The organism is Corynebacterium sp. S7, from assembly GCF_054401105.1.
Genome location: NZ_CM136760.1, coordinates 681,297 through 796,639 on the forward strand (window position 1 = coordinate 681,297; position 115,343 = coordinate 796,639).

101 protein-coding genes and 1 pseudogene (2 of these 102 cut by a window edge) are annotated in these 115,343 nt (G+C 58.2%); 54 read left to right on the forward strand and 48 right to left on the reverse strand.

Translation table 11 applies throughout. The features are described from left to right. On the forward strand, positions 1-704 hold the 3' portion of the coding sequence (locus ACXZ66_RS03375; RefSeq protein WP_458750494.1) for an NAD(P)H-quinone dehydrogenase. 703 nt of this gene lie to the left of the window's left edge; the window shows 704 of its 1,407 coding nt (coding positions 704-1,407); its start codon lies beyond the left edge, outside the window; the stop codon is at positions 702-704. Positions 705-722: 18 nt separating this feature from the next. On the opposite strand, the gene ACXZ66_RS03380 is transcribed toward ACXZ66_RS03375, so the two are convergent. Then, the gene (locus tag ACXZ66_RS03380) at positions 723-2,051 is read right to left on the reverse strand and encodes a short-chain fatty acyl-CoA regulator family protein (protein ID WP_458750496.1); all 1,329 of its coding nucleotides are present in this window, start codon (positions 2,049-2,051) and stop codon (positions 723-725) included. Positions 2,052-2,286: 235 nt separating this feature from the next. On the opposite strand from ACXZ66_RS03380, the gene prpD reads away from it, so the two are divergent. From prpD to ACXZ66_RS03405, 5 genes are all read left to right on the forward strand, one after another. Then, positions 2,287-3,798: a 2-methylcitrate dehydratase PrpD gene (prpD, locus tag ACXZ66_RS03385; RefSeq protein WP_458750497.1), complete on the forward strand. Its 1,512-nt coding sequence runs from the start codon at positions 2,287-2,289 to the stop codon at positions 3,796-3,798. After that, positions 3,799-4,719, forward strand: coding sequence for a methylisocitrate lyase (prpB, locus tag ACXZ66_RS03390; RefSeq protein WP_458750498.1), 921 nt, complete (start codon positions 3,799-3,801; stop codon positions 4,717-4,719). Positions 4,720-4,752: 33 nt separating this feature from the next. Then, entirely contained in the window at positions 4,753-5,892 is a 1,140-nt protein-coding gene (locus ACXZ66_RS03395) for a bifunctional 2-methylcitrate synthase/citrate synthase (protein WP_458750500.1), read from the forward strand. Positions 5,893-6,139: 247 nt separating this feature from the next. Continuing rightward, positions 6,140-9,553, forward strand: a complete 3,414-nt coding sequence (locus tag ACXZ66_RS03400; RefSeq protein ID WP_458750502.1) for a pyruvate carboxylase — start codon at positions 6,140-6,142, stop codon at positions 9,551-9,553. Positions 9,554-9,937: 384 nt separating this feature from the next. Then, positions 9,938-10,327 carry a hypothetical protein gene (locus ACXZ66_RS03405; RefSeq protein WP_458750503.1) on the forward strand — a complete coding sequence of 130 codons (390 nt, stop codon included), beginning with the start codon at positions 9,938-9,940 and terminating at the stop codon, positions 10,325-10,327. A 10-nt stretch (positions 10,328-10,337) separates the two neighbouring features. On the opposite strand, the gene ACXZ66_RS03410 is transcribed toward ACXZ66_RS03405, so the two are convergent. The 3 genes from ACXZ66_RS03410 to ACXZ66_RS03420 all read right to left on the reverse strand — a co-directional run bounded on the left by ACXZ66_RS03410 (position 10,338) and on the right by ACXZ66_RS03420 (position 13,673). Further along, on the reverse strand, positions 10,338-10,823 hold the full coding sequence (locus ACXZ66_RS03410) for an N-acetyltransferase family protein (protein WP_458750504.1): 486 nt from the start codon (positions 10,821-10,823) through the stop codon (positions 10,338-10,340). Between the two features lie 19 nt (positions 10,824-10,842). Next, a complete protein-coding gene (locus ACXZ66_RS03415; protein WP_458750506.1) occupies positions 10,843-12,615 on the reverse strand; it encodes an acetyl/propionyl/methylcrotonyl-CoA carboxylase subunit alpha in 1,773 nt (590 codons plus the stop codon). A 173-nt stretch (positions 12,616-12,788) separates the two neighbouring features. Continuing rightward, positions 12,789-13,673: a sulfurtransferase gene (locus ACXZ66_RS03420; RefSeq protein WP_458750508.1), complete on the reverse strand. Its 885-nt coding sequence runs from the start codon at positions 13,671-13,673 to the stop codon at positions 12,789-12,791. Between the two features lie 287 nt (positions 13,674-13,960). On the opposite strand from ACXZ66_RS03420, the gene ACXZ66_RS03425 reads away from it, so the two are divergent. Both ACXZ66_RS03425 and ACXZ66_RS03430 read left to right on the forward strand, forming a co-directional pair. Next, positions 13,961-15,031 (forward strand): Cj0069 family protein, encoded by a 1,071-nt coding sequence (locus ACXZ66_RS03425; protein ID WP_458750509.1) that lies wholly within the window; start codon positions 13,961-13,963, stop codon positions 15,029-15,031. A gap of 98 nt (positions 15,032-15,129) precedes the next feature. Next, a complete protein-coding gene (locus ACXZ66_RS03430; RefSeq protein ID WP_458750510.1) occupies positions 15,130-15,567 on the forward strand; it encodes a DUF4282 domain-containing protein in 438 nt (145 codons plus the stop codon). Between the two features lie 154 nt (positions 15,568-15,721). Here the strand turns inward: ACXZ66_RS03430 and ACXZ66_RS03435 are convergent, their stop codons facing one another. From ACXZ66_RS03435 to ACXZ66_RS03470, 8 genes are all read right to left on the reverse strand, one after another. Continuing rightward, complete coding sequence (locus tag ACXZ66_RS03435; RefSeq protein WP_458750511.1) at positions 15,722-16,120, reverse strand: DUF3151 domain-containing protein; 399 nt, start codon at positions 16,118-16,120, stop codon at positions 15,722-15,724. Between the two features lie 26 nt (positions 16,121-16,146). Beyond that, positions 16,147-16,737, reverse strand: coding sequence for a Maf family protein (locus ACXZ66_RS03440; RefSeq protein ID WP_458750512.1), 591 nt, complete (start codon positions 16,735-16,737; stop codon positions 16,147-16,149). Beyond that, on the reverse strand, positions 16,737-16,952 hold the full coding sequence (locus ACXZ66_RS03445; RefSeq protein WP_458750513.1) for an acyl-CoA carboxylase subunit epsilon: 216 nt from the start codon (positions 16,950-16,952) through the stop codon (positions 16,737-16,739). Before ACXZ66_RS03445 ends, ACXZ66_RS03440 begins: the two co-directional genes overlap by 1 nt. Before the next feature lie 21 nt (positions 16,953-16,973). After that, positions 16,974-18,500 (reverse strand): acyl-CoA carboxylase subunit beta, encoded by a 1,527-nt coding sequence (locus ACXZ66_RS03450; protein WP_458750514.1) that lies wholly within the window; start codon positions 18,498-18,500, stop codon positions 16,974-16,976. Positions 18,501-18,647: 147 nt separating this feature from the next. Next, positions 18,648-19,235 (reverse strand): hypothetical protein, encoded by a 588-nt coding sequence (locus ACXZ66_RS03455; protein ID WP_458750515.1) that lies wholly within the window; start codon positions 19,233-19,235, stop codon positions 18,648-18,650. Positions 19,236-19,279: 44 nt separating this feature from the next. Beyond that, positions 19,280-21,178, reverse strand: a complete 1,899-nt coding sequence (locus ACXZ66_RS03460; protein ID WP_458750516.1) for a DUF2075 domain-containing protein — start codon at positions 21,176-21,178, stop codon at positions 19,280-19,282. Between the two features lie 23 nt (positions 21,179-21,201). Then, positions 21,202-21,522 (reverse strand): nucleotide pyrophosphohydrolase, encoded by a 321-nt coding sequence (locus tag ACXZ66_RS03465; RefSeq protein WP_458750518.1) that lies wholly within the window; start codon positions 21,520-21,522, stop codon positions 21,202-21,204. A gap of 150 nt (positions 21,523-21,672) precedes the next feature. Next, complete coding sequence (locus ACXZ66_RS03470) at positions 21,673-22,773, reverse strand: NAD(P)-dependent alcohol dehydrogenase (RefSeq protein ID WP_458750519.1); 1,101 nt, start codon at positions 22,771-22,773, stop codon at positions 21,673-21,675. A gap of 133 nt (positions 22,774-22,906) precedes the next feature. On the opposite strand from ACXZ66_RS03470, the gene ACXZ66_RS03475 reads away from it, so the two are divergent. Then, complete coding sequence (locus tag ACXZ66_RS03475) at positions 22,907-23,500, forward strand: HEAT repeat domain-containing protein (RefSeq protein WP_458750520.1); 594 nt, start codon at positions 22,907-22,909, stop codon at positions 23,498-23,500. Between the two features lie 4 nt (positions 23,501-23,504). Beyond that, the gene (locus tag ACXZ66_RS03480) at positions 23,505-24,440 is read left to right on the forward strand and encodes a MerR family transcriptional regulator (RefSeq protein ID WP_458750521.1); all 936 of its coding nucleotides are present in this window, start codon (positions 23,505-23,507) and stop codon (positions 24,438-24,440) included. Here ACXZ66_RS03480 and ACXZ66_RS03485 read toward each other — a convergent pair. From ACXZ66_RS03485 to ACXZ66_RS03505, 5 genes are all read right to left on the reverse strand, one after another. Further along, positions 24,427-27,600, reverse strand: a complete 3,174-nt coding sequence (locus tag ACXZ66_RS03485) for an ATP-dependent DNA helicase (protein WP_458750523.1) — start codon at positions 27,598-27,600, stop codon at positions 24,427-24,429. The genes ACXZ66_RS03480 and ACXZ66_RS03485 overlap by 14 nt on opposite strands. Positions 27,601-27,690: 90 nt before the next feature. Then, positions 27,691-28,647: a restriction endonuclease gene (locus ACXZ66_RS03490; RefSeq protein WP_458750525.1), complete on the reverse strand. Its 957-nt coding sequence runs from the start codon at positions 28,645-28,647 to the stop codon at positions 27,691-27,693. 45 nt (positions 28,648-28,692) lie between these two features. Further along, positions 28,693-33,504: a DEAD/DEAH box helicase gene (locus tag ACXZ66_RS03495; protein WP_458750527.1), complete on the reverse strand. Its 4,812-nt coding sequence runs from the start codon at positions 33,502-33,504 to the stop codon at positions 28,693-28,695. A 3-nt stretch (positions 33,505-33,507) separates the two neighbouring features. After that, positions 33,508-36,861 carry a hypothetical protein gene (locus tag ACXZ66_RS03500; protein WP_458750529.1) on the reverse strand — a complete coding sequence of 1,118 codons (3,354 nt, stop codon included), beginning with the start codon at positions 36,859-36,861 and terminating at the stop codon, positions 33,508-33,510. 896 nt (positions 36,862-37,757) lie between these two features. Then, positions 37,758-38,672, reverse strand: coding sequence for a LysR family transcriptional regulator (locus tag ACXZ66_RS03505; protein ID WP_458750531.1), 915 nt, complete (start codon positions 38,670-38,672; stop codon positions 37,758-37,760). Between the two features lie 101 nt (positions 38,673-38,773). Between ACXZ66_RS03505 and ACXZ66_RS03510 the strand changes: the two genes are divergently transcribed. The 4 genes from ACXZ66_RS03510 to ACXZ66_RS03525 all read left to right on the forward strand — a co-directional run bounded on the left by ACXZ66_RS03510 (position 38,774) and on the right by ACXZ66_RS03525 (position 43,648). Continuing rightward, positions 38,774-39,820, forward strand: coding sequence for a maleylacetate reductase (locus ACXZ66_RS03510; protein WP_458750533.1), 1,047 nt, complete (start codon positions 38,774-38,776; stop codon positions 39,818-39,820). 11 nt (positions 39,821-39,831) lie between these two features. Then, positions 39,832-40,701 carry an intradiol ring-cleavage dioxygenase gene (locus ACXZ66_RS03515; RefSeq protein ID WP_458750535.1) on the forward strand — a complete coding sequence of 290 codons (870 nt, stop codon included), beginning with the start codon at positions 39,832-39,834 and terminating at the stop codon, positions 40,699-40,701. 14 nt (positions 40,702-40,715) lie between these two features. Further along, the gene (locus ACXZ66_RS03520; protein WP_458750537.1) at positions 40,716-42,551 is read left to right on the forward strand and encodes an FAD-dependent oxidoreductase; all 1,836 of its coding nucleotides are present in this window, start codon (positions 40,716-40,718) and stop codon (positions 42,549-42,551) included. Positions 42,552-42,709: 158 nt separating this feature from the next. Next, on the forward strand, positions 42,710-43,648 hold the full coding sequence (locus ACXZ66_RS03525) for an alpha/beta fold hydrolase (RefSeq protein ID WP_458750539.1): 939 nt from the start codon (positions 42,710-42,712) through the stop codon (positions 43,646-43,648). Positions 43,649-43,717: 69 nt separating this feature from the next. Here ACXZ66_RS03525 and ACXZ66_RS03530 read toward each other — a convergent pair whose 3' ends face one another. The 3 genes from ACXZ66_RS03530 to ACXZ66_RS03540 are packed head-to-tail and all read right to left on the reverse strand — an operon-like array spanning position 43,718 to position 46,469. Further along, positions 43,718-44,659 carry an alpha/beta hydrolase gene (locus ACXZ66_RS03530; RefSeq protein WP_458750541.1) on the reverse strand — a complete coding sequence of 314 codons (942 nt, stop codon included), beginning with the start codon at positions 44,657-44,659 and terminating at the stop codon, positions 43,718-43,720. A 23-nt stretch (positions 44,660-44,682) separates the two neighbouring features. Further along, complete coding sequence (locus ACXZ66_RS03535) at positions 44,683-45,228, reverse strand: flavin reductase family protein (protein WP_458750543.1); 546 nt, start codon at positions 45,226-45,228, stop codon at positions 44,683-44,685. Between the two features lie 26 nt (positions 45,229-45,254). Further along, a complete protein-coding gene (locus tag ACXZ66_RS03540; protein ID WP_458750545.1) occupies positions 45,255-46,469 on the reverse strand; it encodes an acyl-CoA dehydrogenase family protein in 1,215 nt (404 codons plus the stop codon). 147 nt (positions 46,470-46,616) lie between these two features. Between ACXZ66_RS03540 and ACXZ66_RS03545 the strand changes: the two genes are divergently transcribed. Continuing rightward, complete coding sequence (locus ACXZ66_RS03545) at positions 46,617-47,546, forward strand: AraC-like ligand-binding domain-containing protein (RefSeq protein ID WP_458750547.1); 930 nt, start codon at positions 46,617-46,619, stop codon at positions 47,544-47,546. 113 nt (positions 47,547-47,659) lie between these two features. On the opposite strand, the gene ACXZ66_RS03550 is transcribed toward ACXZ66_RS03545, so the two are convergent. After that, positions 47,660-50,458 (reverse strand): FAD-binding and (Fe-S)-binding domain-containing protein, encoded by a 2,799-nt coding sequence (locus ACXZ66_RS03550; RefSeq protein ID WP_458750549.1) that lies wholly within the window; start codon positions 50,456-50,458, stop codon positions 47,660-47,662. Between the two features lie 189 nt (positions 50,459-50,647). On the opposite strand from ACXZ66_RS03550, the gene ACXZ66_RS03555 reads away from it, so the two are divergent. The 3 genes from ACXZ66_RS03555 (at position 50,648) to ACXZ66_RS03565 (ending at position 53,063) form a co-directional block, all read left to right on the forward strand. Next, positions 50,648-51,097, forward strand: a complete 450-nt coding sequence (locus ACXZ66_RS03555; RefSeq protein ID WP_458750551.1) for a hypothetical protein — start codon at positions 50,648-50,650, stop codon at positions 51,095-51,097. 39 nt (positions 51,098-51,136) lie between these two features. Then, positions 51,137-52,338 (forward strand): IS3 family transposase gene (locus ACXZ66_RS03560; RefSeq protein ID WP_458748508.1). Its coding sequence is split into 2 segments (ribosomal slippage): positions 51,137-51,431 and positions 51,431-52,338, totalling 1,203 coding nucleotides; the frame shifts between segments, so codons are not numbered across the junction. Positions 52,339-52,493: 155 nt separating this feature from the next. Beyond that, positions 52,494-53,063, forward strand: a complete 570-nt coding sequence (locus ACXZ66_RS03565; RefSeq protein ID WP_458750553.1) for a hypothetical protein — start codon at positions 52,494-52,496, stop codon at positions 53,061-53,063. Here ACXZ66_RS03565 and ACXZ66_RS03570 read toward each other — a convergent pair. Next, complete coding sequence (locus ACXZ66_RS03570) at positions 53,060-53,524, reverse strand: MarR family winged helix-turn-helix transcriptional regulator (protein ID WP_458750554.1); 465 nt, start codon at positions 53,522-53,524, stop codon at positions 53,060-53,062. The genes ACXZ66_RS03565 and ACXZ66_RS03570 overlap by 4 nt on opposite strands. Positions 53,525-53,712: 188 nt before the next feature. Between ACXZ66_RS03570 and ACXZ66_RS03575 the strand changes: the two genes are divergently transcribed. After that, positions 53,713-54,861, forward strand: a complete 1,149-nt coding sequence (locus ACXZ66_RS03575; RefSeq protein ID WP_458751251.1) for an MFS transporter — start codon at positions 53,713-53,715, stop codon at positions 54,859-54,861. A gap of 90 nt (positions 54,862-54,951) precedes the next feature. On the opposite strand, the gene ACXZ66_RS03580 is transcribed toward ACXZ66_RS03575, so the two are convergent. Further along, positions 54,952-55,296, reverse strand: coding sequence for a hypothetical protein (locus ACXZ66_RS03580; RefSeq protein WP_458750555.1), 345 nt, complete (start codon positions 55,294-55,296; stop codon positions 54,952-54,954). A 478-nt stretch (positions 55,297-55,774) separates the two neighbouring features. On the opposite strand from ACXZ66_RS03580, the gene ACXZ66_RS03585 reads away from it, so the two are divergent. Both ACXZ66_RS03585 and ACXZ66_RS03590 read left to right on the forward strand, forming a co-directional pair. After that, positions 55,775-55,981, forward strand: coding sequence for a hypothetical protein (locus ACXZ66_RS03585; RefSeq protein WP_458750556.1), 207 nt, complete (start codon positions 55,775-55,777; stop codon positions 55,979-55,981). Continuing rightward, positions 55,978-56,355 carry a type II toxin-antitoxin system death-on-curing family toxin gene (locus ACXZ66_RS03590; protein WP_458750557.1) on the forward strand — a complete coding sequence of 126 codons (378 nt, stop codon included), beginning with the start codon at positions 55,978-55,980 and terminating at the stop codon, positions 56,353-56,355. Before ACXZ66_RS03585 ends, ACXZ66_RS03590 begins: the two co-directional genes overlap by 4 nt. A gap of 6 nt (positions 56,356-56,361) precedes the next feature. On the opposite strand, the pseudogene ACXZ66_RS03595 reads toward ACXZ66_RS03590, so the two are convergent. From ACXZ66_RS03595 to pdxS, 4 genes and pseudogenes are all read right to left on the reverse strand, one after another. Next, positions 56,362-56,558 (reverse strand): annotated as a pseudogene (locus ACXZ66_RS03595) (pyridoxal 5'-phosphate synthase lyase subunit PdxS); the annotation flags it as partial. A gap of 33 nt (positions 56,559-56,591) precedes the next feature. After that, positions 56,592-58,727, reverse strand: a complete 2,136-nt coding sequence (locus ACXZ66_RS03600) for a sigma factor-like helix-turn-helix DNA-binding protein (RefSeq protein WP_458750558.1) — start codon at positions 58,725-58,727, stop codon at positions 56,592-56,594. A 79-nt stretch (positions 58,728-58,806) separates the two neighbouring features. Next, positions 58,807-59,250, reverse strand: a complete 444-nt coding sequence (locus ACXZ66_RS03605) for an SRPBCC family protein (RefSeq protein WP_458750559.1) — start codon at positions 59,248-59,250, stop codon at positions 58,807-58,809. Positions 59,251-59,554: 304 nt separating this feature from the next. After that, positions 59,555-60,442: a pyridoxal 5'-phosphate synthase lyase subunit PdxS gene (gene pdxS, locus ACXZ66_RS03610; protein ID WP_458750560.1), complete on the reverse strand. Its 888-nt coding sequence runs from the start codon at positions 60,440-60,442 to the stop codon at positions 59,555-59,557. A 71-nt stretch (positions 60,443-60,513) separates the two neighbouring features. Here pdxS and pdxR point away from each other — a divergent pair, with 71 nt between their 5' ends. Then, positions 60,514-61,782 carry a MocR-like pyridoxine biosynthesis transcription factor PdxR gene (gene pdxR, locus ACXZ66_RS03615; protein ID WP_458750561.1) on the forward strand — a complete coding sequence of 423 codons (1,269 nt, stop codon included), beginning with the start codon at positions 60,514-60,516 and terminating at the stop codon, positions 61,780-61,782. Here pdxR and ACXZ66_RS03620 read toward each other — a convergent pair. From ACXZ66_RS03620 to ACXZ66_RS03635, 4 genes are read right to left on the reverse strand one after another with little or no spacing between them, the layout of a single operon-like run. Continuing rightward, a complete protein-coding gene (locus ACXZ66_RS03620) occupies positions 61,774-62,886 on the reverse strand; it encodes a cysteine desulfurase family protein (protein WP_458750562.1) in 1,113 nt (370 codons plus the stop codon). The genes pdxR and ACXZ66_RS03620 overlap by 9 nt on opposite strands. Then, positions 62,887-63,717 (reverse strand): carboxylating nicotinate-nucleotide diphosphorylase, encoded by an 831-nt coding sequence (gene nadC / locus ACXZ66_RS03625; RefSeq protein ID WP_458750563.1) that lies wholly within the window; start codon positions 63,715-63,717, stop codon positions 62,887-62,889. It lies immediately after the preceding gene. 7 nt (positions 63,718-63,724) lie between these two features. Continuing rightward, a complete protein-coding gene (gene nadA, locus ACXZ66_RS03630; RefSeq protein WP_458750564.1) occupies positions 63,725-65,014 on the reverse strand; it encodes a quinolinate synthase NadA in 1,290 nt (429 codons plus the stop codon). Between the two features lie 3 nt (positions 65,015-65,017). Further along, positions 65,018-65,659, reverse strand: a complete 642-nt coding sequence (locus ACXZ66_RS03635) for an NUDIX hydrolase (RefSeq protein ID WP_458750565.1) — start codon at positions 65,657-65,659, stop codon at positions 65,018-65,020. A gap of 100 nt (positions 65,660-65,759) precedes the next feature. Between ACXZ66_RS03635 and ACXZ66_RS03640 the strand changes: the two genes are divergently transcribed. The 4 genes from ACXZ66_RS03640 (at position 65,760) to ACXZ66_RS03655 (ending at position 68,683) form a co-directional block, all read left to right on the forward strand. Then, positions 65,760-65,981, forward strand: coding sequence for a DMT family transporter (locus ACXZ66_RS03640; RefSeq protein ID WP_458750566.1), 222 nt, complete (start codon positions 65,760-65,762; stop codon positions 65,979-65,981). 14 nt (positions 65,982-65,995) lie between these two features. After that, positions 65,996-67,224, forward strand: a protein-coding gene (locus ACXZ66_RS03645; protein ID WP_458750567.1) for an IS3 family transposase whose coding sequence is annotated in 2 segments (ribosomal slippage) — positions 65,996-66,272 and positions 66,272-67,224 — 1,230 coding nt in all. Because the reading frame shifts where the segments join, the coding sequence is not laid out codon by codon here. Between the two features lie 27 nt (positions 67,225-67,251). Further along, positions 67,252-67,992: a DMT family transporter gene (locus ACXZ66_RS03650; protein WP_458751253.1), complete on the forward strand. Its 741-nt coding sequence runs from the start codon at positions 67,252-67,254 to the stop codon at positions 67,990-67,992. A 211-nt stretch (positions 67,993-68,203) separates the two neighbouring features. Next, positions 68,204-68,683: a hypothetical protein gene (locus tag ACXZ66_RS03655; protein ID WP_458750568.1), complete on the forward strand. Its 480-nt coding sequence runs from the start codon at positions 68,204-68,206 to the stop codon at positions 68,681-68,683. A gap of 52 nt (positions 68,684-68,735) precedes the next feature. On the opposite strand, the gene ACXZ66_RS03660 is transcribed toward ACXZ66_RS03655, so the two are convergent. From ACXZ66_RS03660 to ACXZ66_RS03670, 3 genes are all read right to left on the reverse strand, one after another. After that, entirely contained in the window at positions 68,736-69,974 is a 1,239-nt protein-coding gene (locus ACXZ66_RS03660; RefSeq protein ID WP_458750569.1) for a metallophosphoesterase family protein, read from the reverse strand. A 34-nt stretch (positions 69,975-70,008) separates the two neighbouring features. After that, the gene (locus tag ACXZ66_RS03665; RefSeq protein WP_458750570.1) at positions 70,009-71,574 is read right to left on the reverse strand and encodes an alkaline phosphatase D family protein; all 1,566 of its coding nucleotides are present in this window, start codon (positions 71,572-71,574) and stop codon (positions 70,009-70,011) included. Positions 71,575-71,671: 97 nt separating this feature from the next. Continuing rightward, positions 71,672-72,106 (reverse strand): MarR family winged helix-turn-helix transcriptional regulator, encoded by a 435-nt coding sequence (locus ACXZ66_RS03670; protein WP_458750571.1) that lies wholly within the window; start codon positions 72,104-72,106, stop codon positions 71,672-71,674. A gap of 146 nt (positions 72,107-72,252) precedes the next feature. Here ACXZ66_RS03670 and ACXZ66_RS03675 point away from each other — a divergent pair, with 146 nt between their 5' ends. Both ACXZ66_RS03675 and ACXZ66_RS03680 read left to right on the forward strand, forming a co-directional pair. Beyond that, positions 72,253-72,738 carry a COX15/CtaA family protein gene (locus ACXZ66_RS03675; protein WP_458750572.1) on the forward strand — a complete coding sequence of 162 codons (486 nt, stop codon included), beginning with the start codon at positions 72,253-72,255 and terminating at the stop codon, positions 72,736-72,738. A gap of 1 nt (position 72,739) precedes the next feature. Beyond that, a complete protein-coding gene (locus tag ACXZ66_RS03680; protein WP_458750573.1) occupies positions 72,740-74,161 on the forward strand; it encodes a multicopper oxidase family protein in 1,422 nt (473 codons plus the stop codon). Between the two features lies 1 nt (position 74,162). Here ACXZ66_RS03680 and ACXZ66_RS03685 read toward each other — a convergent pair whose 3' ends face one another. From ACXZ66_RS03685 to ACXZ66_RS03700, 4 genes are all read right to left on the reverse strand, one after another. Beyond that, complete coding sequence (locus tag ACXZ66_RS03685) at positions 74,163-75,272, reverse strand: thermonuclease family protein (RefSeq protein ID WP_458750574.1); 1,110 nt, start codon at positions 75,270-75,272, stop codon at positions 74,163-74,165. Between the two features lie 103 nt (positions 75,273-75,375). Then, positions 75,376-76,452, reverse strand: a complete 1,077-nt coding sequence (locus tag ACXZ66_RS03690) for an HNH endonuclease signature motif containing protein (RefSeq protein ID WP_458750575.1) — start codon at positions 76,450-76,452, stop codon at positions 75,376-75,378. Between the two features lie 126 nt (positions 76,453-76,578). After that, positions 76,579-78,285 carry a hypothetical protein gene (locus ACXZ66_RS03695; RefSeq protein ID WP_458750576.1) on the reverse strand — a complete coding sequence of 569 codons (1,707 nt, stop codon included), beginning with the start codon at positions 78,283-78,285 and terminating at the stop codon, positions 76,579-76,581. A gap of 149 nt (positions 78,286-78,434) precedes the next feature. Continuing rightward, a complete protein-coding gene (locus ACXZ66_RS03700) occupies positions 78,435-80,066 on the reverse strand; it encodes an acyl-CoA carboxylase subunit beta (RefSeq protein WP_458750577.1) in 1,632 nt (543 codons plus the stop codon). Positions 80,067-80,225: 159 nt separating this feature from the next. On the opposite strand from ACXZ66_RS03700, the gene ACXZ66_RS03705 reads away from it, so the two are divergent. Further along, a complete protein-coding gene (locus ACXZ66_RS03705; protein ID WP_458750578.1) occupies positions 80,226-80,954 on the forward strand; it encodes a biotin--[acetyl-CoA-carboxylase] ligase in 729 nt (242 codons plus the stop codon). Between the two features lie 11 nt (positions 80,955-80,965). Further along, positions 80,966-81,427, forward strand: a complete 462-nt coding sequence (locus ACXZ66_RS03710; RefSeq protein WP_458750579.1) for a hypothetical protein — start codon at positions 80,966-80,968, stop codon at positions 81,425-81,427. Here the strand turns inward: ACXZ66_RS03710 and budA are convergent. Then, complete coding sequence (budA, locus tag ACXZ66_RS03715) at positions 81,424-82,149, reverse strand: acetolactate decarboxylase (protein WP_458750580.1); 726 nt, start codon at positions 82,147-82,149, stop codon at positions 81,424-81,426. The two genes, ACXZ66_RS03710 and budA, sit on opposite strands and share 4 nt — an antisense overlap. A 33-nt stretch (positions 82,150-82,182) precedes the next feature. Here budA and ACXZ66_RS03720 point away from each other — a divergent pair, with 33 nt between their 5' ends. From ACXZ66_RS03720 to ACXZ66_RS03730, 3 genes are read left to right on the forward strand one after another with little or no spacing between them, the layout of a single operon-like run. Further along, positions 82,183-83,367, forward strand: coding sequence for a 5-(carboxyamino)imidazole ribonucleotide synthase (locus tag ACXZ66_RS03720; protein WP_458750581.1), 1,185 nt, complete (start codon positions 82,183-82,185; stop codon positions 83,365-83,367). A gap of 37 nt (positions 83,368-83,404) precedes the next feature. Further along, positions 83,405-83,905, forward strand: a complete 501-nt coding sequence (gene purE / locus ACXZ66_RS03725) for a 5-(carboxyamino)imidazole ribonucleotide mutase (RefSeq protein ID WP_458750582.1) — start codon at positions 83,405-83,407, stop codon at positions 83,903-83,905. Between the two features lie 3 nt (positions 83,906-83,908). Then, positions 83,909-84,397: a YdcF family protein gene (locus tag ACXZ66_RS03730; RefSeq protein ID WP_458750583.1), complete on the forward strand. Its 489-nt coding sequence runs from the start codon at positions 83,909-83,911 to the stop codon at positions 84,395-84,397. On the opposite strand, the gene ACXZ66_RS03735 is transcribed toward ACXZ66_RS03730, so the two are convergent. Further along, positions 84,351-84,686 carry a hypothetical protein gene (locus ACXZ66_RS03735; RefSeq protein WP_458750584.1) on the reverse strand — a complete coding sequence of 112 codons (336 nt, stop codon included), beginning with the start codon at positions 84,684-84,686 and terminating at the stop codon, positions 84,351-84,353. The two genes, ACXZ66_RS03730 and ACXZ66_RS03735, sit on opposite strands and share 47 nt — an antisense overlap. 76 nt (positions 84,687-84,762) lie before the next feature. Further along, the gene (locus ACXZ66_RS03740; protein ID WP_458750585.1) at positions 84,763-85,419 is read right to left on the reverse strand and encodes a TIGR03089 family protein; all 657 of its coding nucleotides are present in this window, start codon (positions 85,417-85,419) and stop codon (positions 84,763-84,765) included. 161 nt (positions 85,420-85,580) lie between these two features. Between ACXZ66_RS03740 and ACXZ66_RS03745 the strand changes: the two genes are divergently transcribed. Both ACXZ66_RS03745 and ACXZ66_RS03750 read left to right on the forward strand, forming a co-directional pair. Continuing rightward, complete coding sequence (locus ACXZ66_RS03745) at positions 85,581-87,161, forward strand: AbgT family transporter (RefSeq protein ID WP_458750586.1); 1,581 nt, start codon at positions 85,581-85,583, stop codon at positions 87,159-87,161. Between the two features lie 63 nt (positions 87,162-87,224). Then, the gene (locus ACXZ66_RS03750; protein WP_458751255.1) at positions 87,225-88,511 is read left to right on the forward strand and encodes a M20 family metallopeptidase; all 1,287 of its coding nucleotides are present in this window, start codon (positions 87,225-87,227) and stop codon (positions 88,509-88,511) included. Here ACXZ66_RS03750 and ACXZ66_RS03755 read toward each other — a convergent pair. Then, positions 88,504-89,904: a GntP family permease gene (locus ACXZ66_RS03755; protein WP_458750587.1), complete on the reverse strand. Its 1,401-nt coding sequence runs from the start codon at positions 89,902-89,904 to the stop codon at positions 88,504-88,506. The genes ACXZ66_RS03750 and ACXZ66_RS03755 overlap by 8 nt on opposite strands. A 253-nt stretch (positions 89,905-90,157) precedes the next feature. On the opposite strand from ACXZ66_RS03755, the gene ACXZ66_RS03760 reads away from it, so the two are divergent. Beyond that, the gene (locus ACXZ66_RS03760) at positions 90,158-90,739 is read left to right on the forward strand and encodes a hypothetical protein (RefSeq protein ID WP_458750588.1); all 582 of its coding nucleotides are present in this window, start codon (positions 90,158-90,160) and stop codon (positions 90,737-90,739) included. 29 nt (positions 90,740-90,768) lie between these two features. On the opposite strand, the gene ACXZ66_RS03765 is transcribed toward ACXZ66_RS03760, so the two are convergent. Next, positions 90,769-92,352 (reverse strand): LCP family protein, encoded by a 1,584-nt coding sequence (locus tag ACXZ66_RS03765; protein WP_458750589.1) that lies wholly within the window; start codon positions 92,350-92,352, stop codon positions 90,769-90,771. Between the two features lie 185 nt (positions 92,353-92,537). On the opposite strand from ACXZ66_RS03765, the gene ACXZ66_RS03770 reads away from it, so the two are divergent. The 3 genes from ACXZ66_RS03770 (at position 92,538) to ACXZ66_RS03780 (ending at position 95,196) form a co-directional block, all read left to right on the forward strand. After that, entirely contained in the window at positions 92,538-93,449 is a 912-nt protein-coding gene (locus ACXZ66_RS03770) for a glycosyltransferase family 2 protein (protein WP_458750590.1), read from the forward strand. A 50-nt stretch (positions 93,450-93,499) separates the two neighbouring features. Further along, a complete protein-coding gene (gene manB, locus ACXZ66_RS03775) occupies positions 93,500-94,579 on the forward strand; it encodes a mannose-1-phosphate guanylyltransferase (protein ID WP_458750591.1) in 1,080 nt (359 codons plus the stop codon). Positions 94,580-94,905: 326 nt separating this feature from the next. Then, positions 94,906-95,196 (forward strand): WhiB family transcriptional regulator, encoded by a 291-nt coding sequence (locus tag ACXZ66_RS03780; protein ID WP_425386893.1) that lies wholly within the window; start codon positions 94,906-94,908, stop codon positions 95,194-95,196. Positions 95,197-95,199: 3 nt separating this feature from the next. On the opposite strand, the gene ACXZ66_RS03785 is transcribed toward ACXZ66_RS03780, so the two are convergent. Continuing rightward, positions 95,200-95,670 carry a metallopeptidase family protein gene (locus tag ACXZ66_RS03785; protein WP_458750592.1) on the reverse strand — a complete coding sequence of 157 codons (471 nt, stop codon included), beginning with the start codon at positions 95,668-95,670 and terminating at the stop codon, positions 95,200-95,202. Between the two features lie 94 nt (positions 95,671-95,764). Here ACXZ66_RS03785 and ACXZ66_RS03790 point away from each other — a divergent pair, with 94 nt between their 5' ends. From ACXZ66_RS03790 to manA, 4 genes are all read left to right on the forward strand, one after another. Continuing rightward, positions 95,765-96,205, forward strand: a complete 441-nt coding sequence (locus tag ACXZ66_RS03790; RefSeq protein ID WP_458750593.1) for a DUF3499 domain-containing protein — start codon at positions 95,765-95,767, stop codon at positions 96,203-96,205. Between the two features lie 93 nt (positions 96,206-96,298). After that, positions 96,299-97,669 (forward strand): phosphomannomutase/phosphoglucomutase, encoded by a 1,371-nt coding sequence (locus ACXZ66_RS03795; RefSeq protein WP_458750594.1) that lies wholly within the window; start codon positions 96,299-96,301, stop codon positions 97,667-97,669. A gap of 10 nt (positions 97,670-97,679) precedes the next feature. Continuing rightward, the gene (locus tag ACXZ66_RS03800) at positions 97,680-98,675 is read left to right on the forward strand and encodes a hypothetical protein (protein ID WP_458750595.1); all 996 of its coding nucleotides are present in this window, start codon (positions 97,680-97,682) and stop codon (positions 98,673-98,675) included. A 29-nt stretch (positions 98,676-98,704) separates the two neighbouring features. Beyond that, a complete protein-coding gene (manA, locus tag ACXZ66_RS03805) occupies positions 98,705-99,874 on the forward strand; it encodes a mannose-6-phosphate isomerase, class I (RefSeq protein WP_458750596.1) in 1,170 nt (389 codons plus the stop codon). A gap of 31 nt (positions 99,875-99,905) precedes the next feature. Here manA and ACXZ66_RS03810 read toward each other — a convergent pair whose 3' ends face one another. Beyond that, the gene (locus ACXZ66_RS03810; RefSeq protein ID WP_458750597.1) at positions 99,906-100,796 is read right to left on the reverse strand and encodes a hypothetical protein; all 891 of its coding nucleotides are present in this window, start codon (positions 100,794-100,796) and stop codon (positions 99,906-99,908) included. 439 nt (positions 100,797-101,235) lie between these two features. Here ACXZ66_RS03810 and ACXZ66_RS03815 point away from each other — a divergent pair, with 439 nt between their 5' ends. The 9 genes from ACXZ66_RS03815 to secA all read left to right on the forward strand — a co-directional run bounded on the left by ACXZ66_RS03815 (position 101,236) and on the right by secA (position 111,890). Next, a complete protein-coding gene (locus ACXZ66_RS03815; protein WP_458750598.1) occupies positions 101,236-101,589 on the forward strand; it encodes a DUF4259 domain-containing protein in 354 nt (117 codons plus the stop codon). 130 nt (positions 101,590-101,719) lie between these two features. Beyond that, positions 101,720-103,177, forward strand: coding sequence for an adenosylhomocysteinase (gene ahcY, locus ACXZ66_RS03820; protein WP_458750599.1), 1,458 nt, complete (start codon positions 101,720-101,722; stop codon positions 103,175-103,177). Positions 103,178-103,179: 2 nt separating this feature from the next. Beyond that, on the forward strand, positions 103,180-103,782 hold the full coding sequence (locus ACXZ66_RS03825; RefSeq protein ID WP_458750600.1) for a dTMP kinase: 603 nt from the start codon (positions 103,180-103,182) through the stop codon (positions 103,780-103,782). Between the two features lie 11 nt (positions 103,783-103,793). Further along, positions 103,794-104,477 carry an MtrAB system response regulator MtrA gene (mtrA, locus tag ACXZ66_RS03830; RefSeq protein ID WP_458750601.1) on the forward strand — a complete coding sequence of 228 codons (684 nt, stop codon included), beginning with the start codon at positions 103,794-103,796 and terminating at the stop codon, positions 104,475-104,477. 27 nt (positions 104,478-104,504) lie between these two features. Next, positions 104,505-106,058, forward strand: coding sequence for an MtrAB system histidine kinase MtrB (gene mtrB, locus ACXZ66_RS03835; protein WP_458751257.1), 1,554 nt, complete (start codon positions 104,505-104,507; stop codon positions 106,056-106,058). Between the two features lie 2 nt (positions 106,059-106,060). Further along, a complete protein-coding gene (lpqB, locus tag ACXZ66_RS03840) occupies positions 106,061-107,797 on the forward strand; it encodes an MtrAB system accessory lipoprotein LpqB (RefSeq protein WP_458750602.1) in 1,737 nt (578 codons plus the stop codon). Further along, positions 107,794-108,399 carry a ComF family protein gene (locus ACXZ66_RS03845; protein WP_458750603.1) on the forward strand — a complete coding sequence of 202 codons (606 nt, stop codon included), beginning with the start codon at positions 107,794-107,796 and terminating at the stop codon, positions 108,397-108,399. The genes lpqB and ACXZ66_RS03845 overlap by 4 nt, the downstream gene beginning before the upstream one ends. A gap of 101 nt (positions 108,400-108,500) precedes the next feature. After that, positions 108,501-109,175 (forward strand): ribosome hibernation-promoting factor, HPF/YfiA family, encoded by a 675-nt coding sequence (hpf, locus tag ACXZ66_RS03850; RefSeq protein WP_458750604.1) that lies wholly within the window; start codon positions 108,501-108,503, stop codon positions 109,173-109,175. 165 nt (positions 109,176-109,340) lie between these two features. Then, on the forward strand, positions 109,341-111,890 hold the full coding sequence (gene secA, locus ACXZ66_RS03855) for a preprotein translocase subunit SecA (protein WP_458750605.1): 2,550 nt from the start codon (positions 109,341-109,343) through the stop codon (positions 111,888-111,890). 6 nt (positions 111,891-111,896) lie between these two features. Here the strand turns inward: secA and ACXZ66_RS03860 are convergent, their stop codons facing one another. Further along, positions 111,897-112,286 (reverse strand): hypothetical protein, encoded by a 390-nt coding sequence (locus ACXZ66_RS03860; RefSeq protein ID WP_458750606.1) that lies wholly within the window; start codon positions 112,284-112,286, stop codon positions 111,897-111,899. A 143-nt stretch (positions 112,287-112,429) separates the two neighbouring features. On the opposite strand from ACXZ66_RS03860, the gene ACXZ66_RS03865 reads away from it, so the two are divergent. Continuing rightward, a complete protein-coding gene (locus ACXZ66_RS03865; RefSeq protein WP_458750607.1) occupies positions 112,430-112,840 on the forward strand; it encodes an HAD family hydrolase in 411 nt (136 codons plus the stop codon). Positions 112,841-112,842: 2 nt separating this feature from the next. Then, positions 112,843-113,337 (forward strand): DUF6912 family protein, encoded by a 495-nt coding sequence (locus ACXZ66_RS03870; RefSeq protein ID WP_458750608.1) that lies wholly within the window; start codon positions 112,843-112,845, stop codon positions 113,335-113,337. On the opposite strand, the gene rsgA is transcribed toward ACXZ66_RS03870, so the two are convergent. Next, positions 113,311-114,333, reverse strand: coding sequence for a ribosome small subunit-dependent GTPase A (gene rsgA / locus ACXZ66_RS03875; protein WP_458750609.1), 1,023 nt, complete (start codon positions 114,331-114,333; stop codon positions 113,311-113,313). The two genes, ACXZ66_RS03870 and rsgA, sit on opposite strands and share 27 nt — an antisense overlap. Next, positions 114,326-115,343, reverse strand: the 3' portion of a protein-coding gene (gene aroA / locus ACXZ66_RS03880; protein ID WP_458750610.1) for a 3-phosphoshikimate 1-carboxyvinyltransferase. 275 nt of this gene lie beyond the right edge of the window; 1,018 of the gene's 1,293 nt are visible here — the last part of the coding sequence; its start codon lies beyond the right edge, outside the window; it ends in the stop codon at positions 114,326-114,328. Before aroA ends, rsgA begins: the two co-directional genes overlap by 8 nt.

A 115,343-nucleotide genomic window follows, 5' to 3' on the forward strand; every position in this document is an offset into this window, starting at 1 on the left:
TTTCCCTGGAGAAGCACGCTCGCGTGGAAACCGTTACGAACACCGGCGAGGGCGTTATCGTGCGCACCACCGACGGACGCGAAATTCACGGCTCGCACGCAATCATGTCCATTGGTTCCATCCCGAACACTCAGGACCTGAACCTGAGTTCGGTGAAAGTCAACGTGTCGAAGTCCGGTCACATTCAGGTTGACCGTGTCTCGCGCACCAATATCCCAGGTATCTACGCTGCCGGTGACTGCTCTGATTTGTACCCGCTGGCATCCGTTGCTGCGATGCAGGGACGCATTGCCGTCTATCACGCTCTCGGCGAAGGCGTTACCCCGATCCGTTTGAAGACTGTGGGCAACGCAGTGTTCACCCGCCCGGAGATTGCTGCTGTTGGCGTGACCGAGAAGGAGATCCTCGACGGCGAAGTTCAGGCCGACATTGTCAAGCTTGATTTGAGCACCAACCCACGCGCGAAGATGCGTTCTCTCAAGCACGGCTTTGTGAAGCTGTTTGCTCGCAAGGGTTCCGGCCAGCTCCTCGGTGGTGTGATTGTTGCACCAACGGCATCCGAGCTAATCCTCTCGCTGACCGTTGCTGTAACCAACAACCTCACCGTAAGCGATCTGGCGGAGTCTATGGCGGTCTACCCATCGCTGTCCGGTTCCATCACCGAGGCTGCACGTCGCTTGGTTTCCAAGAGCGACCTGGATTAACCTGCGGCTAATCCAGAATTAGTCAGCGCGCACTGTCCGGTAGGCCAACTCGGTGGTGAGGTTGAGGTCGAGTGTGACCTTGCGTCCTTCCACGGGGAACGCGCGCTGAGCGCATTCTTCGCGCTGACAGGTCCCGCACCCAGGCCCGATGGGCATCGCGGACTGAGGGTTCAGATTCAGCTGGTCGGAATAGACCAAGCGGTGCGCTTGCTCTAAGTCGCAGCCCAGCCCCACCGCGAATTCTTTGGCAGGGGTACCAAACCCGCGCGATGCACCCTGGACCATGCGTGCGATCCACAAGTAGGTTCGCCCATCCGGCATGGCAGCAACCTGGCGAGTGATGCGGTTGGGGGTTTCAAACGCGCGGTGCACCACCCACAAAGGGCACGCACCACCTGTGCGTGAAAAGTGAAACGACGTTGCCGATTGACGCTTGGAAATATTGCCCGCGCGATCCGTTCGGACGAAAAAGAAGGGGACCGAACGCGAACCCGGGCGCTGCAGCGTGGATAAGCGCTGGCAGGTGGACTCGAAGCTGGTACCAAAACGCTGAGCAATCAGGTCAATGTCATAGCGCGTGCGCTCGGCCTGGGCCAAGAACGTGCCGTAGGGCATGACCACCGCGGCGGCGTAATACTGCGCTAGGCCAAGCCGGGCGATTTGTTTTGATTCCTCACCGGGCAGGTCGGCCACGTAGTCGTCGATACGCGATGCTTCCTTCATTAAACCGTGCTGGAACGCTAACTCGAAGCACTGCTGTGCCTCTGTCATGCCGGGGCCGAGGCGCAGCTCGCGCGCGATTGGATCGTAAATGCGGCGCGGGCCGCCGGTGTGTTGGTTGAAGCGCACGGAGACATCGAAGTTGGTATCAAGCGCGGTGGCGATGCGGGTCAGGCGGATTTGGGGGGAGCCGGCCCAGGTGGCGAAGTTCTCGGCGGCGATATCAAGGTCGTGGAAGTAGTTGTTTGCGTCGTAGAAGAAGTCGCGCACTACCTCGTAGGGTTGGATCGTGTGCTCCCTTGCCTGATGCGGAAGTTGAACAATTTGCTGTGCCAGGGTGGGGAAGCGGGCGGCGAAATCGCTGAGTTCCTCGGTGGGGGTGTCGGGCAGAATCTCGGCGAGTTCGTTGACCGTGCGAATGTCGTGCTCGCTGGAGAAATACGAAGCTTCGATGCCGAAGGAATCAGTCAGCTGCATAAGCACCGTGGCAGTGAGCGGGCGCTGATCGTTTTCTAGCTGGTTCAGGTAGCTGGTGGAAATGCCGAGCTGGCGGGCCATGTCCACTTGGGTGAGCTCATGATGTTTACGAAGCGTGTGAATTCGTGCCCCCGCGAAGAGCTTGCTCATGTGCGTGCCACCGTCCTTTTCTTGCCTGACCTGTATCTTTCACAGGTTTTACAAAGTTTACTAACTCATGCCACAACTTTACACATGCTTTACCGTGATGCGCGACACAACATTCTGACTACTATGACTTTCAACGCAGAAACCGCACGTAAAACAGTATTTGCAGGCTTCTTGCTCGGTTTTTGCCTAATTGAAAAACCGTTTTCACACTGATTCCCCCACAGAGAGGTCATCAATGATCAACCACGAAATTCGCACGCACAAGTCTGCAGAGGACTTCCCGTACGAAGAGCACTTTGCCTACAAGGTGGCAAAGGTCGCAGCTGACCCGGTCGAGGTGCCTGCTGACACCGTCGACATGATCATTAACCGCATCATCGACAACGCATCTGTGGCAGTGGCTTCCGTGCCACGTCGCCCAGTTACCTCCGCCCGCGTCATCGCGCAGGCACACCCAGTTACCGAAAACGGTGCGAAGATCTTCGGCGTTGAGGGCAAGTACTCCGCTGAGTGGGTTGCCTTCGCAAACGGCACCGCAGTGCGCGAGCTCGACTTCCACGACACCTTCCTGGCTGCTGAGTACTCCCACCCAGGCGATAACATTCCTCCAATGATTGCTGTTGCTCAGCACAAGGGCCTTGACGGCAAGACCCTGATCCGCGGCATCGCAACCGGCTACGAAATCCAGGTCAACCTGGTTAAGGGCATCTGCCTGCACGAGTGGAAGATCGACCACGTTGCTCACCTCGGCCCATCGGTTGCCGCTGGTATCGGAACCATGCTGGATCTCGATGTAGACACCATCTACCAGGCTGTCGGCCAGGCGCTGCACACCACCACCGCAACCCGTCAGTCCCGCAAGGGCCTGATCTCCTCGTGGAAGGCTTCGGCTCCTGCATTCGCAGGCAAGATGGCCATCGAGGCAGTCGACCGCGCAATGCGCGGCGAGGGCGCACCAGCTCCAATCTGGGAAGGCGAAGACGGCTTCATCGCTTGGATGCTGCACTCACCTGAGCACACCTACGTTGTGCCACTGCCAGCAGAGGGCGAAGAAAAGCGCGCCATCCTGGAGACCTACACCAAGGAGCACTCCGCGGAGTACCAGGCACAGGCACCAATCGACCTGGCTCGCCGCATGAAGTCCACCCTGGAAGAAAAGGGCCTGTCCACCGAGGACATCGAGTCCATCGTGCTGCACACCTCGCACCACACCCACTACGTCATTGGTACCGGCGCAAACGACCCACAGAAGATGGATCCAACCGCATCCCGCGAGACCCTGGACCACTCCATCATGTACATGTTCACCGTCGCACTCCAGGACGGCACCTGGCACCACGTTGACTCCTACGCACCTGAGCGCGCAGCCCGCCCAGACACCGTGGAGCTGTGGCACAAGGTGTCCACCGTGGAGGACCCAGAGTGGACCCGCCGCTACCACACCCACGACCCAGCGGAGAAGGCATTCGGCGCCAAGGCCGTCATCACTTTCAAGGACGGCACCGTTGTTGAAGACGAGATGGCTGTTGCAGACGCACACCCACTCGGTGCACGCCCATTCGCTCGCGAGCAGTACATCAACAAGTTCCGCACCCTGGCTAAGGGCCTTGTCTCTGAAGAAGAGCAGGACCGCTTCCTGGCCGCTGCACAGAACCTGGAAAACCTCACCGACCTGAACGAGCTGAACATCGTTGTTACCGACGAAGCTCTTGCTCAGGCTCCAGAAACCCCTGAAGGGATCTTCTAAATGTTCTCGTCTGTAAAGACACCAACCGAACGCCGCCAAGCACTGCGCGACTCCCTTAATTCCTCCACCATCACTAAGCTGCCGGGCGCATTTAGCCCACTGGTTGCAAAGCTGATCGAAGACATCGGCGGATTCGAAGGCGTCTACGTCTCTGGCGCCGTGCTGGCCAACGACCTTGGCCTGCCAGACATCGGCCTGACCACGCTTACCGAGGTTGCTGGCCGCTCCCGCCAGATCGCTCGCGCCACCAACCTGCCAATCCTGGTTGACGCCGACACCGGCTTCGGCGAGCCAATGAGCGCGGCACGCACCATCTCCGAGTTCGAGGACGCAGGCATCGCCGGCTTCCACCTCGAGGACCAGGTCAACCCGAAGCGTTGCGGCCACCTCGACGGCAAGGAAGTTGTTCCGCAGGACCTGATGGTTCGCCGCATTGCGGCAGCGGTCAATGAGCGTCGCGACGACACCTTTGTCATCTGTGCCCGTACGGACGCAGCCGGCATCGAAGGCATCGACAACGCTATCGAGCGTGCGAAGGCATACGCCGACGCAGGCGCCGACATGATCTTCACCGAGGCTCTGTATTCACCCGCAGACTTCGAGAAGTTCCGCAAGGCAGTTGACATCCCACTGCTTGCAAACATGACTGAGTTCGGAAAAACCGAGCTTCTGTCCGCCCAGCAGCTAGAAGACCTTGGCTACAATGCCGTGATCTGGCCGGTGACCACCCTACGCATCGCCATGGGCGCTACTGAGGAAATGCTGCGTGACATCTCTGCTACTGGTACCCAGGTGCCATGGCTGGACAAGATGCAGCACCGTTCTCGCTTGTACGAATTGGTTGATTACGAAAAGTACAACCAGTTTGACCAGAAGGTATTTACCTACTCGTTGGATTCTTACAAGTCCACATTCGAGTAAAGCACTTGAGCAAATTCATTTAGGAGCATCAACATGACTGAGCCAGATATCAAGAAGGGCCTAGCCGGCGTTTACGCTGACTACACCGCTATTTCCAAGGTCAACCCTGAGACCAACTCGCTGCTCTACCGCGGCTACCCAGTCCAGGAATTGGCAGAGAACTGCAGCTTCGAAGAGGTTGCTTACCTGCTGTGGAACAGTGAGCTGCCAACCGAGGAGCAGCTGAAGGAATTCCAGCAGGGCTGCTGGGACAACCGTGAGCTCGACGAGGACACCATCCGCGTGATCGAGTCCATGCCACAGGATTGCCACCCAATGGACGTGCTGCGCAGCGCGATTTCTTACCTGGGCACCAAGGATCCTGAGCACTTCACCCCGAACTCGGATCACATCCGCAACATCGCTCGCTCCCTGCTGGCGAAGATCCCAACCATCGTGGCACTGGACATCCGTCGTCGTCGCGGCGAGGGCTACGTCAAGCCGGACCCAACCCGTGGTTTCTCCGAGAACTTCCTCTGGATGGTCTTCGGCGACGGCCCGGATTCCCCAGTGAACAAGCCAGGCGACGTTGAGTGCTTCGAGAAGTCGATGATCCTCTACGCTGAGCACTCCTTCAACGCTTCCACCTTCACCGCTCGCGTGATCACCTCCACCCGGTCGGACACCTGGTCCGCACTGACCGGTGCAATCGGCGCTCTCAAGGGCCCACTGCACGGTGGCGCCAACGAGGCCGTCATGTACAACATGATCGAGATCGACGATCCAGCCAACGCTGAGCAGTGGTGCAAGGACAAGCTGGCCAACAAGGAGCTCGTCATGGGCTTCGGTCACCGCGTGTACAAGAAGGGCGACTCCCGCGTCCCAACCATGGAAGCCGCTTTCAAGAAGCTTGCTTCCGAGCACGAGGGCTCCGAGAAGTGGGTCGAGATGTACGACATCATGGCAAAGACCATGTACGAGAACACCTCGATTAAGATTCGCCCGAACCTGGACTTCCCAGCAGGTCCTGCGTACTACATCATGGGCTTCGATATCCCATTCTTCACCCCACTGTTCGTGATGAGCCGTATCACCGGCTGGACCGCGCACATCCTGGAGCAGTACGAGAACAACTCCCTGATCCGCCCACTGGCTGCCTACAACGGCCCAGAAGAGCGCCACATCGAGAAGTAATCTCACCCGCTCGAAATCGCCCCTGACGACGATCCTTCCACGCGAGGTGATCTCGGCAGGGGCGTTCTTTTTGCCTTACTTTTGCCCACTTTTACATCACTTTGGCGGTTCCACTGAGCAACACATCACTTGTGATCGCCCGCGTAACGTTAGACTCTTATTACACATATTGCTGAAAACTTTCCGCTACTTCGCAGCCAACCCTAAGACTTCGAAGCAGCGGGATCCTTGAAAGGAATAACCTTCCATGGCATCATCCTTGCCTTCGTTCAACAAGGTCCTTGTGGCCAACCGCGGTGAAATCGCGGTGCGTGCATTCCGTGCAGCCTTTGAAACCGGCGCGAAAACAGTAGCCGTGTACCCGAAGGAAGACCGCAACTCCTTCCACCGTCCGTTCGCAGATGAGGCGATCCGCATTGGTGTTGAGGGCCAGCCGGTCAAGGCTTACCTGGACATCGACGAGATCATCCGGGCTGCGAAGAAGTCCGGCGCCGACGCCGTCTACCCGGGCTACGGCTTCCTGTCTGAGCGCGCTGACCTGGCACGTAAGTGTAAAGAGAATGGCATCAAGTTCATCGGCCCAACCGCTGAGACCTTGGACCTGACCGGCGACAAGTCCGCCGCTGTTCACGCAGCTCAGGAGGCTGGCCTGCCGGTTCTGCACGACTCTGAGCCTTCCACTGATCCAAAGCAGTTGGCCGAGTGGGCAAAGGATTTCCAATTCCCAGTCTTCGTCAAAGCGGTAGCTGGCGGCGGTGGGCGAGGAATGCGCTTCGTCGAAAAGCTAGAAGACGTGGAGCGCCTGGCCACCGAAGCCTCCCGCGAAGCTGAAGCCGCATTCGGCGATGCTGCCGTCTACGTTGAGCAGGCTGTGATTAACCCGCAGCACATCGAGGTGCAGATCCTGGCTGACTCCCAGGGCAACGTCATTCACCTCTATGAGCGCGATTGCTCGTTGCAGCGTCGCCACCAAAAGGTTGTGGAGATCGCTCCGGCACAGCACATCGACGAAGCGCTTCGCGACGAGATCTGCGCCGACGCAGTGAAGTTCTGCCAGCACATTAACTACGAGGGTGCGGGCACCGTGGAGTTCTTGGTGGACGAGAACGGCAACCACGTGTTCATTGAAATGAACCCTCGTGTTCAGGTCGAGCACACCGTGACCGAAGAGGTTACCGGCGTGGACATTGTGAAGTCCCAGCTCTACATTGCTGCTGGTGCTTCCCTGGAAGATCTTGGCCTGCGCCAGGACGAAATCAAGGTCACCGGTGCCGCGCTGCAGTGCCGCATTACCACTGAGGATCCGAACAACGGCTTCCGCCCAGATTCCGGCACTATCACCGGCTACCGTTCCCCAGGTGGCGCGGGCGTGCGCCTAGATGGTTCGGTGTCTGTGGGTACCGAGATCACCCCGAACTTCGACTCGCTGCTGGTGAAGATGACCTGCCGCGGCTCGGATTTTGCAACTGCTGTTGCTCGCGCGCAGCGCGCGCTCAACGAGTTCACCGTTTCTGGTGTGTCCACCAACATCGGCTTCCTGCGCGCCCTGCTCAACGAGGCGGACTTCAAGGAAAAGCGCATCTCCACCGGCTTCATCGCCGAGCATATCCACCTGCTCGAGGCACCTCCTGCCACCGACGAGGCCGGTCGCATCCTGGATTACCTGGCCGAGACCACCGTGAACCAGCCCAACGGCGCGCACCCAGCAACCGTGCGTCCTTCCGACAAGCTGCCAAAGTGGGAGTACGACGAGATTCCACGCGGCTCCCGCGATGAGCTGCTCGAGCTCGGCCCGAAGAAGTTCGCCGAGAAGCTGCGCAACCAGACCGCGCTTGCTGTCACCGAGACCACCTTCCGCGACGCACACCAGTCGCTGCTGGCCACGCGCGTGCGCACCAAGACCCTGTTTGCCGCTGCGAAGCACACCGGTTACCTCACTCCAGAGCTGCTTTCTGTTGAGGCATGGGGTGGCGCAACCTACGACGTGGCTATGCGCTTCCTGCATGAGTCTCCTTGGGAGCGCCTGGACATCCTGCGTGAGGCGATGCCAAACGTGAACATCCAGATGCTGCTTCGCGGACGCAACACCGTGGGCTACACCCCGTACCCAGAGTCGGTGACTAAGTCCTTCGTGAAGGAAGCCGCATCCTCGGGCATTGACATCTTCCGCATCTTCGACGCGCTCAACGACGTTTCCCAGATGCGCCCAGCCATCGATGCCGTCCTGGAAACCGGCACCACCGTTGCCGAGGTGGCCATGGCTTACTCTGGCAACCTGCTTAACCCAGACGAGGACCTCTACACGCTGGACTACTACCTGAAGCTGGCGGAGCAGATCGTCGAGTCCGGTGCGCACATCATTGCCATCAAGGACATGGCTGGCCTGCTGCGCCCAGAGGCCGCACGCATCCTGGTTTCTGCGCTGCGCAAGGAATTCGATCTGCCAGTGCACGTGCACACGCACGACACCGCTGGTGGCCAGTTGGCGACCTACCTCGCGGCGGCTGCAGCAGGCGCCGACGCCGTCGACGTGGCTTCCGCACCGCTGGCCGGCACAACCTCCCAGCCTTCGATGTCTGCCCTGGTTGCGGCGTTTGCCAACACCGAGCGCGACACCGGCATCTCCGAGCAAGCAGTTGCCGACATGGAGCCATACTGGGAGGCCGTACGCCAGGTGTACGCACCATTCGAGTCCGGCATCCCAGGACCTACTGGCCGCGTTTACCAGCATGAGATCCCAGGTGGTCAGCTGTCTAACCTGCGCACGCAGGCAAAGGCACTGGGCTTGGAGGACCGCTTCGAGCTCATTGAGGATCGCTACGCAGCCGTGAACAAGATGCTCGGCCGTCCAACCAAGGTGACCCCATCGTCGAAGGTTGTCGGCGACCTGGCCCTGCACCTGGTTGGCGCAAACGTGGATCCGGCTGACTTCGAAGCCGATCCGCAGAAGTACGACATCCCAGATTCCGTGATCGGCTTCCTCTCTGGTGAGCTTGGTACCCCTCCGGGAGGCTGGCCACCGCTGCGCGAGAAGGCGCTCGCAGGCCGCGGCGAGATCAAGCACCACTTGGTTGAGGTTCCGGCTGAGCTCGCCGAGGATTTGCTTTCCGACGACCACGAGGTCCGCCGTGCTGCCCTGGACAAGTTGCTCTTCCCGAAGCAGTACGAGGAGTTCCTGGAGCACCGTCGCAAGTACGGCTACACCGACACCCTGTCCGACTCGACCTTCTTCTACGGCCTGCGCGAGGGCGAAGAGACCATCGTGGTTTACGGCGAGCCAAACACCGGCTCCACCCCGCTGGTTGTGCGCCTTGACGCTGTTGGCGAGGCTGACGAGAAGGGCATGCGCCAGGTAGTCCTTACCGTCAACGGCCAGATCCGTCCGATTAAAGTTCGCGACGAGAACGTGGATTCCACCGTTGCCGAGGTTGAAAAGGCTGACTCCTCCAAGCCGGGTCACGTGGCCGCACCGTTCGCGGGCACCGTCACCCCGAATGTGAAGGTGGGCCAGGAAGTCAAGGCCGGCGACCCAATCGCCACCATTGAGGCCATGAAGATGGAAGCGACCATCTCCGCAACTGTGGACGGCACGGTTGAGCGCGTTGCGCTGACCCAGCCAACCAAGGTTGAGGGCGGCGACCTGGTGGCAGTGATTTCGTAGCGCTGCTTGCTTGGGGCCTGTTAGGGCCTGGCCTGTTCGAGTTGATTCTGACTCGGGCAGGCCCTTTTTGCTGTGTTGGTGGGGTTGGGCGGCTCGATTTGTGGGTTGGGCTAATTGTGTACCGCTAATTAGCTCCGTTTTGGGCCAAAAACCGAGCTAATTAGCAATACACAATTAGCCAAACAGGGAAAAAGGGAAGGAAACCGGCCGAACAGGGCAGGAAACCAGGCCGAAAAACCGGCCGAAAACGGCCAGGCTCATGACCAGTTGGAATGCGCTTTCGATTCCACATCTAGTGGTGTCGAGTGGTCTTGAAACACTAGTGGTTGTAAACAGTTGGGCACTAAATCCAACTATCGCAACCGCCTATGAAAGAGGGCCACCATGCTGTCGCACGATCTGGTTTCACGAATGACCGAGGTTCGCGCGTTAATCGAACCGAATGTCACAGAGGACTCTATTCGTGAGGAATTGGAGTACAACGTTGCGCAGTACATCCCTTACATGGAGCAAAAAGGACATGGCAACCCAAAGGAAGCCGCCGTTGCCCTTGTTGCTGAACAGACGGAGCGAGACATCTACTTCCTCGAGCAACGCTACGACGAGCTCGGAGATGCTTACGAAGAGGATCTCAATATTGGTACAGCTAGGGCTCTAGAAGAGGAGGGCCTAGTACCCGGGTCGCAGGAGTGGCGGGAAAGATGGGATGAGACCCGTGAGGGGATCAAGGCCACGGTGCCTTTCGACGACTACGAGGGCCCGCTCATGCACTAAGGCCCAATCACTAGAGCTCGTAGCGCATCGCGCCGGGCTGAGAATGCTCCGGTACGTCCTTGAAGCCGTACTTCTCGTAGACGTGGCGGGCACGCGGATTGTCGGAGGCCACGGACAAAGCAACGGCGGGGGCGCCTTGGCTGCGGGCGAGGTTGAGGGCCTCGTCGAGAAGCGTGCGTGAAAGCCCGCGACCGGCGAAGCGGGACTCCACTGCGATGGCGAGCTCCGGGATGTCGGGGCCGAGGTTGGCCCAGCCGAGGGCATCGGGGCCTGACCAGTAACGCAGCCAGACGCCACCGGCGGGGATGCGGTTGGCGTCGAAAACGACGAAACCACCGTCGCGATCTGGATCCCAGTCATCGATATAACCGGTGATGTCGCGAAGGTGGTACTCGCTGACCTCGCGGGTCTCGTCGCCGAAGACGTCCGTGAGGTAGAAGAGGCGAGAGAGGTACGTGCGGTCAGATTCGGTGGCGCGGCGCATATGGAAATCCATAGCGCCCAACCCTACCTAACTACTTGATCTCCATGAGAACGGCAGCCTTGGTTACCTGGCCGCCAGCTTCAACGGCAAGACCGGTAACCTTGCCAGCCTTGTGGGCCTTGACTGGGTTCTCCATCTTCATGGCCTCGAGGACCACAACCACGTCGCCCTCGGCAACCTCGTCGCCCTCGGACACGTTGACCTTGATCACGGTGCCCTGCATTGGAGCGGCGATGGCATCGCCGGAAGCAGCAGCTGCGGCACCGCCGGAACCGCGACGCTTGCGCTTCTTCTTAGGGGCAGCGCCGCCACCGAAGGTCAGTGCTGCAGGAAGCGCGACCTCGATGCGACGGCCAGCAACCTCGACGACGAACTTCTTGTGAGGCTCGTTGGCATCTGGTTCAGGCTGATCTGCAGGATCGACGTAGGCCTCGATGGTGTTGTCCCACTCTTCTTCGATCCACTTGGTGTAGACGTCGAAGTGGTCGTCGTCGCCGACGAATGCAGGGTCTTCGACAACTGCCTGGTGGAAAGGAATCACGGTAGGCATGCCCTCGACCTTGAACTCGGCAAGAGCACGGCGGGAGCGCTCGAGAGCCTCAGTGCGAGTCTCACCGTAGACGATGAGCTTGGCCAACATGGAGTCGAACTGGCCACCGATGACAGAACCTGCGCGCACGCCGGAATCCACGCGGACACCAGGGCCTGCTGGCTCTTCGTAGACGGCAACGGTGCCAGGGGCTGGCATAAAGTTCGCGCCGGCATCCTCGCCGTTGATGCGGAACTCGAAGGCATGGCCACGAGGAGCTGGATCCTCCTTGATGCGCAGCTCCTGGCCCTCAGCGATGCGGAACTGTTCGCGGACCAGGTCAACGCCTGCGGTGACCTCGGTGACTGGGTGCTCCACCTGCAGACGGGTGTTGACCTCAAGGAAGGAGATCAGGCCGTCAGCGCCAACCAGGTACTCCACGGTGCCGGCACCGTGGTAGCCAGCTTCGCGGCAGATGGCCTTTGCGGAGGAGTGGATGCGCTCGCGCTGCTCATCGGAGAGGTAAGGAGCCGGAGCTTCCTCAACCAGCTTCTGGAAACGACGCTGCAGGGAGCAATCGCGGGTACCCATGACAACCACGTTGCCGTGCTCGTCGGCAAGCACCTGCGCCTCAACGTGGCGGGCCTTGTCCAGGTAGCGCTCAACGAAGCACTCGCCGCGGCCGAAGGCAGCGGTGGCCTCACGCGTTGCGGACTCGAAGAGCTCCGGGATTTCCTCGCGGGTATAAGCAACCTTCATGCCACGACCGCCGCCGCCGAAGGCAGCCTTGATCGCGATAGGCAGGCCGTGCTCGTCGGCGAAGGCGACAACCTCGTCTGCGTTAGCTACTGGATCCTTGGTGCCAGGAGCCATTGGCGCATTCGCCTTCTCGGCGATGTGGCGAGCGGTCACCTTGTCGCCGAGGGCGTCGATCGATTCAGGCGATGGGCCGATCCAGATCACGCCTGCCTCGATGACGCGGCGCGCGAATTCGGCGTTTTCCGCCAGGAAGCCGTAGCCAGGGTGCACAGCATCTGCGCCGGACTTAGCAACCGCATCGATGATCTTGTCAATGTCCAGGTAGGACTCTGCGCTGGTGGTGCCGCCGAGGGCAAACGCCTCGTCGGCGAGCTCCACGAAAGGTGCGTCAGCGTCTGGTTCCGCGTAGACAGCAACGGATGCGATGCCCGCGTCCTTCGCTGCTCGGAAAATGCGCACGGCGATCTCGCCGCGGTTTGCTACCAAGACCTTGGTGATCTTCTTATCTGTTGCCACTTGAGTAAGTCCTCCTGATGTGAACGCTAATAAACACCCATTGTTACACACCAAACGTGAGTAAACCGTCATGTTGTTTCGAGTCTAGGGTACTTTTAATTTTTTCCTAGGGGAAATCATCAACATTATCGCCTGCAAAACAACAGGTGTTACTTGTGATACCTTAAGGCAGCTTAGGCTTGGTCGCCCTGCGCGATAGGCATGCGCACCATGTTGCCCCATTCGACCCAGCTGCCGTCGTAGTTGAGCACATCTTCGAATCCCAGCAGGTACTTCAACACGAACCAGGAGTGCGAGGACCGGTCGCCGATATGGCAATAAGTCACGGTGGTCTTCTTCGGATCGAGCTGCGCGTAGTGCGACTCAATATCCGCACGCGGCTTGAAGCGCGCGTTCGGCAGCACCGCATCACCCCACGGCAGGTTCAGCGCGCCCGGGATGTGCCCTGCGCGCGCCACGCCCAAAGACTTGCCTGGGTGCACGCTTTCCTCCGCGGCCGTGGTGCCGGAATATTCGTCGGCGCCGCGGACGTCGATAAGCGTGACGTCCTCGCGGACGGATTGCAGCTTATCGACGAAAATACGCAGCTGTGAATCATCGCGCTCGACAACCGGGTAGTTGCTGGCAGGGTATTCCGGCACGGCAAAGGAGGTGTCGCGCTCTTCGCCCATCCATGCGTCACGGCCGCCGTCGAGCAGGCGCACGTCGGGGTGGCCGAAAAGTTCGAAGACCCACAGGGTGTAGGCGGCCCACCAGTTGGACTTGTCGCCGTAGATGACCACGGTGTCTTCGCGGGAGATTCCGCGGTCGCGCATCAGCTCGGCGAAGGCTTCGCCGTCAATGAAATCGCGGGTGACCTGGTTGTTTAGGTCCTTGTGCCAGTCAATGCGGACGGCGCCGGGGATATGGCCAATGTCGTAAAGAAAGGCATCTTCATCGGATTCCACCACTCGCAGCCCATCGACGCCGAGGCGCGCGGATAACCACGATGCCGAGACGACCTTTTCTGGGTGTGCGTACTTTTGGAATTCCGGGTTCGGATCAATTGGAACTGCCATGGCGGCGGAGACCTTCCTGCACGTTGATTGAAATGATGATTTTCTAATAAATACTCGTGTGCAACCTTACCTTTTTCAGCGTGGTTTCGTACGTGTCGGAGCCCTTATGTGTGCTTGGTTACTTCTTTTGCTAGAAGGCCTATGCAACTCGGCAGAAATTGGGGTTGGGCATTAATGTGTGATCTGCAATGGCCTAACGACTTGGAATGTAATAAGTGGTAGGGCTGTTTTTTAATGTAGAACAGGTCCTGCCCAGTGTATTGGACCTGCCCGAGAAAGGGATCCACATGCATAAAGCAATCGTTGTCTTTGAAGTAGAAGGTGGCTCGGACAAGTACTTCGACGGTCACCGCCGCGACACTATGCCAATCGTCAATGCCATTAAGGACAAGGGGTGGCACGCTGAAGTTGTCTACTACCGTCCTGAGTGGTCCGAAGCTCTCCTTGAGTACGTCTCCAACAATTTCGATGCCTATATCTCTCGCGTAAACCCGGGCAATATCCCGGGCGGCGAAGCCGGTTACTTCGACCTTCTTACCCAGCTCTCCGAGGCGGGCCTCGTGGGCATGTCCACACCAGCGGAAATGATGGCATATGGCGCGAAGGATGCGCTGGTCAAGCTCAACGACACCGACCTTGTCCCAAGCGACACCGCTGCATACTACGACCTGGAAACCTTCCACAACACCTTCCCAACCTCGCTGTCTTTCGGTGAGCGCGTGCTGAAGCAGAACCGTGGCTCCACAGGTTCCGGCATCTGGCGTGTGCGCTTGCTGGATAAGGAGTTTGCAGCTTCCGTCGAGCCAGGCACCGAACTTCCCCTGGACACCAAGATCAAGGCCACCGAGGCAGTGGACAACCACTCCGAGGTCCGCGAGCTTGGCGAGTTCATGGATTTCTGTGACCAGTACATCATCGGCGAAAACGGCATGCTTGTAGATATGCGCTTCATGCCTCGCATCGTTGAGGGCGAAATCCGCATCCTGCTGGTTGGCCCACACCCAGTCTTCGTTGTGCACAAGAAGCCAGCCGAGGGCGAAGACAACTTCTCCGCTACCTTGTTCTCCGGCGCAAAGTACACCTACGACGAGCCTTCCAAGTGGCAGGAGCTCATCGACTTGTTCGCAGAGGCTCGCCCTGTGATCGCAGAGAAGCTCGGCGGCGACAACATCCCACTGATCTGGACCGCAGACTTCATGCTCGACGATGGCCCAGATGGCCGCGACGCGTATGTTCTCGGCGAGATTAACTGCTCCTGCGTGGGCTTCACCTCGGAGCTAGACATGGGCATCCAGGAAATGGTTGCCGACGAGGCTATCAAGCGCGTCATGGCAAAGGCTGAGGCTGCGCTGGTTTAACCAGTTTTTGTGCAGAGGTTTTGATGCGGGTGGTCGCGTATCGGGATACGCTCGAAGTGCATCCCGTATCGTGATCACCTGACTTCAAGGAGCTAATTATGACCTCCCCGCAGGACCCTTACAACAACGAACGCCCTGATCAGAACCAATCAAACTACGGCTACAACCCGCAGCAGGGTTACCCGCAGTACCCCGCCGGTGGCTCCCAGCAGCAGAATGCGCAGCAGTCGGGTGGTGTGAGCTTCTTCGGTGCGCTCTTCGACTTCTCCTTCACCAACTTCATTACCATCCGCTTTGCCAAGGTCATCTACATTGTGGCCATTGTGTTCTTGGCCTTGTACTGGGCCTTCATGCTGGTGTTTTCCCTGTCCGCTTTCTCCGAAGGGATTGGCATTGGTTTGCTGGCGCTCTTCGCTGTGCTGATTATTGGCGGCCTGCTTTTCCTGTTCGGGATAATCATGGCGCGCGTGACCCTAGAGTTTTACGTTTCTATGGTGCGCACGGCTGAGAACACGAGCAAGATGGCACAGAAGTAACACGCTTTACGACGAAAAATCCCGCAACCTGGCTGGTTTCAGCTGGTTGCGGGAATTTTTGTGTCTTGGTCGATTCCAGAATCGACCATGCTGATTTAAAAGCGTTTTAGGTGCGGGAATAAGCACATAAATTGCGCGTGGTCGATAACATCGGTTAGTCGAGCAGCTCAGCCACCGCAGCCGGATCAGCATCCGAAAGCATGCCACGGCAGCGGTCGTACTCGGCCTCGTCGCCAATTGCCTTGGACGTCAGCGCCAACATAGCGATGGACTTCAGCACACCCTGGTTAGGAACGTGGCTGTAGGGGACAGGACCCCAACCCTTCCAACCGTTAGCGCGCAGGCGATCTAGGGAGCGGTGGTAGCCGGTGCGGGCGTAGGCGTAGGCGACGAGTGGGTCGCCGCCCTCGAGCTCGTCCTCGGCGCGCGCAGCCCAGACGGATGGGGAATCGGGGTGGGCGTAGGCGGTGGAGTTATCTAGCAGATCCTTGCCCTGGGCCGGATCCTCGGGAAGGCGAAGGGGCTGAGGGGCGAGCATGTCGTTAATTTCCATGAGGCCTAGGTTACCCGGTGGGGAAGTTACGTCCAGAAGTCGCTGGCGTTGAGCCCAAACGAGTAGAGGCAACGCCTCAACAAGGGCAGCGAGAGGCCGATCACGGACGATGGGTCACCGTCGATAGAGTCGATGAACCAGCCTCCCAGGGCCTCAAGAGTGAAAGCGCCGGCGCACTCGAGGGGCTCGCCGGAGCGGGCGTAGGCCTCGATGTCGGCATCCGAGACGTCACCGAATGAGATGGCTGTGGACACCGTTTCGGTGACCCATTGGCCCTGGTAGGTCACGGCGTGGCCGGTGAGCAAATGAGCAGTCTGGCCGCGCTGCGCCTTCCACCGGGCGATGGTGTTCTCCACGGTGAGCGGCTTGCCTTGGAGCTGGCCGTTGAGGAGCAGCATTGAGTCGCAACCAATAACCACATCTTGTGGGTAGTCGGGAGCGACGGTTTCGGCCTTGGCTTTAGCGAGGGCGGCCACGCGAGAGGCAGGTGCTTCGTCGTGAAGCGATGCCAAAAGAGCGTCCTCGTCGATGTGTGCGGGGCGCAGCAACGGCGAAACGCCGCCTGATTCGAGGATCATGCGGCGTGACGGCGACTGCGAGGCTAGAACTAGCTGCATTAGTAGAACGTGACCGTGGAGAACGCACCTGGGTTGTACAGGGTTTGCGCGCTCATGCGGGCCTTAGGGGTGCCCCAGAGGTTGGACTCGGCGTCCTTGGTGTTGCGCGTTGCGTCGGACTGCAGGCCGCTGATCACGGCGGTGAGGGCTGCAAGCTCAACATCGGAAGGGCTGCCCTTGAGGACCTTGAAAATAGGGGAGGTCGAAGTAGACATGGTTGAAATCTCCTTGATTGCTTACAGCGGAATATTACCGTGCTTTTTCGGACGGGGGTGCAACACCTTGCGCTCGAGGAGTCGAAGACCCTCGACGACCTGCCTGCGCGTCGCGGCTGGCTCGATGACAGCGTCGACGAGACCGGACTCGGCGGCCACGTAAGGATTGATGTTGGCTTCGGCGTACTCGTCGGCATCCACGCCCAGCTTCTCGGCGGCGGTTGGGGCGTCTGCCAGCGCAATTTGGGCGGTTGGCCAGGCGTAGACGAAGTCCGCGCCGAGGTTCTTGGAACCCATCAGCACATACGACGGGCCGATTGCCTTGCGGGTAATCACAGTCACCGTGCCCACCTGCGCCTCCGCGTAGGCGTAGGCGAGGGCGGCCGCGCGGGCAGCAATGTTGCCGTGCTCTTCCTCGGTGGAAGGCACGAAACCGGGGGAGTCCACGAACTCGACGATAGGCAGGTTGAACGCGTCGCACATACGGATGAAACGCGCAGCCTTGTCCGCGGCGTCGCCGTTGAGGCAGCCTGCCAGCGAGGTCGGCTGGTTGGCCAGCACGCCGATCGCGCGGCCCGAAATGTGGGCGAAACCGGTGACAATATTGTCGGCGTAGTTTGCCTTGAGCTCGAAGAAATCGCCGTCGGTGACCTTATTGATGATCTCCAGAACATCGTAAGGCACGTTGTCGTCATCCGGCATGAACTCGTCGAGCGTCGCTGCCTCGGTATCAATCGGGTTCTCTGCGGCGGTGCCGAGCGGGGAGACCGCCTGGTTATTCACCGGTAGGTAGCTGACCACATCTCGAGCAGCGCGGACCGCATCCTCGTCGTTCGCCGCGGTCAGCGAGGCAAGACCGGTGATCTGCGCGTGCACGTTTGCGCCACCGATGGAGGCCGCAGTGGCTTCGGTGCCGGACACCTTGGACACGACCTCCGGGGTGGTCAGGTGCAAAGATGCATCATCGGTCATGATCACGATGTCCGAGATCGGCACCGTCAGCGACGCCAGGGTAGAGGTATTGCCAGCGACGACAGCGATCTGCGGCACCAGCCCCGAAGCCTCAGTGGAAGCGCGCAGGATCTTCGCATAGGCCGCGGCGGTAACCACGCCCTCCTGGAAGCGCGGACCTGCGGAATCATAAATACCGATCAGCGGCACACCAGTCTTGGTCGCCAGATCGTAGATCTTCAGAATCTTGTCGGCGTAGACTTCGCCGAGCTCACCGTCGAAGATGGTGGGGTCCTGTGAGAACACGCAGACGCGACGCCCGCCAATCTGGCCAAAGCCGGTGACCACGCCGTCGGTGGAAAACTTCTGACGATCCATACCGAACTCCTCCACGCGATGGCGTGCCAGGGCGTCGGTTTCGGTGAACGTGCCTTCGTCGAGAAGCAGCTCCACGCGCTCGCGGGCGGTGGACTTGCCGGCCTCGTGGACGGACTCGATGGTCTCGCTGCCACGGGGAGCCTGCGCCTCCGCCTGGCGTGCTCGAAGATCGTTGAGCTTGCCTGCGGTAGTAGTCAGGTCAGGTTTGGAAGCAGTCATAGTCTCACAGTCTAAAACGAAACTCTTTGGGAGTGATACTCACAGGCCTCTTTTGAGGCACTTCTGTTTATCGGGAGGTGGGGCGGGAGTGTTACGGGTGGTGGGTTTTTGGGGGTTCGCTTTGCGACGAGGGGGAGGTTGGTTTGGTTATGGGGCTTCCATAGTGGGGTTGCCGAATTCGTCATAATAACGAGGTGAAGTCTCGCCGGTCTGTTTATCGAACCAGATTGGGTTTCCGCTTTCGTCGTAATAACCGCATGTTGCTGCGGGGCTAACGCATCCATCTGCTCGAGGTGCCTGTGGCGGATATCCGTCCATGTACGAAGCCTCTTGAGGAACTTCCGGTGCACAATTAATGGCGTCGCCCACAATTGTGCCATCTGACATTACGGCTGCGTTTGCTTCCCAGCATCGGACAAACTGTGGTGGACCGTATGGGTCATACTCTTCGGGCTGCATAAAAGGAGGAGCTTCTGGAGCGACGACGGGCTCTTGAGCGACCGAGCTTGGCTCTGCATTCGTCTCCTCTACGACAGTTTGCGGTGTTGACTCACTGCTCATAGGAGATTCTGCACTAGTGCTCGAGGTGGTGGTCGAAGTCGACGATGTGGTTGGAGAAGTAGTTACTGCAGAGGTGGTGCTTGTGGTCTCCGGTGCCGTTGATTCACCTGCTCCGCATCCGACGAGTCCCAACAGGAGAACTGAACTTGCAAGGATCGTGCCGAGTTTATTCATGGTTCCCACTTCTTTTGAGCCACTAAGTAAGGATTCAGATTACCCTACGAGCTTGCTTCAGAATTCTTTTGTGCCTTGAGAAGTGCTTTTCTTAGTTCGTCGTCGACGGCGTAAATGCCCATTCCTCGGACACCACGGGTCATTAAGACGTTGAGTTGGTTTTTGAGAAGGCCTTGGCTGACGTCTTTTTTCACTGTTTCTCCGTCAACTACTAGCGTTCGTTGATTTTTTACATTCGGGTTTTCACTTGCATCGGCGTCGAAAATGATTTGCCCGTTTCGGTATTTGACTGAAGGTCCGATAATCACCCCTGCATAATTCAGGTCAAATCCCTGCACAGTGAAGATGGATCCGACTTCATCGACAGTCTGTTCGCGTTCTGCCCACGACAAATTCTTGCCACCACGACCGTAATCGCCCTGGTTATTCCACGGCAGCCTGAACGAATCGATGGTTACGTCCCAAGTGTCGCTGTCCTCTGGGCGGGTTTTTCCAGAGGAAAAGCGCCAGTCGTACGTTGCGATCAGACGAGACAAGCCCTTTTCAACTTCGGACTCTTCGCTCGGGTCCGATTTCTTTTGAATCTTCGCGTGAAGTTCTTGAGGCGAATTGAAAACCTCAATCTTGTACTTGTCGTTGGTCGGGATCGGGTTTATCGTGCCGTTTTGAACGAACTCGGTGATCCAGTCTTCGGCAGGACCGTCGGAGTCGATGCGCATTTGCTCGCTAAGCTCGATGATGTTTCCATCTCCAGCGCGAATCTCAAGAGCTTCAAGATCTTCATCTTGCCAATATTGGTTGCCTGCAAGGACTTGCATCGGATCAAAAACTGCAATGACGACGCGGGCAAGTCCGAGGATATCGACCAGTTGATTTTCGCCACGATATGACTGCTTACCTTGAGTCCACAGTAGATGGGCTTCGTCGATAAGTACGACATCTGCGATTTTCCCGGAATCTTGGCGATCATTAATGAATTTGGTTGGTTTCATGACGCGAGGATTCTTCTTATTGCCGAGGCCTAGCTTCTCCGCGATTTGCGTATAGACGGTGACTTGTTCATCGTGATTGACTAACAAGTACGCCTCGAAATCGTCTGTTTCGCCCAAAGAATCGTCACTTTCGCGCGCTTGGAAAAGGTCATAAAAGACGCTGCTGAGCAAGACTGTCTTCCCAGTTCCAGCACCACCTTTAACTAAAATAAGTTGTGATTCTTCTTGGTCGCGATCGAACTCGTCAACGGTTAAAGCATTATCAACTGCGTCTAAGATTTGAACTTTGGCACCGACTTGTTGCTCATTGAGTTGGTGAAACGGGGATGCTTTGAAAAGAGCTGATTCTCGGATCATCCGCTCGAGTGGGAAGAGCTCAGGATCGTGATCGCGCAGCTTCCGCCAGATTTCCTGAAACGCCTGGTTCACAAATTCCTGCGTGAAGTATTCAGTCTGAACGTTGCGTCGTGAGTTATTTATTTTGACAGAGTTCGCACCTGCAGATTCCACATCGTCGACGCTGGAAAGGAACAGCATCAATCGATCTTCGATGTCCAGTGTCATTGACTTATTGAACAAAGTATGGCCAATGACGAGGATCGTGGAATCGTTGTCTCTAAAAGCTTTCCACTTCGCGGACTGAACTAGCTTGGCATCGAAGTTCTCTGGTAGCAGAAGAACTTTATCGATGTCTTCTTGTCTGAGATCGACGAGACGAGGATCCGAAGTAAGGTGGGTTTTTGTTCGCTGAGCGATATCGTTGGTTTCCCCGACATACACGCGATAACTATCCTTCGAGCGATGATAGACAACGTATACCGTTGGGTAATTCAGCAAAAGCTTCTGAGTTTCCTCGTCTTCGTTTTCGATCGCTTGAAGGAAATCTCGGAGACTTTCAGCGGAGTAGGAGAAGGGCCTAACCTCGGCGCGTGTTTTTCCAGAAAGTTTCATACTCTTACGTGGTTCCTTTCTGGTTAGAGCTCGTCGTATTTGGCTGAAGTTCCGAAACTCTTCTCAATCGGATACTTTGAGCGAGTGATTTCGAGTTTCTCCATGATGAGAGATTCTGGAGATTCGCCTAGCGAATCGGCAAGATAATAGGCATAGGTCAAAACATCGGCGAGCTCAAGACGAGCCTTGTCGAGTTTCCCACTGTCATCCCATTGGAAACATTCGAGCAGTTCAGCTGCCTCGATCGAAATGCTTTTCGCAAGATTGGCTGGAGTATGAAACTGCCCCCAATTTCTCTCTTTGGAAAACTCTCGTAAGGCAGTGATTGCCGAATTTTTCTGCATGTAAAAACACCCTAGTTAAAGATCTCTGAATGATGCGTAGGGTGGCACTGCAAAATCGCAAAATAAGAACTCCTCGATGGTTTGCCGAGACATTGGCAACAAATCGAGGAGAACTATTTGTGGTCAGGTAAATGCACGAAAAACAAGGGATTACTCAAACGTCACGATTGGTTTGATTACTTCGCCGCTTGCGGAGTCCGCGAATGCGTCGTTGATCTTGTCGAGTGGGTAGGTGCGTACCAGCTTTTCGATGGGGAACTTGCCCTGTTGCCACAGTTGGACCAGACGTGGGATGAAGTCCTGTGGGATGGCGTCGCCCTCGACTATGGTGCGGAATTTCCAGCCGCGGGTCAGGGATGCACCAACCTCGAAGGATACTTCGGTACCTGGAGCTGGGGCGCCGACGAGGCCGACGGTGCCGTTGATCGCTAGGGAGTCTGCTGCCTGGCGGGTGACGGCGACAACGCCGGTGGAGTCGAGTGCGTAGTTCACGCCGTCGCCGGTGATTTCGCGGATCTTTTCTACTGGATTCTCGGTACGGGAGTTGATGGTGTGGGTGGCGCCGAGTTCTTTGGCCAGTTCGAGGCGGGAATCGTGAATGTCGACGGCGATGATGGTGGTTGCGCCGATTGCGGCTGCTGCCATGATGCCTGCACAGCCCACGGCGCCGGTGCCGAAGACAGCGACGGTGTCGCCGGCCTTAACTCCGAGTGAGTTGATGATGGCGCCCGCGCCGGTGGACAGGCCACATCCTAGTGGGCCAAGCAGTTCAAGAGGGATGTCGTTGTCTACTTTGACAACGCTGCGTGCGGAGACGTTGGTGTATTGGGCGAAAGAGGATTGACCGAAGAAGTGGGATCCGACTTTTTCGGAGCCGTCGGTGAAGGCGGTCGTTTCGTCGTCGCGAAGTCCGGAAAAGTTCTTTGCGTAGAAGTTCTCGCAGTATGCTGGGGCGCCGGCGAGGCACTTGGAGCACTTGCCGCAGGAGTTGAAGCCGAGGACGACTCGGTCGCCTGGTGTGACGGAGGTGACGTCGGAGCCGACTGCTTCGACGATGCCGGAGCCTTCGTGGCCGAAGACGGCTGGGAGGTAGGTTTGGTAAATCTGGTCGCGGGCGATGGCGTCGGTGTGGCAGACGCCGGAGGCGATCATTTTGACCTGGACTTCGTTGGATCGTGGCTCGTCGAGTTCGAGCGTGGTGATCTCGAAGGGCTCCTTCGCAGCGCGAACGACTGCAGCGGTGGTTTGCATTGTCTAGCTCCTTGTTACTAAATGTGATCAACGGCTGTTGATGCCTTCACAATACGCTCGGTACTGGGATTTTTCATTCAGTTTTCAAGTAGTGGCTTGACCTTCACATTGTGTCAACGATTCAAATGGAGGTATGAGAAATACAGTTTTGAATGCACTTGTCGCGCGGGATCCGAATGTTCGGTTGAAAGCGGCGCTGCACATTGGCACGGAGCGAGCAACTGAGTATTTGCAGGACTTGGTAGGGCGGTTCGGTGTGGAGGAGGACTTCTTCGTTCGCGAAATGCTTACTTGGGCAATCACGCGTATGCCGGTGGAGGAATCGATTCCGTTGCTCATTGGGAAGTTGAAGGATCCGGTGGCGCAGGTGCGTAGTCAGTCGTTGCATACGTTGTCGAAGTTGCATGACAAGGCGCCTGCGGAGATTTGGGAAGCGATAACAGATGAGCTGCTTTTGAGCGAGGAAGAGGAAGTCGCGCAGGCGGCCTGGCGTGCTGCGGTGTTAGTGGTTCCTAGCGCGGAGAAGGTAGGTCTTGCGGAGACCCTGGCTACCCAGTTCGGGCGAGGGAGCTTTGAGTTTAAACGAAGTTTGACGCGGGCTTTTGGTGCGTTGGGTGGTGAGGTACTGGTGGTCGTCGATAAGCAATCTTGTGCTCACGCTGCGGCGACGCGGGCCTGGATGCTCGACTCGGAGCTAGACTTGAACTCATTGATTGCGGAGGTGTGAGGCGATGCGGATTGGAGAGGTTGCGGGGCGCAGTGGGGTCTCGAAGAGGATGCTGCGCCATTACGACGGCCTCGGATTGGTGAGTCCGAGCGCGCGGACTTCGGCGGGATATCGCGAGTATTCGGAGGAGGATTTTCGCAGGCTGGTGAAGGTGGAGAGCCTGCGTTCGATTGGGATGAGCCTGAAGGAAATTGGCGAGGCGCTCGAGGGAGAGCCTTCGGTTGCTGAGATTTTGTCGCATTTGGAGGCCGAGATTGAGGCGCGTTTGGAAGCGGAACGGGCGTTGCTGGTGCGGGTGCGGAGCCTGATGTCGAGTGCGCCGGATAGCGTGGATTCGTTGCTTTCGTACCTGGATGCGGTGCGGACTTTCGAGCAACGAGGCGACAATGCGCGGTACCGGGCGGCTCTCTCGGCACCGACTGGATTGGCGTTGGTTGCGCTTGCTCGGGAGTCCGATCCAAATGTGATTGGCGCGCTGCAATGGTCGGTGCGTCAGGATGCTTCGGCGGAAGATGTTTTGTTGGAGCTGCTGCCGAGTTTGTCCGAGGATGAGCGGGTGCGGTTGGTGTCGTTGTTGCCGGATATTGTGCCTGCCGAGATGCTGGAGGCGGAGGAGTCGCGGGTTGCGGTGTTTGAGCTGGCTCGGCGGGGAGACCGTGGTGTTGTGCCGGCGTTGTTGGGCTTGATTGAGCAGGGCGTGGACGACGTGGAGGCTGCCGAATTGCTAGCGGGGTTGGCCTCTGGGGAGGATGTTGCGGAGATTGGGTGGCGGATTGCTTCGGGTTCGGCTCCTGTGGACGTGAAGCTGCGGTTCGTGCAGGCGTTGGCGGAGATTCCACTAGATGAGGCTGCGGAGTTGCTCCGCGAGTTAACGCGGAGCGAGGACCGTCAGGTTGCGCTGACGGCTGGCGCGATTCTTGGTCGGGCTAGCGGTTCCTAAAGTGCTCGACGATGGCCATCACGGCGAAGATAACGCTTAGGCCCATGAATCCGAACATTGCCAGCATGGAAATGCCTCCAAGTGGGATCATGTTCATCATCCCGAACACGATGATGAGGACGAAAGTGACCACCACTCCGATGAGGGACGATTTCAAACGGCGCGCGTTCTTGTTGGGCTTCTTCTCTACAGGTTGTTCGGGGACAGTGGCAGGTACCGGGCTAGTCGGTGGTGCGAAATTGGTCGCCGCAACATACGGCTGCTCATATGTTTTCTCTTCTGTTGTTTTGTACGACGGTTCGACGTCGAATGGGTTCGAATCGAACGTGGTTGGCTGTGGATCGCTACATGGCTCGGGGTGGAGAGGGGAATCGTCGTGAAGCGTGGCGTCTTCCCACGCCTGGTGTTCGATGGGCTCATCGAGTTCTTCGGTCTCTAGGGGAACCGAAGCTGGAGCTTCCTCTTCTTCGAATTCTTCGAATTCTTCGAGTTCGGCCAGGCGGTCGGTGGCCCACAGATCGAAAGCTTCCTGCGTGATCAGGGGCTTGTCGTAGCGCTTGGCTAGCATCATCTTGCCGTCGGTGGAGCTGAGATCGTCGGTGACCAGGACGTCGCAGCGAGTCTTGCTCACGGCCTGCTTGTACTCGAGGCCGAGCTCTTCGCAGAGCGATTGCAGCTGCTCGCCGTGTGCGTAGCGCTGGCCGTCGACGATGGTGGTGCCTCGGAAGGCGATGCGCGTGCCGGAGGTGAGCAGTTCGTGAGGGTCTGCAGTGTGGGGAGCTTCAGCGGGCTCCGGAACGGCAGGTTCCTCTTGAATTATTTCCGGTGCTGGAACTGTTTCCGGCTCTGGCTCCGATGCCGGGGTCGAACCGTTCTCGTACCACTCCTCGAAATCCGCCTGCGCAACGATCGGCTTGCCGTATTCGCGTGCGTTTTGAGCCTTCCGCGACATGGATGCGGGGTCGAGCGCGACGAGGACATCGCAACGCGATTTGGATACACCGGTCTTATATACGAGGTCGCGGGCTTCGCAGATTTCCGTGAGTCGCTCGTCGTCGGCGGGGCCACCGAGCAGGTTGTCGCGGCCCGTGAACGCGACGCGGGTACCGGGCGCGAACAATTCGTTGAGGTCGACGTTGTGCTCTTCCACCTCGGGAAGGTCAAGGTAGTAGAGGCCGGCGTTGTTGGCGCGCTCTTTCACCTCATTGTAAGTTTGCTCGTTCCAATAGCTGCGCGAGACGGCCCACGCAGAGAGCAACTCGGCGGTTTCGGAAAGCTCCGCAAAGTCCAGGTCGTTGGTCTCGCCACCGGAGAATGCCGCCCAGGCGCGATCCGATTCGGTGGCGTGCTTAGGGTCGAGCACCATGTTCGAGGCGGGAGCCCACGATGGGATGTACACGGAGCCTTCGGCCTCAAGATCGGCCTCTGGAACGGGCGTGCCCTGGCCTACTTGAAAGGTTCCCAGTTGGTAAGACGCGACCATTTCAAGGCAGCGATCCTCAACACCGGTGCTGGTGAGAACCACGTTGAGCTCGTCGATGTCGTAGCCCACCCCGAGCGCAAGATCGAGGCCCCTTTCCTGGTGACGCACCGCCCGCTCCAGCTTAGGCAAGCCATCAGCGACAACGATTCCGCCTTCCGCCTGGCGAAGCAGCAATGGCCAAAAGTCGCCGAGAGTAGGCGCTAGCGCAAGGCCACCTGCCGGGATGTTGTTCTCCTTGCCGAATTCACCCAGGTCAGCCATGGGATTGATCCACGTGCCGAAGTTAGCCACGATCTCCTGGCCTTCCATGACAATCGCGTGTGCGCGTGCGATGTGATCGCTGATCCCGAAATTCACACCGTCGAAAGACAAGAACACGACCCTGTTGGTTGTCACCTGCGGGCTCACTTCGCGACGAATCATGCGCACCAATGAGTTATTCGCCCGGATATGGCGAGGCTCGACAGGAGCACTAAAGCGCAGGTGCTCAAGGTCGACGGCACGAGAAAGGGCAACGTAGAACTGGCCTTCGGTGGTTGTCCCGCCAGTGAGATTGATGTAGCACTTCGGGATCGTCTTGCCCTGGGATTTATGGATAGTAATCGCCCAGGCGAGAATCACCGGGAACTGCTCGATCGTGCCGACGACATTGCTGCTAATCGATCCGCCACTCATCGAAGGCTGCTTGACCTCCCACGTATGCCGGCCGAGTTTGACGTTCTCGTTGCTGTGATCAAGACGGACGGTGATCGATTCCTCATCGGCGCTGACAATGGTGCCGAAACTACCGTTAACAAATGCGTCTTGAGGGTCGTTGACGATAGTCATTACTCGGGCACCGGTGGCGTAGTGCAATTCCTCGGAGCCGCTAAAGGATCCACCGTTGGTGTTTCCGGTGTGCCGCGCCACGGAAACGAATTTCTTCGTTGGAAGTTTCTCTAAGTGCTGGCTGTTGATTTTTTCCACAGTGTTTCGTCGCGAAGCGAGCGTGACCCAGTCATTCGGTGCGTGGAAGTCCGCATCGACGTGCTCGTTGAGGACCTTGAGGGCCGCATCGCCGACGCTGCCCTCGCGGACCTGGTTGAGGATCTCGATGAATTCGTTGTCGGACTGGCGCCAGACCTTGGTTAAGTTGATGCTCCTGAGGCTGAGGGAATCGAAGCAGTGAGCGGAGAAGAAGAATGGCGTCTTCCACTGGCTAGTGAAGATTTCGCGCTCATTGTCTTGGACCACTGGAGGGAGCTGGAGGAGGTCGCCGACGAGCACGAGTTGAACCCCGCCGAACGGCTGGTCGTTTTTGCGGAGGGTGCGCAGGGCAATGTCCATCATGTCGAAGAGATCAGCGCGCACCATGGAGATTTCATCGACAACAAGGATGTCAACGGCCTTGAGAACCTCGCGCGTGCTCGAGCTTGGGTTCCATTTGCCGGTACTAAGATCGTCGGGCCACATCCCGGGACGGAACCCGAAGGTGCGATGGATGGTGAAGCCGTCGATGTTCAGCGCTGCGACTCCGGTGGGGGCGGTAACCAGGATTTCTTTTGTTGAGTCCTGCTCAAGAAAGGTGCGCAGCAGAGTCGATTTACCCGTACCAGCCTTGCCGGTGATGAGGACGTGGTGGCCTTGGTTGATTAGTTCAAGGCCGCGTGAAAACTCTTCCGTCATGTGAATAGGCATGGGGCTTCCGTCTCTCTTTGTTTTTGTTGTTGTGTTTATTGAATCAGAATGGTGCGACTGCGGTGTGGGGTTTGGGGAACAGGTGAGCGGTTAGTCGAATCTGTTGAACCATTCTTCGTCGACAACCGGTGCTAGATGGACACCAGAATTTCCATCTTTTGCAATCAATTCGGCAAGTCGATGTCCGTCGATGAGATCGACGGTAGGAGAGGCGTCGGTAGCTGCTTTTCGGGCGGCATCAGTGTATCGGCTTAGGGTGACCATGATTGCACGCTCCGCTCCACGGGTCATTGCATCTCTTTGGAAAAGCGCAACGGGTTCGCGACCAATCGGTTTGCCATTTGGGTCGTACCTCTTCACCTGAACAGCAACTCGAGAGGAAAGTACCTCCGAAAGTGGCGCTGTGCCGATAGCATCAATTCCTTCGTCACCAGTACCACCGATATGCGTGAGCTTCAGATCATACTGTTTGAGTAAGTAGATGACGAACTTTTCAAAGCCATCAGGAGAGAGCTTATGCAGTCTGTTTAGTAGCTGCTCTCTCCAGCTAGTGATGGTCTCTTCGTCGCTATTGATTTCGTCGGCGTCATCATTCATCGGCTCTTCCACAGCAGTTGTATTGGAGTCCTTTGAACTTTGCTTGCGGTTTCGGTTGTACTCCTTATGTTTTTCTCGGTCTATCCGTTTCACTTCCGTTAGCGCTTCGGATTCCGCAAGCTCCAAGAGCTGTTCACCGAACTTAGTAATCAGATTCATTCCACGATTAGGTTGCTCGAGCGCGCCGATTCGTTTCGCAGTGGATCGACCAAATGCAATTCGATTCTCAAGGACACTGGTCGAAGGTCTATTTGGATATGTGATTTCCAAAAGCGTTTCAGAATTGGGCAGGTTATCTGCGACTTCGGTGACCAAATCCCGAGAGCTGGCGGATCCACCCATTTTGTCCAGTGCTCTGAGAATTGGAACTACCAGCTCTTGGTGAGTGGGCATTCCTTGCGCAGTAAAAGAAACCATGACTTTGCTTTCAAGATTAGTTTGGTGATTCAAGGGAAAATTGTCGGTTGAATCCTTAACGGGTATTTGGCTCCTTGATTAGTTCAGTACACTCGTTAACCCACACGCTTTGCCGAGTTGTTCGAGGTAGGTCTTGGCATCGCGGCGACTCAGTGAGTTGTGGAAGCGACGGTTACTGAAAGAACGGATACACGAATAGCACGACGTTTCTTCACCGCAGCTGCAGTCAGCAACTCGTCGATACGCGGCTGCGACAACCTCAGGGAAATTGTCCTGAATCTTGGCCGTGATCCCGGCGCCCCCGGGGACAGAATCGTAAAGCACGAGCGCGAAGTCAGAGCCGATGTAGCTGACAGTGCCGTTCAGATCATCCCGATCGATTTCAAGCAGTTCGGAAGCGGCCTCGATCAAAGCGAACAGAGCAGAATTCATTTCTGGCCGAGTAAACCCGTAACCGTCGAGGTTGATGGCCACGATATCGGTTTCGAACGTGTGGCCAAAGGAGTGTGATTCCAAGAACTTGGTATAGCATTCCTTGCCCGTGCGTGGGCTATCGTGGGTCTCGTTTCCTACGAACGATTCCGCAGCAAAACCGCAGGTTGGGCAAATGGCAAAGCCCATACCGTTGCGGCCCTGCTCCATTAAGCCCATAGATGTGCGCTTCCAATCGGACACGGTGGCTTTGACCTGTTCGTTCTCGAATACCGTCTCGGAATCTAGGTCACTAAGCTCGTGAATGAATTCCACTCGGTTCCAGGGGCGAGATTCAATGCTCATGCCTACGCTCTTAGCCGTGGAGCTGGCAACAAAACCGTATTCAGGAATTAAGAATGTGTGAGTTGCCTTTTCACCGACTGAAACGCCGCACCGCGAGCACTTGGCGTCGGGTGAAATTGGTTCTAGGCTTGCTTCGATGTGCTCGCAATTTCCGCAAGTGAAGTAGTTGTATTGCAGCAGCTCACGGCCAGGCCATTTGCGCACGCCTGCAGTTTTCCATACGCGGCCACCGGCCACGGTTTCGTTTCCGGGAGCGTAGTCGCTGATGGCCATCTGCAAATCGCGCTGCAGATTTAGATCGGCACCGTACTGCGTGAACGAAGTCTGTAATTCTACAGTGTCTACCGGGAATCCGTACTTCGGCAAGAGGTTTCGCTTGGGCAGGTAGCTGAGCAGGTTTTCGTCGGTAAGCGTCTTAAGCGTGCGTTGGAATGCGTCACCTTGTTTACCTCGTTGCTCAGTAAACGACTCATCGCGAAGTCCAGCGAGAACGTCGTAGTCTGCATTAAATGAAGTTTCTACTTTGTCCCACAGATCGTGGTATTTTTTGCGCCATTCGCCAGTTTCAAGTCTGAGCTCGGAGTGAATGGATTCCGGGAATATGCGAAGCAACGCGTTATTAACGGCTTCGGGGAGTTCATCCACGTATTTTTTCAGCAGGGGAGTGCCCTTGGCGGATTTGTCCGCTGGGCGCAAGAATTCACCAACTTTACCCCATTCCCTGTTTGCCGCTGCCTGTTCCTTGAGGAAGGCCGCGAAGACTACTGAATAAATGTGTCGTTCAGCGATACGGCTGTTTTCCGCGTTGATGAACGGTGCTGCCATCTCACCATCGATCATGCCTACTGGGTCGGCGTACACCGAGAAGTCGTGCGAGGCGCGACTAGCAAAGGTCAACACAAACGCAGCGGAACCAGCGCGACGTCCAGCACGTCCTGCGCGCTGGACATAATTTGCTGTTCTGGGTGGAACGTTTCTAAGGACAACTGACTGGAGGTCGCCGACGTCAACACCCAGCTCGAAAGTAGTGGAGCAGCTGAGTACGTTGATGTCTCCGTCAATGAACTGCTGTTGGATTTGTGCAGCCTTTTCGGGGGTCCACTGAGCAGTGTGCTCTTTGGCGGTTAGAGGCATGATTTCCATCTCGCGGGCGAGCACCCGGTAGTGGTAGTCCTGATAAGCGCTAGAGTTCTCATCGACCTCGGTAAGATGCCCCTCACACCAGCCGTTGGGGCAGTGTCCCTGAAGATTAAAAACGGTAAGGTTGCGGCACAAATTGCATTCGTACCAGGTGGAATGTTGTCCGTCGGAAATGAGGAGGCTGTCCGGTTCAACGGCGTACATCTCGCCACCGACTTTGGGCTTTTGAAGGATCGGACTTTCGGTGAGACTGGACCACACTGTTTTCAGGACTTCCTCGGTGTTTGCTCTGTTTGCAAATGCAGGGTCCAAAGACGCCAGCCAACGGAAAGTCAATTGAAAACGACTATTCGTGTTTTTGTCAGGGAGCCAGGAATAGGCTTTGTTCTTCCTTACTTGACCACCGGATTCTTTGAACGTGTATTGCCCAGTACGAGGTGCCAGCCGGTCGTCGTCAATGCGCACAAGAGAAGGGGCGAAAAGTGCACTTCGGTGTCGCATTTCTTGGAGGAGAATATTTAGGTACGTTAGAGTTTCCTGCTCAGCTCTCTGATTGGCATCAGCAGCGGAGAGGCCCTGCTGTTGAAATCCACGTGAAGCGATAGCAACTAATTTGGCGAATACCGACAAGTCCTTGAGCAATTCAGGTTTGGCTTCGATGCGTGCAAAACCCAGGCCCTCGGTGGAGAGGCGGCGGGCAGTGGTGGTCAAATCGGCGAACAGGGCGGTGTAAATGGTGCGTTGGCGATCCGCACTTGAGAGGGAATTGGGCAATAGTTGGTTGTTTTGAGCGATCCTCAACGAGGTTTCTGCCCAATCGTCCAAGGACGAACCCTGTTGGAAAGAAGGTTCCTTTAACGCCTCGGTGAACACGCGGCGTTCGAGCAACTGGGTAAAACTGTTCTGTAAGTAAGGGGCGGCGAAGGCCGCGGCCTGGCGAGAGTCAGAGAAAGAGAGGAGTTTCCTGCCTCCACCCACCTTCTCGCTCAGGGCAGGATCCTGTGCCTTCGGCAACTGCTGGAATAATGAGGTAGTTAACACCGCTGGGGCGTTGTTCCGGTTTGTATGCAGTTTGCGAATCAGATTCGGGCGCGACCCACCGCAAATGAGACAGCGCTGACGCCCATTTTTATCTTCGGGGGGCAGCACCATAATCTTTGTGACAGCACCATCATGGCAAGACGAGTTGTTACAACTGACCTCGGTGGGGCCTCCAAGCGAACCACACTTGATGCACATTGTTAGCTGTTGAGGCTTTGCTTCTTCCTGGCTGCTGCTTAAGTCTGCATCGTCCATGGAATCGTCTTCGTCGAGCTCGGCGATCTTCTCTTTATGACCGAGAACGATCCAATGCTTTTTGTCTGATTTTACAGTGCTTCCGATGGGAAGGAATTGGCCATTTACCTCCTCAGCTTCGAGGTGGGTAGTGCCGCACTTAGTGCAGGCACCAAGTTCGTAGATATTAAAGCCGCTTTCAGTAGTCCGTGCGCGATCCAAATTAATTGAAGGGCGAAGCTGCTTATCGAAGGCAATGAAAGCACCTTCAGTCGCGCGAACGAACATGTGGTAGCGCGCGGAAAGCGCAGGAACTCGTCCAGCAGCATCGGTGATGGCACCGCCCAAGAGCACGAGATTGTGCACCCGGCGCATTCCCTGGTCCACCGGGAGAGTTGAAAATAATGCCTTCGCTGCCGACTCGAGACTCATCGACCGTTTCGTGAGTAACTCACGAAGGCGAACTATATGTTCTTCGGTGTTGGCCAATTCGAATTCGGTGAGATTCTGCGTACTTGCCATGCGCGTAATGGCGTTCTTTAACGAGCCTTCGTCGAAATCAGCATCCAAAAGTGCATCTTCAAGTTTCCACGTCGCAGCGCTCGGGTGCTCAACTGGTGTGGAAAAAACAACGTCCTGACGTGTGGGATCGTCGTCGACCCATTCAAACGGTTGGCCGAAAAGATCGGAGCCGAAATCGGTGATCCGCTCCTTGGATCCCTGCAGCGACGCGGAAGTAGCGATGCACTGGAGTGGTCGATCGTGAGCGACCCGGTCACGGACTCGGCGCAAAAGCATGGCCACCTCCGAGCCTTGTGCACCGGCGTAGACGTGTGCCTCGTCGATAACAATGAACTTCCAGTCCTGGGCGAACTCTCCATCAAACAAAGGAGTGTCCTTGGGACGCAGGAGCAGGTATTCCAGCATTGCGTAGTTGGTGAGCAAAATATGCGGGGGAGCTTGCTGCATCTGCTCTCGGCTAATCAGCTCATTTTCGAGCGGAACTTTACCGTCGTTGAGCGCCTTATACTGCTGGATCGCCTCCTTTGTCGTCTGCTTGGTGTCACCGGTGTATCGGCCGAAAGTGATTTCCGGGGTATCCGCAAGCAGCGAACGCAATCGCTTGACCTGGTCATTAGCCAGTGCGTTCATTGGGTAAAGCAATAGCGCGCGCACACCAGGCCCAAGCGTGCCTTCAGCTTGTTCGCGCAACAGAGCATCGACAATGGGGATTAAGAAGCTCTCGGTTTTACCTGAACCTGTACCAGTGGAGACGATCAAATTGCGATCCGCTTTAGCCTTAAGAAGCGCATTTTCTTGGTGCTTATACAGGGGGCGGTTAAGCGGGATTTCCGCATTCAACTTGGCGAACCCCGGAGTTAAGATGCGTTCGTCGATAAGCTGTTGTGGACTACGTCCCGTGGCATACGCCGGCGATAACTGGAGGATGGGGCCCTTGTCCAAGACAGTCGACTCGTCGATAGCACGGCTGAGCTCCCGCGCAATTTCTGGTTCCGCGGGGTTAATGAAGGTTTTCAGATAACGGCGGTAATCCTTCGAGATGTGATCCGCCGTGACAATGGGATCAATATTGATCTCGGAGAAATGAGCAGAAATCGCAACATCGTCTTTTTCTGCCTGCTCCTCGGGAGTCAGCTGTGGGGTGGAGCCGTGAAAGAGCGAGCTAAAGTCAGTCATGTTCTATCCTTTTGAATTCTTCGCCGACAAAACGATTGCTTCTGCCAGCACCAGGTCATGTGCGGTGAGTGAAGGCGAAACTCGAGAAATAGCTGCCCACGTATCGCGATGTCTTGCAAACGACGGGAAGGGGCGAGGGAATCCATGCGCAACCATTCGGGCCAGGAGCGCGAGGGTGAAGGAAATCTCGAGCACGAAAGGCCAGGTCTGACCTTTAACGTCCTCAGTGAGGGCTCCGAGAGACGCCGTCGCGCGGTTGAGAGTGGGGTCATTCAGTTCGCGCAAGCGATAGATAAAGTTATCTATTTCTCCGTAGAGCTTTCCAATTTCCGGTGCTTGCCTGCGGAGCGACGTCTCCTTTTCAATCAGCTCCGTTACAGCGTGGAGATAGCTTTGCGACGAGACAATCTTCCCATCGTCGATCCTGCTGGTGACCTTTTTACGAAGCTCTCGAAGTTGACCTGCGTCGTTGAGATCGTAGGACTCAAGGTGACGGAGGTTGCGCTCAACAATCTGCCCACCTGAATTCTTACCTAGGAGGACTTCCCAGAGCTGGGTACTACCGTGGGATCGAATATAGTGCTCGGATTCGGCCCATTCGGAAGAGACCGATTCAACGGACGCACGCTTAGACAAAGTCATTACATCGTTGAGCTCCTGGATCAATCCAATCCAAGGTACGGAATGAATATCGCCACCCGTTTGATAGGTGTGAAAACTCCGCGTTGTTAGTCCGGAGGTAATCAACGCTTCTAACTGATCGGATTGGCTAAATCCCGTTCGGTTGAGAACACTTAGCGAATCACGCGGGTTCTGGTGCAGGTAGTTTGAAGTCGCCTTTTCAAAGTCCCTGAGAATAGTGTTGTCCTGTCCGAACAATGGGGAAAACACCCAACGGGCTTGCCAAATATCGCGCAAATCATCGCCGAATAGTTGACGACTCTTGAATGGCAGGAACATCCAACGATTGGGAACCCTGGACGTCCAAGGATTCTGAGTGCCATCGACTAAGAAAATCGCTTCAACAGAAGGACGCGAGGGCTCCCAAAGGGAAAGGAAACTGACTTCCTTGGCATCGATGACTAACGGGCCAGCGTTGACCAGCTCATCAGGCAACTCAACGGAATTCCCTCTTACGGAAAGCGAGATTGGCTTTTCATTTGGTTTGAAGAATTGCCAGACCCGAAGTTCTACAGACGACATCGGTTGGCGGCCAAATGAAATTTTGAGTGTGGTGCCCTCGAGGCTTGCTCTTTCAATGAGTGGCTTTTTCGTGAATGTCGAAAGATAAGCAGGGCCACTGACTGGGCGCTCTTTGGGTACAGTTCGAGTGCGGTCGTACTCATACTTAAATTCATGCGATCGCTTGCTGCGCATGTGCCAGACGACCTGAACTGTGTGTTCCGCACTATTCTTAATTCGGTCCAAGATCAGCGATGCGGAGCACGCCCATTCATTCCTTGCGCCCGTACTTGTAAGGGGGATAGGGCGTGCAACCGGGATTCTGCGCGCATCAACGATCTGGATTTCTGGGTCGTGCACCTTTGTGGGAAAGCGCACCTTAAATGCGCCCGTGGAATCTACCTCGTCAGTGTTGATCGTTTGATGGTCTGCAGACCAGGACGTAACTTCGTCGGCAAGCGGTATCTGGAAGCGCATCGTCGGTGCCGTGACTGCAACATTGAGACTGTAGTCTTCGTCGCTGCGAAGCCCAATGGGGAAACTACGCTGTCCGTTGTTGTCCTCAATGGCGTAGTTTCCCGGTGGCAACTTGACCTTGGACGACGAAGAATGACGAAATTCAACTGTCGTTCCGGACAACTGCACTTGATTATTCCCATTGATATCAAGGAAGCGGAATCCACCATTGTCCTTTTGCCGGGATATATCGACCCGGGCTTGAAGGTCTTCAGCCAAATACAGGTTCTTAGACTGGTACTTCAGTCCGTTGCGGAATACATCGACGCGAATCTTTCCAATCCAAGGTTCTTCGGCAGTGTCAAAGACGGGAAACGCCTCGCCGCGAAACTCATCTTCGACGACATAGGAATCGAATTCAATGGACTGGCCAGATGGGGATTCTACAAAGTAGTCCATTCGCCATTCGTTCGAATCATCAGGAAAAGTAACACGGGGAATTTGATTCAGCACCTGAACACCGGGAGCGCCATAGACATTCTCGAGGTGGCAGTCTTCGAAATCCCAAAGAACGCGAGTTTCCCGATTGACCGGAAGGCTCTTCGTAAATTTTTGGTCATGTACCCGGATGGATTTGACGCTATCTAATTGAATTGTGAGCAGGCGCCAGCCCTTCCAGCCGACTATCTCGCCGAGAACAGTTGGTGCGGTGGTGGCCGGCGACGCTGTGATGGTGGCACTTTCGCGGACTAAGAAGATCGTCGATTCCCCGTGGAGAGCCGTTTGATCGCGGTGAAGCGAACCGTCGGCGCGCAATAACAGGTACGGACGTTCGTCGGAGATAACCGAAACCTTGTTTACTTCCTTGCCGCCAACAAGTTCCGAGAGATGCTTGATTGGGGATTGGATTGGTACCCGCAGTTCTTCGAATCCACCGTGGGTGAAATTTGCACGTTGGTGAACTACTTTAGGGACACTGTCGAAGACCAACGTGCGCTCAAAGTCCGACAGGGTGACCGAGTTCCCTGCAGGAATAGCCCCTAATACGGCCTGAGCTTCCAAGCGATCGAGATCAAAAGCAATGGTAGGGGCGGTCGCGGCTTTGGAGAGCTTGACGGTGTCAGGCACTTCAAGCTCAGGGAGCGATTCGCCGGAGAAGAGTTTGGTCAGTGCCGTGAAAGTTGGTTCGGGAAGATTGTGAGTCCCTTCGAAATCAACGACATTTCCCCAACCACCATGGGCTTCGGAATGCTCATACAACTCGAAAACGCGCTGGAAGATATCGTTTGCGCGCTGTCGACTAAATGTGACCAGGTTCGACAAAGAAGAAGTGAGCTGGAATTCTGAGTTACCATCACCCGCGTTGATCATCGCGGAAGCGAATTCAGTTTCCGAATTAAAAGGTGAACCAGCTTGTTTCTGACTCTGCAGGCGCTGATGCAAGTAGATGGCATCGCTGGCGGTTAATCCCGCGTGGAGCCTGATCAATGAAACGTAGTCAGTTCCCTTGAGATCGGCATCGTCGAAAGTAGCGAGTTCGAGGGACTGCAGCCAGTTTTTCAGGCGCACGCGGATGAAATTGACCAACCAATCAGTGGTGGGAAGCCCCAGCCTGTTGAACCACGAATCCCAAAATGAGCCATCGGGACTTAGCAAAGAGTGCCCGGTGAGACCGGTGATGAGGACGAGGCTGTTTTTCTCCAGAATCGGCTTTGCCACATCCGGGTAACTAATATTCGCCCGCACTGTGTCGGACAGAATCGAGAAAATCTGCTCGTAGCCTTCTGTAGTGACGTGAAGATCGGCAATCGTGGAGCGCTTGATGTCCGCTGCAGATTCGATGCGCTGTAGTTTTTCCAGCGGAACAGTGAGTGCTGCCTTTGCGGCGGAAAGTCGCCCAGGGGTTGTTTCCTCCTGGTTAGCCTGCATGAGAGCTGTGTTGATATCCAGGTTGATTTCGGGGTCATCGCTTTCCGATCCATCGGTGGACTGGACGTAATTAGCATGCGATTGGCTCATATTCTCACTATTAATTAGGGGAACGACACAGCTAGTTCAAGCTTCGCTCAAATGTTCAAAATGGGTCTAAATGATATTAATTGCTGAGGGAAGTTTAGGTGCGCTAACTGTGAAATATCAGCCCTGGACTACACCTTCGGTTCAAAGCAGGAGGACCCTACTACCTCCGCGAAGGTACGAACCGCTCTTAAGATCTCGAATCGCCGCTGTATTCCGAATCCGGATTCAGGCATACAGGGTCTGGCCTTGAATCCGTCGTCGTTGGAGTTTCCGTCACGGGAGGTTGAGTTTTCGTGACAGTCACTTCAGCGGGTTCAGCGACGTCGGAACCACAACTTGCCAGCAGTCCAGTCAAAACGAATGCACCAGCAACGAGGCCTGCCCGTCTTTTGAAACGGCTTTGGGTACTGGGATCGTGGAACAACGCAAGATTCCTCTCAAATACCCATTCGGCGAATAGGCCTAGACATACATAATGTCTTCACTATATATGTTCGATGCCTAATATGTTGCATATTCAATAAAAATCGGTTTATGCCAGAATAAAATAGAGCAGTACGGATCCGGCCACGCACTCGTCGTCAAGCAAAAACTCTTTAACCCTCGGGATGCAGCTCCTCGATTGCGTCCAGGAAACGCTGCGTCGCAGGCGTAACGGTGCGCTTCTTATTCCAAAAGGCCAGCAGGGTCAGGGGAGCGATCTCCTGGGCAAGCGGGTAGATGGTCACGCCGCGCGGGGCGATGGTTTCGGTGATCTCGGGTACCACGGCAATGCCGGCCTCGGAGGCAACCAGCGGCAAAACGGTCTGCAAGGTGGCCACTTGAATCACCGACGACGGGTAGCTTTCGGGTGCTGCGGCCCATTCGCGCTCGAGGATTTCGGGCAGGCCTTCGAACCACACGTTGGCCACGGGAACGAGCCAGGGATAGCCGGAAAGCTCGGGCAAACTCACGGGACCAGAGCCAAGGTCCCAGCCGCTCGGCGCAGCTAAGGCCAGAGGTAAAACCTTGATGGCGCGCACCTCAAAAGTCGAGGCGTGTCGAGCCTTGAATGCCTGCGGATTGGAGTTCGGGATGATGCCAATGTCGGCTTTGCCCTGGTAGGTATTGTCGATGCTCTGGGTGGGGTCCGGGTCGTAAATGGTGATCTCGAGCGTCGGCGCACCATCGCGCACGTGATTGATCAGGGTGGCAAGCCCGGCCCAGTTGTATTCGGGGGCGATGGAGAGGCGAACGGAGCCGGCGGTGCCGTCGCGGAGTGAGGCCACGGCGCCCTTGGCTTGGTTGAGTTGCTCGTCGAGATTTTGGCTGGTCTCGTAGACAATCTCGCCCTCGGGCGTGAGCGTCACCCCATGATGCTCGCGCTTGAGCAGCGTTGCGCCGAAGTCCTTTTCCAGCTCGCGCACGGCAAGACTGAGCGAGGGCTGGGTCATGTGCAGGGCTTTGGCGGCGGCCGAAAAAGAGCGATTTTCGACGACGGCGCGGAAGTATCGCAGCTGGCGGAAGTCCATACTGGAAATTTATACCCTTCCCTAAAAATTAGTATTCGATTTATACCCTAGCGGTGGCTAATCTCACTTGTAGTGATCCACATTACAGAGAGGGAAACCACGTGACTCAGCTCAAATTTCATCATCATCTACTAGAACAAGAAGTTAGGTTCGGAACCGGCCAGGCGGCGGAGAACGTCCGCGAGGCTATCGCCGCGTTGGGCGCGTCGAAGCCATTTCTTATTGCCTCCGAGCGCGAAGAGGAACTAGCTGCTGGGGTGATTGCAGGCATCGATCTTGCCGGGGAATTCAACGACGTGGTCATGCACGTGCCGGTGGAAAAGGCCGAGCAGGCGCGCGCGGCTGCAGCGGAAGCCCGGGCTGACGTGCTGATTTCCATCGGCGGTGGCTCCACCACGGGCCTTGCCAAGGCCATCGCGCTGACCAGCGGCCTGCCGATTATTTCCGTACCCACCACTTACGCCGGCTCCGAGGCCACCGCCGTGTGGGGCATGACCGAGGACCGCACGAAGACCACCGGCACCGACCCGAAGGTGCTGCCAAAGGTGGTTGTTTATGATTCTGCACTTTTGGCATCACTGCCCAACCAGATGACCATCGCGTCTGGCCTGAATGCCATGGCGCACTGCGTGGACTCGCTGTGGGCACCGAAGGCGGACCCGATTAACCGTGCCCACACGCTCGAGGGTGCGCGCTTGCTTCGCGACGGACTCCAGGCACTCGCCGAATCCGGAAGCACCGAGGCTCGCGAAGAAACCCTTGCTGGCTGCTACCTCGCGGCGCTGAGTTTCTCGTCCGCGGGCTCGGGCCTGCACCACAAAATCTGCCATGTGCTTGGCGGAACTTTCGACCTACCGCATGCCGAAACGCACGCGATTATCCTGCCGAACGTTCTGCGCTTCAATGCGGCGGCGGGGGAGCGCGCCCACGTTGATCGCCTGGCCGAGGTCTTTGGCACCGACGACGCGGTCCAGGGACTCGAGGATCTCTACGAACGTATCGGTGCGCCACGCCACCTCTCCGAGATCGGGTTCAAGGAGTCTGACATCCCCGAGGCCGTCGAGCGCATCGTGGCCGTAGCTCCGAAGGACAACCCGGTCGAGGTCACCGAAGAAAACATGACGCAGCTGCTGAAGAACGCACTTTAAGGAGAAGAACAATGGATCAACAAGCTATCGAACAAGACGTCACCGAGCGTGTTCTCAGTTCTTTCGAGAACACCGAGGACCCGCGCCTCAAAGAACTCATGCAGTCGCTGACCAAGCACCTGCACGCCTTCATCCGCGATGTGCGCCTGACCGAAGAGGAGTGGGACAAGGCCATTGCCTTCCTCACCGATTGCGGACATATTACCGACGACAAACGCCAAGAATTCGTCCTGCTCTCCGACGTTCTCGGCGCCTCCATGATGACCATCGCGGTCAACAATGAGGCCTACGGGGACGCCACCGAGGCCACCGTTTTCGGCCCGTTCTTCGTCGAAGATGCCCCTGAAATCCAATACGGCGGCGACATCTCCGGCGGCATGTCGGGCCAGCCATGCTGGGTGGAAGGCACCGTGAAAGACACCGAGGGCAACCCGGTCGCCGGGGCTCGCATCGACGTGTGGGAAGCAGACGACGACGGCTTCTACGACGTGCAGTATGAAGGCCAGGAAGCAGCCGGTCGCGCCTGGTTGCGTACCGACGACGAGGGGCGCTACGGATTCTGGGGCCTGACACCTACCCCGTACCCGATTCCTCACGACGGTCCAGTGGGCAAGATGTTGCAGGCCACGGGCCGATCGCCAGTCCGTGCGGCCCACTTGCACTTCATGGTGGACGCGCCGGGGCTTCGTCGATTAGTAACTCACATTTTCGTTGAAGGCGACCCGCAGCTAGAAATCGGCGACTCCGTCTTCGGCGTCAAGGACTCGCTGATTAAGAAGTTCGAGCAACAAGACGCATCCACGCCAACCCCCGACGGCCGCGCGCTCGACCGCGACTGGACCCGCACCACCTTTGACATCGTCCTCGCACCACAAAACTAATCGGAGAATTAACCATGACTATGCCATCTACTTCCTTCCAACCTGGTGATATCACCACCGATGTCTTGATCGTCGGGTCCGGCCCCTCGGGCTCTTCGGCAGCCCTCTTCCTCGCGTCTTATGGCATCGACCACCTCGTGGTGAGCAAGTATTCCAACACCGCGAACACGCCACGCGCGCACATTACCAACCAGCGCACTGTGGAAATTATGCGCGACATGGGCATTGAGGAGGACCTGAAGGCGATTTCCACGCCACACGAGATGATCGGCGAGACCGTGTTCTGTACCGCCATTGCCGGCGAGGAGTTCGGCCGCCTGCGTTCCTGGGGTACGCATCCGCAGCGCCACGCGGATTACGAGATGGCCTCCCCGTCGATGAACTGCGACGTTCCGCAGACTCGTTTCGAGCCCATGCTCGTGCGCACCGCGATGTCGCGCGGCTCGAAATTCCGCTGGTCAACCGAGTTTGTCTCCGTGGTGCAAGACGACGAGGGCGTGCACACCCTCGTGCGCGATCGCCTCTCCGATACCACCTACACCATCCACTCCAAGTACATGATTGGCGCCGACGGTGGCCGCTCCCAGGTGGCGGCGCAGCTTGGTTTGCCGCTCTCCGGCGAGATGGGCAAGTCCGGCTCCATGAACATCTGGTGCGACATGGATCTGACCGAATTTTGCCAGGATCGCCAGTCCACTCTCTACTGGGTGCTGCAGCCGGGCGCGTCCGTCGGCGGCATCGGCCTCGGCCTCGTGCGCATGGTTCGCCCGTGGAACGAGTGGCTTGTGACCTGGGGCTACGATATTAACGGCGAGCCGCCAGTACTTAACGACGAATCCGCCGCCGAAATCGTCCGCGGCCTCGTTGGCCTGCCGGACCTGAAGATTAAGGTGCGCGATTACTCGCTGTGGACGGTTAACGAGGTTTACGCCGAGCAAAATTCCAAGGGCCGGGTGTTCTGTGTGGGCGATGCCGTGCACCGCCATCCGCCAAGCAACGGCCTGGGTTCCAATACCTCGGTGGGTGATTCCTACAATTTGGCGTGGAAGCTCGCGATGGTCCTGCGTGGCCAGGCCGGCCCCGAACTTCTCGATTCCTACAACGACGAGCGCGTTCCCGTCGGCCGCCAGATTGTGCGCCGCGCCAACAAGTCGATTGACGAGTTCGGTCAGATCTTCCAGGCACTTGGATTCGAAGAGGGCGCAAGTGATGAGGCTTTGCGCGCGGCGATGGACGTGCGCAAGGAAAACAGTGCGCGCGGTGAGGAATCCCGCGCCCAGCTTCGTAGTGCCCTGCAGCTGAAGAACTACGAGTTCAACGCGCTTGGCGTCGAGTTGGGCCAGCGTTACCAGTCCGGTGCCGTGAAGTCCGATGGTACTTCTGAGCCTGTTAATGAGCGCGACCCAGAGCTCTATTACCAGGCCACCACTTGGCCGGGCGCGCGCCTGCCACATGCGTGGGTTGCTAATACTTCGGTGGCTGGCGCGCCTCGACGCTCCACCTTTGACCTTTGCGGCCGCGGCCTATTTACGGTGCTGACCGGTAACAATGGTGCAGCCTGGGTGGATGCAGCGCGCCGGGTCAGTTCAGAACTAGGTTATGAAGTCCGCGTGCACCAGATCGGCCCGGGCCAGCAGTTCGATGATCTTTACGACGACTGGGCCCGCCAACGCGAGGTCTCCGATTCCGGCATGGTGCTCGTGCGCCCCGACTTGCACGTGGCTTTCCGAGCTCAGGATGATTCCGGCGACCCGTACTCGGTGCTGCTCGACGCGCTGCGGGAGGTGACTTTCGCCTCGACTGCCGGCGAGAACGTGAGCACGGGCATTTCCCGCATGGATCACTGGTGATGCTGCCCGCGTGGTCGATACTGGAATCGGCCACACGTAAATAATGCCTGGTATATCAGACTTAAAAGCACCTTCAACCCCGCTTGGTCGATTCTAAATCTGTGCCGCCTGCCACTGATGTGTGGCAGGTGGCGTTTGCGTTTTGTACCTTGGGAAATATGAGTCGCGATCGTGCAGGACAGCCAAGGCGTCGCAGAATCTTCGCCCCGAAGGTCGGCCGGTGGCGCAGCGAAGATGCACGTGCCCGCTACCTGAAGGCCTACGACGAAGTTCTCTCGCAGGTCGCAGCCCCAGATGAGACGCGTGATATCCAGACCCAGTTCGGCACGGTCCACGCTATTGTCTGGCAAGGTCCTGCAGATTCTGGTGCCCCGGTGCTGCTCCTACCTGGCCGCTCCAGTGGTGCTCCGATGTGGGTAGAGAACCTGCCCTCGTGGATCGGCAAACGCACTCTTATCGCTCTCGACCCTATCGGCGATGCAGGCCTTTCCAACCAAACCAAACCGCTGACTAGCCCCGCTGAGCAGGGAGAATGGCTCTCCCAGGCAGTCAGCGGGCTCAACCTCGGACCCGTCCACGCAGTGGGGCACAGCTTCGGTGGAGCCACGGCAGCCGAATTCGTACTTGCTCACCCAGACCAGATGGCAAGCCTCACCCTGCTCGAGCCCGTCATGGTGTTAAGCAATATGCCCCTATCCATCTACTTCTGGGCGACGATTGCCATTTTGCCCACGCCACAATCGTGGCGCGACCGAGCACTGGCCGAGATCGGTGGCACCACAGTTGAAGAGGTGCAAGAGCTCACGCCCATGTCGGAGATGATCGATGTAGCTTCCCAGGGCTACTCTGCGGAGCTGCCTCAGCCACGCAAGCTCTCCGACGAGCAGTGGAAAAGCCTCACCATGCCTGTGCGCCTCGACATTGGTGGCGATTCAACGCTTGCCGGAGGTGCGAAGAGCGCCGACCGGATTCGCACGCTCTTACCCCATGCCACGGTGACCGTCTGGCCCGGCGGTACCCACTCGCTGCCCATGGAAGAGCACGAACACATCGGTGAAGAGCTGCTGGATTTTTGGAATAAGGCTGAGAATTTTTAGACCTATATATAAGGCATAAAAAACGGCCGCCACCCACGAAGGGCAGCGGCCACCGGCCAGAAGGGAAACTTAGCTCGCTGGTCGGTTCACCGAAGCAAAGGCCTTGATGCGCTCGGCAACTAGCTCGATGGCTTCGGCGCTGCCGGGCAGCACGTTCACCATAGAGAAGAAGGTATGCATCTGACCGGTGAAACGACGGTGCTCAACGTCAACGCCAGCTGTTTCTAGGGCGGAAACGTAGGCTTCGCCCTCGTCGCGAAGCACATCATGCTCAGCGGTGATGACAAGTGCCTGTGGCAATCCTTCCAGCGAAGCAGAATTTAGCGGGGTTGCCTGCGGGTTCGCACGGTCCGACAGGTTGGGTACATACTGGTCCCAGAACCACTGCATCGAGTCGCGATTGACAATCGGCGTCTGGTTTTCTTCCGCCAGATACGACAGGCGGTCGAAGTTCGTGTCGGTGGGAGGACAGACCAGCACCTGGCCGCGCAGAGCAGGAGCACCGGCATCGCGCGCCTGGGCTGCGACAACAGTGGCCAAGTTTGCTCCAGCGCTGTCACCAGCGACGATGATGGGAAAGTCGCCGGCGAGGTTTTCCTGCGCCCACTTTAGGGCAGCCCACGCGTCTTGCACAGGGATCGGGAAGGGGTGCTCCGGGACCTTGCGGTACTCGACAACAACCACGGTCGCACCAGTTTTCTCCGCGAGCTGGCGCCCGAGGGTGTCGTAGCCCTGCAGGTTTTCTAGGACCCAGCCGCCACCGTGGTAGTACACGACCACCGCGCTTGGAGCCTCAGAAGGTTGGAAGACTCGGACGGTGAATTCCCCGCCGTCTTCGCTGGTGACCTGGTGGTCGGCGACCGAGTGCAGCTCGGGACCTGGGCCGTAGAGGTTGTACAGGCCGTCGGTGGCTACGCGGGCTTCGGTTGCCGGTAGTTTCCAGAACGGGTCGCCGCTGGCGTTTTCCACTAAGCCCTTGAGAAAGTCGGTGGTGGGCTGATCGAATGACATGTTTTCTCCTGATTCGTACTGGCTTAAGACGCCGGGGTGATGTTGCTGGACGGTGTCAGCGCATGCCACTCGCGGGCATAGTACACAAGTGGGGCGGGGGCTTTACTCTCGTCGATACGCGTCTCGACGAGGCGTATTGCCGCCAAACGTGAACCGTTCACGTCGATGGAATCGATGATTTTTCCGCGCATCCAGACGCGGGAGTTGACCAGGTAGGGCTCGCCGGTGGGCAGGCGGTCCCAGGTGGACTTGTCGGCGAATCGGTTGGCGCCGCGTGCAGCGAAAAGTTTTGCCAGGTCGAGGTTGTCTTTGCCCAAGAGGTGGACAACGACGTACTTGGCTTCGAGGATCTTGGCTGATGAGCTGGACTGTGCCGACAGGTTGAGTGCGATGGTTGGTGGGTCCATGGAGACGCTGCTGATACTGGTAGCGGTCATTCCGACGGGGCCGGTGCCTGGGTCGGCGGTGATAATGGCGACGCCTGCTGGATGGGTACCGAAGGCGCTGCGGAAATCTTGGGCGATGTCGGCGGTTTCAGTGTGTGTATCCATGGCAAATGAGGTGGTCATGATGGTTTCTACCTTTTCTTGCTTGGTTATTTCTGAGTGTTAGATTCAGGTTCAGCGAGATCGAAGAAGTTCCAATAAGAATCAGGGGAAGCGAGGCCGGCGAGGTACTTGCCTACCTGTTGAAGGACGACGGGGCCGGAGGTCATGTGGCCGGTGCCTACGTGCATGTCGCGGAAGGTGCGTTGCAGGTCGCCGCGACGAGACATCGCGGTTGCTGTCCACAGGTGGACGGTTTGGCTGACTTCGTGGGCAGCCCAGGTGGCGTTGTTGAGCGCCAGGCGGGCGAGGGTTTCTTGCTCCATGGTGATGTCTTCGCCAGCGTTGAGGGTGTCCTCGATGCTGCTCCAAACATTGTTGACCAGGGCTTTAGCGGAGAGTAGTCGGGCTTCGGCCTTGGCGTATTCGGCGTAGAACTGGTCGGTGTTGGTGGAAGCGCCTGGCTGCTTGGATTTCTTGGCTGCGTGCTTCTGCATCTCGTCGAGAAGCCTGCGTCCGATGCCGAGCGCCCAGCCGGTGTGGCAAATGCCGGACATGAGGGCCAGGCCGATCTTGTACAGCGCACCGCCTGCCAGCGGTTCTTTCATGTTTGGCTCGTAGACGTAGGCTTCTGGGACGAAAACGTTCTCGCAGGAGTAGTCGATGGAACCGGATGCGCGCAGGCCGAGGACGTCCCAGTTGCCGTCGAGGGAAGCCTCGGAGCGCGGGAAGTGGACCAGCATGACGCGGCCGGTTTTTTCGTCGATGGCGCCGGTGTGGATCCAATCGGCGTGGCGCATGCCGGAGCCGAAGAACCAGTTGCCGGAGACGTTGTAGCCGCCTTCAACTGCTTCGGCTTTGCAGAATCGGGTGCCCTGACCTGCGACGAGGGCGTGGTCGCCGTTGGCTGGGAAGAGCTCGCGCTGTGCTTCCTCGCCGAGGTAGGCGGCGGTGGTGCCGGAGATCATCTGCAGGACCATGAGCACCCAGCCGGAGGCAGGATCTGCGCGGGAAACCTTCTCGATTACGGAAATCGACTGGGTCGGAGTGAGCTCGTAGCCGCCGAGTTCCTCTGGGATGCCGATCTTGAAAGCGCCGGTGTCCTTGAGTGCGTTGAAGCTTTCGTCGCACAGCTGGCCGAGTTCTTCGTTCTTCTCGCCGTTGGCTGCGAGCAGATCTAGGATGCCGTCGAGGCGCTCCATGAGTGCTTCGTATTCGTTGCCCGGGTTGAGGCGAAGTGCGGAAGAGGTGAGGGTGGTAGTCACGGTGTTGCTCCGATCTGAGAGTGAGATGTTCTTGCCGTGGTTCAAAATGTAACCTGCGTCATATCCGCGAACCTATGGATCTCGTGCACTACACCCTCGGTTTTGTGCACTGTTGTTTTCTAGATCACACTCGGCTAGTTTTGTGCCATGCGACAAGGGAACCTTGATTTCTGGAACGACCGGGTAGGCAGCCACGTGCTGCCTTTTCGGCATTCGTCCAGTAAGGGGGCCGATTTCAAAGGCGAAATTCAAGCCATCAACTTCTTAGAAACAAACGTTTTCTCCATGACCGCGGGCGACCACATTGCCGAGCGCAACGACGAAATTGTGCGCCAGGACGACGACGAATACGTTGTAGTCACCTTCCAAATCTCGGGTTCCATCAAGATGACGCAGGGTGGCAGCCAGGTCTTGTTGTACCCGGGCCAGGCGGGACTATATTTATCGAACAAACCTGTGATTTTGGAGTGCCACGGTGATTATCAAAGCCGGAGCGTGCGCATTCCGCTGTCGCGGTTTAGCACCTCTCTGAGACTCTGGGACAACATTGGTGCGCTCGGCTTTGACGGCACTCAGGGCCTTGCGCCTCACGTGCTGGGGTTCCTCAATGACCTTCCTGCAACGGGAGACGCGCTCTCCGTCTCAGCGCGCACGGCTGTGGGCAATCATCTAGTTGGCCTGGTTGAAGCCATGCTTATCGACGCCAAAGTGCCCGAAGAACTCCCAGCTCAGCCCCCTGCCTTCGACCTACTCGAGCATTGTCTGACGTACATCGAGGCCAACCTCTCCGATCCAGAGCTCAACCCCAACATGATCGCTGGTGCCTCCCATGTTTCGGTTCGCTCCCTGCACAATGCATTCAAGCAGTCGGGGATGACGTGCGCGAGCTATATCCGCCAGCGCCGTTTCGAACGTGTGCGCGCTGAACTTGCACTCGAGGAGTTTGTTTCCGTGCCCATTGAGAAGATCCTGCAACGCTGGGGCGTGCACAACCCTTCCAATTTTGGGCAGTATTTCAAACGAATTGAAGGCTGCACGCCGACGGAGTTCCGGCGTAGGGCGCTGGGTGGGGTATAGCTTGCGGGTGCTGCCCGCGTGGTCGATACTGGAATCGGCCAACCGGAAATAATGCCTGGTATCTTAGTCCTAAAAGCACCTTCAAACCCGCTTGGTCGATTCCGCGGACCCAGCTAGCGCGTCGCCAACTCCACCAGCTCCAGCACGTGCTTGTACTCGTGCCCCGTTGCCCGCGTCATGCCTAACTCGCAGGTGCGGTTGGTGGATACGTAGTAGTCGGTTTCAAAATCCCCAACGCGCGAAGCCTCCAACCGCGTGGCCGATTCGGTCAGCTCCGGGCGCAGCATTCCGCGGTCGCCGGCGTAGCCGCAGCAGCCCCAGTTCTCGGGGACGTGGACCTCGGGGGAAACGAAGCGGGCGAGGGTGAGCGTGTCGTCGTGAAGCGATAAATGCTCTGCTGAGCAGGTCGGATGCACGGTGACCGTGCCCACGGGCGACGCCGACAACTGAGGCAGGAGCGAATCGGCGGTGAATGCGATGACGTCGATGACTTCGATGCCCCCGGATTCGAGCGTGTGCACGAAGCCTTGGGTGCATGAGGAGGCATCGGTGATTACGGGCAGCCGTGCGCCGTCGGTGGCTTCGGTCAGGGTCGAGATGACCTTAAATTGCATGGTGGATAAGCCACGGAACATGCCTTTCGACGACCACGGAGTCCCGCAGCACAACTCGTCGATGTTGTCGGGAACGATCATCGCCACGCCGGCGCGCTCCAACAACGCGACGAACGCGTCCGAGACTTCCGAGTCGAACATCGAGTTCACGCAGGCAGGAACGTACACGCCGACGGGTGCCGCGAAGCGACTACCCACCACCTGCCCGAACCGCGAACGCTTCCGGCCACCCTTCGGCAGCTCCGACTGATACTGCGGAACCGTCTCGGTACCCACCAGCGAACGCGCAACATCAGTCACCTTGCGCACCAGCGACTCGGGCATTATGTACGCACTCGACAACGTACGGGAAGCAGCACGGTTTATCGGCGCCCAATTCTTCGCCGCCTCATCCCACGCGCGCTGCTGCATCTGCGAAGCCGAGTCCGCGCGCAAATTCTTCACAAACTCCCCGGTATCAATTTGCACCGGGCACGCAACCGCGCACATCGAATCGGCGGCGCAGGTCTGCACGCCCCAATATTCGTAGTCGCGATCCAGCTCCTTGACGGCCTGCGTGTCGCCGGTTTCCAGCGCCCGAGCACGAGCTCGCCTGACGACGATGCGCTGCCGCGGCGTCAACGTCAGGTCCCGCGAGGGGCACGCCGACTCACAGAAACCGCATTCCACGCACTTTTCAATTTCCGACTCCACCTCGGGCAGCAGCTTGATGTCTTTGAGGTGTGACTGCTTATCCTCCGACAGAATCACGCCGGGATTCATGGTGAACGTCGGGTCGGCGGCGCGCTTGAGCTCCCACATCACCTCGTAGAGCTCGGAGCCGAATTGCTTCTCGACGAACGGCGCCATCGCCCGCCCCGTGCCATGCTCCGCCTTGAGGTTGCCGCCCGCGCCGAGGACCAAATCAACCATGCCCTCGTGGAAATCCTCGAAGCGGCGCAGCGAATGGTCGTTGTCGAAGCGGTCGGAAAGCATGAAGTGGATGTTGCCGTCTTTGGCGTGGCCAAAGATCACGCCGTCGTGGAAATCGTGCGAGGTGAAAAGTTCCTGCAGGTCGGCGCAGGCCTCGGCGAGCTTCGGCACCGGCACAGCCACATCCTCGAGCAGCGCCGAGGTTCCTTTCGGGCGCGCGCCCGCGACCTGCGCGTAAAGACCCTTGCGGAAACTCCACGCCTGCGCCGCACTGTCCTTGTCGGTGGAAAACGTGGCAGGCTTCATCAGCGATTGTTCGCGCAGAATTTGCTCGCCGACCTCCTCCAAATGAGCGAGTTTCTCCTGCTCATCGGTGTGATATTCAATCAGCAGCGCGGCCTCGTCATTTACCTCGAATCCCGAGATCGCCTCTGGTGCCCCGGCGAAGGTTTGCCCGCGTTTGATGGATGCCGAGTCCATTAGCTCCAGTGTCGCCGCGCCCGATTCGACGAGTGCGGGGAGGGCGCGCGTTGCGCTGTCAAGCGAATTGAACACCGCGAGCGTAGTGGTCACGAGTGGCGCGACGGGGATCGTGCGGAAGATCGCTTCGGCGACGAACGCGAGCGTGCCCTCCGAGCCGATGATCAAATGCTCCAGGATTTTCAGCGGACTGTCGTGATCCACGAACGCGTTCATGCCGTATCCCATGGTGTTCTTGAGGCTGTACAACTTCTCAATGCGCGCCATCGAATCAGAATTTCCGCGCACGCGCTCGCGCAGTTCTTCTAGCTTTTCGACGAGGTGTGGTTCCAGGGTGCGCAGTTTCTCGTCGGCACCCGCGTCGGCTGTATTAATTACCGTGCCGGAGGGGAGCACGAACGTCATCGACTCGATGGTTTGGTAGGCATTGAGCGCGGTGCCACAGAACATGCCGGAGGAATTGTTGGCGATCACCCCACCGATGGTCGCCCCGATTTCCGAGGCTGGGTCCGGGCCAATCTTGTAGCCGTAGAGGCCAAGGCGTGCGTTGACATGGCGTACCGTCGCGCCGGGCTGCACCTTCACACGCTTGCCATTTTCAAGGACTTCGATGCCACGGAAGTGCTTGCGGGTATCCACCAAGATGCCCTCGCCGGAGGCTTGGCCGGACAAGGAAGTGCCGCCGGAACGCAGCGTGACTGGCCTATTTGCACTTTTGGCAGCGCGGAAAACAGCTGCGACATCTTCCGCGCTGCGGGCGGTGACCACCACTTCGGGCACATGGAAGAAGTGCGAGGCGTCCGAGGCGTAGGCAGCTCGTTTGATCAGCTGCGTGCTCACTGCTTCGGAGGACCCGAGTTCATCTGCAAGCTGATGGGGGAGGGATGCTGTGCTTTGATCGGTCATCGGGAGCCTCGTTTCCGTTGCGATACGCGGGCAAGTGCCTTGCGTCACAGCCTAGTTTGCTCGAGGAAACGGTGTGGTGGGATTCCCGTTTTCGGTACGTGTAATAACCACGCCTTAAATGCGTATTAATAAAGTACTATCAGCAAAAATTCTTGATCCCATTAAATATCGCGTTCAAGGAGAAGTACGATGCGTACTGCTCGATCATTGCTGTTTGTTTTCGGCTCCGCGGCGGTCCTCGCCCTAGGTGCCTGCTCTTCTTCTGGATCCGGAGGTGGCTCGGAGCCTTCGCCGTCGTCGACACGCGTAGCGACGAGTGTGAGCCCTTCGGTGCCTGCTACCGTGCAACCGGCAACCACGCCACAAAACACCGACCAAAGTTCTCTGCCTCGGGGAATGGAGGTTTACCCCGGTGCCCAGGTGCAAATTGGGAACGACCAAGCAACCGTCTGCGTCAACGGCGATGGCTGGAGAATGAACGTCATCGCGGTCAACGGGAACACTAGCTGCGAGTTTGCCTATGCGGTCAGTGACGGCATGGTCGGGACTCTCAATGCCACCGAAGACAATATCCGCGATCATTTGCCTAAATCCTTCCAAGCAACAAGCGGACCTGACCCCCGTTTGGTAGACACCTAACATCCCAACAATCTGGGACTGAAAGGTAATCTCCACACCATGCCAAGCAAGACCTACACCGAAGAGTTCAGACGCGATGCCGTCGCGCTCTACGAGAACTCCCCGGGCACCTCGCTCCAGACCATCGCCACTGATCTTGGGATCAACCGTGCCACCCTGCATAACTGGCTGAAAAAATACGGCACCGGTGCCCGCACCAAGATCAGCTCTAAGGATTCAGCTTCCCCGGCCTCGGTGACGGAGGCCGAGCGGATTCGACAACTCGAACGAGAAAACGCCCGGCTCCGGGAAGAACGTGACATCCTGCGGAAAGCCGCTAAATATTTCGCGGAAGAGACGAACTGGTGATCCGCTTCCGGTTCGTTGATGACGCCCAGAAGAACCATTCGGTTAAGCGGTTGTGCGAGGTGTTAAAACTCAACAGATCTTCGTTCTATAAATGGAAAAACAGCAGTTCAGCCCGCAGGAAACGCCTCATGTCCGACGCGATCCTCGGCGCCCGCGTCAAGACTGTATTCGCTGCCGAACGCGGTTGCTATGGGGCGAAACGGATCACGGCTGAACTCAAAGACCAGGCCGGTCATGGCCCCGTGAACCACAAGCGGGTTGCCCGAGTCATGCGCGAACTCAAGCTGTTCGGATATACAAAGAAACGCAAGGTCACCACGACCGTCTCAGATCAGAAGAAACCCGTGTTTCCTGACCTTGTCGGCCGGAAATTCACTGCCGATAAACCAAACCAGCTCTACGTCGGGGACATCACCTACCTGCCGATTGCGGATGGGTCGAATATATATCTGGCCACGGTCATTGATTGCTATTCTCGCCGACTTGTTGGTTTCGCGATCGCGGATCATATGCGCACGTCCCTGGTGCAGGATGCTTTGCTGATGGCTAAGGGCCAGCGTGGAAGCCTTAAAGGTGCGATTTTCCACTCGGATCACGGCAGCGTTTACACCTCTCACGCATTCCAGGACACCTGCAAAGAGCTTGGAATTAGGCAGTCAATGGGATCAATCGGCACCAGTGCGGACAACGCGTTAGCGGAGTCTTTCAACGCTGCGCTGAAGCGGGAAGTCCTCAAGGATTCCAAGACCTTTGAGAATCAATTGCGCTGCCGCCGGGACGTGTTCCGCTGGTGTATCCGTTACAACACGGTGCGCCGACATTCCTGGTGTAAATATCTCGCGCCTGCGGTGTTTGAGGAGCGCGGTCCTGCTATCCTGAAATCTGCTTCCTGATTAAATCCTCCGTGTCCACTTCCCGGGGGTCGGGCCCAGCCCCGTCACCGGCCAGACCTATGACATGACTTGCGCCAAGCAAAACTATGAGCTCATCACTTGCACCGGCGGCAACAATGCCGTCGTGTACTTTTACTAGATTTGAGGCGATAAAAATGCGCACTGCACAATCGATGGTGTTGGTTCTGGGCTCCGCGGCACTCCTCGTCCTGAGTGGCTGCTCGGCTTATGGTTCCGGTGGAGCTACGGATCCACCTGCGTCGTCGACACGCGTGACGACGAGTGTGAGCCCCTCGGTGCCGGCGACACCGAGCCAAAGCCAGGTACCGACCCAAGCACCACCAACCCAGGCACCTCCTGAAACTACCGTGGAAACGTCTCCGAGCGAGCCGCGAACTCCTGTGACCAATTTGCTGGATGCTGTTCCAGGTGATCAGGTGATGGTTAAAAACGAGGTAGTAACAATATGCAACATTGGCGATGGTTATTTTGTGGACATCTTTGGGGTCAATGAGAATACTTCGTGCGAATTCGGATATGCGCTAAGAGACAAGTTGGTCGAAGAGATGAATGCTAACAATTCCTATCTCCGCACGCGCCTGCCACAAACCTTTATGGCCACAAGCCCCGTCACTGGCCAGACGTATGCGATGAACTGCGCAAGCGAGACGAAGGAGGCGATCGTGTGCCGTGGTGGCAACAATGCCGCGGTCTACTTCTTCTAACCCTTCCTTGGCCACGGCCGCCCACGCCGAGCCTCCGCGCCCTCGTTGAACCTCCGGAACAGGCGCGTAAACGTTTCCACTTCCTCGGGAGTCCAGTCCTTGGTAGATTCGGCGTACCCTGCAGATCGCTCGTCCAATTCCTGGTGCAGCTGCCGCAGACCTTTTTCGGTGGGGCGGTGCAGTTTGGCGGGGGCGCCGGAGGGGTCGTCGATAAGCTCGATGAGACCGTTCGCCTCGGCCGCCTTGACCTGACGATGCACCGTCGACGTGTTTAGCTCGAACGCGTCCGCGAGCTCGGCAACACTCATCGGGCCCGACGCCTCAAGCCGCGCAAGCAGGATCAGCGCGCTGCGATCCAACGCGCTATCGCGACCGAATGCGGGCAGATTTTGCACGCTATAGCGCGACATGAGGACGAACTCGTAGGCGAGCTGGTCGTAGATGGAAGGCTCTTCTGCCACTGATCAAACTCCTGAATCGGGAACATCTTCACCTTACCAGGCGAGTTGCATGATGCAATTCATCTGGTAGATTGAGAATTCGTGCGAATTGCATAGTGCAATTGCTTTACGACGAAGGAGCCCACGTGGTCGAAGAGAAGACCGAACAAAGCGGAAGTGAACCGAAAATTATCACGCCCACCTTTGTGATGGGATGGGTAGCGAACTTCCTCCAATTCCTGGTGTTCTATTCGCTGATCACCACGATGGCGCTGTATGCCGTCTCCCAATTCAACGCGTCGAACACGATGGGTGGCCTGGCTGCCAGTTCCTTCGTTATCGGTGCGACCGTGGCTCGCTTGTTTACGGGTTACGTGGTTGACCGCGTGGGTAGCCGCCGTGTGACTTTGATGGCGGTGCTTGTGACCACCATCATCGTTTCGTTTTATATTCCGGCGAATTCTTTGGCAGCTTTGCTTGTCGTGAGATTCCTGCACGGTGCCGCGTACTCGTTTGCAACTACGGCAATCATGGCGATGGTGCAGGCGTTGATTCCCGCTCAACGACGCTCTGAGGGCACCGGCTACTTCTCACTCGGTACCACTCTTGCGGCGGCTTTTGGACCTGCGCTTTCGCTGATGATTGTGAATCGGTTCAGCTACGACATGCTGTTTTATGTCACGCTCGGCGTTTCGTTGGTCGGCCTGCTGGCTGCCATCGTGCTGTACGCGCGGACTTCTTCGCCGACTACTTCCGGCGGTGCGGTGAAGTTCAGCCTGCGTTCGATCATCAACCCGAAGGTACTACCGATTGCGACCTTCATGCTGATCGTCGCCTTTGCCTACTCCGGCATCATGACCTACGTGAATGCTTACGCCGAGGAGCGCAACCTGGTTACCGGTGCGGCCTTCTTCTTCATCGCCTACGCCGTGACCATGTTCCTCTCGCGTGCCTACCTGGGTAAACTGCAGGACCAGAAGGGAGACAATGCGGTCATTTTCTCCGGTCTGTTGTTCTTCGTGATCTCGTTGGTCATCCTGGCCGTGGCAACGCAAAACTGGCACGTCATCGTCGCCGGTGCTTTCAGCGGTGTCGGTTACGGCGCGCTGATGCCTGCGGCTCAGTCGGTTGCCGTGGGTGTTGCCGATCGTCACTCCTTCGGTTCGGCGCTGTCCACGCTCTTCCTGTTGGTTGACGTTGGTTTCGGTATCGGGCCGATTGTGTTGGGCGCCGTTTTGTCGTCGATAAGCTTTGGCACCATGTACTGGGCGCTTGCGGGCGTGGTTGTACTTGCCGGTGTGTACTACGCGTTGACGCACGGGCGCACCGAGCGCGCGCGGCATGGGTTTGTGGATTAATTGGATTTAGCGCGGTGAGCGCTTGGCGTTGTCAACGGCGATGCCAAGCGCTTTTTCATAAATTTTTCCGAGTCCGGGAACTAATATTGATTAAGTGAGATGTTCCTGAGCCAGATAGGTTGAAGAGCGGAAGGACTTGGCTTTACCGATAGCATCAACTATTTGGTCCTGGTTAAGGCCGATTATTTGAAGATAGTGAATGCTCACTAAAGCGATTGTGGTTAAACCGGCTGCATGAGCCTTGACATATTGGTTTTCATTCAGGTGCGCGTCGTGGGCTACGGAGTTTCGCGCATTTACTTGGGTTGTGCTCCAGATGTCTAAGTTTGGAATTAGTAGCGCTCTTACTTCAGATGAGGTTCTGAAGTACAGATCTAGTAGGCGCTTAAAGAAAGTAGTTTTCCCACGATCATTTGGATTAATCCGATCGGCCATTTTTCTAGCTTCATCTGAAACCGTTCTAAACTCTGTTTTGTGAAATCTTTCAGCAAGAACTCCGGCTAGGAAAACAGCGGTTTCGAGGTGAGATTCTGAGTCCTCAAGAAACGTACTGAGCAGATTAAGTGGAGCTTCATGCTTAGGGAAGGGATCGAACCAAATTTTGACTGAAGTTTCAAACTACACGATTCTGCAGTTGAAAAGGAAAAACTCCAATTGTGACGAAGGAACGTCTGGGTAGCTAGGAACTCTTCTTGGAAATAAACCTGGCATCGATTACGGATTTAAGAACGCCTGTTTGAATCGGGGTGCTCGAGATTGAGGAAGAAAACGATTTTGCCTGTATTGGTCAGTGTGCCATTAGAGTTAATTTCATAACGCGAACAGGAAGTTCAAAAATTTCTAGCTCGGAAAAATAGATTCTGCCCAGTAATGTGGCTAGTTCTGTATGGTGCCAAAATGGTACCGTCAAGACATGAGCATTAATGTCCGTTTAACAGACGAAGAGGCGCGCCAATTGGCCGATTTGGCGGAAACAACTGGTCGCTCGAAACAGCAAGTTATTACAGGACTGATTCGTGAACAGTGGAAGCTCATAGACGCGCGCCGGACTGTCGGGCGGGAACTTGACGACATCTTCGAAAAGCGCAAGAACCTTATGGACCGATTGAGTGACGCGTGAGCGACCCGAAGGAGCTTTTTCAGCTTGAAACAATCCGACCTTGGTTAGAGAGCAACGGCTTTTATTCACGTGACTGGGGTCTGCTCTCAGCTGCTTTAGAACGTCCTTGGGCCCAATTCGCGGGGCAGGACCTTTACGTAGATGTCTGGCAAAAAACTGCGGCGCTTATTTCAAGCGTTGAATCCAACCACCCGCTGATCGATGGTAACAAGCGGCTGGGAGTCCTGCTCGGTGCACTGATGTTGCGGATTCATGGAATCAACGACGATGCTATTAACGATGACGCTTGGTATGAGTTGATACTCGACATCGCCGAAAATCATCCGTCAGTGGAAGTGATTGCTTCACGGCTGCGCCGAGCCGCCGGCGAGTAGCCCGCTCTACCACCCACGCTCCGCCAACCGGTGCGGCGCCAGCAGATCAGTAACGCTGATGCCCAACATAGCCTCGCCGGGCCTGCGCGACACTTCCCCGTTCACGGCAGGATCGTCGTAGTCTCCACCGCCTTGAGCACCGCAGCCGCGAGCCTTTCCGTATTACCCGACTCTAAAATTCTCTAGCCCACGAACAGGCCTTCGGAGCTAACCTCCTTCGTAGCAACGACGAACATTTAGCGCGGTGAGCGCTTGGCGTTGTCAACGGCGATGCCAAGCGCTTTTGCTATGTCGGTGTCGCCCTTGGCGCGCAAGAGCGAGGCCAGCGGAAATGGCATGATCGTCGGAGCGGCACCGACAGCACGGCAAAGGGTGGCGTAGATATCGTCGAAGGATTCGGCCTCGCGGGCGTCGATAAGGCGCGCGACCTCCTGCATCGGTTCGGCCAGGAAGTTTTGGGGCTGTTTCTGCGCCTCGATGATTTCGAAGGTGTTGTCGTCGCCGAAGTAGAGGAAGATTTCGGCGCCCTCAGGGATGTTCTGGTCCTGCAGAATGCGTCGGATCGAGCCAGTGGCGACGATGTTGGAGTTCCAGGAAACGGTTTGGTGCCCTAGGGGATGAGCAAATTCACGACGATCACCAAACTGCATATCCAGCATGGTTGCGAACGACATCGGGACCCCGAATCCGCTGCCTCGCAGGTGATCGGCGTTGACCGTGATGCGGTATTTCCAACCGTGTTCGGTGCGGAATAGCCGGGCCGTGTCCTGTGGGCGCTTCTTGCTGCGTGTGCCGGGTTCGGCAAAAGAGACGATACCGTCGTCGACTTTGAAAGGCAGGGCGGCGGCATAAGAGCGGACGCTGGAAGGAGAAATATCGAACTTTGAGGTGAGGTCTTTGACCATTTCTCCGATAGGCGCTTCGCCGTCGTGGTCCTCGAGGTAGTTCTGGATCGAGGTCTTGATGCCAACGTACGCGGGCATGCCCCATTCAGCGAGGGCATACACGTCTCGGTCGACGCGGGTGATCCGCTCGTCGGCCTGTATCGCGTTGAGTACCGAGCGGAAATTTCCTTTATTTGGCAGCTTGGATTCGATCGCTTCGGTGGCAAGGGGAGTGCCGCTAATGGAGAGGATGGCGGCAACCCGGTCGCCGTGTTTCCCGGCTTTGAGATATACATAGGTATCGTCAACCATGAGTTTGCAGTACTTTAGCCAGGACAAATTCGCCTCGTCGGCATTGACATTTTGCGTAGCGACGATATCCACCTGGTCGATCGGCAGCACGCCATATTCGTTAGCTTCTGCCTGCAGTGCTTCTTTGGTGCGTTCGATGGAAATTTTCTTCCCGCGGGGAAGGATCCACCCATCCTCGATGACGTAATCGAACCGGGTATAGTCGCGGTCCAACTGGCTCAGAACAAACCACAAGGGCTTGTCGGTTCCGTGAATATTCTCCCGCAGCGCTGGATAGCTAAGGAGGAGATCTTCAAGGGGCCGAATTTCCTGCACCTTTCTAGCGATCAAGGCCAGAAGTTCCTGCATGATTTCGCTCTCGTCGAGGGCCTGACCGATGTGTTCCTTTGCCTGTTTTTCCAGCTGGCGGACTCGTTCGCGAGTCAGGTCAAAATCTTGGCCAATGTCGTCGAGGGTTCGAGGCTCCCGCGAGAAAACTCGCTGGTCCAAGATCTGCAGCTGGCGTTCTTCGAGCCCCTCGATGATTCCGCTGAACACAGACGCGATGGGCGACTGTTGCTTCTCCGGGGTGAGCACGTCAAGTGCCGTCAGCGACAGAAAATCGTCGTGGATATCGGTGGTGCGCTCCGTACCCATCGACTGGCCCTCGGTCGACAGCATGGGAACATCGGGTGCACCAATTGCGATGAACCACTTTGCGAGGTCTTCGAGGGCTTGCGCTATCTCCTCCGCAGGGCGGTGCTGGGCAACAGGTTCCGGAACCGCGTCGCCCGGATTCCAGACTCTGTCGCCTTCGAGGGCATGTCGGACCGTTGCCGTTGCTATTTGCGTGAGGAACTTGGTTAAAGCGCCTTCTCCAAATCCGCGCCAATCCGAGATCTCGCTAATAGTTAAAGGTTTGATCTCGCGGCCGGTGTAGATATCGTGGGCGCGCAGATTGCGCTCGGCCTTCTCCGATAGGTCCAGGCGCTGGAGCTGCACCTCGTCGTGAAGCGAAGAAAAGAGCTCCGCAATGGTGCGCGTGCGGTGGCTGCGGACCGCGGACGACACGATGCTGCCGAGCGCTTCGGAGTTGGTGTCCGATGCCGGATCGTTGCGCCAGGGGAGCGGACCCATCCACGGAAATACATCGGCCCACGTAGGGGTCTGCGGTTCGTCGAAGTAGATCTGATTCATGGATACCGTTCGTAGTGAGGCGGGCAACTCAGTTTTGCGCTTCTCACTATCCTACTTCTGGGCGCGCTGCAGAGGCCGTTTATCGGTTATTCGATGCCAGCAGCTCCTTGAGGGTTGTGAACTCGCGGTCGAACGAGCGTCTGATCTGTCGCTCCATTACCGGTTCAAGGATGCGCATTGGCCCCGAAAATCGCATTTCCAGAATTGCGCGGAGCTCAGTGACACCAGGAGATTTTTCGTTAACGGTATAGGAGGCCCAGCCGCTAATTGGGCGATTGTCGAGAACAAATCGTACGTGCTTACCCTCCTCGTATTCGACGAAGGTCGACTGCGAGTGTATGGTACGGCCCGCGAAATTGCGTGTGAACTTGTGCACGGTCCCGACACCGAGAGGACGATCGCCGACCCGAGTCGCGCTTACGACACCTTCCTCCCATAGCGGACTATTGGTCAGGTCGGCGACGAAGGCAAAAACTTCGGTTGCGGGTCTGTTAATAATGGTGGTCCGGTCGATGTGAAACATGGTGGTAGTCCTCCTGCTTCATGAACTGCAGATCTCATTGTGGGCTCCGACGAAGTGGCCTGGCGCGCGAGAATCGATGGTGTGTTCGAAAATACCGGCGGTTAGGGTGGAAGACATTGCGAGTTCTCTGGATCAATGAGGGGAGTGCAATTGGTAATCAAGTATCGAATGCGACACTAGGAACTTTTGATGTCTGCGAGGTACTTGACCTCGCGACCAGATGCGCCAAAACTACGCCAACAGGCATACAGTACATCCATTTTAGACCCAAGCGATGAGCTTTCTCAAGGGTCTTCGGATGCAGCTACCACCCACGCTCCGCCAACCGGTGCGGCGCCGGCAGATCAGTAACATTGATGCCCACCATCGCCTCGCCGAGCCCGCGCGACACATTCGCAATCACGGAAGCGTCGTTGTAGTTAGCCACAGCCTTGACCACCGCCGCCGCGCGCTTCTCCGGATTGCCGGACTTGAAAATGCCGGAGCCGACAAACACGCCGTCGGCGCCGAGCTGCATCATCATCGCGGCATCGGCCGGGGTCGACACACCGCCAGCCACGAACAGCGCGACCGGCAGCTTGCCCTCGGCCGCGACCTGCTTGACCAGGTCGTAGGGTGCAGCGAGGTCCTTCGCGGCGACGTAGAGCTCGTCTTCGCTTAACGACGACAGCGCCGCAATCTCGGAACGGATCTGGCGAATATGCTTTGTGGCTTCGGAGACATCCCCGGTTCCCGCTTCGCCTTTGGAGCGGATCATGGCGGCGCCTTCGTTGATTCGTCGTAAAGCTTCGCCGAGGTTGGTCGCACCGCACACGAACGGGGTGTTGAACCCGCGCTTATCAATGTGGTTGACGTAGTCGGCGGGGGAGAGCACCTCGGACTCGTCGACGTAGTCAACGCCGAGTGCCTCCAGAACCTGTGCTTCGACGAAGTGGCCGATGCGCGCCTTCGCCATGACGGGGATGGAGACCTCGGCGATGATGCCCTCGATCATGTCGGGATCCGAGGCTCGCGCCACGCCACCCTCGGCGCGGATGTCGGCGGGCACGCGCTCAAGCGCCATGACGGCCACGGCACCGGCATCTTCGGCGATGCGGGCCTGCTCGGGAGTGACCACGTCCATGATCACTCCGCCCTTGAGCGAGTTGGTCAGATCAGTCTTATTTAATGTCGTTTTCGGCATAGTTTCCATCTTGACGGGCGAAGCGGTCTAAAGTTAAGGCCACACAATGCCTACAAATTTGGACCACAGGAGCGCGCACCGTGAGTATCCCCGCCGATATCGTCGAGCGTATCCGCGAGCGAATTACCGAAGGTACGCTGCGCCCCGGCGACCCGCTGCCCTCGACTAGGCTCTATGCCCAGCAACACGGGGTCTCGCGCGGAAGCGTGGTCGCGGCCTACGAACAGCTCACCGGCGAGGGCTACCTGATCACCTCGCCCGCGGGCACCACGGTCAACCCGGCGCTTCCCGAGCCACTGCGCCAAGAACGCCGCGCCCTCTCAGCCCCAAAGAAGAAACCCAAGCCCAAGGGTGATCTTCGCCCCGGCGTTCCCGAAACCGCCGCCCTGACCAGCCGCGAGTGGCGCAGTGCCTGGCGCATTGCCGCAGCATCGCCGCAGGCGCATCCGGTCCCCGGCAGCCAAAGGTTGCGCGAGTTATTGGCTGAACACCTGCGTCTCACGCGTGCGGTATCGGTGTCTCCAGAGCAGATCGTCGTCACGCTCGGTGCCCGCGACGGCCTGCGACTGATCATGCTGGCCACCGACGGCCCCGTCGCCGTGGAGGATCCCGGATTTCCCACGCTGCACGAGATTCCGCGCAGCCTCGGCCGCGAGGTGATCAAAGTGCCGGTCGACGAGGAGGGCATCGACATTGCCACGCTCGAGCAGGTGCGGCCGAAGGTGGTGCTGGTGATGCCGAATCATCAGTATCCGACGGGCAGGCAGATGTCGGCGGCCCGGCGCCTGCAACTGATCGAATGGGCGCGCAATTCCGGCGCGATCATCGCCGAAGATGACTACGATTCCGAGCTGCGCCGCACCCACCCCGCGCTTGCGGCCCTCGGCGCAAACGTCTCCGTCGCACTGCTTGGCTCGTTTGCGAAAACACTCACGCCGGCGCTCGGCCTCGGCTATCTCGTGGTGCCAGATTCGCTTCGCGACGACGTGCTCGCCCACGCCCTCCCCGTTTCCGGAATCGTCCAGGACGCCGTGGCCAACTTCCTGGAAGCCGACGGAGTGCGCAAACATACCGCCCGGATGCGCCGTGAATACACCCAGCGCAGAGCCATTTTTGCCGAATATTTCCCGGACGGAATCGCCATGGACGGCGGGCTGCACGCCGTGATCGAATTGGATGGCAACGAGGCTGAAACCATCGCCGCCTGCCACGCCCGCGGGCTGGAGGTCGAGGGCCTGAGCAACTATTGGAGTGGGTCGGAGCGCGCCGGGATAGTCATCGGGCTGGGCGCACATTCGCGCGAAAAGCTGCGGGCGGTGTTGGCGGAGTTGCGGGAGGTTTTAGCCTAACCCCCGCACCGCGGCCACCGCATCGACAACCGCCCGCGCCGCCGTCTCCGCATCCTCCTCAGTCGTTGTCGGAGAGAAAGTGAACCGCACCGCCGTGCGCGCCAAGTCTTCTGGAATGCCAATGGCCAAAAGTACTGGCGAGGCATCCTCGGAATCGGCGTCGCAGGCAGATCCCGAGGAGCACATGATCCCGCGTTCCTCCAGCTCGAGCAACACGGCCTCGCCGCCGACGCCCTCGAACACGAAGGATGCCGAACCGGGTACGCGCTCGGTCGGATGCCCGGTCAGGCGCGCGCCGGGAACACTAGTTAATACAGTGCGGATGAAGTTGTCGCGAAGCCCAGTTGTGCGCAGGTGATCGTCGTGAAGCGAAAGACGCAGCGCCGTGGCGAGCGCGACGGCCCCGGCGACATTTTCCGTGCCGCTGCGCAGCCCCCGCTCCTGGCCACCGCCGTGCAGGACCGGCTCGAGCGCGACCGAGCCACGCACCCACAGAACGCCGGTGCCCTTCGGCGCGCCGAGTTTGTGGCCGGAGAGGGAAAGCGCGTCGACGCCAAGCTCGCGGACGTTCAAGTTCAAACCCGCGGCCTGGACGGCGTCGGTGTGAAAGGGCACTCCGGAGACGAGCTCGCGGATCGGCTGGATCGTGCCGATCTCGTTGTTCGCGAAATGGATGCTGACCAGCGTTGTATCCTCGCGCAAAACCGCTTGCAGGGCGGCGGGAGTGATGCGGCCGAACTCGTCGGGCTCGGCGAAGGAGACCTCGAAGCCGTGGAATCGCACCAGGTAATCCACTGATTCTAGGACCGCGGCGTGCTCGAGGCGCGTGGTCACGATGTGTTTGCCGCGCGGATTTGCCAAGGCGATGCCCTTGATGGCCAGGTTGTCGGCTTCGGTGCCGCCTGAGGTGAAAATGATCTCCGAGGCACGCGCGCCCAGCGATTCCGCGACCGACTTCCGCGCGGCCTTGAGGCCTTCGGCGGCCGCGTGCCCGACGCGGTGTTGCGAGGATGGGTTGCCGAAGTCGCTGGTCAGGTACGGCCACATCGCTTCGATCGCTTCACGACGAGGCGCCGTCGTCGCCGCATTGTCCAAATAAATCATCTAGTGGAAATCCAGCCCAAGGTCGAGCGCGCGGACCGAATGCGTCAGCGCGCCGACCGAAATCAGGTCCACGCCGGTGGCCGCGATCTCCGGGATGCGCTCGAGGGTGATGCCGCCGCTGGCGTCGATGAGCGCGCGGCCATTGACCAGCGCGACGCCTTCGCGCAGCTCATCGATGCTGAAATTGTCCAGCATGATGGTGTCCACACCTGCGGCGAGAACCGGTTCGATCTGGTCGATGCGGTCGACCTCGACTTCGATGTGGGTGGTGTGGGGCACTTTTGCTCGCATTGCTTTGAGCGCTTCGGTGATGTCGGAACCGACGGCGGCGAGGTGGTTGTCCTTGACCAAGATGGCATCCGATAGCGAGGAGCGGTGGTTGTGGCCGCCGCCGTCGCGCACCGCCTGGCGCTCGAGTAAGCGCAGGCCAGGGGTGGTTTTGCGGGTATCGGCGATGCGGGTGCCATGCGCGGCTGCGACGTAGCGGGCGGTCTGGGTGGCGATGCCGGACATGCGCTGCACGAAATTCAGCGCGATGCGCTCGGCACGCAGGATGGAGCGCGCGGAGCCTTCAATGGTGGCCAGCGACTGTCCTTTGTCGAAGGTCTCGCCGTCTGTGATGTGCAGCTCCACGGCGACTGTAGGGTCGACGAGCGCGAAGGTGGTGGTCAGCAGCTGCACGCCGCTGAAAGTGCCGGGCTCGCGGGCGGTGAGTTCGGCGCGCGCCTGGGCATCGGCGGGCACGAGGGCCTCGGAGGTTAAGTCTCCCCAGGGCGCGTCCTCGTCGAGAGCTGAGCCGACGATTCGTTCGATGGTGCGGTGATCGATCATGTTTTCCTTACTTCTGAGCTTGCGAGCTTGGAGCGACGGACAGCATCCGCTCGAGGGCAACAGTGGCGGGGGCGGCGACGGAATCGTCGACAGTAATCTGGTTGACCACGCGGCCCTCGACCAGCTCTTCGAGCACCCAGGCGAGGTAGCCGGGGTGGATGCGATACATCGTAGAGCAGGGGCAAATCACCGGGTCAAGGCAAAAAATCGTGTGCTCTGGGTACTGCGCGGCAAGGCGCTGCACCAGGTTGATCTCGGTGCCGATGGCAAACGTCGAGCCCGCCGGAGCTGCCTGGATCGCCTTGACAATGAAGTCGGTGGAGCCGGCCGAATCCGCGGCATCGACGACAGGCATCGGGCACTCGGGGTGCACAATCACGTGCACATCGGGGTGCTCGGCGCGCGCCTTTTTAATCTGCGCCACGCTAAAACGCTTGTGCACCGAGCAAAAACCATGCCAGAGCAGCACCTTGCCGTTTTGCAACTCCTCGACCGTGTTGCCGCCGAGCGGCTTGCGAGGATTCCACATCGGCATCTCATCCAGCGAAATGCCCATCGCCTTCGCCGTGTTGCGCCCCAGATGCTGATCCGGGAAAAACAGCACGCGCTGCCCGCGCTCAAAAGCCCACTCCAACACGGCAGCAGCGTTCGACGAAGTGCACACAATACCGCCATGCTTGCCGACGAAGCCCTTCAACGCAGCAGACGAATTCATGTACGTCACCGGAATCACCGGCACGCGACCCTGCGCGTCGGTTTCAGTACCGTATATTTCTTCGAGCTGCTCCCAGCACTCTTCCACTGATTCCAGATCCGCCATGTCTGCCATGGAGCAGCCGGCTGCGAGGTTCGGCAGGATAACGGACTGCTCGTCGGTGGAGAGCAGGTCAGCGGTCTCAGCCATAAAGTGCACGCCGCAGAACACGATGGCTTCGGCCTCAGGCTTGGACTTCGCCGCGCGGGCCAGCTGGAAAGAGTCGCCGACGAAATCCGCGTGCTGAATTACCTCGTCGCGCTGGTAGAAGTGGCCGAGGATGACTACCTTCTCGCCGAGGGTTTCCTTTGCGGCGCGGATGCGATCGTGGAGTTCTTCCTCGCTCGCGTGCTGGTACTGCTCCGGCAGCACCTGTTGACGCGGCGTGCTCAGCGGCAAAGGATCCGAGAGAGACGCTCCGGGGCCGTAGCTTTGTGGGGCGCTCGGGTCGTCGAGAAGCCAAGGCCCGTCCTTGAGCTCCGTGGAACACGAGGCGCTACCTTGCTGGAGTAAGTGGTCGACGGAGGCATCGGTGATGGTCATGATTTAGTCTTTCGTTGGTGGGGTGGCGAAGCGATACAGCTTGGGTGGTCTGTGCGGGGTGCCGCTTATGACTTCGCCGGTGTCAATGAGATCCGGAGAGGTGGCCACGGATCTTCGAAAGTTGGCGGCATCGAGCTTGTGGCCGAGCACTGCCTCGTGGACGCCGCGCAGCTGCGTGATGGTGAAGGTGTCGCCGAGGAAGCGGTGCGCGATATCGGCGTAGCCCATCTTCGTGCGCAGGCGCTCAAGCGCGTAATCGACGATGGCGTTGTGGTCGAAGGCGAGGCCGGGCAGGTGATCGGCGGGAAACCACTGGACGTTTTCTTCCGGTTCGGCGCGTTCGACCTCGCTTCCACGCACGAGCGCCCAATAGACCACGGAGACGACGCGGCCGGTGGGGGAGCGGTCGACGCCACCGAAGGTGTAGAGCTGCTCGAGGTAGCTGGGGCGAAGACCGGTGGTTTCGCCGAGGGTGCGGGCTGCAGCGGCTTCGAGTTCCTCATCTGCGGGGAGCCAGCCGCCGGGAAGTGCCCACTGGCCGAGGTGGGGAGCGCGGGTGCGCAAGACAAACGGTGCCCACAGTGAGGGTGTGCCGGCGTCGTCGGGGCGCAGCGAAAAGATCACTGTAGAGACAGCTATTTTCACATTCGCCCCCTTAAGGTCAGATCGACTTTATGTTCTGGGTCACCTTACAGTCATGTTGACCTAAAGGGAAGGGGCGGGGGTAAAGCGCTACTATGGCGCCATGCTTGCGATGCTATTTGGAGTGGGAATCGGTGCCCTGATGCCGATTCAGACCTCGGTGAATAACCGACTGCGCATGTCGGTGGGTTCGCCGCTGATGGCGTCGTTCATTTCCTTTTTGGTGGGAACGATCGCGCTGGTGGTGGCGTCGTGGGTGACCACTGGTCGGCCGGTGCCTGACTTTTCGCTGAAGCGTCCTGGGTTTAGTTCCGATCGTTTCTAGAGGAGGATTGGATCATGCCTAGGAAGTTCAGTGACGAGTTCAAGGACAAGGCGGTGAGGTTAGCCGAGGAGCTCGTTGAGCTTGAGGGGTGTTCGAAGTGGGCGGCGGCGGAGGAGATCGGCGAGAAGCTCGGCGTCTCGGCGCACACGCTCAACAACTGGTTGAAACCTGTCAAAGCGTCCCCCGACGTTCAGCGGAGCACTGGCGAGTCGGTTGACGACGAACTGAAACGTCTGCGGCAGGAGAACAAAGAGCTGCGCAGGGCGAACGAGATCTTGAAGACCGCGTCAGCTTTTTTCGCAGCGGAACTCGACCGTCCCACCAGAAGATGATCGAATACATCGACACGTATCGCGATCGCTTCGGGGTCGAGGCCATCTGTCGCACGTTAAGGCAGACAGAATGTGGGTTTATCACCTCTCGCGGCTACCGAGCAGCGAAAACACGAGCCCCGTCGGCCAGGAGCTTGTCAGACGCGCTGCTTATCCCCGAATTGGTGAGAGTCTTCGAGGACAACTTCAGCGTGTACGGGGTACGCAAGATGTGGAAGGCCATGCAGCGCGCCGGCTGGGACATCGGTCGTGATCAGACGGCACGGTTGATGAAACTCGCCGGCATCCAAGGCCGCAGAAGGGGCCGCACTCCGATCACAACGCTTCGGGCTGATGTCCCGGATTGTCGTCCTGATCTGGTCAATCGTGACTTCACCGCGTCAGCGCCGCACCGGCTGTGGGTCGCTGACATCACCTACGTGCGCACCCTGTCGGGGTTTGCGTACACCGCGTTCATCACCGATGTGTACTCCCGCAAGATTGTCGGGGTTGCCACCAGGGCGAGCATGCGCACCGATGAGCTGCCTCTTGAGGCTTTTGAGCACGCTCTTTATCACGCAGGTGATCTTCGTGCTGAAGGACTTGTCCACCACAGCGATCGCGGCTCGCAGTACGTGTCCATCCGCTACGGTGAGGCACTTGCTCAAGCTGGGATCGATCCGTCCGTTGGCACCGTCGGCGATTCCTACGACAACGCGTTGGCGGAAACGGTCAACGGTCTCTACAAGACCGAGCTGATCTATCCCCACCGGCCGTGGGCGTCGGTTGGGGAAGTCGAGATCGCGACCCTTCGCTGGGTGTACTGGTGGAACAACCACCGCCTGCACGAGTCATTGGGATACATCACCCCACAAGAGATGGAAGACGCCTACTATCAACAATCACACGCCCAGCCGTTGGGCGTTCAATAAGCGGAACGAAAACCAGGACGCTTCACGCTGACTGCAGGTCAGCCCTGGTGGATTTTTACCGGTGGTGCGCTTGGTGTGGTGGTGCTGACCGGCAACATTTTGCTGTTTCCGCGGGTCGGTAGCGTGCAGACGGTGATTCTTCCGCTCAGTGGCCAGATCTTTATGGGCCTACTCATCGATTCCTTTGGCCTGTTTGGATCCCCGCACATTGAGCTGACGTGGGTGCGTTTCTTCGGTGCCGTGGCGGTGTTGGTAGGGGCGCTGGCCACGGTGGGGGCGTTCGATCGTCGTGAAGCGAAATCGGGTGAAGGGCGGGGCGCGATGGTGTGGCTGTGGCGTGCGTTCGGCCTAGTCATGGGTGCGTGCGCGGCGATGCAGGTCTCGGTCAACGGCAGGCTGGGCACCGTACTGGGCTCGCCCGTTCAGGCCGCGCTGGTCTCGTTCGCGGTGGGCGCGTCTGTCCTCTTTCTCCTGCTCCTGCTGACGCGGACCCCGTGGCGCGGCATCGACGGCGCGGGCGAGAAAAACCCCTGGTGGATGTGGCTCGGCGGTGTGCTCGGTGCGACGATTGTTTTTGGCACCGCGTTTTTGGGGCCGATCGTGGGCACGGGCATGACGGTCGTGCTGATGCTGCTGGGCATGATGGTGTCCAGCCTGCTCATCGACCAGTTTGGGCTCCTTGGGGGTCACAAACGCCGCGTCGCACCAATCCAGATCATCGGCATCCTGGTTATTGTTGCCGGCGTGGCGATGATCCGGTTGGTGTAGGCAGCGCTGGACGACGATCGCGCTCGCTTGATTTTTCGTGCGGGCGCCTGTGGACATGGTTACGGTTCCACATCGTTCATTGTTTCACTTCGATAATCGAACTATACTAATTCGTATATCGAAATAATTTATCGGGGTTCCTGGATTGATAGCGCAGGTTTAGTTTCGCAAATCGTCGCGCTTTCGCGCGCTCACAATCAAGGAGTTTCCCATGAAAATTACTTACCGCGTTTTCGCTTTGATCATCGCGGCGCTTGTTATCGTGCAGGCCGCTATGCATGCTTGGTTCTCCGTCGGGGTCGGCATCTATATGGCAAATGGAGGCGTACCCGACCCCTCCGGCGACAGCGGAATGCAGTATCCAGAGGTCTGGGGCATTATTATCCACGCAGCGAACGGTGCGGTCCTGATTCCACTGGTAGCGGTGGTTTTCGTTGTTATCGGGTACCTTACTCACACGAAATACGGACTAGCGTTCGCTGCGGTTTTGCTGGTACTTGTCGTGGCTCAGGTGGTGCTGGGCTTCACCGGGTCACAGCTCGCGCTGCTTGGTCTGCTCCATGGCATCAATGCGATGTTGATCTTTGCCACGGCCCTGTTCGCCGAGCGCTACATGAGTACGCAAATGTCTAGCCGCCGGATGACTGATCACCCAGAGAACCTCGAATCGCGCCCCGCCGCCATGATCTGACATGAAACCGACCCCGGCGGGCGCCGATGCCCACGTCGGAGCCCTAGAGCACTTAAGCTCCGGCCTTAACGTAGTTCGGGAATGGGTATGGCTCGGCGATCTTCTGTCGCTCAGGGTTCATATTCAGACCGAGATCCTTCGCGAAAACGAGGCGGGTGGACTCGTAGACGCGCTCGGTGTTTTCGTTGAGCTCGAACACGCGGGCACCGCGCAGGGTGTGCTCGTCCCAGGTGCCGTCGTTGAGACCATAAGGGCCAAAGCCGGTGCCAGGACCGTAGCCCAGCTCCACGCCGAAGTAGTTGCCGTGGAAGGTGTTGATGTGGTCGTGGCCGCAGTAAATGCCCAGCACGTCGCCGCGCTCGCGCACAGCGGAGTAGATGCCGGAGTTGAAATCGCCGACGTAAACGCCCTCGTTCATGACGCCTTCAATACCGTGCAGCGCAACTGCTGCCTGGTGCTGTTCCTCGGTGTTGTTGTACGGGCCGCCGAACCACATGTCGCGGTGCTCGTAGGTGGGGATGTGGAAGTACATCAGGCCCGGGATCTTCTTGCCGTAGCGCTCCTCGGTGGCGATGGAGTTCTCGCGGTACCAGGCAATCTGGTCGGTGCGGATGTAATCGTAGCCTGGCAGCTCGTCGAGCGACTGGCCAGCAAGTTGACCCTCGTGGATGTAGTTGTTGGAGTCGAGCATCCAGATCGCAAACGCAGGCACGTTCGAGTTCGAGCCGTTGACCAGCAGGTGGGTATTTGAGTGGCCATAGACCTCGTCGTCAATTGCGTTGAGGTTGTGCTTGTACTGACGGATGAACTCCACCATCTCAGGCTCGTACACGGTGGTGCCGTTTTCCTCGGTGGAGTCTTCGTCGTGGTTGCCGAAGGTCAGCGCCCACTTGACGCCGCGCTCTTCCATTGGCAGCACCACGTTGTTGATGGCTTGGTAGACCTGCTCGTTGGTGGTTGGGCCGCCGGTGATAACGTCGCCGTTGATGAGTGCGAAATCTGGCTTCTCCTGATCGAGGACCTTCCCCATGAACTCGATCGTGCGCTTATCGGTCAGGTGATCGTCCTGGGTGTCGTTGAACTGGACGATCTTGAAGCGGCCGTCGCTGTTGAACTTCAGCTTTGCTTCGCCGGCCGCTGGGCCTGGGCGTCCGCTGGACAGTGGGCCGCGGCCGTTAGAGCTGGACTGAGCCTGGGCAGGTGCGTTGAAGGCTGCGAGGGCAGCGGCGCCGAGGGTGGTTCCGCCGACAAGAAATTTACGACGATCGAACGCGCGGGAATTTTCAGACATGTTTTTCTCCTAGAAGTTGTGGTGGTTTAAGCGTTTAGGCAGCGGGAAGGGTCTTGGTGTACAAGATGTTGCCGCGGGTGGTGATGATGCGGACGGTGAATTCCTTGGTTTCCGCATTGATGTCTACCTCGCCGAAGTGCTGAATATCGGAGAGGGGAGACTCGCTGACGTAGCTTGGGCCGTGGAAGAAATCCACGCGTGGGCCGAAGGTGGAATCCATCTCGTTGGGGCCGAAGCCACCTGCGTTGAGCGGGCCTGCGACGAACTCCCAGAATGGGGAGAAGTCCTGGAACGCGGCGCGCTCTGGGCTGTACTCGTGGGCTGCGGCGTAATGCACGTCGGCGGTGAGCCAGACGATGTTGTCAACGTCCTTGATTGCGGAGATAACTGTTGCCAGCTCTGCCTCGCGGCCCACAGGTGCGCCTGGAGTGCCAGAAGCAACACCCTCCTGGAAATCACCGTCGGGAACGATGATGCCCAATGGTAGGTCGTTAGCGATGACCTTCCATACCGCGGTGGAATTCTTAACGCCATTGATCAGCCAATTGCGCTGCTGCTCGCCGAGAATCCAGCCAGCTTCGGTCTCGCCGGAATGGTGCTTGTCGTTGGCATCCTTGTAGGTACGCATGTCCAAGACGAAGATGTCCAGCAGGGGACCATAGGAGACCTTGCGGTAGATGCGGCCATCCACGGCGAGTTCTTCGTCGATAGGCTGCCATTCCTTGAATGCCTGGTAGGAGCGGGCCGAGAGGACATCGATGCTTTTTTCGGTGTAGCGCGCGTCGTCAAGGATCTCGCCTGGGTACCAGTTGTTGGTTGTTTCGTGGTCGTCCCACTGCACAATCTGTGGCACCTGCGCGTTGAAGGCGCGGTAGTTGTCATCGAGCAAGTTGTAAGCGTACTGGCCGCGGTACTCGTCGAGGGTTTCTGCAACCTTCGACTTGGCCTCGGAGGTGATGTTGCGCCAGATCTGGCCGTCCGGCAGGGCGACGGTTTCTTCGATGGGGGCATCGGCGTAGATAACGTCGCCGGAATGCAGGAAGAAGTTCGGGTTGCGCTCGGCCATGGCCTTCCAGCCGATCATGCCGCCGATGTCAGGGTTGATGCCGAAGCCCTGGCCTGCAACGTCTGCTGACCAGTGGAAACGGATGTCGTGTGCCTGTGTTGGAGCGGTGCGGAACACGCCGATAACAGGCTCGGACGTACGGCCAGTTTCGGCATCCTCGAGGTGCACGCGGTAGTGCACGTCCTGGCCAGGTTCAAGGCCAGTGAGGCGGACGGAGCCGGTGCCGTCGGTGTCAGGGGTGAGCAGCTGCGTTGAGCGGAACTCGCGGACATTGCGGAAATCCTCGGTCGCGGACGTTGCGACGACCATACGCGACGGACGGTCGGTGCGGGTCCAGATCAGACCGCCGTCGGTACGCATATCGCCGGACGCGACACCGTGTGTGATCTTTGGACGCTCTGCGAGCAGGCCACCAAAGCTGGAGCCGGAAGAAGTCGAGGAGGAAGAGGAAAGTGCTTGCGCGGAAGAAGGTATTGCGAGGCCAGCGACTGTGAGGCTGGCTGCGGTAATGAATGAACGGCGGGAAAATGCCATATATTCTCCTACGGGAAATAGAGTGTGCTGTCCAAAAGGGCAGTCATAAGGACCGTAGGTGATATGAATGTAAATCGGATTAATATGGCATGAACATTTAGTTAGGAATGCTTGAGTCCGTGATTTTGCGCAGGTCTTCGAGTGTTACGCGCAGCTGCTGCATGCGCTCCGCCCCCAGATGTTCCGCCCATTCTTCCTCGATGGCGCGCTCCTTTTCGCGTGCGAGCGGCAAAATATTCTCGCGGGTGAAATCGCTCAGGGTGACTAGTTTTCCTCGACCGTCCTCCGGGTCGGGCGCCCGGTGCACGTATCCCGCCTGCTCCAGCCTATCGACGAGCGCCGTCGCCGTTTGTCTGGTGATCTGGGCGTAATCGGCGAGGTCGCCGATGCGGGTCCCCTGATCGTCGATACGCGCTAAAAGCCTTGCCTGTGCCGGCGTGATGTCGTGGCCGGCCTCCATGACCACTTCTAAGATGCGGGCTTCGGCGCTGCGATGCGAGATGAACATGAGTAACGCGGTGGAAATTGCCATTGATTTACTTCGACCTTCGAATTAAAATGGTTCGTATATCGAATCATTTTACCAGGCTTTGTCTTGGCTTTCCTTGAATTCATTGCGGCACGTCTATCGCACCTATTCCAAGCACGCTTGTGCTCAACAAATTCAAGGAGTTAAAAATGAAAATGACATACCGCGTCTTGGCCTGGCTCATCGCTGCCCTCGTGATCGTCCAAGCCGCGACCCACGCCTGGTTCTCCGCGGGTGCCTCAGCGTATCTCGAAAGTGGCGGAACCCTCGACACGAGTGGCGGGAGTGGCATGCAATTCCCCGAGATTGCCGGAATTATTATTCACGCCATGAACGGCATGTACCTTATTCCGCTGGTCGGTATCGCGCTTGTCGTGGTTGGCTACTTCACGCACACCAAGCGGGGTCTCTACCTCGCGGTGCTGGTGGCGGTGCTGATCGCGATCCAAGTCACGCTCGGCCTCACCGCGCCGCAAATGACTTTCCTCGCGCTGCTGCACGGCGCTAATGCGCTGCTGATCTTCGGAGCGGCCCTGTGGGCGGCGCAGTACATGGGGAAGCAGTCACCTGGGCGAATGAGCAAGATGCAAGACCACCCCGAGAACTTCGATCGGCAGCCCGCTGCCATGAAATGACATGAAAACCCCAACCCGAGGCCCCAAGATCCTTCGGCGAATCCTTCTCACCGCCATCATCTTGGGGCTTATCGGACTCGGCCTCTTCTGGTTTTTGAGCCTCGCGCCCGGCGCATACTCCATCGCGCCGAAGGGTGGTTACGGCCACGGGCACGGCAGTGTTGTCAGTGCGTCGACGGATGTCGCATCGCTTATCGACGACCCCGCCCGCCCCGCCGATGTCCAGCTGCACCTTGAGGCGCGGGTGGATTCTTCGGGCCGCTATACCCTGAACGGTGCTTCGCCGGGACCTGAAATCAGGGCCGTGCAAGGGGAGATGGTGGAAGTTGAATTCCGCAATGCTGATATCGCCGAAGGTGCAACATTGCACTGGCACGGTATCGATGTGCCGGCTGCGATGGATGGGGTGGCGGGAGTGACTCAGAATGCGGTCGGGCCTGGGGAATCATTCACGTACCGATTCATTGTCGACGATCCCGGGACCTATTGGTATCACTCGCATCAGGTCTCGAATCGCCAGGTAGTTGGTGGGCTCTTCGGCGTGATTGTTGTGTCGCCGGCGGGCGAGTCGGCTGCGCACGAGGTCACGCTGCCATTGCATACCTATCCCGGTGAAACACGTATTATTGCTGGTCAGGGTGCGGAGCAGAGAATTGCTGCGGAACCCGGGAGCGTGTGGCGCGTGCGGGTGATCAATACCGATAACCCCTCGGTGTTCGTGTGGACTCCGCAGGCGCGCGTTTTAGCCGTCGACGGCTATGAGTTAAATGGGCCGACAGAATTTAGCGACCAGAAGGTTCGGTTAGGTGCTGGTGGGCGAGCGGACCTGGAAGTCACTGTTCCCGAGTCCGGCGCGGTGCGTGTGCAATCCCCGGGCATTTCACTGATTCTTGGCTCCGGTGATCCTGCGAGTATTCCCGCACCGGCTCAAGAACTCGACCTGCTGAGCTACGGTGCACAGGCGGATGTGGGCTTCGACCCAACGCAGGCCGACCAGCACTTTAATTACGTGATCAACCGCCGGCCGGGTTTCCTCAACGGGAAACCGGGGTATTGGTGGACCGTCAATGGCGCGACTGGCCACTCAGTTCCGCCGTTTATGGTCAGCGAAGGTGAGGTGATTGCCATGGAGATCCGAAACAAGTCGTCGGTAGTGCACCCGATGCATCTGCACGGGCATCATTTCCTGGTGCTTTCTCGCGACGGCGCGCCGTCTACTGGATCGCCGTGGTGGACTGATTCGCTTGATGTGCTGCCCGGCGAATCCTACGAAGTGGCATTCAAAGCCGACAACCCCGGCATCTGGATGAACCACTGTCACAACCTGCCGCACGCCGTAGACGGATTGATGACGCACATGTCCTACGAAGGCATCACCACTGACTTTATGCTGGGCCGTAAATCCGGCAACGAGCCGGAGTGATCTAGCCGATCTGCGCTTTTGTCGTGCAGTCGATTTTCGCGTATGGCCGACCTTTATCGTCGATTGAGTTCATCGCATAGTTTCCGCCGTATGCACGACAGCCGGTGTACTTATCGGCAGCGGGCGCGGCGGGGGCCGGTGCAGGAGCAGGTGCTGGTTGCGGAGCGGTTTGTGGTGTATACCCTGACTGCGGGGTCGGCTGCGGGGTCGGCTGCGAAGCGGAGGATTCGATGCGTTCCGCTTCCTTTTGCTGAGTCTCGCGTTCGGCAGCGGCTCGTCGTGAAGCTTCTTCTTCCTCGCGCATGGCTTCAACCTCTGCCCGCCGTTCGTCTTCTTCATCGATGGCCCGGGTGAGGCGAGAGCTCTGGCGCTCGGCGCGGGATTCTTCCTCGTCGAGGAATTGCTTATAACGATCCCCGTAGGCCGCCTGTTGGAACTCCGACTGATTGACCTTCTTTGATTTGAGCGCAGCCAGGGCTACGAGGGCCTCGTCGATAGCGGTGGAATGATTCTGGGCTCGCGAATAATCGGCAGCGACGAGCAGGGTAGAAGCCTGGAAATCTTCGGCGTCGTTGATCGCACCTTGAGCCTCTTGGAAGGAATCAGTAAACGCCGAGTCGTCGACCATGCACTCGGGTCCCAGCGCGAAAACACCCGCCGTGCGCGCCTCTGCCTCAGCTTCTGCGGCCGAGACCTCCGGGTAGAACTTGTGATTTGGGTCGATATCCACGGCAACGCCAAGGCCTTCGCGTGCGATCTCGGCATTGACCAGCGAATCATTCTGGAAGACTCCGGCCAGCGTGCGACCGTATTTATCCTCGCGCTCGACGTCGTATTCAAGGGTCACCTCGGTACCGACTTCGAGCCGGCTAGCCAGGTAATCGCGTGCCTCATTCGCAAGACACTCTGAAGGTTTGCCGTTCCGCCCAATCTCGGGCGTATCTACGTTGAGCAGTCGAATCCGAGTGGTTTCGCCGTTTTGACTGACATCGATTGTGTCGCCGTCGATGATCGATTCGACCACGATCGGATCAGCCGACGCTGCATTTACAACTGCACCACCACCAACAACGACGACGGTACCAATGGCGAGAGTGCGCCAGATCCCCATGTGAAGTTCTCCTAAAACCGTGCCGGCAAAAAGACACGGCAGCTGACAAGACCCTGTCAGTTTAGTGTGAGCTTAATTGGGTTGGTTGATGGGGTGAGTATTTCTACACCACCCGCATCGCGCCACCCTGCGCGACCGGGTGATTATTGAGCACCGGCTCCCCGCCAAAGGCCGGCACGTGGTAAATTTCGCCGTCGATCCGGTCGAGGTGGCCGTACATGGGTTTGTCGCGGTCGTCGTCGTTGCGCCCATTATGGAATTTGCACACTGTGGCCAAGTTCTCCATGTTGGTCGGTCCGCCGTTTTTCCACGCAACGTTGTGGTTGATCTGGCAGTATTCGGCACCGACGCCGCAACCATTGGCAGCGCACACCGGATTCTCCAGGTTGCACATCGTGCGCTGCTTCGGGCTAGGGAAGCGGCTGGTGCCGTAAAGATTGACTGGGCCCGCCACCGGATCAACCAGCATGACCAGGCTGTTTTCGGAAAGCTTCGCGTTCACAAATTCGGCGCCTGTCATGCGTGTGCCGTTGGTCAGCGACAAAACCACGTCGTCGCCGTCTTCCTCTGCGAGTTTTTTCGCGTCTTCGAGCGAGATAATCACGGCTGGCGTAATCGTCGGTTCGCCGCCACTCGACCCACCGTTGAGAAGCTTGAGGGCCACAAGCGCGGGATGTTCGTCCCCAGAATTGGCCTTGAGCGAGTCCAGTGCAGCCTGAATTTCATGGCTTGGGCCGTCAATCACGAGCCGCGAATAGGTCGATCCCGGGATCGCCGTCGCACTAATCGCAGGCTTATTTACCGGCCTTTCTTTGGGGTTATATTGCTTCAACAACTCGGCGCCACGAGCACGCAATTTGCGCAAGTTCGCGGGTTCGCTGCACAGTTTGGCTCGCACTAACCACACTAACTTGGCCCGTTTCACCTTCTTCACGAACTGCTCTATCACCGCCAGCGTATGCATCGTGTGCCCATTCTCGCGGGCGAGTTTGCGGCATTCCGCTTGACGACGAGTCGCCTGCGTCGCCCCGCAGTACACCTTAGAAAGGCCATGTATTCGCTGCGCCATGAGCGCATCCATGCCCACGCGGCATAGGTCAATAGTTTTCATTCCGGTGGCGTCTTCCAGGATGCCGATGGCGTCTTGCCACGCGGCTGCGAACTTCTCAAGTGATTTCATGGCCCTGACAATAGAGCCAGAAAAAATCCCTGCAGAACATGGCATTTTTGCCTGTGGATAACCCACCTCGTGGATGCTGGTTTTCCACAGAAACCGGGCATCACGTGGTCGTCGTGAAGCGAGATCTTACTTTTGTGCTTCCCTCATGATGTGGGAATAAGGTTCTTGCAACATCCGGAAGGCGGCTTCGGTCAGGTTGACGAAGCCGAACTCGTTGAGTGTGCGTTGCATGAGTTCGGTTCGGTCGTCGATTCCGGTCTTCTTAAACACTTCTCGCATTAATCCGCGGACCTCTTCGATTGGAATTTCTCCGAGGAGACGGGGACCGCGTTCCCTTAAGACCACAGGTGGGGTTTTCGGGAGGTAAAAGGTTCGATCCGTGTAACCATTGCGGAAGTCGTTTCCGATGACACGGATCGCACCGCTGTTGAGCATGCGATTAATAACTCGATTGAGAGGCGAGGCAAGTTGTTTATTGACGAAGGGGATTCCCGAAGATTTCACGTAGCGGGAGCGCAGCAGCCCACCAGTCATCGGGCCTTCCCGTTTCAGGATTTCAAGAATGCCCGTTTCAAGCTGAAAATTGCTGGCCTCCGCAACAGGAATGGTAGACCCGTCAAATTGGACATAGGGGGATGTGAGTGAATGCCCCTTCTTCTTTGTGGTTTTAGGCGCGGTTTTCGGAGCGGAAGGTTCCGAGTAGGAGAAGACTTTTCCATTCGTGGATGCGACAGGGGAGGGGTTCGGCGGCTGCTCCTGTCGAAGACTTAACGGTCGGATTTCAGGGATATCAAACTTAATTTTGGGTGCTCCGGGGATCGGGCGGTCTGCATCGATTGGGTCTGGTTGAAGCAGGTTAAACAATTCAACTATTCCCGCTGGGGCTTTTCCTGTAGCCGAAATTTCATTGGCAATCTCCTCGAAAGCCGTGGACAGGACTGAATCATTTCGAGGGCGAAGGATTATCGCAGGGTCCCAACAAAGCGTCGGTATTTTTGTCGGGGATAGGTTGGTTCGATTCGGGGTGTACGTGGCATCGCTGCGAAGCTCATAGGCCGTGACTTGTCCTAATCGGGTGAATGAGGATTCCTCTAGCACCTTGCCGTCGAATTTTTCCAACTCTTGCCCTATGGCCTGGTGAAAAGAATTGCTTAGAAGTTTTTCGGAGGCCAGTGCTGCGAAATCGGGCAGGAGGTTGCTATCGCCGACTCGAAAAGTAACGGTGCCGGACGTTTCATCTAGTTCACTGTGAAGCACAATGGTATATAGGTGCTTGTTAATTACGCGATCTTCATCGAATTTCCACCCAAGGCTGCCGAGGCCGAGAACGAGGACAAAATCGTCCAATTTCCGGATCGCACGAGTGTGCAGCTTCAATGCCTTTTGATACAAGTTGTGATGCTTAGCGCTCGCAGCCCAGATATCCCACTGTTCAAGCCAATCTTCGATGTCCCGATTTCTTCTGGAGGCCAAAGATGAGGAGGGGCCGTCGTCGACACTTGACATCTCCAAGACACGTGGACGTTGATCGGGGTCGAATCGATCTTTCGAAATCCAAGGGGCCAGCTCACCGCTTACCTGAGGGAAATCGGGATGCACTGGCCGATGAAATGAAACAACATAGTCATCGGACCTAGTTGATTCATTGTGAACATGCTCCGAAAACCGTACCCAGCCATTTGAATCGTTGGATGAAAAGAGGCTGCCCAGGCGAAGTATCGCCCCACCCTTTGTCAGATACTCCGAAGTTTGAAATACAACGTCTTCGTCCGAGCGCTGCCGCTCAGCGAGGTACTTAAATAGCCGAGCGGCCTTGTCAGAAATGGAAGCCATTGGGACGTTCTCCGTGGAATCAACGGGGTGCACTGGGACTACGCGTATGAAAGCGTCTCAATGAGTGTAATACTTGATCGAAAAACTAAAGACTTAAGTGTGCAAAACTAAAAATGCCCCCGCACACAGCGGGGGCATCAAAGCAATCTTTACAGCGGGATGTTTCCGTGCTTGCGCGCTGGGCGCGTCACGTTCTTGTCCTTGTACAGGCGCAGGTTGCGCGCGATAACGCCACGGGTCTCGGAAGGCAGAATGACCGAGTCAATCAGGCCGCGCTCAGCCGCGAGGTATGGGTTAAGCATGAAGTCCTCGTACTCGCGCTCGAAGCTCTTTGCCAGCTCTTCGACGTCGAGGTCCTTCTCGCGTGCCTCGGCGAGCTCCTTGCGGTAGATGAAGCCGACGGCTCCGGCAGCGCCCATCACGGCGATCTGCGCGGTTGGCCATGCCAGGTTCACGTCGGCGCCCAGGCCCTTGGAACCCATCACGCAGTATGCGCCGCCGTAGGCCTTGCGCATGGTCACGGTGATCTTCGGTACGGTCGCCTCGCCGTAGGCGTAAAGCAGCTTCGCGCCGCGGCGCAGGATGCCGCCGTACTCCTGGCCAGCACCAGGCAGGAAGCCCGGGACGTCGACCAGCATGATGATAGGAATGTTGAACGCGTCGCAGGTGCGTACGAAGCGCGCGGCCTTCTCGGAAGCGTCGATGTCCAGGCAGCCAGCGTAAACGTTGGGCTGATTAGCGACGAAGCCGACGGACTGGCCTTCGATACGTCCAAAGGCGATGACAACGTTTTCCGCACGCTGCTCCATGATCTCGAGGTACTCGCCGTCGTCGGTAAGCTTCTCAATCACTTCGCGCACGTCGTACGGCTGGGTCGGGGAGTCCGGGATGATGCCGTCGAGCGCGAGGTCGTCGGCGGTCATGTTCTCTTCAACGCTGCCCTCGTCCTTGGTGTGCTCCTCAACAGGGGCGAAGGTGCGGTTGTTGGAAGGCAGGAAGGAAACCAAGTCGGAGACGTAATCGAGCGCGTCTTCGTCGTTCTTCGCCACGTAGTGGCAGTTGCCAGCGGTGGTCATGTGCGTCATCGCGCCGCCGAGCTCTTCCTGGGTGATCTCTTCGCCGGTGACGGTCTTGATCACGTCTGGGCCGGTAACGAACATCTTGGAGGTCTTATCCACCATGATGACAAAGTCGGTCAGCGCAGGGGAGTAGGCGTTGCCACCGGCGGATGCGCCCATGATCACGGAGATCTGTGGGACAACACCGGAGGCGTTGATGTTTTGGTAGAAGGTCTGTGCGATCAGGTCCAGGGAGACGGCGCCGTCCTGGATACGTGCGCCGGCGCCTTCGTAGAGACCGATCAGTGGGCGGCCGGTGGTCACGGCGAGCTCCATGATCTTGATCATCTTTTCGCCGTAGACTTCGCCGAGCGCGCCGCCGAAGACGGTGCCGTCCTGGGAGAAGATGCAGACTTCGCGGCCGTCGATGGTGCCCCAGCCGGTGACGATGCCGTCGGTAACTGGGCGCTTGGCCTGCATGCCGAAGTCGTGGGTGCGGTGACGTGCGAGCTGGTCGGTTTCCACGAAGGAGCCTTCATCGAGCAGGTAGTCGAGGCGTTCGCGTGCGGTGAGCTTGCCCTTTTCGTGTACCTTTTCGATCGCCTTCTCGCCCATCGGCTGGGCAGCCTCGGCGCGGCGCTTCTTCAGGTCAGCGATTTTGCCGGCAGTGGTCTGGTTGTCGGCGATGTTCTCGAGATCTGTGAAACTTGAGGAAACTGTCATGTTTTGGAAGTTTAGACAACTGGCCAGCGATAATCCACCATTGAATCGCCGTGACATATGTCACTATCGGTATCGTTGCAGGTCAAAAATAGTTTCTTATTCCGAAATAGTTTGACACGCGTGAGCCACATTACGTTTTCGGCAAGGTAACCTGGGCAAATGACCCTAATTGATATCGACGCCGTACGCACCCGCGTTACCAGCTGGTGGCCAACCGTCACCTACCTCGACACGGTCGGCTCCACCAACACCGAACTACTCGCCAGCGGCACGCCCGGCAGCGCACTCATCGCCGGCGAACAGACCGCAGGCAAGGGCCGCCTGGGTCGCGCGTGGCAGTCACCGAAGGGTTCGCAGTTGTCACTATCAGTGCTTATCGACGACCCCCTGGCCGCCGACATCGGCCTCATTCCCCTGGCAGTCGGCCTTGCCGTCATCGATGTGCTGCCCGACGCCCGCCTGAAGTGGCCCAACGACGTACTGCTGCACGACAAGAAGCTCGCCGGAATCCTCTCCGAGGCCGACTTCTCTTCCGATACGCCCCGCGTTGTCGTGGGCATTGGGCTCAATGTGGCGCTCACGGAAGAACAACTCCCGGTCGAGCACGCCACCTCGCTAAGACTCGCAGGCATCGACTACGACTGGACGGAACTGACCGCGAACCTGCTGGCCGCGATGGGCAAACGCCTGGCACAGTGGCGCGTAAACGACCCGGCGCTACTCAACGACTACCGCGACGTATGTTCCAGCATCGGCAAGGAAGTAAAGCTGATCACCCCAGGTGGAGACATCTTCGGAACGGTCGACGGTGTCAATGACCACGGTGAAATCGTCGTTAATAGCGTGGCCTATTCCGCCGGCGACGTCACGCACTTGCGCCCGCGGTAGACTTACAACCTATGGCACGGTTTAAATTGGGCAGGGGAGAGTATGTGCGCGCGGACATGTGCGCGCCGCTGAGCTCGCTTGTTTTCCCATTCCTAGAACTGGTGCTGATCACCGGAATCTGCTGGATCGTGATCGGGTTCATGGATCAACCTGGTTCGGCGATTGACGTGCAGATTCGTAACCTTGTCGTCGCGCTGTGGGCGTTGCTTGCCGTGTGGCGTTTCGGCCTGCCGCTGCTGAAATCCCGGAAACAACGCTTCATGGTTACCAACAAGCGGGTGCTCGCGCGCTCAGGCGAGCTGCGCAACCGGGTTGATTCGATCCCGCTGAACCAGATTCACTCCGCGCGTCGCTACAAGGGCGGGATTTCACTGGCTGTATATGGCTTTGACCGGCCGATTTACTTCGCCAACGTAGGCAAATCGAAGAAGGTCGAGCAGATCCTGCGCACCCGCCCGCGCGAAATTTACTAGCTTTTTACCTCGGTGGAGTGGATCTGCGAGTCCAGATCATCTGGCGATAGGTTCCCGCGGGCGAATTCCTTCGTCAGCGGCAGGCGCAAATCTAGGTTCGTGCCGGGGCAGAGCTCAATCGTGGCTTCGCGCACCGTGTAATCCAGCACGTGCCCGCCGGTGGAGCGCGCGTCGTCGATAAAGTGCACGTGACAGCCCGGCACGCCGATGCCCTTTTCGTAGATTGGGGTGCGAAATCCACCAATGATGCCACTGACATCGTGGAAATGCAGCTCGGCGTCGTCGCCCACCGCCTCGGTCATGGGGCGGTACGGCTTTTCCTGTTTGGTGACGGTCCGGGTGACCACCTCGTCGAAATGCCCGATGATGCGCACGGCGTACATGTAGTTTGCGGAGGGCTCCATCTTGTCGATGAATGCGGAAAGTTCGCTGCGGCGCATGCCCTCCGGCGCCTGCTCTGTGATGCGGGGAACGAAGTTTGTGACCACGGTGAAGGGGCTGCGGTCGTCGAGGTCCGCGATGCTGGCGGTGCCGTCGCCGCGCAGGCGGTAACAGACGCCGTCGATGATGATCATTTCGCCGTCGAGCGCATCAAAGGTGCCCAGGCCGAAGTTGCCGTTGCCAAGTATTTCGCCGATGGTCATTTCGCCGTCGTAAATCCCGTCAAGCAGGCCCGACATGAGCGAATTCTGGAAAATTGTGTGCGGAACGATGCCCTTCATACTTTCAAGTCTACGGCTGTATGATCAATCACCATGACGAATCCAGAAACGACTGTCCCTACCGTTGCCGTTATCGGCGACGGCCAACTCGCCCGCATGATGCAGACCGAAGCCATCGAATTGGGCATTCACCTGCGTCTTTTGGCGGGTGCGAAGGATTCTTCGGCCGCCCAGGTCATCCCGGATGTCGAGCTCGGCGATTACACCAACCTCGATGACCTGCACCGCACCGTCGCAGGCGCCGACGCCGTCACATTCGACCACGAGCACGTTCCTACGGAGCACCTTCGCACGCTTATCGACGAGGGCCTCAACGTTCAGCCTGGCCCAGAAGCACTAGTCAACGCCCAAGACAAGCTGGTCATGCGCAAGAAGCTGCGCGAGATTGGCGCACCTATCCCTGCGTTCTTCGGCATCGATTCGGCAGACCAGGCCGGCGAGTTTTGGGACGCCGTTGACGGCGAGGTGTGCCTAAAAGCCACGCGCGGAGGCTACGACGGACACGGTGTCTGGTTCCCTGACAGCAAGGAAGAACTGCGTGAGCTCGTCGTAAAGCTTCTTGGCGAAGGCGTGCCGCTGATGGCCGAGCGCAAAGTACCTTTTGTGCGTGAGCTTTCCGCGATGGTTGCGCGCAGCGCTTCGGGCGAGGTGCAGGCGTGGCCAGTTGTGGAATCCGTGCAGAAGAACGGCATCTGTGTCGAAGCGATCGCACCGGCGCCTAATCTCGGCGAACAACTCACCGATTATTGCCAGGACCTGGCTAAGCGCATCGCCACTGAGCTTGGTGTGACGGGTGTGCTGGCTGTGGAGCTGTTTGAGCATCTCGACGAGGCCGGCCAGCCTACCGTGAGCGTTAACGAGTTGGCCATGCGTCCGCACAATACGGGTCACTGGACCCAGGACGGCTGCGTGACCAGCCAATTTGAGCAGCACCTGCGTGCCGTGTTGGATTGGCCGCTTGGCTCGACGGATCAGACCGCACCGACGACCGTGATGGCGAACGTGCTTGGCGGTGACATTGACCCTGAGCTGCCGATGCATGAGCGCGTGCGCATCGTGATGGAGCGCTACCCGCAGGTCAAGGTGCACCTTTATGGCAAGACTTGGCGCGCTGGGCGCAAGATCGGCCACGTCAACGTGACTGGTCAGGACCCGACGGAGACCTGCAACATTGCCCGTGCCGCCGCGAACTTCCTGGTTACGGCGACCTGGGTTTAATGCACCCCGGCGGAATCGGCATGGCAGAATAAAGCCCATGCAACCGTTAGTAGGACTGATCATGGGCTCCGATTCCGACTGGGACACCGTCGAGCCAGCCGCACAAGTACTTGCCGAGTTCGGCATTCCCTTCGAAGTTGGCGTACTTAGCGCGCACCGCACGCCCGAGCGCATGCTCGCCTACGCCAAGGGGGCGCGCGAAAAGGGTCTGAAAGTCATCATCGCCTGCGCCGGTGGTGCCGCGCACCTACCCGGCATGGTGGCCGCGGCGACCCCGCTGCCAGTGATCGGCATCCCGCGCGCGCTAAAAGACCTCGACGGAATGGATTCTCTGCTCTCCATCGTGCAGATGCCCGCCGGTGTGCCGGTGGCTACCGTATCTATCGGCGGTGCGAAGAATGCAGGTCTGCTCGCGGCTCGCATGCTTGGTACCGGCGACGACCGGATCATGCAGCGCATGGCCAACTACCAAGACAACCTTGCAGCCGAGGTGGAAAAGAAGGACGAAGCGCTCAAGCAGCGCCTCATGGGCGAGTAGCTCGTGGACCCCATTGTGGTGTTGGGCGCCAAAACCAAAAACGGGCTTCCGGTGCGGATCCTGGTGGAGCGTCTCAAAGTTGCGCGAGACCTATATATACAGACAGGCCCGCGACCCATCATTGTCAGCGGCAAGGACGAGGCCGGCGCGATGGCCGAGTGGTTGGTGCGCAACGGCGTGCCGCGCGAAGACATCGTTGAGGAAAACGAAGCCACCTCGACCAACGAGAACCTGGAAAACTCGCGCGCGCTCGCGCCCGACGCCGAGCGCCTGGATGTGGTGACAAACGACTTCCACTCCTCGCGCACAAAAGTGTGGGCCCGGCACCTAGGAATTCCCATTTCGGTGACCAAGGCCCCAACGCCGTGTAGCGACAAGCCCGCCAACTATGTCCGCGAGCTCGGCGCGCTGCCGCATTCCATCACGCGGGTGATCTGGCGAAAGATCAGGCACGCGATGAAGCGTGCGGGAGCTCGTCGTAAAGCGATGTGACTGCCGTATCGAGCGCGGAGAGCTGCTCATTCATCATCTTGTAGCCCTCGCAACCGTCGGCAGGAGTGACGAAATCCTCCGCGGACCTGCGCAGCCGCGCCTGTGCCTCGCGGGCGACAGCGGCATCATCGGCGTTGAGAGCCGCGGCGAGATCGCTAAAATCAGCCTTGACCTGCGCCAAGTTCGGGTGATTTTCGCCGTGTACCTTCACCACCGTGTTCACGATTTTGGCGGTTTGAGGAAGCGTATCGACGATTGCCTGTTGCAAAGCATTGGTACTAGTAGTCATGGGAGTGTCCTTTCAAAGAGTTTTAGTTGACACTCCTGAATCTATGGGGCCAGCAGGCTAGGTTCCTTGAGCTAGATCAAAGATCGCCCAATGGGTGCGTGACCTTTTCCATCTGGGCGATTTCGTTGATGCGATCGGTCGAGGCCATGCCGGTGACCACAACTATCGAGCCGTCGGCGGCCAGGACGGACATCACGCGGCGGTCGAATTCCTCCCTGTTTGACCAGCCGTTGATGAGGTAGCGCTCGCCCTTCACATCCGGCTGGGCCCATTGCTGAAGGTCGGGGGCCTGGCCGTAGAACTGGTCGCCATAAAAACGCGCGGTGGGGGAGAAGTCCACGGCACCAAGGGGCAGCTCGCCGCCCGATTCCTCGATGCCGCGGCCGAAGGGATCATCGGACACTACAACCACATCGTCGGTGGTGGACCAGTCGTGGAAATTTTCCAGGGTGGTAAACACGATGTCGGCATCGTCGCCCGAATATAAAGGTGTGCCGCCCGCGTTGCAAATTCCGAGCGGGATTACGGCCGACTGCCAGGAGATGGGCAGATCGAGACGGATCTGGGTGTCTTCGTCGGCGTCGAATTCCTGCAGCAACATATTGCCGATCTTGTTTGCCCAATTGTCCAAGGTAGTCGCCGAAAATTCCATGCGGGCGCCGGTGGTCTCGTTATAGACCGTCAGGCGGGGCGAGGCGGGATCGGTGCGAAGAAGAGGTTGCAGCAAGCTCATGCGAACCATCGTAGGCAAAAACCACATGCGAGTGATCTGACAGGAACAAACACCACGTGGGGGTGATCACATTATGTAAAAGTATTTGAATAGACTTTTGTGTTCGACTTCACGATTAAGTTGGGCCGAGTCACAGTCCGACCAGACGAAGGAAGTACGCCATGGCCGAACAAAGGGCCGAACAAAGGGCCGAACCGCAGGCCGAACAAAGCAGATCACTCACCGACAAAATCCTCGGGGGAGTCGAGTGGCTGGGCAATAAACTGCCTGAACCATTCGCCCTCTTCCTTGGGCTGTTCCTGCTCACGGGCCTGCTGTCCACGATCATGGCACTGATGAACGTGTCGGTGGAAGTCCCGGGCTCGGGCGACACCCTCGAAATCAAGGGTCTGTTTACCGGCGAGGGCATGGTCTGGCTGACCACCAACCTCGGCGAGAACTATATCGGCTTCCCGCCGCTAGTCACTGTGCTGCCGATCCTGCTCGCCGTGGGTGTCGCGGAGAAAACCGGCATGCTGGCGGCGCTGATTCGCAAGCTCTTCGGCTCGGCGAAGAAGTGGGTCCTGCCTTATGCGGTGGGCATCGTCGGTGTGAGCGCCTCGGTGATGGCCGATGCGGCGTGGGTGGTTGTGCCGCCGCTGGCCGCGATGGTGTTTAAGGCGGCTGGTCGTCACCCGGTGGCGGGTCTGATCGGTGGATTCGCCTCGGTTGGCGCGGGCTATTCCACAGCCCTTGTGCCCACGAGCCTCGACGCGCTGTTCTCGGGCATTACCAACGCGGTGATGGAATCCCTGCCGGGCATCGAAACCACGGAAGTTAACCCGCTGTCGAACTACTACTTCAACGTTGTCTCCGCCCTCGTCCTCGGTGCACTCGCGGGCTACATCACCGATCGCGTTGTCGAGCCGCGCCTCTGGAAACAAAACGTCCCCACGGAACAGACCGACGAGGATCCCAACGCCGAGATCTCGCCCGAGCTCACCGCGCAGGAATCTCGCGGCCTCAAGGCTTCACTGTTCGCGCTGGTGATCCTCACCGTCCTAGTGCTTGTCGCCGTGCTTCCTTCCGGGTCTCCTTGGCGTAACGACGAGGGCGGGTTCCTTCCCACCTCACCTTTGCTTGACAGTATTGTTTTCCTGGTTTTCGCCTATTTCTTGGTCGCGGGTCTGGTCTATGGCATCTATGTCGGCGCCCTTAAAAAGACGCGCGACGTGGTGGAGATGATGGCTCAGTCGCTGATCGACATGATCGAGTTCCTAGTACTCGCCTTCATCTTGGGCCAGTTCGTGGCGCTGTTCTCGTGGACGGGAATTGGCACGTGGACCGCGGTCCAAGGCGCCGCAGGCCTAGAGGCCATCGGGCTGACCGGGTTCCCCGCGATCCTCGCCTTCATCGTTTTAGCGTCGTGTCTGAACCTGCTGATTATTTCCGGCTCTGGCATGTGGACGCTCATGGCAGCAGTATTCGTTCCCATGTTCGCTCTGCTCGGCTACGAACCTGCATTTATCCAGGCGGCCTTCCGCGTCGGCGATTCCGCGACCCAGGTGATCACACCGCTGAACCCATTTATGATCGTGATGTTGGGCATGCTCAAGCGCTACGAACCACAGGCCGGCCTGGGCACCTTAATTTCTCGGATGCTGCCATATGTTGTGCCGTTCTGGGTTTCTTGGGTGCTCGTTCTGGCAGTCTGGTACTACGCCGACTTGCCACTGGGCCCGGGTGTGGGAGTGTTCTTGTAACGCGAAAAGATATAAAAAGATATAAGGAGCATCGTGAAACCATCAGACGCCTACCTGAAGCACATGGATGCGGTCGTCCGGGAGAAAATGCGTAGCACCAAACCCGCGCAGCCCCCGGAAACCGAGCACTATCCAGGCCAGGCCGCCTTGTGGAAGCGCGTCGCCGAGCAGGTCGAAGCCATCCGCGAGGAGCTGGCGTTCATCGTGCGCGATTTGCACGCCAACCCTGAACTCGCTTTCGAGGAAACCCGTTCCGCTGAGGTGCTGGCGACCACCCTGGAGAGGCAGGGGTTCGTCGTCACGCGTGGTGCCCATAGCCTGCCCACGGCCTTGCGCGCCGAATGGCACAGCCAGGACTTCGACCCGACGCGCCATCGCACCATCGCCGTGCTTTCCGAGTACGACGCCCTACCCGGCATCGGCCATGCCTGCGGACACAACATCATCGCGGCCGCCGGCGTCGGTGCGTTCCTGGGAGCAGCGGGCATCGGCTCCGGCAAGGTCGTGTTCCTAGGAACACCCGCCGAGGAGGGCCATACCGGCAAGGAATACATGATCCGGTCGGGCATGCTCGACGGCATCGACGCGGCGGTGATGATCCACCCCTTCAACTACGATCTCTCCGCGCACACGTGGATCGGGCGGCGCACTCTCAAGGTCGTATTCAAAGGCACTGCGGCGCACGCGTCGATGCAACCCTATATGGGACGCAACGCACTCGATGCCGCAAACCTCGTCTACCAGGGCATTGGCCTGCTACGGCAGCAAATTCCGCCGTCCGATCGCATCCACGCGGTCATCGACGAGGGTGGCCACCGCGCCTCGATCATCCCGGAGCGCGCCGAGATGAGCATCTACGTTCGCTCCCTCTACGTGGACACATTGATGGATTTGAGCTCGCGTCTCGACGATATCCTGACCGGCGCAGCGCTGATGGCCGGCGTGGAAGTCGAGCGTTCCTGGGATACGCATCCGATGTCGCTACCCGTGCGAAATAACATCACTCTTGCGGACCGGTGGGCGCAGACTCAGGCCTCCCGGGGACGCGAAGTCCTTCCCTTTGGGGTGTTGCCGGATTCCCAGGCGGCCTCGACGGACTTCGGCAACGTCTCGCAATTGGTGCCGGGCATCCATCCGACGGTCAAGGTCGCACCGCCCGGTGTTGCCCTGCACACGAAGGAGTTCGCCGACTACGCCGCAACGGACGAGGCTGTGCGCGCGGCGATCGACTCGGCGGTGGGCCTGGGACAGGTGATCGTCGATACGCTTCACGACGACCACCTCATGGAAAAGGCCCGCTCCGAGTTCGAGAACTCGGGCGGGCAGGTGCGCGCGGCTGATCTTAGTTGAAGATCAGACCCAAACCAACGAGGACGGCAACACCGATGAGCGCGACGACGATGGAGACAACCGCGACATCCTTGTAACCCTGGCGGTGGTTGAGGCCACAGACCAGAAGGAGTGTCACTACGGCGCCGTTGTGTGGCAGGGCGTCGGCGAAAACGGAGGCCATTGCCACGACGCGGTGCATCAGCTCGAGGCTAACGCCCTGGTCTGTGGCCATGGTGGCCAGCTGGTGGCCGAAAGCCTGCAGGGTGATTGACATGCCGCCGGAGGCCGAACCGGTGATACCTGCGATCACCGCGGTGGCCACGGCACCGACGATGAGCGGGTTCTCGCTGATATTGAACAGCGAATTCTGGAAGGCGGTGAACACGGCCAGCGATGCCACAACGGCACCGAAACCAACCTCGGAGGCGGTGGTGAACACTGGCAGGACGGACTTGCGGGCGCCCTCACTGATGCCCTCGATAAGCTGGCGTGACAAACCTGGCTTCAGGATGAACACGGAAATACACGCGATGACCAGCGCGATGGTCACTGACCAGACACCGATTACGGAGGTGATGGTGGTGGAGCCGAACTTCTCCTCGGCGAGGTAGGAGGTGTCTAGGTTCGGGCCGATGACGTAGGTGTAGAGGGCGTTGATGGCTACCATGATCAGGATTGGCACCAGTCCGATGGCGTCTTTCCACTGGATGCCCTTGGTCTCGGCGGCGATTTCAGCGTCGCCGTGGCGGGCAGCCGCCTCGCCCAACTCCGCGAATCCCAAGCCGCGGCCGGCCAGGTTTGCTTGGCGGAAGCGCAGCCAGCCGTAGCCCAGCGCGAAAGTCACCGCGCAGGCAACCAGGCTGATCCCGGGAGCAGCGAAGGTGGTGGTGCCGAAGTAAGGCGTCGGGATGGCGTTGTGCACCTGTGGGGTACCGGGCAGACCGGCCATGGCGTAGGTAAAGGAACCCAAAACGATCGTGGCCGGCAGCAGGCGCAGGGAGACGTCGCTCTGGCGGAACATCTCGCGCGCAATTGGCACGATGGTAAACGCGATGACCCAGACGCTGACACCGCCATAAGTCAGCAGCGAGGTGATCACTACGGTGACTAAGATGGCCTGCTTTTTGCCGAACACCGAGGCGATGAAGCGCGCGATTTTCTCGGCGAAGCCACTGATCACCATCAGCTGGCCGAAGATCGCACCGGTGAGGAAGAGCGGGAAGTAGCTGATGATGAACTTACCCAGCGCTGGCATGAAGATCTGGGTGTAACTGCCCATCAGTGGGGCGCCAGAGAAGATGACGGCCACAAGCGCTGCAATCGGTGCAGCGACAACCACGGAGTGGCCGCGGTAGGCCAGGGTGATCAGCAGGGCGAGGGCGAGAATGATGCCCAGGAAGGCGACGATCATGGGCGCACCCCTTCAGCCTTGGCAGATTGCGATGAGTTGGACAACGGATATCTCCTTTACGGGTATGAGCCACAGTTTTGGGTCACTGTTAGGGGCATCACACGTTTGTGCTCGAGAGATACGATCCCAAATAACTACCTATTGCGTCCAATACTTGTTTTAGCCCGCGCTAATAAGGTTTTTGCATAGCGTGGGGCGATGTGGGCTACTGCCTGCGCGAATGGGGAGGGCCAAACGAGGGCATAATAGGGGCATGAATCCAACATCAATCACCCTATTTTCTCCACCGCGGGCCTCTGGAAAGCCCGATTCTCCCGAGCAGATCCGAGATACTGTGCTGAGGTTGGCTCAGGAAGATGAAATCGAAGGCCTCGGATCCGCACAGCTCACGGACAGCGAGGTCACCTTTGGCCTCGCCGAAGGCCTCGAGGATGACGTTCTCGCGTGGTTGGACGACGTCGCCCTCGCCGAGGGTTACGGCATGCGCACCGACAAAGAGGTATTGCGCTTTGGCGACGAGGACGTGGAGTTCATGTATCAATTGCGTGGCGACGACGACCTGCGCCTCGGTGCGAGCCGCGCCGGGCTAGAACCCATTGTGGAATCGATGAGCGAGGACGAGGACTTTATTAAGATCTCGCGCTTTAACCTCGACGATCCCGGCGACGAATCTACCTATATCAAGGCCACGAACCTCGCGTCTTTGAATGGATTTACCATTGAGGTCTCGCCCCCGCGCCGCACCACGATTCTGGCCGATACCACCCAGACGGTGCAGACAATGCAGCGCTGGATGGACGGCGAGGCGCTCTCCGAATTGGCCTGGTCGGAATAGAGTCGGAATAGAGTCGGAATAGAGTCCGACTAGTTCACGCAGCGGGGGCCATCGGAGCCCGCCGAAATCTCCGGGGCGACCTCGGCTTGGCCAAAGTCGGCGCCCGGGGTACCCACGGGAGCCTCGCTGGAGACATCCGCAGCAGGGGTGTCCGAGCGCGGGCCGGTGTAGTCGTTGTAAGTAACAACGATCAAGGTGCTGGAATCAAGGCCGGCATTCGTGGTGATGGGCAGCCCACCGAGCAGATCGGATAGGGCGAGTGCGCCTGGGTCGTTGGCATCGGCGGCCACGATCTGGGAGCTGTAGTAGACGCCTTCCATGGCGTTGGAGGAACCCTCAACGCTGACACCTTGGTCTTTCAGCCACGAAGCCACGCCACCGGCCATGCCTGCAGTAGTGCCCGCATTAAGTACCTGGATGCCGTAGGAATTTAACACAGGATCCACAGCGGGGCCGGCATCTTGGGTGGGGGTACCGGTTGCCGGCGCATCGCTTGGAGCTGGCTCATCAGTCTTAGCCATGTCCTCCATGAAGGTGTGCACTGCAGCTGGGTCGACGGTGACAATGGATTCGCCGTAGTCGCCGGTACCGTCAATTGAGGTCACCGGAATGGTGGTAAAGGTGACGTTGCCGCCCGCCAGGCTTGCCAGCTGGGAGGCGAAGTCCATGATGTTCCAGCCCTTGTCAATGGTTACGGAACGCTCTACCGCGGTGCCCAACTCGCTGAGCTTTGCAGGATTGGTCAGCGTGCCAGCACTCAAGACCTTCTGCACCAAAGAAGCCATGTAGGCCTGCTGGCGCACGATGCGGTCCAGATCGCCGCGCGGAAGGCCATGGCGTTGGCGCACAAAGGCGAGCGCCTGGGTGCCGTCGAGGGTGGAGCGACCCGCCGGGAAATCCGCGCCCGAGAACTCGTCTTTCACCGGTGCATTCAGGCACACATCCACGCCACCAATGGCATCTGTGAGCAGAACAAAGCCCAGCAGACCAACTTCAGCGTAGTGATCGACCTCAACACCAGTCAGGTCAGCCACGGCACTAATTAGGCCGCGCTGGCCAGCACTGGCAACATCTTCTTCCAACTTCCGGCCTTCTTTTTGGCCCTCCGAGAGAAGCGTGGAGCGCCGATCGGCAGCATTTGCGGCGTAGACGCTGTTGATCTTGACGTTTCCATAGTCCTGCGTGTGCACATAAGTATCACGCGGGATGGATACCGCGTAGGCCTTGGATCCATCGTTCGGGATACGAATCACCATGATGGTATCGGTATTGCGCTCACCATCGGCTTGGCCAGCATTGAGCCGGGCGAGTTCTTCGTCGCTAAGCGGATTGCCCTGCGCGTCCGTGCGCGAATCTGAACCGACCAACAAAATATCCATCGCGCCGTCGGGCGCATTGCCTTGGGCGCCCTTGCCGCCAAGCAACAGCTCGGAGGCGGAAATTTGGTTGTCTAGGCGCCCGACTGTCCAATAGCCGATCGCGGAAATGACCACAATCACGACGGTCAGGATCGTCAGGAGCGCCTTGAGGTACTTGTTTCCCGTTTGGGACACATCCCGGAAGTTGCTCGGCGCGGGTTGAAACTCGCGACTACTTCGATGGGAAGGACTCACGCGGTCACACACCTTAAACTGCTCGGGGTTAATACTTTTCAGGGTGTCGCCGGGGCGTGGTCCCGCCGCGAAAAGGGGACGCATCGACCGTTCGACACAAGTGACCTGAATTATACGACACGCGCGCGCAAAACCGAGATCCGAATACCCAGCTCGGCGAAATCAATAGGTAGGATTGGGCCATTGTGATCAAAAACGAACCCACGCCACACGCGCACGACCTACCCGTCGCCGTGATCGCCGTGACGTACTCGCCGGGGCGCCATCTCGCACCTTTTCTAGAGTCGCTGCCCCAGGCCGCAAGCTCCGGGACTTACGTCATCCTGGCCGATAACGGCTCAACGGACGGCGTGCCCGAGCAGGCCGCGCAGGATTACGCCAACGTCGAGTTTTTCCCCACCGGCGGGAATCTCGGTTACGGTCCGGCGATCAATGCGGCAGCTCGTCGATTAGCATCGCTTCGCGACGAGGGCCTGGTCCGACCCGACTACTTCGTCATTTCGAACCCCGATGTGGAATTTATGCCCGGGGCTATCGATGAGCTCGCACGCTGCCTCTTTGCCGAGTCCGATCGTGGCGCTACCGGCCCGCAGATCGTTGAGGCCGACGGTTCGGCCTACCCCTCGGCGCGCAACCAACCAAACCTGGTTACGGGCATTGGGCATGCGCTGCTGTCGAAAGTGTGGCCGGGAAATCCCTTTACCGCTGCCTATAAGCGTGGGGAGGAGATGGATCGAGGGCGCTCCGCTGGGTGGCTGTCCGGCGCGTGTCTGGCAGTTCGCTGGGAAGCTTTTGACCAGATCGGCGGATTCGACGAGCGCTATTTCATGTACTTTGAGGACATTGATTTCGGCGATCGGCTCACGCGTGCGGGCTGGGTCAACCAATACTGCCCGGCCGCGAAAATCGTCCATGACCAGGGGCATTCGGCCAACGCACACTCCCAGCTGACGTTGCGGGCGCATCACGCCTCGGCCTATCGGTTCCAATCGGATCGCCATCCACGAACCTGGCAAGCCCCACTGCGCTGGGCGTTATTTGCAGGTCTGAAACTGCGCGAGGGCGTTGAGTTGCGCCTTGCGGGCAAATCTTCCTGATAGTTTTAAATATCAATAAATTACAGAGCGAACACACGAGGTTTAACACGATGGTGGATCCTTCTTCGACCGACGCAGTGATTTTGGTGGGTGGCCGCGGCACCCGGCTGCGCCCTTTGACCGTAAACACTCCGAAGCCGATGCTGCCTACGGCCGGGTTCCCGTTTCTGTCGCACTTGTTGGCGCGGATTCGTGAGGCCGGAATCACCCATGTGATTTTGAGTACATCCTTTAAGGCAGAGGTCTTCGAGGAGTATTTCGGCAACGGCGAAGACATCGGTCTGGAGATTGAATACGTCGTGGAGGAGTCCGCCCTGGGCACCGGCGGCGGCATCCGCAATGTTTATGACAAGCTGCGCTACGACAATGTCATGGTTTTTAACGGTGATGTTCTCTCCGGCGCCAACTTGGTAGATATTTTGGAGACCCACGACACCCACGACGCCGATGTGACCCTGCATCTTGTGCGCGTCCCCGATCCGCGTGCTTACGGCTCGGTGCCCACGGATGAGAACGACAATGTGCTCGCCTTCCTGGAGAAAACGGAGGATCCTCCGACCGACCAGATCAACGCGGGTTGCTACGTGTTCAAGCGCGAAATCATCGAGAAAATCCCGGCGGACCGCGTTGTTTCCGTCGAGCGCGAGACCTTCCCGAATCTGCTTTCCGCGGGCGCCAAGGTTGTCGGACACGTTGATACCTCGTATTGGCGCGATATGGGCCGCCCGGACGATTTCGTCCAGGGGTCCTCCGACCTGGTGCGCGGCATCGCTTACTCGCCGCTGTTAAAGGGCAAGACCGGCGAGAGCTACGTCGATGAGTCTGCGGGCATCGCCGGCGGCGTGATCTTGGTCGGCGGCACGGCGATCGGCCGCGGCGTTGAGGTCGGCGCCGGATCGCGTATCGACGATTCCGTGCTCTTCGAAGGGGTCACTGTAGAACCTGGAGCGATCGTAAAAAATTCCATCATCGCCGCCGGCGCGACAATTGGAGCGAATGCACGCCTGACCGATTGTGTGATTGGTGAAGGCGCCGTAATTGGCGCTCGTTGTGAGCTGATGGGCGGAATGCGCGTCTGGCCTGGGGTTACGATTCCCGATTCGGGGGTGCGCTTCTCCCCGGACGCTTAAGCGACACGCCGGGGAAGCGCGAACTAGTTTCTCGAAACACGAGGGGGTACTACATGTAGTGCCCCCTCGCTCCACCCCCGTACCTGTGTAAATGTTACTCGTGTGACTGGAGTGGCGACTCACCTGGGGGCAACCTTAAAGTGAGGCTACTTTCTTTGATTTAGGTTGACGCTATTTGTGGAAACCGTGTTGAATCACATTTATGTAATTGCTGCGCCACCCGAGCTAAGCCTTGGGAGTGAAGTGAAAATTACTTCAGTACAACCAGAACAACACTGAAACTAGTATCGAATACACCACAGGAGAAAGGATCTAGCGTGGAAGACATGGCTGAAAACGCAGTTCTCCGTGGCGGCGCCGCAGGCGAGATGACTCTCGATGAGTTGTTCGGCATCGTCGAACAGGAATGGCAGGATCAGGCGCTGTGTGCGCAGACGGATCCTGAAGCATTCTTTCCGGAAAAAGGCGGCTCCACCCGAGAAGCAAAACGCATCTGTCAGGCCTGCGCGGTCAGGGATGAATGTCTGGAATATGCCCTTGAAAACGATGAACGTTTCGGGATTTGGGGAGGCCTTTCGGATCGCGAACGGCGTCGCCTGAAAAAACAGATCGGCTAGAAGCTAGTACTGAAACCCAGGATCAATATCTGTCGGGTCGAGGTTTAAATAGTTCGCCACTAAAGCGGTCAGAATCCACGCCAGGAGTTCTGACCGTTCTTGCATGTTTGCGGTGCGCTGCTCCACGGGCATCCGGAAAATCACAATCCGAGCACGAGTAGGTCGCCCTTGGGAGTCCACGCCCGCCTGGAGAATACGTCCGAGCGGAACCGGGCCGTCGGCCACGATGTCGTCGGGAAGTAATGCGTCAGCGCGCAGGCGCATGCGTGGCACGGTGTCCACGGCAAGATCCACCCCGGCAAGTTGATCAAAGTAGGCATTCTGTAGCGGAGCATAGGCCTCGAGCACTGCTTGGTCGAAGCGCATGGACCTGGTGCGGTAGCGCGGCACCGCAACAGGCAAAAGGGGGCCACGAGGACCGCGACCGTGGCGGTCGCGACCGGTCCGCAAATGCAGTGCGTCGTGGGAGCTCATGGCTACATATAGTATTGCCTCGGCAAGTGAATAGGGGTGACCACGCCGAGCTAACACTTCTCAAATATCAAGTTCGGGTTTAGACTTGGTAATCGTGAGTACATTCCGTCGTTGTTGCCGAACCGGGTGCGGCCGCCCAGCCGTAGCCACGCTGACCTATGCCTACGCAGAATCGACGGCGGTCGTGGGGCCACTTGCGCCTGACGCCGAACCGCATTCCTGGGACCTGTGCGAAACCCACGCCAGCCGCATCACGGCACCGCTGGGCTGGGAAATGCTCCGCGTCGACCACATCGCGCTTGACGACGATGACGAGGAAGTCACGGCTCTGGCCGAAGCAGTCCGCGAGGCAGGTCGGGTGACCACCGGATTGGTGGAGCCAGGCCACGACCCCATCGAGTACGAGGGAACCCGCGACTATATCGACCCCGGGACTTCCAACCACCCCGTCTACCGCACTAAGCGGCTTGAAGAATTCAAGCATGCAAGGCGTGCGCACTTGCGGGTCGTGCCGGACCCAGAAGAAAATAATTAACATCGGCAAGATCCCCGCCTAATTGAATACTGCAGGTAAACTCGAACTTTGATTTATTGACTCGGGAATACAGAAAAAGGAATGGTTTGCCATATGCGTACTCGTGAGGAAGTTTCAAGCGCCATCAAGGCCTATGACGTCAGGGGCGTCGTCGGTGACAATATTGACGCGGAATTCGTTCACGACGCAGGCGCAGCATTCGCTTCCATCCTGCGCGGCGAGGGCGAAACCACCATCGCCGTCGGCTACGACATGCGCCCTTCCTCGCCTGAGCTAGCGCAGGCTTTTGCCAAGGGCGCGAACTCGCAGGGGCTCAACGTGATTGACTTAGGCCTTACTTCTACCGACGAGCTCTATTACGCGGCCGGTCACTACAAGTGCGCCGGTGCAATGTTTACTGCCTCTCATAACCCGGCGCAGTACAACGGCATCAAGTTGTGTCGCACGGGAGCAACACCGGTCTCGCAGGATTCAGGCCTGGCGGAAATTACAGACATGCTGGTTGACGGTGTGCCCGCTTACGAAGGTGACCACGGCGTCGTCGAAAAGCGAAATGTTCTGAGCGATTATGCTGCCTATCTCCGCGAACTGGTGCCCGCAACCGAGGGGAAAAACCTGGTTGTGGCAGTCGATGCAGCCAACGGAATGGGCGGGTTGACCGTGCCGGCGGTGCTGGCAGATATGGATATTCGCGAGCTCTACTTCGAGCTTGACGGCACCTTCCCGAACCACGAGGCGAATCCGCTTGACCCGAAGAATCTTGTGGATCTGCAGAAGTTCGTCGTCGAGCAGGGCGCAGATATTGGCCTGGCCTTTGACGGTGACGCCGATCGTTGCTTCGTTGTCGACGAAAAGGGCGAGCCCGTTTCCCCGTCGGCGATTACGGCGCTGGTGGCAAAACGCTACCTGGCCAAGCGTCCGGGCGCGACGATCATTCACAACCTGATCACCTCGCAGGCGGTACCGGAGATTATTCGCGAAAACGGTGGTACCCCGGTGCGCACGCGCGTCGGACACTCCTATATTAAGGCCGAAATGGCGCGCACCGGCGCGATCTTTGGCGGCGAGCACTCCGCGCACTACTACTTCACTGAGTTCTTCAACGCTGATTCCGGCCTTCTGGCCGCGCTCCACGTGCTTGAAGCGTTGGCGGAATACGATGGGCCGCTGTCTGAAATGATGGCGGAATACGAGCGCTACGTGGCCTCCGGCGAGATCAACTCCACCGTCATCGACCAAGACGCAGCGACCCAGCGCGTGCTCGGCGGGCTCGCAGACCGGATCGAGGCGACCGACACCCTCGACGGCGTCACGGTCAAGCTGAAGGGCTCCAAGGCATGGTTTAACGTCCGCGCCTCGAACACGGAGCCACTGCTGCGCCTCAACGTCGAGGCCGAGACGCACGAGCAAGTTGACACCCTATCGGCAGAAATTCTCGCCTACATCCGCAACGAAGAAAGCTAGTCTGGGTTTCATGGATTCCAGCTCCGAGGACTATCAAGACGACCGCCAATACTACGAGGGCTCCGGGGACTACGACCGCGAAACGGTCCGCTTCTTCGACGTCGCCCACGAAGGCGCCCAATTGCGTGCCATTGCGGGGGCGACGGATCAGCTCGCTACGCTTCGCGGCGAGATTCCGCGCAGCGTGGTTATTTTGGTCACCGATCAAATCGCGCGCGCAGGGGCTCGCTATGTGGTCAATCAGCGTATCCCGCTGCGCTTTCCCATCGTGATCACACAATCACTGCCCACCTTCGTCGGAGCGCTCGACATCGTCCTGGTCGTCGGCGATGTCGCAGAAAACGATGACATCTCCCAAGCACTCATCGCCGCCACCAACCGCGGGGCCAGCGTCGTCCTGGCAGGACCAGCACGAGGGCCAATTATCGACGACGCACCTGCCTCAGTCATCCAGCTCCCAGCACTGCCAACTTCTGCCGGAGGATCGCCGATGCGCACCATCGGAGCTGTCTCCTTAGTGTTGGATTCGCTGGAAGAAGACCCCCGTATTCTGCAGCAGCGCCTCAACGACTACGCCGATGAGCTCGACGAGGAAATCCAGCAGCTTTCTCCCGAGCGGGACGAGACGGTCAATCCAGCCAGGCAGCTGCGCGAATACGTTGAGGGAGCGCGCGTGATTCACACTGCTTTTCGTCAGCCAGGACTCGCTGTTGCGGAACTCGTCGCAACGCTCTGGTCTGCTCGCGGAATCCCTTCGAGCTTTGTGGCTCCAGAGGAATTACCCCGGGCTATGGAGGAACAACAACAAAAACAAGATATTTTCTATGACCCATTCATTGACGGCGAAGACCAACTGGTACCGTTGAAGGCCGTTGTGTGGGCTCAAGATGAGGCCCCGCTGCCCAATGCACGGGCAGAGTCCTGCCCGAACACCGAGTTGGGCGATACCGCTGCGGCGCTACGGCTTATCGTGCGTGGTTTTGCCACGACTGCGCTCGGCGAGTAGTTGGAATTGTTGAAGGAGTCCTAACCGACATGGAGCTAATGACTGGCGCCTTGCGCAGTTACCCCTGGGGGTCGCGCACCAAGCTCGCGGAGCTACGGGGAAAGCCAACTCCGACAGCAACTCCCGAGGCTGAGATTTGGTTTGGTGCCCATCCTGGTGACCCTTCAATAGTTGGGGGACAGAAGCTCGATGAGAAGATCGCCGCAGACCAGCACGGCCAATTGGGTGCGCGTGTTACCGAACAATTCGGCGGTGACCTCCCTTTTCTACTGAAACTTCTCGCGGCAGATGAACCGTTGAGTTTGCAGGCGCATCCTTCCTTGGAGCAGGCGCAAGATGGATTTGCGCGCGAAGTTGCGCAAGGGTTGCCGGAGCGAGATCCGAACCGTAATTACAAAGATCCGAACCACAAGCCAGAGCTGATTGTCGCCTTGACGGAATTTCACGCTCTTGCTGGTTTCCGCCCCTTGGAAAAGACTCGGGAATTATTCAGGGTGTTGGATTGCGAACCTTTTGATCGCTACCTCACCATGATCGACCAGGAACATGAAGATGCAAGTCTCAGGGCGCTGTTTACCACGTGGATTACCATTCCGCGTAGCGTGCGGACGACGCTTCTGGAAGCTGCTGAGGATAGTTGTAAGCAAATTAGCGATCGCGAGGACTGGATCGGCGACGTAGCACGCTGTTTCCTCGAGCTGAAGGAAATCTATCCATCCGATGTGGGAGTGCTTGCTGCGTTGCTGCTCAACTACGTTGTTTTGCAGCCAGGTGAAGCAATCCATTTGCGGGCAGGGCAGTTGCACGCCTACGTACGTGGGATGGGAGTGGAGATCATGGCAAACTCCGATAACGTCCTGCGTGGTGGTTTGACCAGCAAGTACGTGGACGTGCCGGAGCTGGTTCGCGTGCTGGATTTCTCGACACTCGCGCATCCCCGGGTCGATGCTGAATGTCATGACGGGGTGACTGAATATCCTGTTTCGGTGCCTGACTTCATTTTAAGTAGGCATGATTTGGGCACAGCCGACTTAATTGCTGATTGCGATGGTCCCGCCATCGTGCTGTGTACCGCAGGTGAGGCCACCAGCGGCGACATCACGCTCACACCCGGAATGGCGGCGTGGATCCCAGCGAAGGATCCAGCACATTGTTTCCGTGGGGAGTCTGGCACAGAGGTATTCTACGCCAGGGTGTAGGCGCTTAGGCTTAGGCGCTAGGGTGTAGGCGCTAGCGGATGAATTGACTCTGCAGCTGCTGCCACCACAGGTCATTCCCGAAATTACTCAACTGAGGCTGCGAAACCTGCTGCTGTTGCGTTTGCGGTTGGCCTTGCGGAGCTTGTTCCTGAGCAGGCTGCTGCGGCGCCGGAACAACCGTGGGTTCTTGTTGAGCCGGAGACTGAGTCGGCGCTGGCGCGGACTCTGTCTGCGCTGGCTGGCCTTCCGGTTGTTGATCAGCCTGAACGTTGAATCCATTAGAATCCGCTGGAGGTGAAGATTCCTGCGGAGGAAGCGGCGGAGTGGAAGGTTGCGTCTGAACTTGATCCGTGGAGGCCCCAGGTGCAGTAGAAGAAGGGATCCCAGTGGTTCCAGGAGTTTCTGTCCCGATAACAGGACGCGTCGGCTGAGTCTCATCCGCTGCACCTGGACGGGATGCAGAAGCCAGGGTATCGCCGTGAGAACTTCCACCCGGTTCAGTGCTTAGATCACCTTGTGATGAGTCTCCTGGCACTGAGCGATCTTGAGCCGAGCCATCTTTTACCGAGCCGTCCGGCACGACATTTGTTGGACGGTACACATTAGTTTCCCGTTCGATGGAACTCGGCGCGGCTAAGCGGGCGTTGGGTGGCAGGAAGGGGTCATTCTCATCCGGCTCGGCGTATGGAGTCTGATGGGCGATGTCCTCTGCTGATGTCGGCGTAGCACCGCGGGGCTCGTCCTGGGTGGCCGACGTAGTGATGTTAGCCGTATGCGAACTAGGTAGCGCGTCCGACCGTTTAGTTGAGATGCCGTCATTAGAAGAAGGGGAGCCGGTGTACCAAACACCAAGTCCGATCAAAGCTGCGATGACAATTCCCGCTGCAATGAACAGCATCGGGCGCACTTTTCTCCTGCCCATACTTTCCCCCTCCTAAGTGTTTTCTCAATCCTAGTGCTTTATCAATATGAGATATGTCAAAATGGTGGTATTTCTGCATTAATACTGGTCTGCGGTTATGAAGTCTAACCTTTGTAACAACTCGGTAACAACCGGACATGCCAATTTTGAATTGGGTAAACGATGTGTATTCCCTGAAAAAATATTGATCAACGTGGGTATATAGAATTGATTGTGAGCTCTGGCACATATGCCTAATGTCTTATAAAATGGCGTGCTTCTGATGTGCTCCTGCTGTGCTCTTGCGGAGCAAGGCGTTCAGTTACCGAAGTTTATTCCACGATCTATAGCGTGTCAGCTGGAAAGACAGTATTACTAACTATGAGCGGTTAATATGCGGCGTGGCAGTTTTACTTCCTCTTTACTTCTTTATGCCAAAACGACTTCAAGGAGCACAACAATGAGCACGTGGGATTCTGACATTTTTGCAGAAGAAACCAATGTCGATTTTCTCGATGAATTGGTCGACCTAGACGATGATGACATTGTCGAGTCTGTTACCGATGCCTGCCTGCTGGCGGCAAATCAAGACAAGAGCACTGAGGACGAGTTGCTCAATGGCCAAGCCGCCGCGACGATCGCCGCAATTTGGGCTGGTGCTCCCTTCGCCGCTGGCGATGTAGCGCAGCAGTACCCATTCATTCGTGGCTTGATGGGAGAAGTTGATGAGAAGCTCGCAGAAGCTGCCATTAGCGTCCTCGAGGCCGCAGATACCGATCACGATATTGATCAGTTCATTGAAGCCCTGTCCTAGTTCTGTCCTGGGGAAGCTTGTAATTCTTTCCGATTAAACGCAGTCATAAGCCGACGAGAAAAGTTCACGCTAGAGTGGATCGGGTACAAATAATTGTTTTCATTTCTCGTTTGATAGGAGCTCAAACTTCATGGCTGACGCACAAGCAGTCCTAGGTGAACAGGATTACAAGATCGCAGACATCAACCTCTATGAGGCTGGTCGCAAGCAGATCGATCTCGCAGAGTACGAGATGCCAGGACTGATGGAGTTGCGCCGCGAGTATGCGGAAGAGCAACCACTGAAGGGTGCACGTATCGTCGGTTCAATCCACATGACCACGCAAACCGCGGTCCTGATTGAAACCCTCACGGCGTTAGGTGCACAGGTGCGTTGGGCATCGTGCAACATCTTCTCCACCGAGGACCCAGCAGCAGCTGCGATCGTCGTTGGCAAGAACGGCACCCCAGAAAACCCGCAGGGTGTTCCAGTATTTGCCTGGAAGGGCGAGACCCTCGACGAATACTGGTGGTGCCTGAACCAGGTGTTTACCTGGGAAGGCGAGGCGCCTAACATGATTCTGGATGATGGCGGCGACGCTACCATGGCAGTAATCAAGGGCAAGGAATTCGAGCAGGCCGGTGCAGTTCCGGCTGCTCAGCCAAACGACCCAGACGAACAGATCGCGTTCTACGCCATGCTGGCCGAGGTACTTAAGGAAGACAACACCAAGTGGACCAACCTGGCTGAGTCCATCAAGGGCGTCACCGAGGAGACCACCACTGGTGTGCACCGCCTCTACCACTTTGCCAAGGAAGGCACCCTGCCTTTCCCAGCAATGAACGTCAACGACGCCGTGACCAAGTCCAAGTTTGATAACCGCTACGGCACCCGCCACTCGGTCATCGATGGCCTCAACCGCGGCACCGATATGCTCATTGCCGGCAAGAAGGCCCTCGTCTGCGGTTACGGCGACGTGGGCAAGGGTGTCGCCGAGGCACTCGACGGCCAGGGCGCGATCGTCTCCGTCACCGAGATCGATCCGATCAACGCGCTGCAGGCCCTGATGGACGGCTTCGACGTCGTACTTACCGAAGATGCCATCGCAGATGCAGACATCGTGATCACCTCCACCGGCAACAAGGACATCATCACCTTCGAGCACATGGAGAAGATGAAGGACCACGCAGTGCTGGGCAACATCGGTCACTTCGACAACGAGATTGACATGCACTCGCTGATCCACCGCGACGATGTCACCCGCGTGAACATCAAGCCACAGGTTGACTTGTTCACCCTGCCATCCGGCAACTCCATCATCGTGCTCTCCGAGGGTCGCCTGCTCAACCTGGGCAATGCTACTGGCCACCCATCCTTCGTGATGTCGAACTCCTTCGCGGATCAGACCATCGCGCAGATCGAGCTGTACACCAACGGTGCGAACTACGACAACGAGGTTTACCGTCTGCCAAAGATTCTCGACGAGAAGGTCGCGCGCATCCACGTTGAGGCGCTCGGCGGCAAACTCACCGAGCTGTCCAAGGAACAGGCAGACTACATCGGCGTCGATGTTGCTGGCCCATACAAGGCAGAGCACTACCGCTACTAATTATGATCATTGCGGTTGAGGGGATCGACGGCGCAGGAAAAAACACCCTGGTCACGGCGTTGAAGGAGCAGTTGAACGCGGACACAATGGCGTTTCCGCGTTACGACGATTCGGTGCACGCCCAACTTGCTCACGAAGCGTTGCATGGGCGGATGGGGGATCTCACCGATTCCGCATACGCCATGGCGACTCTGTTTGCATTGGACCGCGCGGGCGTCGTCGATAAGCTGCAGGAGTATTCCGGCAACCCTGACCGGACGATCATCCTTGACCGCTATGTCGCCTCGAACGCGGCGTATACCGCCGCGCGCACTGGCGACGATTCTGTGTTCGACTGGGTAGCAGCACTCGAGTTTGATCGGCTCGGGCTGCCTAAGCCGGACTTGCAAATCTTGTTGGCAACAACGCCAGAGGAATCTTCGCGTCGGGCGCAGCTTCGCGAAGAAGCCGATGCAACGCGCACGCGTGATAGCTACGAGCGCAATTCAGAGCTCCAACGCGATACCTACAATGCCTATGTCCGCCTTGCCGAAAGTAATTGGGCGGGTAAATGGGTGCATTCTTCGGATCCCACAGCTATTCTGCAAGAGATCCAAAAACTATAAAGGAGTCGGCAATGTCCCACAAGATCCTCGTCGTCGACGATGACCCAGCAATCTCCGAGATGCTGTCGATCGTGCTTGAGTCTGAAGGCCTTGAAGCCATCGTGGTAAATGACGGCAATGAAGCTGTGCCGACATTTCGCGAGCAGGAACCAGACCTAATCTTGCTCGATCTCATGCTCCCAGGCATGAATGGTGTGGACATTTGCAAGGCTATCCGTGCTGAGTCCTCGGTTCCGATCGTGATGCTAACGGCCAAGACCGACACCGTTGACGTGGTGCTTGGGCTGGAATCCGGGGCGGACGACTATATTACGAAGCCGTTCAAGCCGAAGGAGCTTGTCGCTCGTGTTCGTGCGCGTCTGCGCCGCACCGACGGGGCACCAAGTGAGGTGCTTGAGGTAGGCGATTTGACCATTGACGTGCCTCAGCATGTGGTGAAGCGTGGGGACGAGGAAATTTCCTTGACCCCACTGGAGTTTGACCTATTGTTGGAACTTGCACGCAAGCCTCGACAGGTACATACTCGTGAGGAATTGCTTGAGTCGGTGTGGGGCTATCGCCATGCATCCGATACTCGCTTGGTCAATGTGCACATTCAGCGCCTGCGTTCCAAGATTGAGAAGGATCCAGAAGACCCGCAGATCGTTCTCACCGTGCGTGGCGTGGGATATAAGACGGGAACAATGGGGGAGTAATTTACCCTGATAGATAAACTTAAAGCGATCCGTACGCGGATCGCGGACGCTTGGCGTACCTCGCTGCAGGTGAGGTTCATCGGGTCCGTATTGATAGCTTCAACCGTAGTCATGGCCGTATTGGGCTTTGCGCTTGCGTCGGTGGTGACCCAACGCCTTGTTACCACCAAGGAAGACATCGCGATGGGCCAGCTTGAACGTGCCCGCGAAACGGTAGAGCAGCAGATTAATGCCACCGGCTCGTCAACTTCGACGCAGGTGCGGCTCAATTCAGCGCGCGCATCGCTGACTAGTCAATCCTCTAGTACTCAAGATGCCGCGGCAGTCTACGAACCGGTGCTTGTCGTTGAAGGAACTAATGGCACGGTGACAACCTCGCCGGAGGGATACAACATTCCTCAGGAGCTGCGCGATTACGTCTCGCAGGGCCAGATCTCCGACCAATACGTCCCGATGACGCGTTCTGATGGGTCGACCTATAACGCCTACATTATTGGCACGCCGACGAATTCAGATATCCAGGACCTGCAGGTCTACCTTGTGTTGTCCATGGAATCGGAAGAATCCACGATGGCGCTGATGCGCGGTCTGCTTTCTACGGCGGGAATCGTCGTTGTGGTCTTGCTAGTCGGTATTGCCTGGCTGGCCACCCAGCAGATCACCACGCCTGTGCGTTCGGCATCGAGGATTGCGGAGCGCCTTGCTGCCGGGCACCTGCGAGAGCGCATGGCCGTCGAGGGCGAAGACGAAATGGCGCGGCTTGCGCTGTCGTTTAACAACATGGCAGATAAGCTCTCCAGCCAGATTCACCAGCTGGAGGAATACGGTGACTTGCAGCGCCAATTCACCTCAGACGTTTCGCACGAGCTGCGTACCCCGCTAACTACCGTGCGTATGGCCGCGGACATGATTGCAGCAGATGAGGATTCGTTGGAACCGCACACCAAGCGCGCCAGCCAATTGATGATCCGCGAGCTAGACCGCTTCGAGGCGTTGCTGGGCGACCTGCTCGAAATTTCGCGCCACGACGCGGGTGTAGCCGATCTGGCAGTAACGAAGATTGATGCGCGCGCACCTTTGCAGTCGGCGTGGGAGCAAACCCAGCACCTCGCGGAAGAACTCGAGGTCGAAGTAAAGTTCGACGTTCCAGAAGACCCAGTGCCCATCGAGGGAGACACTCGTCGCATCGAGCGCATCTTGCGCAACCTGCTGGCGAATGCACTCGATCACTCGGAAGGTAACCCAGTCGTCGTTGCGCTGACGGCAAACGATTCTGCGGTGGCATATACCGTCACCGACTACGGTGTGGGATTGAAGCCGGGCCAGGAAGAACTTGTGTTCAACAGGTTCTGGCGCGCAGATGCTTCCCGTAAGCGGCATTCGGGCGGAACCGGACTCGGCCTTGCAATCGCTCGCGAAGATGCAATACTGCATAAAGGAACCCTTGATGCAGCAGGCACGATCGGTGTTGGCTCGCAATTCCGGCTGGTCATTCCGCGTGCTATCGACGAGGGGATTGTCGAGTCGCCGAGCCCGCTTGCTCCGCCGGTCGGCCCGATTGAGCAGGAGGAGGCGAAGTAACAATGGAGCACACCCACAAGCGTTGGCCGAATGCGTCCCGGAGTACTGTCGCGCTTCTTGTTGCGGGCTCGCTGGCGTTGACAGCGTGCACCTCGCTGCCCACCAATACGGGCCCCGCAGCGATCCGCTCGTTTGAGCCCAATAGTGGCGCGAGCAGCGTGCCGGCTCCTCAAGCAGGCCGCGAGCCTGACCTTCTACTGCGAGATTTCTATGCAGCCGGGGCAATTCCCCGGGGCGACTATGAGGCGGCGCGCAGCTTCCTGACCCCGGCTGCCCAAGAAGTGTGGAGCCCGAATGAATCTACGCTGATCGTCGATCGCATCGACCTAACCACCCAACCCGGTGCCACCGGCCAGCGCAGGAGCTTCTCCGTGCGCGGCGATGTCACCGGCTCGCTGCGAGACGGGGGCAATTTCTACCCGGAGACCGGCGTTTATGAGGCCACCATCGAGCTGGAACAGGTCAACGGTGAGTGGAGGATCTCGTCGCTACCTTCGGGCATTATTTTGGAACGTACGGAGCTGCGTAATCAGTACCAGCCCTACAACCTCTTCTTCCTCAATTCCACAGGTGAAACCCTAGTCTCTGATCGCCGGTGGATTTACTCAGGCGCAGAATCGATTGACACAGTGTTGATGAGCCTTTTGGCGGCGGGCCCCAACGATCGCCTTCGCCCGGCCACGTGGTCGGGGCTGCCGGCGGGTGCGAATTTCTCGGGCAAGACCGACGGGGTCTACGAATTTACCGGTGTTGGCCCGCACAATCCCGATGAAGTGCAGCGGATGGCAAGCCAGGTTGTGTGGACTCTGGCGGTGGCTGGCGTGCCAGGGCCGTACAAAATCTCCTTCGATGGAGTCTCGCTTAACAACAATGGCCAGGGTCTAACCACAGATGATTTCGCAGGGATGGATCCGCAAGCCCCCTCCGAAGAGGCTTTCAGTCTCTACGCATTAAACAATGGTCGGCTGTTTAGCGTGGAAGGAAATCAAACCCGCCCAGTGGAGACCAGCTTAGGTGCCTCCGGCAACATTGAATCCGTTGATCTTTCCGCAGATGGCCACGCCGCTGCAGTTCTTAACGATCCGAATGATCCGAACACCAAAATTTTCTCCGTGGGCGGGATGGAGACCCCACAAGTCGAAGTGATGCGCGCCGCGGAATTCTCCCGGCCAACCTTTGAACTGAACAACAACGTGGCCTGGGTTGTAGCAGACGGCAACCGGATCATTCGCGCGGTGCGCTCGAACACCACCAGCGAGGTTGTCAGCAGTGAAGTTGATTCTTCCTTCTTAAACAACATTCATGGAGACATCTCGGTCTTAAGGATCTCGGATTCGGGTGCCCGGGTGGCCATGATCATTGATGGACGCCTCTATGTTGGCATCGTCGAGCGCAGCGCGGCAGGGGAGCGTTCGGTGGTCAACGTCATCGAGTACGCCCACGAGCTCGAGGGGTCGGCCGTCTCAGTGGATTGGTCTTCGGACGGCGCACTCATTGTGGGAACGTCCTCGGTGGACACGCCGGTGATCCGAGTCGAACAAGATGGTTCCGCCTCAACCACCTTGCCCACGGGCAACATCAACGCCCCAGTGGTGATGGTGGCCACGAGCTCAACCATGATCTATGTCACCGATGCGAATGCGTTGCTGCAATTCCCGATGCAAGGCCAAGAGTCCGTCAACTGGCGCGAGGTCCCAGGACTGCAAGGCGCACGCTCAGCCGCAGTGGTAGCAAAGTGATCGAGCTGCTCCTACCTCGCCATTGCGCGGGGTGTGGAGCGCCCGGGGAGCACCTGTGCTCGAAGTGCCGCCACGAGCTGGCCCGGCCCCCGCAGCGTGTGGTTACCCGCGAGTCGCCACACGTGCCGGTCTTTTCGCTCGGCCCATATGCGGGCGCGCATCGTCAAGTCATTCTGGCGATGAAAGAGCACAAAAATATCGCTATACGACGATTAATAGGCGCCGTTCTTCACGCCGGTCTCGAACACCTCGAAGCGCGCGGCGAGCTTCCCGTCCCCACAGTCCTTGTGCCGGCGCCAACACGCGCCTTTTCAGCCAGGCAACGAGGAGGGGATCCGGTGACCGCCGTGTGCCAGGCCACCGGTCGCACCGTGCTGCCCGTGGTGTCTTTAGCACAGAGCGTGCGCGATCAAACAGAGCTTGATGCAGCCGGGCGCAGAAAGAATTTGAGTGGCGGAATTATCATTTCTGGGGTGCCGCGCGACACAGTAATTGTGGTCGATGACGTCGTAACCACCGGTGCAACCCTGCAGGCAACTATCGAGAATTTGCTCAGCCGCGGAGCCAAAGTCGCAGGTGCAGTGACTATTGCGGCTGCCTAATTAGTGCCACAAGAATTAAGAGGGGGCTTTGTGGCAATGCGGTTATGACCAGACGTATAGTAGGAATTACACCCAGTCCCCACCTAGTAGGGAGGAAGCAGATGACCACTGCAGAAAACCACGAAGTCCTCAGCCCCGAAGCACAGGTGACCATCACCGGTCGTAACGTCGAGGTTCCAGAGCACTTCCAAGACCGCGTCAATACCAAGCTCTCGAAGATTGAAAAGCTTGACCCAACGTTGACTTTTTTCCATGTTGAGCTGCAGCATGAGCCGAATCCACGCCGTGAGGCAGAGGCTAATCGCATTCAGATTACTGCCACTGGCAAGGGTCACATCGCTCGCGCTGAGGCAAAGGAAGACAGCTTCTACGCTGCTCTTGAAACTGCATTGGCCAAGATGGAGCGTTCCCTGCGTAAGGTGAAGGTTCGCCGCGAGATCTCCATGTCCGGCCACCGTGCACCGAAGTCCACCGGTCAGGTCGCTGCCGAACTCGTCGATGAGGCGGATAAGGCAAAGGCTGAAAACAACGGCAAGTACGATGTGGATCCTTATGCAGATCAGGTCCAGAACGTCGAGCCGGGCCAGGTTGTTCGCACCAAGGAGCACTCCGCAACGCCAATCAGCGTCGATGAGGCGCTCAGCGAGATGGAGCTCGTCGGACACGATTTCTACTTGTTCGTGAATGAAGAGACCGGTCGCCCTTCTGTGGTTTACCGTCGTCACGCGTTTGATTACGGCTTGATCTCCCTCGTTGAAGAGGAAGACGCACAGTAGTCGCAAGCGCTCGAATTAATCACCGCCTCTGGGTCCTCCCAGGGTGGTGATTTTTTCACTTTGCTGGGTAGGTTGCTAGGGAGCCCTATGGCGGTGCGCGTACAATAGCGCATTGATACTAAAGTCTTAGAAAATATCCTCCACACAGATCGAAGGACTAAATACGTGTTTGGACTGTCCAAGCTGCTCCGGGCCGGTGAAGGCCGTACGGTCAAGCGACTGAAGAAAATCGCAGAAGACGTCATCTCTTTGGAAGGCGAGTACGAAAAGCTCACCGATGAAGAGCTCAAGGCGAAGACCGGTGAGTTCAAAAAGCAGCTGGAAGAAGGCGCGGATCTCAACGACATCTTGCTTGACGCTTTTGCTACCGCGCGTGAGGCGTCGTGGCGTGTGCTCGGCCAGAAGCACTACCTGGTGCAGATCATGGGTGGTGCCGCCCTGCACTTCGGCAACGTCGCCGAGATGAAAACTGGTGAAGGCAAGACCCTCACGTCGGTGCTGCCCGCATATCTCAATGCCCTCGAGGGCAAGGGTGTGCACATTGTCACGGTGAACGATTACCTGGCACGACGCGACGCCGAGATGATGGGCCGTGTGCACCGCTTCTTGGGCCTCGAGGTGGGTGTCATCTTGTCCGACATGCGCGCGCCAGAGCGCAAGAAGGCCTATGACGCCGACATCACTTACGGCACGAATAATGAGCTCGGCTTTGACTACCTGCGCGACAATATGGTCAAGTCGCTCAGCGATGTCGTGCAGCGCGGTCACCATTTCGGCATCGTCGACGAGGTTGACTCGATTCTTATCGACGAAGCACGTACCCCCTTGATCATCTCCGGTCCAGTTGAGGGTTCGAGCCAGTTCTACAACGTGTTTGCTCAGCTCGCGCCTCGGATGCGCGAGGGCATCCACTACGAGGTGGATAAGAAGAAGCGCACCGTTGGTGTCAACGAAGAGGGCGTGGAATTCGTCGAGGATCAGTTGGGTATTGATAACCTCTACGATCCTGAAAATTCCCAGCTGGTCAGCTACCTCACCAACGCGTTGAAGGCGAAGGAGCTCTTCGAGCGCGACAAGGATTACATAGTCCGCCAGGGCGAAGTGATGATCGTCGAAAGCTTCACGGGCCGCGTTCTTTCTGGTCGCCGCTACAACGAGGGCATGCACCAGGCAATTGAAGCCAAGGAAAAGGTGGAGATCAAGAACGAAAATCAGACCCTGGCTACCGTCACGCTGCAGAACTTCTTCCGCATGTACGACAAGCTCGCCGGCATGACCGGTACCGCAGAGACTGAGGCTGCCGAGCTGAACTCCATCTACGGCCTAGATGTTGTACAGATCCCAACCAATCGCGAGAACCAACGCATTGACCGCGACGATCTGATTTACAAGACGCAGGAGGCTAAGTTCGCGGCAGTAGCCGACGATATCGCCGAGCACGTCGAAAACGGCCAGCCAGTCCTAGTGGGCACCACCTCCGTGGAACGCTCCGAGTACCTCTCGCAGTTGCTGCACAAGAAGGGCATTAAGCATAACGTCCTCAATGCGAAGCACAACGAGGAAGAAGGTCGAATCATCGCCGAGGCCGGTATGCCAAGTACGGTGACCGTTTCTACTAACATGGCAGGTCGCGGTACCGATATCGTGCTGGGCGGCAACCCCGAGATCTTGCTGGACGCGAAGCTGCAGGCCCAGGGCCTCGATCCTTTCGAGGACGAGGAAAGCTTCCAGAAGGCGTGGGACGAACAGCTCCCGAAGGCGAAGGAACGCTCGAAGAAGCTGGGCGACGAAGTCCGTGAAAACGGCGGCCTCTACGTCCTTGGCACCGAGCGCCACGAATCTCGCCGCATTGATAACCAGCTGCGTGGCCGTTCTGGCCGTCAGGGCGATCCAGGCGAGACCCGTTTCTACCTGTCTATGCGCGACGATCTGATGGTGCGCTTCGTTGGCCAATCCATGGAAAACATGATGAACCGCCTCAACGTGCCAGACGACGTCCCCATCGAGGCAAAGATGGTGTCCAACTCCATTAAGGGTGCACAGGCGCAGGTGGAGAACCAGAACTTCGAAATGCGTAAGAACGTCCTGAAGTACGACGAGGTCCTCAACGAGCAGCGCAAGGTCGTCTACGCCGAGCGTCGCGAGATCCTTGGAGCGAAGGACATCAAGGACCAGGTTCGCCGCATGATCAGCGAGACCGTCGGCGCTTACGTCGATGGCGCAACCTATGACGGATACGTGGAGGACTGGGACCTCGACGAGCTGTGGAACGCTCTCGAGGGTCTCTACGGCCCGACCATGAGCCCACAGGAACTCATCGACGGCACAGAGTACGGAGCAGCGGGCGAGCTTTCGGCGGACCAGCTCCGCGAGGCGCTTATCGACGACGCACAGAAGGCCTACGACAACCTCGAGGCAAACGTTGCCGCCATCGGCGGCGATGCCCAGATGCGCAACATCGAGCGCATGGTGATCTTGCCGGTGATCGACCAGAAGTGGCGAGAGCACCTCTACGAGATGGATTACCTCAAAGAAGGCATCGGCCTGCGTGCCATGGCGCAGCGCGACCCGCTGGTGGAATACCAGAAGGAAGGCGGCGACATGTTCAACGCGATGAATGACGCAGTGAAGGAAGAAACGGTGCGTCAGCTGTTTATGATGCGCAAGCAGTTCGAGCCAAAGGCAGAAGACACCGAGGGCACCGTCCAGGCCTAGAACAGCCTAGAGCACCTTAAAACTGATCAGCCGTCCGCGTTCAATGCGGGCGGCAAATCCATATGTCCGCTCTTCCGTTGCAGCCGTCCCGAATACTTCGCCATTAGCGCGGGTGTGGAAGGAGAGAATCCTGACTGGTCCGGAGGTTTCGGATCGTCGTTTAGCGGCAACGTGCATGCGTACGCTGTGATCAAACCGTGCCTGCTGCAACGCCCGCAGCTCGCGGATTCCGAAGGCCGCATCCAACGCGACCTTGACCAGGCCCGCGGGTGAACCCTGGCTGGCTCCGCGGGGTTCCGTGCCACGCGGACGAGTGCCGCGAGGTACGGGGCGAGGGTGAATTTGGCCGGGAACCAGCACGCTGAGGTGCGTCTGACCGGGAACGGGATAGTACATGAGAAACTGCCCTCCAAAGGAATGAAGAAATTCAGGTGTGCTGAGGAGGGCGGACGTGGCATGGGCTAGGTAGTATTGTGTCACGATTAGTTCATTCACGCGCGCCGAGAGGCCGCTTCATTAATTTATAGAAAGTCGGGTTCATGCGAGGACTTATTGTGGACTATGTCGGTGTCTTGGATGCCGATGATGAAGATCAGCGCCGGTGGCGTTCCCTGCTTGCGGCAGTCCGTGACGCAGGGGTAGCGTCCGCAATCTTGTCCAATGATCCAGGCGGGGAAGGCGCTGACCAGATCCGCGAGTGGGAGTTCCGTGGCATCGTGGACGCGGTTGTGCTCTCCGGCGAGATCGGCGCGGAGAAGCCTTCGCGCGAGGCTTTCCAAGCGGCAGCCGATGCGATCGAGGCGGACTTGTCCGATTGCGTGCTTATCGACGATGACATCTTGAACGTCCGCGGCGCCGTTGATAACGGCATGATCGGTATCCTGCACACCAGCTTCGACCGCACCGTCGTAGAAATCCAGTCCCTGTTCGATATTGAGGGTGAGTTCTAAGAGTGCGCGTCTATATTCCGGCGACGTTTTCCATGCTCGAGACCCTCGATTCTGAAGGTCAGATGCCGGTGCGCAATGGCTGGGGATTTGCAGCTACCGAAGAGTTGGTGAATCTCTATGATCTGGGCGATCAAGAAGAAATCGACATGATCGCCTTCGACGATGCCGCACTGGCCTCCATGCGCCTGCTTGCTATCGGCGACGAGGAGAAGTTCCCGAACCGCCGCGTGGTCGTCTCCGTTGACGTTGACGCGACACCCATGCCTGATATGGGCGAGTCCGTAGTCAAGGTTGCCAGCCCGATTGCGCTCGAGGACGTCGCAGCGATCCACGTCGACTTGGAAGAGGCCGAAGAGGCAACGCAAAAGGCAGTTTCGCTTATCGACGAGGCCGACCTCGGCGACGAGGACGCCGAGTTGGCAGTAGGGGACGCCCAGGACAACTACATGGCGTTCTACGACCCGAGCGAGCTACCGTTCCTGGTCGAGCTGCTTTAGGTCCCATTCGTTGTTGCTGCGTAGCGCGGCCAACAGCTTGCGCACGGCCTGAGCGCGGCGCCAGGAGGGCGAGCCCTCTTCGAACTTGTCCCAGGCGCATTCCGGGTCGGCTGGGGGGCCGGCGTGAGTGCAGCCGCGGGGGCAGTTTTCAGCTGCCTCGGCGAGATCCTCAAAGGGTGCGATCACGTCCTCGGGGGAGACGTGGGCCAAACCGAAGGAGCGGATACCCGGGGTATCGATGATCCAGCCACCTTCGGGCAACTTCAGTGCCACCGATTGCGTGGAAGTGTGGCGTCCCTTGCCAACGCCGGATACTTCGCCGGTTTCGCGCTGGGCATCGGGCACAAGCCGGTTAACTAGGGTGGATTTCCCTACTCCGGAGTGGCCGATGAGTGCGGAGAGGCGATCGTCGATAAGCGAATGCAACTCTGTGAGGTCGTCGTCGATGCCGGTGGTGAGCACCTGGACGTTGAGGTCGGCGAATTCCGCGGCGAACTCGGAGGGGTCGGCGAGGTCGGATTTGGTCAGGCAAACTACCGGGGTCAGGCCGCCGACGAAGGCTGCGATGAGCGCGCGCTCGACAAATCCGGTGCGTGGTGGGGGATCGGCGACGGCTGCGACGATGAGTAGGATCTCGGCATTCGCCACCACGATGCGCTCGTAGGGGTCGGAATCATCTGCCGTGCGGCGCAACACGCTGGTGCGGTCCTCGCGTTTGACGATGCGCGCGAGCGTGTCCTTTTTGCCTGTGGTGTCTCCGACGACGCCGACGCGGTCGCCGACCTCGATGGAGGTCCGTCCCAGTTCGCGGGCGCGCATGCAGGTGACCAGGGTGTCGTCGTCCAGTACGACGCCCCAGCGGCCGCGGTCCTTTGTGGTGACCATCCCAAAGACTGCATCCTCATGCTTCGGGCGGTCCTTCGTGCGAGGCCTTGAGCCTTTGCCGGGGCGGATGCGGACATCGGATTCGTCGTATGACCTGCGCGACCTAGCCACGGAGCATGTCCGCCCACATCTTCTCGAAGCCCGGCAGGGTCTTCGATGTTGTTGCGATATTTTCCACTTCGACGCCTTCGACGACGATGCCAATGATCGCGCCCGCGGTGGCCATGCGGTGATCGGCGTAGGAAGCCCAGGTGCCACCGTGCAGAGGAGCTGGTGTGATGCGCAGGCCGTCGGCGAGTTCTACGCAGTTGCCGCCAAGATTATTGATCTCGTGGGTCAGGGCCGCGAGGCGGTCGGTCTCGTGGCCGCGCAGGTGCGCGATACCGGTAAGCGTGGACGGCGTGGAAGCCAAGGCGCACAACGCGGCAACAGTGGGGGTGAGCTCGCCGATATCGCTCATGTCGAGGGTGACGCCGGTGAGCATGCCAGCCTGCGGGCCGCGGACCTCGAGAGTGTGGGTGGGGCCCTCGGCGATGAGCTCGACTTCGCAGCCCATACGCTCCAGGATGTCGCGGATCACGTCGCCGGGCTGGGTAGTGGCGATTGGCCAGTTCGGGATACGCATGACACCACCTGTGGCGGCCGCTGCCGCGAGGAAAGGAGTGGCGTTGGACAGGTCGGGCTCGATGTGCCAGGTTCGGCCTTCAATTTCGCCGGGATGAACGCTCCAGGTGTTTTCGCTCGTGGTTACGGTGACTCCGGACTTGCGCAGCATGTCCACGGTCATTTCGATGTGTGGCATTGAAGGCAGCGACTTGCCTGCGTTATGCACCGTTACCCCCTTGTTGAAACGCGGGCCAGCGAGCAGCAGGCCGGAGACGAACTGGGACGAACCTGAGGCATCAATAGAGACCTCCCCGCCTTCTGCCTCGCCGCGGCCGTGAATAGTAAATGGCAGTGAGTCGCCCTCGACTTCCACGCCGAGTTTGCGCAGTGCGTTGAGGATCTCGTCCATGGGGCGGTTGCGGGCGTACTCGTCGCCGTCGAAAATGACGGGGCCGTTTGCAAAGGCGGCCACTGCGGGTGCGAAGCGCATCACGGTGCCAGCCAGCCCGCAGTCA

What these genes read in the sequence shown, in the direction of transcription:
- ACXZ66_RS03460 (WP_458750516.1), bottom strand. Translation starts at nt 21,178, where the DNA reads ATGAAACTTTCTGGAAAAACACGCGCCGAGGTTAGGCCCTTCTCCTAC.
- ACXZ66_RS03860 (WP_458750606.1), bottom strand. Translation starts at nt 112,286, where the DNA reads ATGTACTATCCCGTTCCCGGTCAGACGCACCTCAGCGTGCTGGTTCCC.
- ACXZ66_RS03665 (WP_458750570.1), bottom strand. Translation starts at nt 71,574, where the DNA reads ATGGCATTTTCCCGCCGTTCATTCATTACCGCAGCCAGCCTCACAGTC.
- ACXZ66_RS03620 (WP_458750562.1), bottom strand. Translation starts at nt 62,886, where the DNA reads ATGATTTATTTGGACAATGCGGCGACGACGGCGCCTCGTCGTGAAGCG.
- ACXZ66_RS03670 (WP_458750571.1), bottom strand. Translation starts at nt 72,106, where the DNA reads ATGGCAATTTCCACCGCGTTACTCATGTTCATCTCGCATCGCAGCGCC.
- mtrA (WP_458750601.1), top strand. Translation starts at nt 103,794, where the DNA reads ATGTCCCACAAGATCCTCGTCGTCGACGATGACCCAGCAATCTCCGAG.
- ACXZ66_RS03800 (WP_458750595.1), top strand. Translation starts at nt 97,680, where the DNA reads ATGGATTCCAGCTCCGAGGACTATCAAGACGACCGCCAATACTACGAG.
- ACXZ66_RS03810 (WP_458750597.1), bottom strand. Translation starts at nt 100,796, where the DNA reads ATGGGCAGGAGAAAAGTGCGCCCGATGCTGTTCATTGCAGCGGGAATT.
- ACXZ66_RS03405 (WP_458750503.1), top strand. Translation starts at nt 9,938, where the DNA reads ATGCTGTCGCACGATCTGGTTTCACGAATGACCGAGGTTCGCGCGTTA.
- ACXZ66_RS03520 (WP_458750537.1), top strand. Translation starts at nt 40,716, where the DNA reads ATGACTATGCCATCTACTTCCTTCCAACCTGGTGATATCACCACCGAT.
- ACXZ66_RS03705 (WP_458750578.1), top strand. Translation starts at nt 80,226, where the DNA reads ATGACCCTAATTGATATCGACGCCGTACGCACCCGCGTTACCAGCTGG.
- ACXZ66_RS03545 (WP_458750547.1), top strand. Translation starts at nt 46,617, where the DNA reads ATGCGACAAGGGAACCTTGATTTCTGGAACGACCGGGTAGGCAGCCAC.
- ACXZ66_RS03380 (WP_458750496.1), bottom strand. Translation starts at nt 2,051, where the DNA reads ATGAGCAAGCTCTTCGCGGGGGCACGAATTCACACGCTTCGTAAACAT.
- manA (WP_458750596.1), top strand. Translation starts at nt 98,705, where the DNA reads ATGGAGCTAATGACTGGCGCCTTGCGCAGTTACCCCTGGGGGTCGCGC.
- ACXZ66_RS03575 (WP_458751251.1), top strand. Translation starts at nt 53,713, where the DNA reads ATGGGATGGGTAGCGAACTTCCTCCAATTCCTGGTGTTCTATTCGCTG.
- ACXZ66_RS03410 (WP_458750504.1), bottom strand. Translation starts at nt 10,823, where the DNA reads ATGGATTTCCATATGCGCCGCGCCACCGAATCTGACCGCACGTACCTC.
- ACXZ66_RS03495 (WP_458750527.1), bottom strand. Translation starts at nt 33,504, where the DNA reads ATGACTGACTTTAGCTCGCTCTTTCACGGCTCCACCCCACAGCTGACT.
- prpB (WP_458750498.1), top strand. Translation starts at nt 3,799, where the DNA reads ATGTTCTCGTCTGTAAAGACACCAACCGAACGCCGCCAAGCACTGCGC.
- ACXZ66_RS03780 (WP_425386893.1), top strand. Translation starts at nt 94,906, where the DNA reads ATGGCTGAAAACGCAGTTCTCCGTGGCGGCGCCGCAGGCGAGATGACT.
- ahcY (WP_458750599.1), top strand. Translation starts at nt 101,720, where the DNA reads ATGGCTGACGCACAAGCAGTCCTAGGTGAACAGGATTACAAGATCGCA.
- lpqB (WP_458750602.1), top strand. Translation starts at nt 106,061, where the DNA reads ATGGAGCACACCCACAAGCGTTGGCCGAATGCGTCCCGGAGTACTGTC.
- ACXZ66_RS03395 (WP_458750500.1), top strand. Translation starts at nt 4,753, where the DNA reads ATGACTGAGCCAGATATCAAGAAGGGCCTAGCCGGCGTTTACGCTGAC.
- nadA (WP_458750564.1), bottom strand. Translation starts at nt 65,014, where the DNA reads ATGACCATCACCGATGCCTCCGTCGACCACTTACTCCAGCAAGGTAGC.
- ACXZ66_RS03550 (WP_458750549.1), bottom strand. Translation starts at nt 50,458, where the DNA reads ATGACCGATCAAAGCACAGCATCCCTCCCCCATCAGCTTGCAGATGAA.
- budA (WP_458750580.1), bottom strand. Translation starts at nt 82,149, where the DNA reads ATGAAGGGCATCGTTCCGCACACAATTTTCCAGAATTCGCTCATGTCG.
- ACXZ66_RS03680 (WP_458750573.1), top strand. Translation starts at nt 72,740, where the DNA reads ATGAAAACCCCAACCCGAGGCCCCAAGATCCTTCGGCGAATCCTTCTC.
- ACXZ66_RS03795 (WP_458750594.1), top strand. Translation starts at nt 96,299, where the DNA reads ATGCGTACTCGTGAGGAAGTTTCAAGCGCCATCAAGGCCTATGACGTC.
- ACXZ66_RS03470 (WP_458750519.1), bottom strand. Translation starts at nt 22,773, where the DNA reads ATGCAAACCACCGCTGCAGTCGTTCGCGCTGCGAAGGAGCCCTTCGAG.
- ACXZ66_RS03465 (WP_458750518.1), bottom strand. Translation starts at nt 21,522, where the DNA reads ATGCAGAAAAATTCGGCAATCACTGCCTTACGAGAGTTTTCCAAAGAG.
- prpD (WP_458750497.1), top strand. Translation starts at nt 2,287, where the DNA reads ATGATCAACCACGAAATTCGCACGCACAAGTCTGCAGAGGACTTCCCG.
- ACXZ66_RS03640 (WP_458750566.1), top strand. Translation starts at nt 65,760, where the DNA reads ATGCTTGCGATGCTATTTGGAGTGGGAATCGGTGCCCTGATGCCGATT.
- ACXZ66_RS03605 (WP_458750559.1), bottom strand. Translation starts at nt 59,250, where the DNA reads ATGTTTCACATCGACCGGACCACCATTATTAACAGACCCGCAACCGAA.
- ACXZ66_RS03480 (WP_458750521.1), top strand. Translation starts at nt 23,505, where the DNA reads ATGCGGATTGGAGAGGTTGCGGGGCGCAGTGGGGTCTCGAAGAGGATG.
- ACXZ66_RS03660 (WP_458750569.1), bottom strand. Translation starts at nt 69,974, where the DNA reads ATGTCTGAAAATTCCCGCGCGTTCGATCGTCGTAAATTTCTTGTCGGC.
- ACXZ66_RS03505 (WP_458750531.1), bottom strand. Translation starts at nt 38,672, where the DNA reads ATGGACTTCCGCCAGCTGCGATACTTCCGCGCCGTCGTCGAAAATCGC.
- ACXZ66_RS03710 (WP_458750579.1), top strand. Translation starts at nt 80,966, where the DNA reads ATGGCACGGTTTAAATTGGGCAGGGGAGAGTATGTGCGCGCGGACATG.
- ACXZ66_RS03740 (WP_458750585.1), bottom strand. Translation starts at nt 85,419, where the DNA reads ATGAGCTTGCTGCAACCTCTTCTTCGCACCGATCCCGCCTCGCCCCGC.
- ACXZ66_RS03455 (WP_458750515.1), bottom strand. Translation starts at nt 19,235, where the DNA reads ATGAATAAACTCGGCACGATCCTTGCAAGTTCAGTTCTCCTGTTGGGA.
- ACXZ66_RS03690 (WP_458750575.1), bottom strand. Translation starts at nt 76,452, where the DNA reads ATGAAATCACTTGAGAAGTTCGCAGCCGCGTGGCAAGACGCCATCGGC.
- ACXZ66_RS03430 (WP_458750510.1), top strand. Translation starts at nt 15,130, where the DNA reads ATGACCTCCCCGCAGGACCCTTACAACAACGAACGCCCTGATCAGAAC.
- ACXZ66_RS03695 (WP_458750576.1), bottom strand. Translation starts at nt 78,285, where the DNA reads ATGGCTTCCATTTCTGACAAGGCCGCTCGGCTATTTAAGTACCTCGCT.
- ACXZ66_RS03425 (WP_458750509.1), top strand. Translation starts at nt 13,961, where the DNA reads ATGCATAAAGCAATCGTTGTCTTTGAAGTAGAAGGTGGCTCGGACAAG.
- ACXZ66_RS03475 (WP_458750520.1), top strand. Translation starts at nt 22,907, where the DNA reads ATGAGAAATACAGTTTTGAATGCACTTGTCGCGCGGGATCCGAATGTT.
- ACXZ66_RS03525 (WP_458750539.1), top strand. Translation starts at nt 42,710, where the DNA reads ATGAGTCGCGATCGTGCAGGACAGCCAAGGCGTCGCAGAATCTTCGCC.
- ACXZ66_RS03530 (WP_458750541.1), bottom strand. Translation starts at nt 44,659, where the DNA reads ATGTCATTCGATCAGCCCACCACCGACTTTCTCAAGGGCTTAGTGGAA.
- ACXZ66_RS03515 (WP_458750535.1), top strand. Translation starts at nt 39,832, where the DNA reads ATGGATCAACAAGCTATCGAACAAGACGTCACCGAGCGTGTTCTCAGT.
- ACXZ66_RS03865 (WP_458750607.1), top strand. Translation starts at nt 112,430, where the DNA reads ATGCGAGGACTTATTGTGGACTATGTCGGTGTCTTGGATGCCGATGAT.
- ACXZ66_RS03735 (WP_458750584.1), bottom strand. Translation starts at nt 84,686, where the DNA reads ATGACTACTAGTACCAATGCTTTGCAACAGGCAATCGTCGATACGCTT.
- ACXZ66_RS03565 (WP_458750553.1), top strand. Translation starts at nt 52,494, where the DNA reads ATGCGCACTGCACAATCGATGGTGTTGGTTCTGGGCTCCGCGGCACTC.
- ACXZ66_RS03700 (WP_458750577.1), bottom strand. Translation starts at nt 80,066, where the DNA reads ATGACAGTTTCCTCAAGTTTCACAGATCTCGAGAACATCGCCGACAAC.
- ACXZ66_RS03685 (WP_458750574.1), bottom strand. Translation starts at nt 75,272, where the DNA reads ATGGGGATCTGGCGCACTCTCGCCATTGGTACCGTCGTCGTTGTTGGT.
- ACXZ66_RS03825 (WP_458750600.1), top strand. Translation starts at nt 103,180, where the DNA reads ATGATCATTGCGGTTGAGGGGATCGACGGCGCAGGAAAAAACACCCTG.
- ACXZ66_RS03755 (WP_458750587.1), bottom strand. Translation starts at nt 89,904, where the DNA reads ATGATCGTCGCCTTCCTGGGCATCATTCTCGCCCTCGCCCTGCTGATC.
- ACXZ66_RS03440 (WP_458750512.1), bottom strand. Translation starts at nt 16,737, where the DNA reads ATGCAGCTAGTTCTAGCCTCGCAGTCGCCGTCACGCCGCATGATCCTC.
- ACXZ66_RS03745 (WP_458750586.1), top strand. Translation starts at nt 85,581, where the DNA reads ATGGCCGAACAAAGGGCCGAACAAAGGGCCGAACCGCAGGCCGAACAA.
- ACXZ66_RS03750 (WP_458751255.1), top strand. Translation starts at nt 87,225, where the DNA reads ATGGATGCGGTCGTCCGGGAGAAAATGCGTAGCACCAAACCCGCGCAG.
- ACXZ66_RS03655 (WP_458750568.1), top strand. Translation starts at nt 68,204, where the DNA reads ATGAAAATTACTTACCGCGTTTTCGCTTTGATCATCGCGGCGCTTGTT.
- ACXZ66_RS03720 (WP_458750581.1), top strand. Translation starts at nt 82,183, where the DNA reads ATGACGAATCCAGAAACGACTGTCCCTACCGTTGCCGTTATCGGCGAC.
- ACXZ66_RS03815 (WP_458750598.1), top strand. Translation starts at nt 101,236, where the DNA reads ATGAGCACGTGGGATTCTGACATTTTTGCAGAAGAAACCAATGTCGAT.
- ACXZ66_RS03555 (WP_458750551.1), top strand. Translation starts at nt 50,648, where the DNA reads ATGCGTACTGCTCGATCATTGCTGTTTGTTTTCGGCTCCGCGGCGGTC.
- ACXZ66_RS03450 (WP_458750514.1), bottom strand. Translation starts at nt 18,500, where the DNA reads ATGACTGCTTCCAAACCTGACCTGACTACTACCGCAGGCAAGCTCAAC.
- ACXZ66_RS03600 (WP_458750558.1), bottom strand. Translation starts at nt 58,727, where the DNA reads ATGAATCAGATCTACTTCGACGAACCGCAGACCCCTACGTGGGCCGAT.
- ACXZ66_RS03535 (WP_458750543.1), bottom strand. Translation starts at nt 45,228, where the DNA reads ATGACCACCTCATTTGCCATGGATACACACACTGAAACCGCCGACATC.
- ACXZ66_RS03675 (WP_458750572.1), top strand. Translation starts at nt 72,253, where the DNA reads ATGAAAATGACATACCGCGTCTTGGCCTGGCTCATCGCTGCCCTCGTG.
- ACXZ66_RS03585 (WP_458750556.1), top strand. Translation starts at nt 55,775, where the DNA reads ATGAGCATTAATGTCCGTTTAACAGACGAAGAGGCGCGCCAATTGGCC.
- manB (WP_458750591.1), top strand. Translation starts at nt 93,500, where the DNA reads ATGGTGGATCCTTCTTCGACCGACGCAGTGATTTTGGTGGGTGGCCGC.
- ACXZ66_RS03485 (WP_458750523.1), bottom strand. Translation starts at nt 27,600, where the DNA reads ATGCCTATTCACATGACGGAAGAGTTTTCACGCGGCCTTGAACTAATC.
- ACXZ66_RS03400 (WP_458750502.1), top strand. Translation starts at nt 6,140, where the DNA reads ATGGCATCATCCTTGCCTTCGTTCAACAAGGTCCTTGTGGCCAACCGC.
- ACXZ66_RS03760 (WP_458750588.1), top strand. Translation starts at nt 90,158, where the DNA reads ATGAATCCAACATCAATCACCCTATTTTCTCCACCGCGGGCCTCTGGA.
- ACXZ66_RS03785 (WP_458750592.1), bottom strand. Translation starts at nt 95,670, where the DNA reads ATGAGCTCCCACGACGCACTGCATTTGCGGACCGGTCGCGACCGCCAC.
- ACXZ66_RS03420 (WP_458750508.1), bottom strand. Translation starts at nt 13,673, where the DNA reads ATGGCAGTTCCAATTGATCCGAACCCGGAATTCCAAAAGTACGCACAC.
- ACXZ66_RS03580 (WP_458750555.1), bottom strand. Translation starts at nt 55,296, where the DNA reads ATGGCCGATCGGATTAATCCAAATGATCGTGGGAAAACTACTTTCTTT.
- pdxS (WP_458750560.1), bottom strand. Translation starts at nt 60,442, where the DNA reads ATGGAAACTATGCCGAAAACGACATTAAATAAGACTGATCTGACCAAC.
- nadC (WP_458750563.1), bottom strand. Translation starts at nt 63,717, where the DNA reads ATGATCGATCACCGCACCATCGAACGAATCGTCGGCTCAGCTCTCGAC.
- hpf (WP_458750604.1), top strand. Translation starts at nt 108,501, where the DNA reads ATGACCACTGCAGAAAACCACGAAGTCCTCAGCCCCGAAGCACAGGTG.
- ACXZ66_RS03445 (WP_458750513.1), bottom strand. Translation starts at nt 16,952, where the DNA reads ATGTCTACTTCGACCTCCCCTATTTTCAAGGTCCTCAAGGGCAGCCCT.
- ACXZ66_RS03435 (WP_458750511.1), bottom strand. Translation starts at nt 16,120, where the DNA reads ATGGAAATTAACGACATGCTCGCCCCTCAGCCCCTTCGCCTTCCCGAG.
- purE (WP_458750582.1), top strand. Translation starts at nt 83,405, where the DNA reads ATGCAACCGTTAGTAGGACTGATCATGGGCTCCGATTCCGACTGGGAC.